The sequence below is a fragment of the Anaerosporomusa subterranea genome, from assembly GCF_001611555.1.
GTDB classification, from domain to species: domain Bacteria; phylum Bacillota; class Negativicutes; order Sporomusales; family Acetonemataceae; genus Anaerosporomusa; species Anaerosporomusa subterranea.
Map to the genome: position 1 here is coordinate 288358 of NZ_LSGP01000017.1, position 115343 is coordinate 403700.

The 115343-nt window shown below is 48.8% G+C and carries 100 protein-coding genes, 1 tRNA gene, 1 pseudogene and 1 riboswitch (1 of these 103 running past the window's edge); of the genes and pseudogenes, 82 read left to right on the forward strand and 20 right to left on the reverse strand.

Annotated features, from left to right (window positions below):
- Window positions 1-148, forward strand: the final stretch of a protein-coding gene (locus AXX12_RS08875; protein WP_066241153.1) for a methyl-accepting chemotaxis protein. It extends 1508 nt beyond the left edge of the window; 148 of the gene's 1656 nt are visible here — the last part of the coding sequence; its start codon lies beyond the left edge, outside the window; it ends in the stop codon at window positions 146-148.
- Window positions 149-402: 254 nt separating this feature from the next.
- Here the strand turns inward: AXX12_RS08875 and AXX12_RS08880 are convergent, their stop codons facing one another.
- Window positions 403-2364 carry a methyl-accepting chemotaxis protein gene (locus AXX12_RS08880; RefSeq protein ID WP_231881849.1) on the reverse strand — a complete coding sequence of 654 codons (1962 nt, stop codon included), beginning with the start codon at window positions 2362-2364 and terminating at the stop codon, window positions 403-405.
- A gap of 258 nt (window positions 2365-2622) precedes the next feature.
- Entirely contained in the window at window positions 2623-2760 is a 138-nt protein-coding gene (locus AXX12_RS19285) for a hypothetical protein (protein ID WP_156478617.1), read from the reverse strand.
- Between the two features lie 101 nt (window positions 2761-2861).
- On the opposite strand from AXX12_RS19285, the gene AXX12_RS19595 reads away from it, so the two are divergent.
- A complete protein-coding gene (locus AXX12_RS19595) occupies window positions 2862-3002 on the forward strand; it encodes a hypothetical protein (protein WP_197470683.1) in 141 nt (46 codons plus the stop codon).
- Window positions 3003-3069: 67 nt separating this feature from the next.
- Here AXX12_RS19595 and AXX12_RS08885 read toward each other — a convergent pair whose 3' ends face one another.
- Window positions 3070-4305, reverse strand: coding sequence for a M20 family metallopeptidase (locus tag AXX12_RS08885; RefSeq protein WP_082816779.1), 1236 nt, complete (start codon window positions 4303-4305; stop codon window positions 3070-3072).
- A 166-nt stretch (window positions 4306-4471) separates the two neighbouring features.
- On the opposite strand from AXX12_RS08885, the gene AXX12_RS08890 reads away from it, so the two are divergent.
- The 18 genes from AXX12_RS08890 (at window position 4472) to AXX12_RS08975 (ending at window position 21719) form a co-directional block, all read left to right on the forward strand.
- Window positions 4472-5254 (forward strand): serine hydrolase, encoded by a 783-nt coding sequence (locus tag AXX12_RS08890; RefSeq protein WP_066241156.1) that lies wholly within the window; start codon window positions 4472-4474, stop codon window positions 5252-5254.
- A gap of 149 nt (window positions 5255-5403) precedes the next feature.
- Window positions 5404-6540: a DUF362 domain-containing protein gene (locus AXX12_RS08895; RefSeq protein WP_066241161.1), complete on the forward strand. Its 1137-nt coding sequence runs from the start codon at window positions 5404-5406 to the stop codon at window positions 6538-6540.
- A 245-nt stretch (window positions 6541-6785) separates the two neighbouring features.
- Window positions 6786-7322 (forward strand): SixA phosphatase family protein, encoded by a 537-nt coding sequence (locus AXX12_RS08900; RefSeq protein WP_066241163.1) that lies wholly within the window; start codon window positions 6786-6788, stop codon window positions 7320-7322.
- Window positions 7289-8818, forward strand: coding sequence for a CYTH and CHAD domain-containing protein (locus AXX12_RS08905; protein WP_066241166.1), 1530 nt, complete (start codon window positions 7289-7291; stop codon window positions 8816-8818). Before AXX12_RS08900 ends, AXX12_RS08905 begins: the two co-directional genes overlap by 34 nt.
- 34 nt (window positions 8819-8852) lie before the next feature.
- Entirely contained in the window at window positions 8853-9128 is a 276-nt protein-coding gene (locus tag AXX12_RS08910; protein ID WP_066241169.1) for a hypothetical protein, read from the forward strand.
- 700 nt (window positions 9129-9828) lie between these two features.
- Window positions 9829-10989 carry an ABC transporter substrate-binding protein gene (locus AXX12_RS08915; RefSeq protein ID WP_066241172.1) on the forward strand — a complete coding sequence of 387 codons (1161 nt, stop codon included), beginning with the start codon at window positions 9829-9831 and terminating at the stop codon, window positions 10987-10989.
- Between the two features lie 256 nt (window positions 10990-11245).
- Complete coding sequence (locus tag AXX12_RS08920) at window positions 11246-12118, forward strand: branched-chain amino acid ABC transporter permease (RefSeq protein ID WP_066241175.1); 873 nt, start codon at window positions 11246-11248, stop codon at window positions 12116-12118.
- Between the two features lies 1 nt (window position 12119).
- Window positions 12120-12998: a branched-chain amino acid ABC transporter permease gene (locus AXX12_RS08925; protein WP_066241178.1), complete on the forward strand. Its 879-nt coding sequence runs from the start codon at window positions 12120-12122 to the stop codon at window positions 12996-12998.
- A gap of 8 nt (window positions 12999-13006) precedes the next feature.
- Window positions 13007-13795: an ABC transporter ATP-binding protein gene (locus tag AXX12_RS08930; RefSeq protein WP_066241181.1), complete on the forward strand. Its 789-nt coding sequence runs from the start codon at window positions 13007-13009 to the stop codon at window positions 13793-13795.
- Window positions 13782-14489 carry an ABC transporter ATP-binding protein gene (locus AXX12_RS08935; RefSeq protein ID WP_066241184.1) on the forward strand — a complete coding sequence of 236 codons (708 nt, stop codon included), beginning with the start codon at window positions 13782-13784 and terminating at the stop codon, window positions 14487-14489. The genes AXX12_RS08930 and AXX12_RS08935 overlap by 14 nt, the downstream gene beginning before the upstream one ends.
- A gap of 203 nt (window positions 14490-14692) precedes the next feature.
- Window positions 14693-15619, forward strand: a complete 927-nt coding sequence (locus tag AXX12_RS08940; protein ID WP_066241186.1) for an ABC transporter ATP-binding protein — start codon at window positions 14693-14695, stop codon at window positions 15617-15619.
- Window positions 15616-16368 (forward strand): ABC transporter permease, encoded by a 753-nt coding sequence (locus AXX12_RS08945; protein ID WP_082816780.1) that lies wholly within the window; start codon window positions 15616-15618, stop codon window positions 16366-16368. The genes AXX12_RS08940 and AXX12_RS08945 overlap by 4 nt, the downstream gene beginning before the upstream one ends.
- A 308-nt stretch (window positions 16369-16676) precedes the next feature.
- Window positions 16677-18329, forward strand: a complete 1653-nt coding sequence (locus tag AXX12_RS08950) for an AAA family ATPase (protein ID WP_082816781.1) — start codon at window positions 16677-16679, stop codon at window positions 18327-18329.
- 116 nt (window positions 18330-18445) lie between these two features.
- The gene (locus tag AXX12_RS08955) at window positions 18446-19174 is read left to right on the forward strand and encodes a hypothetical protein (protein ID WP_066241195.1); all 729 of its coding nucleotides are present in this window, start codon (window positions 18446-18448) and stop codon (window positions 19172-19174) included.
- A gap of 16 nt (window positions 19175-19190) precedes the next feature.
- Window positions 19191-20201 (forward strand): GYF domain-containing protein, encoded by a 1011-nt coding sequence (locus tag AXX12_RS08960; protein WP_066241200.1) that lies wholly within the window; start codon window positions 19191-19193, stop codon window positions 20199-20201.
- 11 nt (window positions 20202-20212) lie between these two features.
- Window positions 20213-20446: a DUF2997 domain-containing protein gene (locus tag AXX12_RS08965; protein WP_066241204.1), complete on the forward strand. Its 234-nt coding sequence runs from the start codon at window positions 20213-20215 to the stop codon at window positions 20444-20446.
- Entirely contained in the window at window positions 20443-21093 is a 651-nt protein-coding gene (locus AXX12_RS08970) for a ComEA family DNA-binding protein (RefSeq protein WP_066241206.1), read from the forward strand. The genes AXX12_RS08965 and AXX12_RS08970 overlap by 4 nt, the downstream gene beginning before the upstream one ends.
- Complete coding sequence (locus tag AXX12_RS08975; protein ID WP_066241208.1) at window positions 21093-21719, forward strand: 4Fe-4S single cluster domain-containing protein; 627 nt, start codon at window positions 21093-21095, stop codon at window positions 21717-21719. The genes AXX12_RS08970 and AXX12_RS08975 overlap by 1 nt, the downstream gene beginning before the upstream one ends.
- 138 nt (window positions 21720-21857) lie before the next feature.
- Here the strand turns inward: AXX12_RS08975 and AXX12_RS08980 are convergent, their stop codons facing one another.
- From AXX12_RS08980 to AXX12_RS08995, 4 genes are all read right to left on the reverse strand, one after another.
- Window positions 21858-22049 carry a hypothetical protein gene (locus AXX12_RS08980; protein ID WP_066241210.1) on the reverse strand — a complete coding sequence of 64 codons (192 nt, stop codon included), beginning with the start codon at window positions 22047-22049 and terminating at the stop codon, window positions 21858-21860.
- Window positions 22050-22203: 154 nt separating this feature from the next.
- A complete protein-coding gene (locus AXX12_RS08985; RefSeq protein WP_066241214.1) occupies window positions 22204-22977 on the reverse strand; it encodes a histidinol phosphate phosphatase in 774 nt (257 codons plus the stop codon).
- A gap of 284 nt (window positions 22978-23261) precedes the next feature.
- Window positions 23262-24203: a phosphoglycerate dehydrogenase gene (locus AXX12_RS08990; protein ID WP_066241217.1), complete on the reverse strand. Its 942-nt coding sequence runs from the start codon at window positions 24201-24203 to the stop codon at window positions 23262-23264.
- A gap of 38 nt (window positions 24204-24241) precedes the next feature.
- A complete protein-coding gene (locus AXX12_RS08995; RefSeq protein WP_066241219.1) occupies window positions 24242-24640 on the reverse strand; it encodes a TRAP transporter large permease subunit in 399 nt (132 codons plus the stop codon).
- Window positions 24641-25001: 361 nt separating this feature from the next.
- Here AXX12_RS08995 and AXX12_RS09000 point away from each other — a divergent pair, with 361 nt between their 5' ends.
- Complete coding sequence (locus AXX12_RS09000) at window positions 25002-26420, forward strand: glucosyl-3-phosphoglycerate synthase (protein ID WP_082816782.1); 1419 nt, start codon at window positions 25002-25004, stop codon at window positions 26418-26420.
- 79 nt (window positions 26421-26499) lie between these two features.
- On the opposite strand, the gene ppdK is transcribed toward AXX12_RS09000, so the two are convergent.
- The 3 genes from ppdK to AXX12_RS09015 all read right to left on the reverse strand — a co-directional run bounded on the left by ppdK (window position 26500) and on the right by AXX12_RS09015 (window position 30844).
- Complete coding sequence (ppdK, locus tag AXX12_RS09005; RefSeq protein ID WP_066241223.1) at window positions 26500-29157, reverse strand: pyruvate, phosphate dikinase; 2658 nt, start codon at window positions 29155-29157, stop codon at window positions 26500-26502.
- A gap of 2 nt (window positions 29158-29159) precedes the next feature.
- Window positions 29160-29975: a pyruvate, water dikinase regulatory protein gene (locus AXX12_RS09010; RefSeq protein ID WP_082816783.1), complete on the reverse strand. Its 816-nt coding sequence runs from the start codon at window positions 29973-29975 to the stop codon at window positions 29160-29162.
- A gap of 236 nt (window positions 29976-30211) precedes the next feature.
- Window positions 30212-30844 (reverse strand): helix-turn-helix transcriptional regulator, encoded by a 633-nt coding sequence (locus AXX12_RS09015; protein ID WP_066242972.1) that lies wholly within the window; start codon window positions 30842-30844, stop codon window positions 30212-30214.
- A gap of 235 nt (window positions 30845-31079) precedes the next feature.
- Between AXX12_RS09015 and AXX12_RS09020 the strand changes: the two genes are divergently transcribed.
- The 15 genes and pseudogenes from AXX12_RS09020 (at window position 31080) to AXX12_RS09080 (ending at window position 50887) form a co-directional block, all read left to right on the forward strand.
- Complete coding sequence (locus AXX12_RS09020) at window positions 31080-32063, forward strand: lipoate--protein ligase (RefSeq protein WP_066241233.1); 984 nt, start codon at window positions 31080-31082, stop codon at window positions 32061-32063.
- 304 nt (window positions 32064-32367) lie between these two features.
- Complete coding sequence (gene glgB, locus AXX12_RS09025) at window positions 32368-34254, forward strand: 1,4-alpha-glucan branching protein GlgB (protein WP_461781733.1); 1887 nt, start codon at window positions 32368-32370, stop codon at window positions 34252-34254.
- A gap of 19 nt (window positions 34255-34273) precedes the next feature.
- On the forward strand, window positions 34274-35455 hold the full coding sequence (locus AXX12_RS09030; protein WP_066241237.1) for a glucose-1-phosphate adenylyltransferase: 1182 nt from the start codon (window positions 34274-34276) through the stop codon (window positions 35453-35455).
- Between the two features lie 14 nt (window positions 35456-35469).
- Complete coding sequence (gene glgD, locus AXX12_RS09035) at window positions 35470-36591, forward strand: glucose-1-phosphate adenylyltransferase subunit GlgD (protein ID WP_066241240.1); 1122 nt, start codon at window positions 35470-35472, stop codon at window positions 36589-36591.
- A 1-nt stretch (window position 36592) separates the two neighbouring features.
- The gene (gene glgA / locus AXX12_RS09040) at window positions 36593-38020 is read left to right on the forward strand and encodes a glycogen synthase GlgA (protein ID WP_066241243.1); all 1428 of its coding nucleotides are present in this window, start codon (window positions 36593-36595) and stop codon (window positions 38018-38020) included.
- Window positions 38021-38066: 46 nt separating this feature from the next.
- Window positions 38067-40508 carry a glycogen/starch/alpha-glucan phosphorylase gene (locus tag AXX12_RS09045; RefSeq protein WP_066241246.1) on the forward strand — a complete coding sequence of 814 codons (2442 nt, stop codon included), beginning with the start codon at window positions 38067-38069 and terminating at the stop codon, window positions 40506-40508.
- Complete coding sequence (gene malQ / locus AXX12_RS09050) at window positions 40509-43976, forward strand: 4-alpha-glucanotransferase (protein ID WP_066241248.1); 3468 nt, start codon at window positions 40509-40511, stop codon at window positions 43974-43976. It abuts the gene before it with no gap.
- A gap of 12 nt (window positions 43977-43988) precedes the next feature.
- Entirely contained in the window at window positions 43989-44771 is a 783-nt protein-coding gene (locus tag AXX12_RS09055) for an HpcH/HpaI aldolase family protein (protein ID WP_082816784.1), read from the forward strand.
- Between the two features lie 106 nt (window positions 44772-44877).
- A complete protein-coding gene (locus AXX12_RS19030; protein WP_082816785.1) occupies window positions 44878-45054 on the forward strand; it encodes an aspartyl-phosphate phosphatase Spo0E family protein in 177 nt (58 codons plus the stop codon).
- Window positions 45055-45253: 199 nt separating this feature from the next.
- Window positions 45254-46723 carry a sodium:proton antiporter gene (locus tag AXX12_RS09060; protein ID WP_066241251.1) on the forward strand — a complete coding sequence of 490 codons (1470 nt, stop codon included), beginning with the start codon at window positions 45254-45256 and terminating at the stop codon, window positions 46721-46723.
- 363 nt (window positions 46724-47086) lie between these two features.
- The gene (locus AXX12_RS09065) at window positions 47087-47860 is read left to right on the forward strand and encodes an IclR family transcriptional regulator (protein WP_231881850.1); all 774 of its coding nucleotides are present in this window, start codon (window positions 47087-47089) and stop codon (window positions 47858-47860) included.
- Between the two features lie 75 nt (window positions 47861-47935).
- Window positions 47936-48046: pseudogene (locus AXX12_RS19825) on the forward strand (2-deoxy-D-gluconate 3-dehydrogenase); the annotation flags it as partial.
- Between the two features lie 29 nt (window positions 48047-48075).
- A complete protein-coding gene (locus AXX12_RS09070) occupies window positions 48076-49215 on the forward strand; it encodes an iron-containing alcohol dehydrogenase (RefSeq protein ID WP_066241254.1) in 1140 nt (379 codons plus the stop codon).
- 18 nt (window positions 49216-49233) lie between these two features.
- The gene (gene kduI, locus AXX12_RS09075; RefSeq protein WP_066241256.1) at window positions 49234-50061 is read left to right on the forward strand and encodes a 5-dehydro-4-deoxy-D-glucuronate isomerase; all 828 of its coding nucleotides are present in this window, start codon (window positions 49234-49236) and stop codon (window positions 50059-50061) included.
- Window positions 50062-50107: 46 nt separating this feature from the next.
- Window positions 50108-50887, forward strand: a complete 780-nt coding sequence (locus AXX12_RS09080) for a gluconate 5-dehydrogenase (protein WP_156478652.1) — start codon at window positions 50108-50110, stop codon at window positions 50885-50887.
- A 269-nt stretch (window positions 50888-51156) separates the two neighbouring features.
- On the opposite strand, the gene AXX12_RS09085 is transcribed toward AXX12_RS09080, so the two are convergent.
- A complete protein-coding gene (locus AXX12_RS09085; protein WP_066241262.1) occupies window positions 51157-51660 on the reverse strand; it encodes a flavin reductase family protein in 504 nt (167 codons plus the stop codon).
- 173 nt (window positions 51661-51833) lie between these two features.
- On the opposite strand from AXX12_RS09085, the gene AXX12_RS09090 reads away from it, so the two are divergent.
- From AXX12_RS09090 to AXX12_RS09105, 4 genes are all read left to right on the forward strand, one after another.
- Complete coding sequence (locus tag AXX12_RS09090; RefSeq protein ID WP_197470685.1) at window positions 51834-52481, forward strand: bifunctional 2-keto-4-hydroxyglutarate aldolase/2-keto-3-deoxy-6-phosphogluconate aldolase; 648 nt, start codon at window positions 51834-51836, stop codon at window positions 52479-52481.
- A gap of 14 nt (window positions 52482-52495) precedes the next feature.
- Window positions 52496-53518 carry a sugar kinase gene (locus AXX12_RS09095; protein WP_066241267.1) on the forward strand — a complete coding sequence of 341 codons (1023 nt, stop codon included), beginning with the start codon at window positions 52496-52498 and terminating at the stop codon, window positions 53516-53518.
- Window positions 53519-53538: 20 nt separating this feature from the next.
- Window positions 53539-54555: a LacI family DNA-binding transcriptional regulator gene (locus AXX12_RS09100; RefSeq protein WP_066241270.1), complete on the forward strand. Its 1017-nt coding sequence runs from the start codon at window positions 53539-53541 to the stop codon at window positions 54553-54555.
- Window positions 54556-54844: 289 nt separating this feature from the next.
- Window positions 54845-55252 carry a VOC family protein gene (locus tag AXX12_RS09105; protein ID WP_066241271.1) on the forward strand — a complete coding sequence of 136 codons (408 nt, stop codon included), beginning with the start codon at window positions 54845-54847 and terminating at the stop codon, window positions 55250-55252.
- Between the two features lie 382 nt (window positions 55253-55634).
- On the opposite strand, the gene AXX12_RS09110 is transcribed toward AXX12_RS09105, so the two are convergent.
- Window positions 55635-57017 (reverse strand): hypothetical protein, encoded by a 1383-nt coding sequence (locus tag AXX12_RS09110; protein ID WP_066241273.1) that lies wholly within the window; start codon window positions 57015-57017, stop codon window positions 55635-55637.
- A 378-nt stretch (window positions 57018-57395) separates the two neighbouring features.
- On the opposite strand from AXX12_RS09110, the gene serA reads away from it, so the two are divergent.
- Together serA and AXX12_RS09120 are read left to right on the forward strand one after the other, a co-directional pair.
- A complete protein-coding gene (gene serA / locus AXX12_RS09115) occupies window positions 57396-58982 on the forward strand; it encodes a phosphoglycerate dehydrogenase (RefSeq protein WP_066241275.1) in 1587 nt (528 codons plus the stop codon).
- A gap of 12 nt (window positions 58983-58994) precedes the next feature.
- A complete protein-coding gene (locus AXX12_RS09120; RefSeq protein ID WP_066241278.1) occupies window positions 58995-60242 on the forward strand; it encodes a DUF1015 domain-containing protein in 1248 nt (415 codons plus the stop codon).
- A gap of 395 nt (window positions 60243-60637) precedes the next feature.
- Here the strand turns inward: AXX12_RS09120 and AXX12_RS09125 are convergent, their stop codons facing one another.
- Window positions 60638-60958 carry a hypothetical protein gene (locus AXX12_RS09125; RefSeq protein WP_066241282.1) on the reverse strand — a complete coding sequence of 107 codons (321 nt, stop codon included), beginning with the start codon at window positions 60956-60958 and terminating at the stop codon, window positions 60638-60640.
- A 122-nt stretch (window positions 60959-61080) separates the two neighbouring features.
- Between AXX12_RS09125 and AXX12_RS09130 the strand changes: the two genes are divergently transcribed.
- Entirely contained in the window at window positions 61081-61962 is an 882-nt protein-coding gene (locus AXX12_RS09130) for an NAD(P)/FAD-dependent oxidoreductase (RefSeq protein ID WP_066241285.1), read from the forward strand.
- Here the strand turns inward: AXX12_RS09130 and AXX12_RS09135 are convergent.
- Entirely contained in the window at window positions 61922-62920 is a 999-nt protein-coding gene (locus AXX12_RS09135; RefSeq protein WP_082816786.1) for a YkvI family membrane protein, read from the reverse strand. The genes AXX12_RS09130 and AXX12_RS09135 overlap by 41 nt on opposite strands.
- Before the next feature lie 564 nt (window positions 62921-63484).
- Between AXX12_RS09135 and AXX12_RS09140 the strand changes: the two genes are divergently transcribed.
- Window positions 63485-63964 carry an acyl-CoA thioesterase gene (locus AXX12_RS09140; protein WP_231881851.1) on the forward strand — a complete coding sequence of 160 codons (480 nt, stop codon included), beginning with the start codon at window positions 63485-63487 and terminating at the stop codon, window positions 63962-63964.
- Between the two features lie 179 nt (window positions 63965-64143).
- On the opposite strand, the gene AXX12_RS09145 is transcribed toward AXX12_RS09140, so the two are convergent.
- On the reverse strand, window positions 64144-64821 hold the full coding sequence (locus AXX12_RS09145; protein ID WP_066241290.1) for a uracil-DNA glycosylase: 678 nt from the start codon (window positions 64819-64821) through the stop codon (window positions 64144-64146).
- A 157-nt stretch (window positions 64822-64978) separates the two neighbouring features.
- On the opposite strand from AXX12_RS09145, the gene AXX12_RS09150 reads away from it, so the two are divergent.
- The 17 genes from AXX12_RS09150 (at window position 64979) to AXX12_RS09230 (ending at window position 86098) form a co-directional block, all read left to right on the forward strand.
- Window positions 64979-66724 carry a 2-oxoacid:acceptor oxidoreductase subunit alpha gene (locus AXX12_RS09150; RefSeq protein WP_156478618.1) on the forward strand — a complete coding sequence of 582 codons (1746 nt, stop codon included), beginning with the start codon at window positions 64979-64981 and terminating at the stop codon, window positions 66722-66724.
- Window positions 66721-67578 (forward strand): thiamine pyrophosphate-dependent enzyme, encoded by an 858-nt coding sequence (locus AXX12_RS09155; protein ID WP_066241293.1) that lies wholly within the window; start codon window positions 66721-66723, stop codon window positions 67576-67578. Before AXX12_RS09150 ends, AXX12_RS09155 begins: the two co-directional genes overlap by 4 nt.
- Before the next feature lie 376 nt (window positions 67579-67954).
- Complete coding sequence (locus AXX12_RS09160) at window positions 67955-68833, forward strand: MurR/RpiR family transcriptional regulator (protein ID WP_066241296.1); 879 nt, start codon at window positions 67955-67957, stop codon at window positions 68831-68833.
- 334 nt (window positions 68834-69167) lie between these two features.
- Window positions 69168-69947: a transporter substrate-binding domain-containing protein gene (locus AXX12_RS09165; RefSeq protein WP_066241298.1), complete on the forward strand. Its 780-nt coding sequence runs from the start codon at window positions 69168-69170 to the stop codon at window positions 69945-69947.
- A 62-nt stretch (window positions 69948-70009) separates the two neighbouring features.
- The gene (locus AXX12_RS09170) at window positions 70010-70684 is read left to right on the forward strand and encodes an amino acid ABC transporter permease (RefSeq protein WP_066241300.1); all 675 of its coding nucleotides are present in this window, start codon (window positions 70010-70012) and stop codon (window positions 70682-70684) included.
- Window positions 70681-71439 (forward strand): amino acid ABC transporter ATP-binding protein, encoded by a 759-nt coding sequence (locus AXX12_RS09175; protein ID WP_066241303.1) that lies wholly within the window; start codon window positions 70681-70683, stop codon window positions 71437-71439. The genes AXX12_RS09170 and AXX12_RS09175 overlap by 4 nt, the downstream gene beginning before the upstream one ends.
- Window positions 71440-71485: 46 nt before the next feature.
- Window positions 71486-72751 carry a hydantoinase/carbamoylase family amidase gene (locus AXX12_RS09180; protein WP_066241306.1) on the forward strand — a complete coding sequence of 422 codons (1266 nt, stop codon included), beginning with the start codon at window positions 71486-71488 and terminating at the stop codon, window positions 72749-72751.
- The gene (locus AXX12_RS09185; protein ID WP_066241309.1) at window positions 72748-74082 is read left to right on the forward strand and encodes an amidohydrolase family protein; all 1335 of its coding nucleotides are present in this window, start codon (window positions 72748-72750) and stop codon (window positions 74080-74082) included. The genes AXX12_RS09180 and AXX12_RS09185 overlap by 4 nt, the downstream gene beginning before the upstream one ends.
- 45 nt (window positions 74083-74127) lie before the next feature.
- The gene (locus AXX12_RS09190) at window positions 74128-74745 is read left to right on the forward strand and encodes a HutD/Ves family protein (protein ID WP_066241312.1); all 618 of its coding nucleotides are present in this window, start codon (window positions 74128-74130) and stop codon (window positions 74743-74745) included.
- 40 nt (window positions 74746-74785) lie between these two features.
- A complete protein-coding gene (locus AXX12_RS09195; RefSeq protein WP_066241314.1) occupies window positions 74786-75748 on the forward strand; it encodes an agmatinase in 963 nt (320 codons plus the stop codon).
- Window positions 75749-76297: 549 nt separating this feature from the next.
- The gene (gene serS, locus AXX12_RS09200; protein ID WP_066241316.1) at window positions 76298-77566 is read left to right on the forward strand and encodes a serine--tRNA ligase; all 1269 of its coding nucleotides are present in this window, start codon (window positions 76298-76300) and stop codon (window positions 77564-77566) included.
- Window positions 77567-77580: 14 nt separating this feature from the next.
- On the forward strand, window positions 77581-79185 hold the full coding sequence (locus AXX12_RS09205) for a sigma-54 interaction domain-containing protein (protein WP_066241319.1): 1605 nt from the start codon (window positions 77581-77583) through the stop codon (window positions 79183-79185).
- A 318-nt stretch (window positions 79186-79503) separates the two neighbouring features.
- Window positions 79504-81012 carry a succinate CoA transferase gene (locus tag AXX12_RS09210; protein WP_066241321.1) on the forward strand — a complete coding sequence of 503 codons (1509 nt, stop codon included), beginning with the start codon at window positions 79504-79506 and terminating at the stop codon, window positions 81010-81012.
- Between the two features lie 17 nt (window positions 81013-81029).
- The gene (locus AXX12_RS09215) at window positions 81030-82688 is read left to right on the forward strand and encodes an acyl-CoA mutase large subunit family protein (RefSeq protein WP_066241326.1); all 1659 of its coding nucleotides are present in this window, start codon (window positions 81030-81032) and stop codon (window positions 82686-82688) included.
- Window positions 82689-82697: 9 nt separating this feature from the next.
- Window positions 82698-83093, forward strand: a complete 396-nt coding sequence (locus AXX12_RS09220) for a cobalamin B12-binding domain-containing protein (protein WP_066241329.1) — start codon at window positions 82698-82700, stop codon at window positions 83091-83093.
- 172 nt (window positions 83094-83265) lie between these two features.
- A complete protein-coding gene (locus tag AXX12_RS09225; RefSeq protein ID WP_066241332.1) occupies window positions 83266-84639 on the forward strand; it encodes an MmgE/PrpD family protein in 1374 nt (457 codons plus the stop codon).
- 508 nt (window positions 84640-85147) lie between these two features.
- Window positions 85148-86098 (forward strand): TIM barrel protein, encoded by a 951-nt coding sequence (locus tag AXX12_RS09230; RefSeq protein WP_066241335.1) that lies wholly within the window; start codon window positions 85148-85150, stop codon window positions 86096-86098.
- Window positions 86099-86413: 315 nt separating this feature from the next.
- Here AXX12_RS09230 and AXX12_RS19300 read toward each other — a convergent pair whose 3' ends face one another.
- Entirely contained in the window at window positions 86414-86551 is a 138-nt protein-coding gene (locus tag AXX12_RS19300; RefSeq protein WP_156478619.1) for a hypothetical protein, read from the reverse strand.
- A 133-nt stretch (window positions 86552-86684) separates the two neighbouring features.
- Window positions 86685-86863: riboswitch (cobalamin riboswitch) on the forward strand.
- 231 nt (window positions 86864-87094) lie between these two features.
- On the opposite strand from AXX12_RS19300, the gene AXX12_RS09235 reads away from it, so the two are divergent.
- The 13 genes from AXX12_RS09235 to AXX12_RS19305 all read left to right on the forward strand — a co-directional run bounded on the left by AXX12_RS09235 (window position 87095) and on the right by AXX12_RS19305 (window position 99881).
- Window positions 87095-87727, forward strand: coding sequence for a MotA/TolQ/ExbB proton channel family protein (locus AXX12_RS09235; protein ID WP_066241340.1), 633 nt, complete (start codon window positions 87095-87097; stop codon window positions 87725-87727).
- Window positions 87714-88124 (forward strand): ExbD/TolR family protein, encoded by a 411-nt coding sequence (locus AXX12_RS09240; RefSeq protein WP_066241343.1) that lies wholly within the window; start codon window positions 87714-87716, stop codon window positions 88122-88124. The genes AXX12_RS09235 and AXX12_RS09240 overlap by 14 nt, the downstream gene beginning before the upstream one ends.
- Window positions 88125-88129: 5 nt before the next feature.
- Complete coding sequence (locus tag AXX12_RS09245) at window positions 88130-88885, forward strand: energy transducer TonB (protein WP_066241346.1); 756 nt, start codon at window positions 88130-88132, stop codon at window positions 88883-88885.
- Between the two features lie 9 nt (window positions 88886-88894).
- Entirely contained in the window at window positions 88895-89815 is a 921-nt protein-coding gene (locus tag AXX12_RS09250) for an ABC transporter substrate-binding protein (protein ID WP_082816788.1), read from the forward strand.
- Complete coding sequence (locus AXX12_RS09255) at window positions 89815-90843, forward strand: FecCD family ABC transporter permease (protein ID WP_231881852.1); 1029 nt, start codon at window positions 89815-89817, stop codon at window positions 90841-90843. The genes AXX12_RS09250 and AXX12_RS09255 overlap by 1 nt, the downstream gene beginning before the upstream one ends.
- A 5-nt stretch (window positions 90844-90848) precedes the next feature.
- The gene (locus AXX12_RS09260) at window positions 90849-91628 is read left to right on the forward strand and encodes an ABC transporter ATP-binding protein (protein ID WP_066241353.1); all 780 of its coding nucleotides are present in this window, start codon (window positions 90849-90851) and stop codon (window positions 91626-91628) included.
- A gap of 178 nt (window positions 91629-91806) precedes the next feature.
- The gene (locus AXX12_RS09265; protein ID WP_066241355.1) at window positions 91807-93645 is read left to right on the forward strand and encodes a TonB-dependent receptor plug domain-containing protein; all 1839 of its coding nucleotides are present in this window, start codon (window positions 91807-91809) and stop codon (window positions 93643-93645) included.
- A 178-nt stretch (window positions 93646-93823) separates the two neighbouring features.
- On the forward strand, window positions 93824-94921 hold the full coding sequence (locus AXX12_RS09270; RefSeq protein WP_066241358.1) for a YibE/F family protein: 1098 nt from the start codon (window positions 93824-93826) through the stop codon (window positions 94919-94921).
- Between the two features lie 228 nt (window positions 94922-95149).
- Window positions 95150-95386 (forward strand): FeoA family protein, encoded by a 237-nt coding sequence (locus AXX12_RS09275; RefSeq protein WP_066241361.1) that lies wholly within the window; start codon window positions 95150-95152, stop codon window positions 95384-95386.
- A gap of 188 nt (window positions 95387-95574) precedes the next feature.
- Window positions 95575-97587 (forward strand): ferrous iron transport protein B, encoded by a 2013-nt coding sequence (gene feoB / locus AXX12_RS09280; protein WP_066241366.1) that lies wholly within the window; start codon window positions 95575-95577, stop codon window positions 97585-97587.
- A gap of 40 nt (window positions 97588-97627) precedes the next feature.
- On the forward strand, window positions 97628-97807 hold the full coding sequence (locus tag AXX12_RS09285) for a FeoB-associated Cys-rich membrane protein (protein ID WP_066241369.1): 180 nt from the start codon (window positions 97628-97630) through the stop codon (window positions 97805-97807).
- Window positions 97808-98000: 193 nt separating this feature from the next.
- Window positions 98001-99707 carry a methyl-accepting chemotaxis protein gene (locus tag AXX12_RS09290; RefSeq protein WP_066241371.1) on the forward strand — a complete coding sequence of 569 codons (1707 nt, stop codon included), beginning with the start codon at window positions 98001-98003 and terminating at the stop codon, window positions 99705-99707.
- 77 nt (window positions 99708-99784) lie between these two features.
- Window positions 99785-99881 (forward strand) — tRNA-Sec (locus AXX12_RS19305).
- Window positions 99882-100549: 668 nt separating this feature from the next.
- Here the strand turns inward: AXX12_RS19305 and AXX12_RS09300 are convergent.
- A complete protein-coding gene (locus tag AXX12_RS09300; RefSeq protein WP_066241374.1) occupies window positions 100550-101410 on the reverse strand; it encodes a hypothetical protein in 861 nt (286 codons plus the stop codon).
- A 119-nt stretch (window positions 101411-101529) separates the two neighbouring features.
- Here AXX12_RS09300 and AXX12_RS09305 point away from each other — a divergent pair, with 119 nt between their 5' ends.
- Window positions 101530-102141, forward strand: a complete 612-nt coding sequence (locus AXX12_RS09305) for a hypothetical protein (protein ID WP_066241377.1) — start codon at window positions 101530-101532, stop codon at window positions 102139-102141.
- Between the two features lie 1027 nt (window positions 102142-103168).
- Here the strand turns inward: AXX12_RS09305 and AXX12_RS19310 are convergent.
- Window positions 103169-103321 carry a hypothetical protein gene (locus AXX12_RS19310; RefSeq protein ID WP_156478620.1) on the reverse strand — a complete coding sequence of 51 codons (153 nt, stop codon included), beginning with the start codon at window positions 103319-103321 and terminating at the stop codon, window positions 103169-103171.
- 530 nt (window positions 103322-103851) lie between these two features.
- On the opposite strand from AXX12_RS19310, the gene AXX12_RS09310 reads away from it, so the two are divergent.
- Window positions 103852-104103, forward strand: coding sequence for a hypothetical protein (locus AXX12_RS09310; RefSeq protein ID WP_066241380.1), 252 nt, complete (start codon window positions 103852-103854; stop codon window positions 104101-104103).
- Between the two features lie 22 nt (window positions 104104-104125).
- On the opposite strand, the gene AXX12_RS09315 is transcribed toward AXX12_RS09310, so the two are convergent.
- Window positions 104126-104386, reverse strand: coding sequence for a small, acid-soluble spore protein, alpha/beta type (locus AXX12_RS09315; protein ID WP_066241383.1), 261 nt, complete (start codon window positions 104384-104386; stop codon window positions 104126-104128).
- Between the two features lie 180 nt (window positions 104387-104566).
- Here AXX12_RS09315 and AXX12_RS09320 point away from each other — a divergent pair, with 180 nt between their 5' ends.
- The gene (locus tag AXX12_RS09320; RefSeq protein WP_066241385.1) at window positions 104567-105649 is read left to right on the forward strand and encodes an asparaginase; all 1083 of its coding nucleotides are present in this window, start codon (window positions 104567-104569) and stop codon (window positions 105647-105649) included.
- Window positions 105618-106643, forward strand: a complete 1026-nt coding sequence (locus tag AXX12_RS09325) for an asparaginase (protein ID WP_197470686.1) — start codon at window positions 105618-105620, stop codon at window positions 106641-106643. The genes AXX12_RS09320 and AXX12_RS09325 overlap by 32 nt, the downstream gene beginning before the upstream one ends.
- 252 nt (window positions 106644-106895) lie before the next feature.
- Here AXX12_RS09325 and AXX12_RS09330 read toward each other — a convergent pair whose 3' ends face one another.
- Window positions 106896-107294: a (deoxy)nucleoside triphosphate pyrophosphohydrolase gene (locus tag AXX12_RS09330; RefSeq protein WP_066241390.1), complete on the reverse strand. Its 399-nt coding sequence runs from the start codon at window positions 107292-107294 to the stop codon at window positions 106896-106898.
- Between the two features lie 552 nt (window positions 107295-107846).
- Here AXX12_RS09330 and htpG point away from each other — a divergent pair.
- From htpG to AXX12_RS09350, 4 genes are all read left to right on the forward strand, one after another.
- The gene (htpG, locus tag AXX12_RS09335) at window positions 107847-109808 is read left to right on the forward strand and encodes a molecular chaperone HtpG (RefSeq protein WP_066241393.1); all 1962 of its coding nucleotides are present in this window, start codon (window positions 107847-107849) and stop codon (window positions 109806-109808) included.
- A 560-nt stretch (window positions 109809-110368) separates the two neighbouring features.
- Window positions 110369-112111, forward strand: coding sequence for a GGDEF domain-containing protein (locus AXX12_RS09340; RefSeq protein ID WP_066241395.1), 1743 nt, complete (start codon window positions 110369-110371; stop codon window positions 112109-112111).
- 65 nt (window positions 112112-112176) lie between these two features.
- The gene (locus tag AXX12_RS09345) at window positions 112177-113715 is read left to right on the forward strand and encodes a sensor domain-containing diguanylate cyclase (RefSeq protein WP_066241398.1); all 1539 of its coding nucleotides are present in this window, start codon (window positions 112177-112179) and stop codon (window positions 113713-113715) included.
- A gap of 24 nt (window positions 113716-113739) precedes the next feature.
- Entirely contained in the window at window positions 113740-115302 is a 1563-nt protein-coding gene (locus AXX12_RS09350; protein WP_066241400.1) for a PucR family transcriptional regulator, read from the forward strand.
- Window positions 115303-115343 lie beyond the last annotated feature (41 nt).

A 115343-nucleotide genomic window follows, 5' to 3' on the forward strand; every position in this document is an offset into this window, starting at 1 on the left:
CTCCAAACATATCGCCGCTCAGTCGGAAGATTCAGCGGCAGCTATTGAAGAACAGACCGCGTCAATCGAGGAGTTCACTGCAACGGCTCACCAGCTCTCCCAATTGGCAATGACAATGGATAATTTGGTAGCAAAATTTAAGGTATAAACGTTTTTCGCCAGTACCCTACTAATAAGCAGGAAGGCCTCATCCGACGGATGAGGCCTTCCTGTATGAACAACGTACGCGGGGTACGCAAGCAAGTCACCGCAGGAGTGATTGCGCAACTCTTGGCGCTTTAGCGCCGTAGTGTTGGCGGCATACCCCTTGCGGGTGCAACGGTCGAACGCTATGCCATCCTTGGCGCGTTCGACACTAGCGCATCCGTGCGCGTCGCAGATGGCGTTTTGTAACAGCCTCTATTAAACTCTGAACCGTCTGATGGAATGCTGCAGCTCTTCGGCCAGCTTTGCCAGGGATTGGCTGGAGGAAGCAATTTCGCCCATGGCGGCTGCTTGTTCTTCAGTTGCTGCTGACACGGTTTCGGTTTGCTCGGCAGTTTGCTTGCTAACTTGGTCAATATCGCGCACAGAAGCGACAATTTGCTGGCTGCCTTGCGCCAACTCGTGAATGGCGGCCGTGATTTCTTTAATTTGGCCGGAGACGCCGCCAAGTTGGTTTGCAATATCATTAAATGTCGCACCTGCTGACTGAACTACGTTTGCGCCGGCGGCGACTTCCTTGGTACCCTGATTCATCGCTACAACTGCACCCTCGGTGTCTGCCTGGATTTGACTGATGATCGTGGCGATTTGCCTTGCCGCTTGCTCAGAGCCTTCAGCCAACTTGCGCACTTCTTCGGCCACGACCGCGAAGCCTCTGCCTTGCTCGCCGGCCCGAGCTGCCTCAATGGCGGCATTTAGGGCTAGCAGGTTTGTCTGGCTGGCAATACCAGCAATCGTGTCGATAATTTCGCCAATCTGTTTGGAGCTATCCCCCAGTTTGGCGACGATTTGCGCTGAGCCGGATACAGACTCTTCAATTTTGCTCATTTGCCTGACTGCTGCCTCTACCGTATTTCGACCGGTAGCTGCTGCGGCAGTCGTCCTGTCTGTCGTGTTTTCCACCAGATTCGCATTGGCTGCGATCTGTTGAACGCCGGCCGACATTTCTTCGGTTATCGCAGCAGTACCATCCAGTGCCTTAGTCTGCCTCGATACACCGTGGGCTACTTCTGAGATAACGACAGCGACTTGCTCTGTCGCTTGTGACGATTGCTCGGCGCTGGCGGTGAGCTCTTCGGAAGCAGCAGCCATTTGTTCGGACGACTTCATGATATTTGTTACGATGTCGCGCAAACCTAGGCGCATCGTCTCCAATGACGCAGCTAGAGTATCAACCTCAGTCACACCGCTGGCGCTAATGACGTTACTCAGATTACCCTCGGCTATCTGATCGGCGTCTTTCGCTAAACGGTTGAGTGGCTTGATAATACTTTTGGCAAGATAAATAGCGGCAATGCCGGCAAGTATTGATGCGACGAGAATAAGAAGCGCGATACTAACCAGACTTTTGGATACCATTGCCGTAATTTCCGCAGTCGGCAAATAAGTTAACACACCCCATTTGAGCATTTTCATCGGCGCGTAGGCGACTAGGGAAGCGGTGCCTACGGTCGATTGTCCTTCGGCGCTACCTGCCTTGCCGGTGATTACGTCCTTGATATAGGGTAGTGTTGCTACATTTTCATTCTTGAGGACTCGTTCTTTATTGGGATGGGCGATCAGGGTGCCTTTGTAGTCAACAACATCAATATAGCCGCTTTGACCAATAGTGCTTTTGGCGGCAATCTCCCAAATTGCTTTTAAACTAATATCGGCAGCAAATACACCGACAATTTTCCCAGCTGGATTTTTAATCGGTGTTGAGATCGTGATTGTTGGCGCATTGGTGAAAGCAGAAATATAGGTATCGGTAAAGAAGGTTTTGCCTGATAAGGCTTCTTTAAAATAAGCGCGATCCGCTCTGTTTGCCAAATTGCCAGAGGTACGAGCAATCTGCATGCCGTTTGTATCCATGACAAAGATCAGTTCATATTGCGGGTTTTTCTGTTGTGCTGCCACGATCATTTCGCGGACAGCCGCTGCATCCATGGAGTAGGCTGTCGGTGAAATCGCAAGCGCTTCGACCAGTCCCTGGACGTCGATCATAAAACGCTCGATTTCACTGGCGATCTGGCTGGCAATGGTTTGGTTGCTCTCAGCCACCTTGTCCTTTGTCGAACTGACCGACAAATACATGTTGACTGCGCCGACCATCGTGGCTGACAAGAAGGCAACTACGACAATTAGCATAATTAGGCGCATCTGTAAACTCTTTTTCACTTCTTCACCCCTCTTGAGAATAGGAAAAAAATAACTATTTCTGATTAAAATTATCACATAAGTGTCGAATCGTGTCAACTCTGGTAATTAAGAAGCGCCCCTGCTGTACGAATGTTTGTACGGTAGGGGCGGCGGTATTCAAACAAAGGTACGGTTACCACGGAAGAAACAAAGGGTACACGGAAGACTTAGCAGTTTTTGCATTTAAGCGCGAAAGGACTCTGGCAGTGCGCCAAAGTCCTTTCGCGTTCGGGAAGGCTAGTCTCTCATTTCATCAGAAATCATCTTTGACCCAAGATATACCATGGCACCAGCAAACAGGAGTTTAGCCATTTTGCCCATGTTCATATCCATATCCAGGTCAAACATTGGTTGGCGACGCTTCTTTTGAAACATAGAAACACCCCCTCGTTCGTAGTTTGCTGCATTTGCCTAAAATCATTCATTAACATATTCCTAATAACTGGACATAAAACGCATAATAAATATGAATACAGATGGTTCCCACTGTTCGCATCCTGCCGCATGTGATTTATATGCAATGGATCGCCTGTGTAGGTACCTTCCTGTTGGTGTATGTGCTTGATTCTGTGCCAATCAAGGCTGTTGCCAAACAGCCGGTTGGCGTGGAACAGTAAGCAATTTTCAACCGGCCTAGTATCCCCATGGACTGGGGATACTAGGCCGGTTTATAATACGCAGATATTACTTGCTGGCTGACAGAGCTTTGAAGTCTGCCTTCACCTGCTTCAGCAGTTCGGGCTTAGTAATTAGGTCATAGCCTGTTCCTGCCAGCGTTTTGGTTGCAGTGATCAGTGCTGCATGGCCAGTTTCAGTCGTTCCCGCCGCTACGAAATCCTTGGAGTGACCAGGAGTTCCAACTGGCACGAAGGCTATGCCTAATTCGGCTCCCGGGACCCGGAAAGTGACAGAGCCGAAGTCAGTTGAGCCGGTACTCTCAGGCGGAGGCAGAATTTGGGTCGCGCCAACTGCTTTAGCGTTTTCTAGCAATACGTTGTTTAGACTTTCGACAAGCACTTTGTTGTCATAGGCTTTGATTTCCTTAATAGTTACCTTAGTTCCAGTTGCTAGAGCCGCTCCGCGCGCTACGTTGTATACGCGCTCGACCACCCCGTTGAGGTAGTTACGGTCAGCGCCGCGAACGTAGAAGCGAGCTGCAGCGCGTTCTGGAACGATATTGGCAGCCGCTCCTCCGTCGGTGACAATACCGTGAATGCGGGTGTCCGAACGTACATGTTCGCGGAGGTACTCGACGCCATTAAACAGCATCATCACCCCATCAAGAGCGCTGATGCCTTTTTCTGGTGAGGCAGCGGCGTGCGAAGCTTTTCCTTCAAAGACAAAATCAACAAGGTTTAAGGCAAGCGATTTGGAGCCTACTGTTGTCCGATCTCCTGGATGGGTCATTAGGGCGACATCCAGTTTGTCGAATAAGCCAGCTGCAACCATGGGTAACTTGCCACTTGTCGTCTCTTCCGCCGGGGTGCCGTACACGATAATAGTTGCCGGCGTGTCACCTAAGCTCTTTGACAAGGCAATCCCGGCGCCGATACCTGCCGTGCCAATAATGCTATGGCCGCAGCCATGGCCAAGTTTATCTAATGCATCATATTCGGCCAGAAAGCCAATGGTCGGGCCGCCGCCTTTGTGGACATAAGTCGCGACGAACGCGGTTTTTAGTCCGGCTACCCCTCTTTCCACGGTGAATCCATTATCTTCGAGTGTTTTTGTCAGGAGTTCAACAGCTTTGAATTCCTGGTTGCCTGTCTCCGGATTGTCATGAATGAAGTCATTGATTTCAAATAGTTTCTGACTCATTGACTCGACATTGCTATAGACCTCCTGTTTTTCCGCCGCCATGACTGGAAGCGCAAGCAATAGAACCAAAACAAATGTAGCGGCAATAATCCGTTTCCGCATTTTGCATTCCTCCTATTTTTAATATAGTTAATTATACCTTAAATGTATATAAATGTAAAATAGGTGATGCCTGCTTGCTCCCTCCTGCGATGTGAAACGGCGTCTAGGAACTCTGGCGGAGGATTTTTTCAGTTTTAGGGCGAATACTGTTTATTGGAGGTGAAACATGAGAAAACTATATGGCATTGTACTGCTGCTGGCAGGTCTTATGATGGCCGGCACGACGACGTGTGCTGCTGGGCCACTTTGGGATGAGATATATCGCGATGTTCGGGGATTTGATGGCAAGGTTGGGGTATATGCTAAAAATCTTAAGACTGGCAAAAAGCTCGATATCAATGAACACGACATTTTCCCGACCGCGTCAACCAGTAAACTGGTAGTCGCGTTGGCGTCGTATAAATATCTCTATCCAACAGCATCGCCGGATAAGAAAGCCTGGTATGATGAAGGTATTCGCCAAATGATGGTAGTAAGCGACAACGAGTATTTCGCAGCCATCTTATCTGAGGTGGATGAGAAGAAATCAGATGTTCTGAACCGAGTGACCAGAGATCTCGGCTTATCCCGCACGCTCATTCATAACGAGGCCGCATTCCGCAAATACCAATATCACAGCGTAACAACTGCCTACGAGATGGCCAAGGTATTTGAAGCCATTAACAACGAACGTTACATAGGCAAGGAAAAGTCGCGCAAAATGAAAGCAGAGCTGGCAAATTCTATTTTTGATGAAGAAATTCCACGCTTCATGCAGACTCCTGTCATGCATAAAGTCGGTGAGTTGGATGATGTGCTGTGCGACGTCGGGATCGTCGATGATGGTAAGGATGCGATCCTGATCAGTGTATACACTAGCACTAAGCGTCCTGTAGCCTATGCGAGCGATTTTATCGCGAATATATCAGCGAAGCTCTACAATGAACTCAGACGCCCGGCAGGGCGTTAAAAAAGGCCAATCTGCGTTGTTAGCCTCGGAAATCTATTGTTTGCGTACCCGTATCGTACGCGGCACTGCTAGATTTCCGAGGCTGCCTAGCATCTCGACCTTTTTTAACGCCCTGCTTAGATATAATTTTGGATAAATCAGGAGGAAGCATGACGGAGAAGGTGGCTTTGGCTGTTTGCGAAACTTATTGGTATGCTGAGGTTGAGAAAGCGGTTGCCGAACTGTTCGCGGTTTGGGGCGGCGTTAGCGCCTTGGTTTCGCCGGGTGAGACTGTGTTGTTAAAGCCGAATATTGTTGAGGGTTTGCCGCCAGAGCGGGCGGTGACGACTCATCCTGAGATCGTGCGTGCAGTCATTCGCCAAGTGAAGCAAGCTGGTGCAAAGCCGGTGGTGGGCGAGTCGCCTGGAGTGAGCGGAACCCGCAAAGCAGCTGAACGTTGCGGTATCTGGGCGGTGTGCCAGGAAGAAGGCGTGGAACTGCTGCTGTTTGAGGAAGCAACTCCCGTTGCCTTCCCGGATGGTAAAATGATCAAGAAATTCAGTTTGGCGAAGGACCTATATTCTGTCGATAAAGTGATCTCGCTGGCAAAGATGAAGACTCACACATTTATGGATATCACCGGCGGAGTGAAGAATTTATTTGGGTTTATCGTAGGCGCTGATAAAGCGCAGTTCCATTTGCGGTTAAAGTGCCGCAGTGAGTTTGCCGCCATGCTAGTCGATTTGAACCAACTGGTAGCGCCGATTTTCTATCTGGTTGACGGAGTTGTCGGCATGGAAGGGAATGGTCCGCGTAATGGTATTCCGAAGCAGGCAGGCTTGCTCTTGGGCGGGACCAACGGTTTTGCTGTTGATTTGGTGATGGCTGATGTGATGGGCTTTCCGGCTGAAAAACTGCCGGTTGCGGCAGAGGCTATACGACAGGGAGTAACAGCCGGGCTATCGGCAATTGAGCGGACCGGTAGCGCGCGGAACGTAAAAGTTCCGTTTGTCCGACCCCGTAACTTGGAATCACTTGACGGCCGTCTGCCATCTTGGTTTGTCAGCTTCGGTCAGCAACAACTGACAGCACGTCCGGCGATTGAGTCCAACTGCGTAGGCTGCAGTCGTTGTGTTAGACATTGTCCGCCCCAGGCTATGGTTATCAAGGAGGGCAAGGCGGTCATTGATTATTCGCGCTGTATTCGCTGCTACTGCTGCCAAGAGCTGTGCCCCCATAACGCCGTGTCGCTGCGCGAAGGCTTTATACTGCGCGGCGTCCGGCGGGGAATCCGCTGGCTACGGTGATTCGAGGTACGTTATCGCGAAGCCCGCGAAGCGCGCAAGCGTCGCAAAGAGGGTATTAAATATATAAAATCCCTTTGCGCTCTTCGATTCTTTGCGATCTTTGTGCTAATTGTTCTCCGTCCTTGACTCCGTAACAGATTTTTAGTGGGTGTGTTGCGGAATTTCGCTGTTTTTGGCATGCAAAGCAGGGCAGAATAAAAATGCGGCGAATACATATTCAGGATAAATGTGGAGGTGTGTGAAGCTTGGAAATATTGCTGATGCGCCATGGCAAGGCTGAACCGCCGCACCGGACCGATTATGACCGTGAATTGACTGCGGCGGGGCGGCAGCGTATTCTCAGTGCCTCACTCGGGTTGAAGCAGATACTGGGCGGCAAACCGCTTATTATTTGGACAAGCCATTTGCCGAGAGCAAGACAGACTGCTGATATTATTGCCGAGACACTGGGCGTAACTGCAATTAGTGAGCACGAAGCCATCTATAGTGGCGACCTCGACAGCTTGATAACCGGCATTATCGATCTGCCTGAAGACAGTATGCTGCTTATCATCGGTCACGAACCTTGTCTCAGTGGTTGGTCTGAACGAATTAGCGGCGTATTGCTTCCCTTTAAACCGGGTGCTGTCGCTTGTTATAAGATCAGCCATCGGCAACCGCTCATTGGCAAACTTCGTTGGTTTGCTTTACCGAAGGTTCTGGCGCATTGGGGCATGAGCGAATCTAACGCCGGAGAAGGAGAAAATGCATGCCAGATTACTTCGAAACCGAACTCAAATTAAAAGTGCTCCAGCCTGGCGACAATGTCTTGCAGGCCTTTCAGAATTCGGAATATATAGGTCAGTTGGTGCCGGAGAATGCTTGGACGACCACGCGCATGGAAGCCTGGTATTATGATACAGCCGAACAGTCTTTGCAAAAAGCCGGTATCGCCTATCGGGTACGTCGTGAGGGCGATAACTGGGTTGCAACGGTAAAGGCAAACGGCTCGTCTGATGGCGGTCTGCATCAACGCGAAGAATGGAATCTGGCTAGTCCTGATTGCGAACCTAGACCAGAATTGTTTGCTGAGTTGCCAATCGGACCTAAGCTATTAGACACTATTGGCGATCAGCCGCTGCAACCACTGTTTGCAACCGTGTTTGAGCGTTATGCGGCTGAAGTTTCTTTCGAAGCTGCGCGAGTCGAATTGGCTGTTGATGAAGGCAAGATTTTGGCAGGTGAACTGTCAGAGCCCATTCGCGAAGTGGAATTAGAGCTGAAAGAAGGGCAACCGGTAGCTTTGCTAAGGTTGGGAGCTGCTATCGCCCGTGAAATACCGCTCGCCCCTGAGCCTAAATCCAAGTACTTCCGCGCATTGCTGTTGGCCGGATTAGCAGAACAGCAACCTAAACCGGTAGTTGATTTACCGATACAAACAGCGTTGGCAGATGGTCTATCACTGCTAATGTCTGTCGCAGTAGGCAAATTGTTTTCCACCTATCAGGCTTTTTTGGCGCATTCAGACGAGCCCAGACACGCGTATCAAATGCGAGTGAAGCTTCGGCGTCTTCGCTCCTTATTAGTGTTTGCCAAGCCATGCATACCTTTGGAGGACTTTCAAACCTGGAAACAGATGCTGGCTGAGTGGGGGCGTGTTTTTGGTCCACTGCGGGATCTTGATGTGCTGGCTGTTGAGTGGGAGGAATTGTGTAATAGCCCTTACATTACCTTTGACAGTAGGCCGTGGTTAGGAGACACTATTAGTAAACGGCGCTTGGCTCAACTGGAGCAGGTAAGCCAGACCATCAACCAGGGCCGCTTAAGTGCAGAGCTATTAGAACTGTGGGCATGGTCTGAAGGACACCCCTGGCAACCAGGAGAATATCCTTCGACAATTGGCGCTTTTGCTCGCTGGCGCATTGGCGGCTGGTTAGCTGCTTTGCTTGACGCTGGCAAAACAGCTAATTGGGAAAACGATCAAGAACTGCATGCTTTACGCCTACGACTGAAGCGGATTCGCTATACGCTGGCAGCCATGCCGTTTTACACTGATCGCCGATCCATAAAATTATTGACTGAGATAAAAGCGATGCAAGATCTGTTTGGTACTCTGAATGACCGCGCAGTTGCCGGCCGGCTGCTGACAACTTTAGCGAGGGGCGCCACCAGAGCGGTGTACCGGGATATCGGCATCCTCTCCGGCTGGCAAGGCAGGGGTGAACAATCTGCACGCAGCCAACTGCAGAGACAATGGAGGAATTTCAGGCAGGCAGCCAAACGCTGGTTAGACGCATAAGTAAAGTTAGTTATAGCAATGGAGGTAGACGCCCATGGGCAATACTCACACCACATCGCTGCAACCAGGACGTGTGATCGCTGATTCTGGAAACGCTGGTTCCGTATTATACGGCCCTTTCTCCTTCTCTGTCAGCGGATCGATACGCCCGTTTATTGACTGGTTGAATCAGAAAAGCCATCCCTATGGCAGGATTCTCTCTAAATGGAATCCTGGTTCCCGCGAATTTAGCGCAGCGTGGTTATATTTAGGAGCCAATGACCCGCAGGGCTTTTTGGAACTGCAAGAGATGTTTTATATAGCTTCATGATCTTTCGTCTCATAGCCAAGAGAAATAGGGGAAAAATGCTTTTGTGAAGCATTTTTCCCCTTAATTTTTAAACAACTAGAGAGTCTAGTGAAGTTTCCAAAAAAATAGCCGGAGAACGATTCCGCAGAGGTAAAGGAGGACACATAGAGGACACAGAGATTCTCTGTGGAATCGTACTACTAATCTCTACTTCGGCGCGTTACTTATGTAGCAGAATCGAAATTCGGATAGTCTCTGCTGGGTTCTTTTGCGGAGTATGTAGAATATGATTCAAGTGATGGAATTTTCCTGTAGAGGCTGTTACAAAGCGCCCATCTGCGTTGCACCCGCAAGGGGTATGCCGCCAACACTACGGCGCTAAAGCGCCAAGAGTTGCTCAATCGCTCCTGCGGTTACTTGTTTGCGTACCCCGCGTACGCGGCTCTGCGTAATCCTCGTCGCGCCTACGAAACTGATAAGCTATTGCAAACAATTTGCAGTCAGTCGCATATGTAACGACACCCGGACATTTTCTAACAGACTCCCTATTTTATGGTTGCGTGTTTGCAACACGCTCTTATCAGCAAAGCCAAAATTCAGGCTTTGCAGGAAATTAAAACCAAAAGTCGAATACCTATCCACTATCATGGTGAAAGAATTCCGGGGGGAGGCGGGACGTGTTTCCTGAGGTGAAAGTTTAGATTATTTTGGAGGGATAAACATGAAAAGCAAATGGATTGCGCTGGCGATTCTTGCCGTTTTTGCCCTGACTTTGGTCGGGTGTGGCGGCGCCAAACAGGAAGACGTTATCAAAATTGGCCATGCCGTAGCTCTGACCGGAGACTCCTCAATGTGGGGTATTGCTGAGAAAAATGCTCTCGAGATGGAAATTGCCAAAATTAACGCCGCTGGTGGTGTGTTGGGCAAGAAACTCCAGCTTATCGCCTATGATACCCGCGCCGATGCGACTGAAGCTGTCAACGTGACTAAGCGATTGGTTAGCCAAGACAAAGTTGCCGCTATTATCGGGCCAGGCCAGAGTGGTGTCGCCATTGCCATGAGCTCTGTTACTGAACCGGGCAAAGTGCCGATGATTGGAACCACCCCGACTAACCCGAAAGTTACCGTTGATGATAAAACCAACCAAGTCCGGAAATACTCTTTCCGCACCTGCTTCATCGATCCGTTCCAAGGCACGGTTGCTGCACAGTTTGCCACTAAGGAACTAAAAGCTAAGACCGCCGCTGTGGTCTATGACGTTGGCTCTGACTATTCTTCCTGGCTAGGCAAATACTTTATTGAAGAGTTCACCAAACAAGGTGGAACAATTGCCAATAACGAAGCCTTCCGGTCAGGTGAACTTGATTTCCGTGCCATTTTGGGCAAAGTGAAGCAAGCCAATCCGGATGTTATCTTTATTCCCACTATGCAAAAAGAAGCCGCTCTGGTCATGAAACAAGCTCGTGACCTAGGTATCACTGCGAAATTCCTCGGCGGTGACGGCTGGGGCAGCCCTGACCTAATCACTCTCGGCGGATCGGCTGTCGAAGGTTCCTATTTTGTTAACCTTGCTAGCTTAGACGATCCTGATATCCAAAAATGGATTGCTGATTACAAAGCTAAGTACAACCAAGAGCCGGTTCTGCCGAATCCGGTTATGGCGGTTGATGGACTACTGGCTGTTGTTGACGCTATCAAGAAAGCCAACAGCGCTGACCCTGTCAAGATTGCCGAACAACTGGAAAAAACCAAAGATCTGCCAGTTCTCACCGGCAAGCTGACGATTGATCCCAAAACCCACAACCCGCTGAATAAACCTGCGGTTATGCAAGAAGTCAAAGGCGGCAAATTTGTCTTTAAGTCCAAGGTTGTTACTCAGTAATTAGCAGCAAGTACGTTTTACCACAGAGTACATGGAGTACGTTTTTACCGCAGAGTACTCAGAGGGCCCGTCGAGTGCACAGAGGGTTTAAGATTTGTTTATATAACAATCCGTAGCCCTCTGCGGTTCCCTCTCTGTACTCTGCGTACTCTGCGGTTAACGTTTTCCTTCCTTTTTTCCCATAGGACCGTCTTAGCGGTTTTCTTTATCGGCGCGATTCGCGCGACGCTGGCCATTAGTTCCGAGGAGGATTTTCATGTTCATACAAACATTGGTCACTGGGCTGGCGATTGGCGGAATATACGCCTTGATGGCGGTTGGTTATTCTCTGGTCTTCAGCGTATTGAACTTTAGTAACTTTGCCTATGGCTCAATCATTATGTTAGGTGCTTATGCTGGCTATTATATTTTGACACAAATGGGACAGCCGCTGTTTGTCGCCGTGCTAGCTGCTATTATCGGCTCAGCAATATTGGCCTATGCCAATGAGAAGATTGCGTATAGCAGTCTGCGGCGCCGTAATGCTTCCTCTCTGTATTTCATGATCAGCGCAATGGGCACAGCGATTTTTTTGGAAAACCTCGTCTATGCTACTATCGGTTCGCGGTTTTATGCGTTTCCTGAGGTTCTGACTCGTCAGAATTTAAATGTCTTGGGCACTTCGCTTGGTATTTTGGATGCATTTGCGATTGTCTTTTCTTCTGTCGCGATTTATGGGTTGCACTGGTTTTTGCAAAACAGCAAGATGGGTATCGCGATTCGTGCTGCCTCGTATGATATGCAAGTCAGTCAAATTAATGGCGTTAATATCAATCGCTTGATTGGTCTGGTGTTTCTGCTCGCCGGAGCGCTGGCGGGCATCTCTGGCGTGTTCTTAGGGATGAAATATATGGTCTATCCCACGATGGGGTGGATTACGAATAAAGCCTATATTGCAGCTGTTATCGGCGGCTTGGGAAGTCTGCCCGGGGCAGTCGTTGGCGGGTTGCTCTTAGGCGTGCTAGAGACCTTTGTGTCTGCCTACATATCTTCAGCGATCCGCGATGTATTCAGTTTTTCCCTATTGGTAGTACTTCTCTTAGTAATGCCGTCTGGCTTGTTCGGCAAATATCTCGAGGAGAAGGTGTAGCATGTTTGAATACTTCAGCGGCGTTCTGACCTTCAGTTTAATTTATGTGATTGCCACAGTCGGCTTGGCCGTCTTTACCGGCTTTACCGGCTTGTTTTCGCTTGGACATGCCGCATTTGTCGCGATTGGAGCCTATACTTCCGGCATTCTAACCTACTTTTATCAGGTCAATTTCTGGCTGGCTTTGGTAGCTGGTGGTGTGATGTCCGGTCTGGTCGGAGTGATTATCGGCTACCCAACATTGAAAGCGAAGCTGCGCAGCGACTACTTCGCCATTGCGACGCTTGGCTTTGGCGAAGCAGTACGGGTGCTGCTGGAAAACCTCGATATCACCCAAGGGGCGCGCGGTCTGCCAGGCATTGCGCTGGAGACTGATCTGCCCACAGTGTTGGTTGTAACCATTATCGTACTCTGGGTAGCGCGCAACTTTATTCACTCCCGATATGGGCGGGCGGCTATTGCTGTGCGGGAGGATTTTACCGCTGCAGAGATGATGGGCATCAACTTGTTTACGATTCGCATGCGGTCGCTGGTTTTTAGCGCGGTGACCGCCGGTTTGGCTGGCGGACTGTTTGCCCACTATGTGTCCTTCATCCAGCCATCGATGTTTACTGGTGCGCTCTCCACCCAATTGACCGCCGGAGTAGTCGCTGGCGGCATGGGCAGCTTGACCGGACCAGCGCTGGCTGCGATTGTTTTTGTCGCTGTGCCGGAGGCCTTGCGCGTGGCCAGCATGTGGCGGTTGGTGGCTTATGGCTTTCTGTTGGTAGCTATCATGGTGTTTAGACCACAGGGCTTGTTCGGGCACCAGGAGATTTCTTGGAATACCTGGCGGAATCTGTGGAAAAGGGTTCGGTCCTGCGGGACTAAGCCTTGTTGAGGTGAGAAATGGAATTTTTGCGTCTTGACCAATTGGGTAAACAGTTTGGCGGCATAACCGCCTGTAACAATATTAGCTTTACTGCCGAGACTGGTCAAATTGTCGGTCTGATCGGGCCGAATGGGGCAGGTAAAACGACAGTATTTAATTTAATAACCGGAGTATATAAACCATCCTCCGGCACTATTAGTTTTGCAGGGCAAGTCATCAGTGGCTGCAGTCCTGATGACATCGTTGCCAAGGGAATTGCCCGCACCTTTCAAAATATTCGCTTGTTCCGCAGCCTGTCAGCGCTCGAAAATGTTTGCATCGCAGTGGACCGTGTAGCTGAGTATAGTCTGGTACAGGCACTATTGCGCTTGCCAAAGGTACTGCGCAGTGAAGCCCAAACGCGCCGTCAGGCCATGGAATACCTGGACGCGCTCGGGTTAGCTGACAAGGCGGAGCTGAAGGCGGAAAGTCTGCCATACGGCTTGCAACGCAAACTGGAGATTGCCCGAGCACTGGCTCTGAAGCCGCAACTGCTGCTGTTAGATGAGCCTGCCGCAGGCATGAACCCAGAGGAATCAGTCGAACTGGCCAAACTGATCCGGACGGTGCATGATCGCTATAACCTGACAACATTACTGATCGAACATCACATGGATGTTGTCATGCAACTATGTGATAAAATTGTGGTCTTGAACTTTGGCCAAAAGCTTGCCGAGGGGGCAGGCGGAGAAATTCAGACAAATCCCGAAGTACTTAAGGCATATCTTGGCTCAGGAGAAAGGAGCAAACGACGTGCTCGAAATTAAGGGGTTATCGGTAAAATACGGGCATATCGAAGCTCTGCGCGACATCAGCCTAACCATTAAGCCTGGCAGGATCGTTTCTGTGGTTGGCGCTAACGGCGCCGGCAAGTCAACACTAATGATGACTTTGGCAGGTGCACTTTTGCCAGCTGCAGGTACCATCAGCTTCGAGGGTAAGCCTTTGCCGCGCCGTCCCCACGAAGTACTGGGGCTAGGAATTTGTTTAGTGCCTGAACGGCGGCGGCTTTACGCCAACCTTACGGTAAAGGAAAATCTACAGATGGGCGCTTTCTTGCGCAATGATAAAAAGGGCATTGCTGATGACCTTGAGGCGATGTACGCCTTGTTTCCGGTCATGAAGCAACGGCTGACGCAATACGCCGGGACACTTTCGGGTGGTGAACAGCAGATGGTGGCAATTGCCCGCGGGCTGATGTCGAGACCCAAGCTGCTGCTGTTAGACGAGCCTTCGCTCGGCCTGGCGCCACTGTTGGTAGAAAGTGTGCTTGATGCTGTTGTTGACATCTGCTCGCGCGGCACAACCATCCTACTCGCTGAACAAAACGCCAATCAGGCGCTGGAGATGGCTGACGACGCCTTTGTTCTCGAAACCGGACGGATTGTCCTGTCTGGGCCGGGACCGGAATTAGCAGAGAATCCTCTCGTTCAGCAGGCGTATTTGGGGATAAAACATTAGCATCGGTATAAGAAACAGAGGCCAGAAACAGGTATACTTTCCACGGAGTGCACGGAGGATACACAGAGGACACAGAGGGAACGATATTTCTGCCAGATTGCTGGCGTACAAAAGCGAGAGCTCTCCGTGAGCACCTCCGTGTACTCCGTGACCTCCGTGGAATCGTCATCTCTAAAAGAGGGTGTCCCAAAGGGGCGTTATACATGAACTACATTGTTGAAGCAACTAATTTAGGCAAGAATTACGGCTCGTTTCGCGCCCTTAACGGCATTTCCTTTTTCATTCGACCTGGTGAATGCTTTGGCTTGTTAGGCCATAATGGCGCAGGAAAAACCACCACCATGCGGATGATTTACGGCTTATCGACCGTCGAAGCGGGTGAATTGCGTTTGTTTGGTGAGCCAATCAGTCTGACGCCTTCGTCGATTAAGTCCCGGATCGGTGTCGTACCCCAGGAGGACAACCTGGACCCTGACTTGACTGTGATCGAAAATCTCATTATCTATGGCGGATACTTCGGTTTGGCTAAGGATCAAGCTTTACAACGCGGTCGTGAGTTGATTGGCTTCATGGGCATGGAAGAAAAGGAAAATGCATCAGTTGATAGCTTGTCTGGTGGCTTGAAGCGGCGGCTGGTTATTGCCAGGGCGCTGATGAATCGTCCAGAACTGGTTATTCTTGATGAACCGACGACCGGACTTGATCCGCAGGCTCGCCGCTTGGTTTGGCAGAAACTTAGGGGGCTAAAAGCAGACGGCGTGACTCTTATCCTAACGACTCACTATATGGAGGAGGCGGCGCAACTTTGCGATCGCCTGATTGTGTTGCATGAAGGCCGGGTCCTGGCTGAGGGAAGTCCGGCTGAATTGGTCGCAGCCCATGTGATGTCTGAAGTGATTGAAGTCCACCTGCCGCTTGACCGGATTCCGTCTGGCTTTAGTGAAAGTGTGACAGCCGCGGGCGGACAAGTCATGACCGTGGCTGAGGGCCTGTTTCTCTATAGCAATCAAGGTCATGAGCTATGGCAGCAGACTGCCGCCTGGGGCGTTCCGGCACATGCCTGCATTCTGCGGCCTTCCACGTTAGAAGATGTTTTTCTGAAGCTGACTGGATGGGAGGGGGACGAATGATTTCCGCTCTACGCATTCTCGGCCGGCATATGACAGTGTTCCGCCGTACCTGGTTATCTAATGTGATGTATAACTGCATTGAGCCATTGCTTTATCTCGGTTCTATGGGCTTCGGCATTGGCGCCTTTGTCAGCGAAATGAAAGGGTTGAGCTATATACAGTTTGTCGCCACTGGTATGGTTGCTTCGTCAGCAATGTTTGCTGCTACCTTTGAATGTACCTATGGCAGTTTTATCAGGCTACATCATCAAAAGACCTTCCATGCCATGCTAGCTGCGCCAATAACAGTACGGGACGTGATCTGGGGCGAAGCGCTATTTGGTGCAGTCAAGACGGTTTGCTTCGGGGCAGCCATTCTGCTGGTCATCACCCTGTTGGGACAGGTCAACTCTATCTGGGCGTTAGCGATTCCGCCGTTTCTGGCTTTGCCGGGGCTGGCGTTTAGTTTCCTGGCGCTGGCGTTTACTGGCTATATTTCAAATATTGATTACTTTAACTACTATATAACCTTATTCATCACCCCGCTATACCTCTTCGCGGGCATCTTCTTTCCAGTGGACGCTATGCCTGGCTGGTTAGCATGGGCGGTTTGGCTCAATCCACTGTACCATGTTGTTGAGGTTTGCCGGGCGCTATCGTTAGGTTGGCTTGCGAGCGGACTGCTGATTCATGCCGGAGTTTTAGCTCTGCTGGCAACGGTGGCGGCTTGGCTAGCGGTTAGACTTATGGAAAAGCGGCTGATTTCATAGCTGTGATCCTTGTGGGAAAAGAGGCCTCCTCAGTGCAACTTGAGGAGGCCTCTTTGAGCGATCTTTTTTATATGTCTAGGTAGGGGCTTTAGAGGCTAATATGATTCTTCCTACTAGACTTTGTCCGTATTACTCTAGTTCTTGACGTTCGGTCTATAAACACAAAGCTGTGATAAAAAATGTGATATGTATGCCACTAAAATCCCGTCAACCTGCCCATTTCTGGGGTTTTCTACCTTTATATAATATAATATTAGGAGGCTTTTCGAAATTAGCCACGAATATTTAGTAGAAATAAAGAATGGAGAATGGTAATGGATAACGAATTAACAACATTTGAAAAAGCACTGGCTAATTTGTTTAAAGCCCGTTTTCCTTATGTATATATATCTACCTGGGAAGAGGAACGGGTATTGTCTGCGATCGAGCGAGTAGCAAAAAGTGAGTCTTTAGTGAAAACCATTCGTAATGTGTTTGTTTGGAAAGCGACCACCGGATTAGGTGGAGAAGGTCAACAGCCATCAAAGGAAGATACTAAAAATGCATTAAAAACCTTTGAATTCATTGAGAAATACGATGGTTCAGCCGTATTTGTTTTATTGGACTTTCATATTCACTTTGGGTGTCAGGGAAGGGTTGCAGATGTTCAAGTAATCCGTAAGATTCGAGATACTATTACGCTGCTTAAGCGGAGCGCTAAACCAAAGAATGTAGTTTTTGTCTGTCCCACGCTGGTATTGCCGCATGATTTACAAAAGGATGTAACCATTCTTGATTTTGATTTACCAAGTTCCGGAGAAATAAAAAGGGTACTGGATGAAATGATTCTGGTCAATCGCGATAGCGGCAGGATTCAAATTGATCTAAAGCCTGGTGACGCTGAGCGTCTTGCTAAGGCGGCTCAAGGCCTGACATTGCAGGAGGCGGAAAATGCTTTTGCCAGGGCGATGGTTGAAACAGGCAGACTGGATAACAAGAGTGTAGAGGTAATTCTTGAGGAGAAACGTCAAATTATTAAAAAGACAGGCATTCTAGAATTTATAAAATCTGATCTTAATATGAAAGATGTCGGCGGGCTGGGAAATATGAAACGCTGGCTAAAACGCCGCGACAAGTCATGGGATGATTCAGCGCAAAAATACTGTCTGCCTTCTCCCAAAGGTATATTGATTACCGGGGTTCCAGGGTGCGGCAAGAGTTTAACGGCTAAGGCAATCAGCGCCATGTGGCAATTGCCGTTGTTGCGTCTCGATATCGGAAAAATATTCAGCGGGATTGTGGGCAGCAGCGAAGAAAATATGCGCAGCGCCATCAAAACAGCAGAGGCAATTGCCCCGTGTATTTTGTGGATCGACGAAATTGAGAAAGGATTCAGTTCCACCGGCACTGCTGGCGATAGCGGGACCTCCAGTCGAGTATTTGGAACTTTTTTAACATGGATGCAAGAGAAAGTTGCCCCGGTCTTCGTAGCGGCAACTGCCAATAATATTCATGCTTTACCGGCCGAGATGTTAAGAAAGGGGCGGTTTGACGAGATTTTCTTCGTTGACTTGCCAACCCATCGTGAGAGGGTGGAAATTCTCCGGGTTCATTTGGAAAAACGGCTGCGTGACCGAGAGGTAATTGGCGGGTTCCAGATCCAAGAGAATAATTTGGAATGCTTGGCTCAAGTGACAGAGGGATTCGTGGGAGCAGAGATTGAGCATGTCGTAACATCGGCTTTGTTTGAGGCGTTTTCTGAAGACCGCAGTATCCTGCTTGATGATTTTCTGAAAGCGATAAGCCAAACTGTTCCATTGTCTATTACCCAAGCAGAACAAATTCGTGGTATTCGCGAATGGGCCAATGTCCGTGCTGTGGCGGCGACAAGCCAGGATGATCGAATCGAGTACGTGAGTCAGGTTAATGATGTGGCCGATGATGTTCGCACTACGCGGGGCGGCCGTACTATCGACTTCTGACGAGCCAAAGAGTTATCAATGGTTAGCTGGGGTTAACGGTGTGAGAGCTACGGAAGAAGCGGATTACAGTTACTATTATACGGTGTCCGTACAATAGACGTTTAGGAGGATAACCGATGTCAGTTTGTTTGCTGATGCTGCCTGTGGCTCTAGCTATGCGAGTAGTGATGGGACAAGAGAATTTTGAGCAGTGGGTAAATTCTATGCAAGTCACATTCCCAACTAATTTTAAAGACGAAACTGATTTAGTTAGAACGATAAAAAGAGCTGGTTACGATGCTGAAAAGTGGGGCTCAACGATCAAAACTCATATTAACGCTGAAAAAGCTTTTTTCTTTTGGGAGTTAAGAGATCATTGTTGGAGTGCGGTGTTTTCAAAATATGATTCAAAAGAAAATATCCAATGGTTTATACAGGATTTAGAGGCAAAGTCTAATCGCCGGATTTTTCATATGGAAGGGCAAACCGATAAAATTAAAGTTGAACCTACACCGAAGTATCCGACTAACTTTTGTAACGGACAACTGCTGCGCAAGACATTGAACGAGTATGGCGCTACTATAAAAACGGATTTAGGAAGCTCATTTAAGGCTTTGATTGGAGAAATGTCCCTTCAATTCTCGCAGCAGGGAGAGGCTCCTTTTACTGTGGAGATAGAGACGACTTCTACTATGAGCTCGACTTTTGCCTATTTATCACTTCTCGATGAGGACTATAAGCGAAATGTCCAGGAAGCAACCTATGAACGGGTTAAACAAAAACTGGCGGAGCGGAACCTATGTATTGAGAATGAGGAGGTTCTGGAGGATAACTCTATTGTTTTAACAGTAGTGATCGAAAGCTAGCTACAGGAGAGGGTATATGAGCTATCATGAATTTTTCGGTCTTCAATTATCAGCTTGTGAAGATGAGGTTGCTAACTTATTTTTTAACGATATACATAAAGGCAGCAACTTATATCTGTATCCTGATATTCCGGAGAAGAAGCTGGAAGCAGCCAAAAGGACTTACGCTCCTGTCGTAAAGAAGGATGGCTTGCTGGCGTTAGCAGATAACACCGTATTTGGGGCGGCTGATGAGGGCCTCGTATTGACTCTGCATGGGATTTATTGGACTGAGGTAGTCATGAGTAGTAAAGGGACGTACCTTCCATATAAAGAAATTTTTGAAGTGGCTGCAAGCACCTCTTTATCTTTTAAGGGTGGGGGCAGGGGTATCAAGGTTAACGGGACGCGTTGGATATCGCTTGCCTGCCTCAATTCGGCGTCTATTCTTGAATTGGCGAATTTCATAGAATCAGCATCAGAAATATGCGGCAAGTATTGCGTTGATAGTGAAGCAGCGGTTGGTGAGCCAGAGAAAGGCGATAATCGTTTCGAAGAATGGTTTATCTCAGTTAACGGCCAGACCTATGGCCCTTATCATCTAGATACCATTAAAGCTTTGGTATCGTCGAAACAGATACAGCCTGATACATGCTTGGGGTGGAAAGATGGTATGGCCAACTGGCTAGACTTTATGGACATTTCTGAATTGGCTAATCTTGTTAGGACAGGTCCTCCGCCGCTGCCGTCGCCATCATTACCGCCCACCCGTGAGCAACTCGAGCCAATGGGCGGTTTATCAGTTAGCGATGAACTGCATGGTTTACTTAATATTAATATCGCAACTGTGGATGAATTACTCGGATTGCCAGGAATAAACCTTGACCAGGCCAGATTTTTAGTTAGCCAGCGTGAACGCAGGAGATTCTTTTCATCTGTTGAGGAAGTTGGAGAATTATTGCAGCTGCAACCGCATCAAGTAGAAAAGATCCGTAGTCGTATTGTTATTTCAGCATTACCGGGCGGTGGGAGAAGGATCGATTATTAGGGGAGGAAAGCATGCAAAAGCAGTTTAGGCTACAGATATTTCCCGATGGCAGGGTGCAGGTAGAGCTTGAGGGTATCAAAGGGAAAAAATGTACCGACTACATCGCTCTCTTGGAGGAACTAACAGGCTCCGAAACGTACGAGTCGGCCTATACGGCAGACTATTACGAACAGGAAGACATCACACTGCAAAACGACTTGCATTCAAAAATTACTGAAAGTGAAAAGGCAGGGTGGCGAAGATGATCCTGCTACTCGGGTATATAGCGTTTGCAGCACTGTTATTTGTTGGTTACGTAGTTCTAGGCAACACGTTTACAGCATTAATTCCCATCCTGCCTTTGGCTGCTGCGATCTATATGTACTTCCAGGCAAGAGTTAAAGCAGGCAGCAAGGGCAAAGCCTGGATCTGGGTGTTGATTACGTTTCCGTTCTTCTTTATAACAATACCTTTGTGGATATATTTGCATAGATCGCAACCATTGCAACAAGCTGAAGAACGGAAAGAGGAGCTGGCTGCAAAAGCAGATCCGCTTCAGCCAGCTGATGTCTATCATACGAAGCTAACGACCGATATGGAAGCAGGAGCAGATAAAGTAATAAAACCGCCGCCTATTGTACAAACTCCCTTGCAGATAACAGACAGTGAACTGCTTGATCTTAATATAGCGACAGAAAAAGAGTTGGCTGGATTGCCGGGAATAAGTATCATATTGGCAAAGAAGGCAGTTTCTGTACGGCAAAAAACAGGCGGCTTCAAAAGTTTTGATGATTTTTGCCGTCATCTAAGCTTGAAACCGCATATTGCCAAACTCATTCGTCCCTTGTGTCAAGTCAGTATTTGCGAGCCGGGTGTAGCTAAAACAACTTCAGGAAGAGTGATCGATTATTAATGCATATTAGACTTTATAACTTCCTGCCAAAGACTGCAGTTGAAGGTCCGGGGATACGCGCCTGCGTTTGGGTGCAGGGATGTCCTATCCGGTGCAGAGGCTGTGCCACACCGGAAGCCTGGGATGAAAGTGGCGGTATTGAAGTCGATGTTGATGCTTTGGCACAGGAAATCGTATCAGTCCCGGATTTAGAGGGGGTAACTTTTGCCGGTGGAGAGCCGTTTGCGCAGGCTGACGCCCTTGCAGAACTGGGGAGGATTGTGCGTGAATTCGGTCTGACCGTTCTTACGTTTACGGGGTATCGATTCGAAGATATCAAAATGAGCAATTGCCCCTCCTGGCAAGAGCTTCTTGCTGTTACTGATGTCTTGATTGATGGCCCGTATAAACAGGAATTGGCAGATACCAGTCGCCCTTGGATTGGTTCAGCGAATCAGCGGTATCATTTCCTAACTGAACGTTATCAGTACTTGCAAAAAGATCTTCCGAATATTTCAAATAAGATTGAAATCAGAATTAGGCCGAACGGACAAATCCTAGTGAATGGGATACTGTCACAAGACGATTTATCGTTTTTACTAGAACTACGCAATGCGCACGATGTGCGCCGCAAAAGGGATACATAACGCACATCGTACGCACAGACCGTCAACAAAAGGGCACCTTGCGCTTCGCGTAGAGTGCCCTTTTTGTCGGCGGTCTGCCAAAGACATCCTCAGTAAATGTGAGGAGGTCTTTGTAAAAACAGAGGAGGGATGAAGTTGTCATATGCCGGAAAAATACCAGGCAACGTTACCGATGACAATAGCTGCCGCTAATGCCATGAGTGAACCTGCAGTTTTGATTTCATTTAGCCAAGATGGCTCGGTTTCGCGAATCATTTCTTTTAAATCTTTTCCGTGGATGGAACAATGCTCATCAGTACAGTAGGCATGCAGTCCAGGTGCTTTTGCCATAAAACTCACCCTTCTTTATCATCACCGCCTGTAAAGGCGGGATTATCCTTTTCTGATTACTAGTATATTCTTATTGAGAATGAAAGTCAATATCAATAAGAAAAAATAATTACTATATAAAAAGCCGGGACATCACATCCCGGCTTAAGAAACTTCAGAGTGTCAGGCGAATCGGTTTTCTCTCTTTATAATAAACCGGCGTCAACCCGCAGGTTTCAGCCATTTCCATGGCTAAGTCCAGTCCTTTGCCAATATCTTTGGCCTTATGGGCATCTGAGCCGATTGTGACAAACCGGCCGCCTAGTTCGCGGAAACGATGGTAGACAGGCAACAACGCTTCTTTGCTGTCAGGCAGGTAGAGGCGGCGAGTATTGATTTCAATCGCTTGGTCGCGTTGCGCTAGTTGGGAGAGAACCAAGTCAATATCTGTTTGGAAATCAAAGAAATAGAGTTCAGGGTCATCAAACTGGGCATAGCGGCAGATGTAATCTATATGACCTAAGCTGTCAATAAAGTCATATTGTTCGAGACAAACAATCATCGAATTAAAGTACTGATGATAGACCTCTTCTTTTGTCCGGGTGTGATAAAACGATCCTTGGTAAATGTCGATGTTCTCAACGACATGGATGGAGCCGATCACAAAGTCAAATGGATGCTTGGCGACGATTTCCCGGTTGGCGTCAACACAGTCATCACGCATGCCAATCTCGATCCCCAGCAGCAGCGCGTCGCTGCGGTGTGCCCCATAAGCAGCAAAGTAGTCATCAACATTAAATGTAAACGCCTCTGGCTCAGGATAGGCAAGATCCATATGCTCGGTGATGATAATTCCAAGATTACGCTCTCTAGCTGCCTGCTCCGCCTCAGCAAACGTCATGCGCGAGTCAGTAGAGAAGGTAGTATGCGTATGAGTATCAAACAACATGAAGGAGTAAGCCTCCTGAATTCAATAATATTACGGTACTATGTTCTACATTGCAATCCTATTTCCTGCTAGTCATTTTGCCGCCCAAAGTAAGAGAGAAGAAAAGGGTGCCATTTTACAGCAGAGTAAATAGAGGGTACATTGAGGACACAGAGGGTCTCGAATTTGTTTTATATAAAACTGCATCCCCTCTGCGGGTATCCTCCGCGCACTCAGCGTACTCTGCGGTTAACGTTCCCCATACTCGCTTAGACCGCCGCAGCGGCTGCTTACTGAACAAACTTTTACCGATCTGTCAGTGGCGTCTCCAAGCTGTTAATCAGATTTTCTGCAGCCATCATTCCCATCGCATCAATAGCCTCAAAGGTAGAGGCCGCACAGTGAGAGCCGATGATGATGTTATCCAGTTTCAGAAACTCATCATTGCTCGGCGGCTCTGCTTCAAACACATCAATACCTGCTCCCCAAATTCTGCGGTTTTTCAGCGCTGATAACAAGGCGGCTTCATCAATAATTCCGCCTCTGGCCGTATTAACCAGTACAGCAGTCTGTTTCATCAATGCAAATTCTTTGCTTGATATCAGGTTCTTCGTACTGTCGAGCAATGGCAAATGAATACTGATAAAATCCGATTCCTGCAGCAGTGTTTCGAGATCAACATAAGTGATGTTGTGTTTCTGTGCATACTCGAGGTCAGGAGAAGTATCATAAGCAATAATCTTCATGTCAAATCCGGAGACCTTTTTCACTACCGCTTTGGCGATGCTTCCGAGACCAATAAGGCCCAGCGTTTTATTATCCATTTGAATAGTACTGACCTTCGCCCAATTCCGTTGTCGGCATTCCTGGTCAATATAGACCATCCGCCTGGCTGTCGCCAGCATTAGCGTCACGGCGAAATCGGCAACGGCGCCGGTGTTGGCGCCGACTGTTTTTGTGACAATAATACCCCGCTGCTCGGCATACGCCAAGTCAATATTGTCTAAACCGACTCCGTACTTGGAGATAGCTTTCAGTTGCTTAGCGTTTTTTAATACCTCGCCATTTAGCGGATCAACGCCAATGACAATGCCGTCAACATCCCTTATCGCAACACTCATTTCTTCTTGTGTCATGATGCGTTGATAGGGGTTAGTGATTATTTCATAGCCTTTTTCCTTCAACAGTTCAATCGGCTTGTTATTATTTTTACCAAACGAGCGTGGTGTTATCAGAATCTTTTTCATGGTCAAAGAAGCTCCTCAATCTGTAGATTTTAAATGAACTAGCTTAGTGGAACCAAGACAAGCTGTGGGAAGAGTGTGAGTAGCAATAAGAGGATGATTTCAATCCACATATAAGGCATAACACAGCGAATAATGTCATGCATCGTGATTTTGCCGACTCCGGCAGCGGCGTTAAGCACCGTTCCAACTGGTGGAGTGAGACAGCCGATCATATTATTGAACACAAACATGAAACCGAAATAGATGGGGTTAATACCGGCCTTATGAACAATCGGCATCAAAACAGGGGTGAGGTTGGCGGCGAGTATTTGCGTGTCAAACATCCCCATATGCAAGAGTAGCGCAACGCCGCTCATGATAAGGGCGAAAGCGATAGGAATACCGAGCGCCATCACTGCAAGCAATGATGCCACGAATACGACCATCGTCATAGTCATAGTTTTCGACCCTCCTCGCCAGATCCCTTCACAGCTTGTTCGATTGCGTTTTCTGTTGTTCCGGAGTCAGTTTAGTGACTTTCATGCCTGCTTTTTCAAGATTGGCTACAGATTCTGTCATCATCTCACGGTTGACTTTACGTTGGTACAGGGCTGCTTCCTGACTGGCTTTTGAGAGTCTTTTGGGTACGGTTCGTTCTAATCTCTGATCTTTGGCGTAATGATTTAAGTTCCAAATTTTACTAAATATTGGTTTTGCTTTATAATATAATTAGATATATCAGAATAGTAATTTGGTAGCCTCTGGCACTCCAGACAAAATATATAGACCTGCATTTTGTTCGATGAAAGGGGAGTAAGCATGACTAACGAAGGGCGCTATTGGCCAAATATAGAACATGTTAGCGATCAGTTCAAATTTCTATCGTTTACTGACGATCTGGACGAACTGGAGATCGGCTGTGAAATGGTAAATATCATAACTGACGGCTGGCAGGAAGGCCCTGTTGCGGCGGTCTTGCGCGGAGGCCTTAATGCACAGGCGGTGTTGGACGTACTCGCCAAAGCCAAAGTGAAGAATCTGGTGATTTTTCACTTAGAAGAAAAAATACCTCACCTGGAGGATGTCTTTTTGTCTTCTGTTGTTGCTCCCGCTCACGAAATGTTTGACAGTGTAACCATTAACTGGCGGAGAGATCAGTCGATTTGGCATTTGATTAAAAGTATCAGTAGCGATTATTCGATGTTATTTTTGGGCGCACCGCTTTCTATTTCGGAAATTAAACCGTTATATGCTAAGGTAAAAGGCGCGTTTGCAGGCAGTCTGACTATTGTCCGCGGTCCGCTGCGTGATTTGGAATTTGATGAAAGTGATGAAATTTACAAATGGATCCGGGCTAGGACATTTGACGCTAGCGATTTTTCGGTTTCCAGTGTGCTGAGAAATTATAAAAAAAAGCAAGGTGTAAAAATAGTCGCCATTCTTCCTAGCCTGAATGAAGAAAATACAGTTGGCAAGGTCATTAAAACCGCGTTGGATGTGAAGAATGTCGGTCTTATCGATGAGGTGGTTCTGATCGACTCTGGCTCCACTGATAATACGGTAGACATCGCCCGGTCGTATGGCATCCCTGTTTATCAGCATGCGGAAATCGAAGCACAGTTGGGAACGTATCACGGTAAAGGGGAGGCGATGTTTAAGAGTGCATTTGTCACTGATGCGGACATTCTAGCCTGGGTCGACACTGACATCGAAAATATCACTCCCCGTTTTTTCTATGGGCTGCTAGGTCCGCTCTTGGCTTATCCGGAAATAAAATTTGCGAAAGGCTATTTTTCACGACCGGTAAGAGTTGAGGCATCCGGAATAGAATTGGGAGGGGGCAGGGTTACAGAAATATTAGCGCGTCCCTGGTTTAGCACCTTTATGCCTCAGCTCTCGGGATACATACAGCCGCTTGCCGGAACTGTCGCTATATATAAAGACGCTTTATTAAAGATGCGTATTCCGGCAAACTACGGCGTAGAGGTAGCGATGCTCGCGCAAGCTGTAGAAAATTTGGGCCTTTGGTCTACATGCCAAGTAAATTTGGGAGAAGTTATTCATAAATCGAAAGATGTGATCGGACTGAGTGAAATGTCCTTCCAGATTATGCAGGTGCTTGCTGAACTGTTGGAAGTAAACAATCGTGGCAACAATTTGTTTCGACGCGTAATCTCTGCACATGGCCGCTTCGAAATGCATGCTAAACGGTTCCCTGTTACGTGGAGGAGATATTAGTTCAGCTTTTCGTTCTCACTGCTTTCTCCTAATGGAAAAGCCCCGGCTTTTGAGGCCGGGGCTTTTGAGGATTTGCTGCTTAACGAGTGCCCATGATTTCGCCGGTCGAGACTGCGGCTTGCGCGGCAGCTAAGCGGGCGATAGGGACACGGTAGGGGGAGCAACTGACAAAGTTGAGGCCGATCATGTGGCAGAATTCGACAGACGAGGGTTCGCCGCCATGTTCACCGCAGATGCCGATCAAGAGATCGGGTTTCGTCTTGCGGCCGCCTTCAACAGCCAGCTTCATCAGTTTGCCGACACCTTTGCGATCAAGCACGATGAAGGGATTTTCCTTCAGGATTTTTGCTCGCAAGTAATCATCCATAAACTTGCCTTCGGCGTCGTCGCGGCTGAAACCCAGGGTTGTCTGGGTCAGGTCATTGGTGCCAAAGCTGAAGAAATCAGATGCGGTGGCCAGTTCGTCAGCCAGGAGAGCGGCGCGCGGCAATTCAATCATGGTGCCTGAGGTGTAGTGGAACTGGACGTTCTCACGTTCCATGACTTCTTTGGCAATATTGTCTATTCGCTCTTTGAAGAATTTCATTTCAGTGACATCGATCGTTAACGGGATTTCCACTTCCGGATGCGGCTGGAAGCCCTCTTTAGTCAGTTGGGCGGTAGCGTTAAAGATCGCTCTTACTTGCATATCATAGACTTCAGGGAAGGTAATGCCAAGGCGGCAGCCGCGATGACCAAGCATCGGGTTGAATTCGTGCAGGGTGCGGACTTTTTTGAGCAACTCGGCTTTCTCTTCCAGCAATTTAGCATCTTTACCGGTTATACGCAGCTCAGTGGTTTCAATTACTAAATCTTCCTGGTTGGGCAAGAACTCATGTAAAGGCGGATCTAACAGACGAATGCAAACCGGATAACCGTCCATCGCTTTGAGGATGCCGTAGAAGTCGCCTTGCTGCATCGGCAGAAGGTGGGACAGCGCTTCTTCACGATCTTCTAAGGACTCGGCAAGAATCATCTGTTGTACATAGGGCAGACGATCTTGAGCCATGAACATATGCTCAGTACGGGTCAGGCCAATGCCCTTAGCGCCGAATTCGCGGGCTTTAAGCGCGTCTTCTGGCGTGTCAGCGTTGGCGCGAACTCCAATTTCCTTTAACTCATCAGCCCACTCGAGGAACTCCATGAATTCGCCGGATAGTTCAGGGTCTTTTAGGGTGACGACACCGAACAGGACTCGACCAGTCGATCCGTCAATCGAGAGTGGCTCCCCTTCTTTGATGAGTTTGCCGCCGACACTGACTGTCTTGGCGTTATAGTCGATTTTCAGCGCTTCGCAGCCGCAGACGCAAGGTTTGCCCATGCCACGGGCAACAACAGCTGCGTGGCTGGTCATGCCGCCGCGACTGGTTAGGATGCCTTGAGCGGCGACCATGCCGTGAATGTCGTCTGGAGTGGTTTCAGTACGAACCAGCAGGACCTTTTTGCCCTCTTTGGCCAAACGGTCGGCATCGTCGGCGTCAAATACCACTGTGCCAGAAGCGGCACCCGGCGAGGCAGGCAACCCTTTGGCAATAACTTCGACTTTGGCCTTGGGATCAATTTGGCGGTGCAGGAGTTGGTCGAGCTGAGCCGGTTCGACCATAAGAATAGCCTCTTTTTTTGTGACCATTCCTTCGGCAACCAGATCGTGAGCAACTTTAACAGCTGCTTGCGCTGTACGCTTGCCGTTGCGGGTTTGCAGCATGTAGAGCTTCTTGCGCTCAATAGTGAACTCGATATCTTGCATATTTTTATAGTGCTTTTCCAGTAACCGGGCGGTGCGGGCAAATTCTTCGTAGGCTTCGGGCATTTCGTCTTTCAATTCGGAGATCGGCCGCGGGGTGCGAATGCCAGCGACGACGTCTTCGCCTTGGGCATTGGTCAGGAATTCACCATAGAGAACGTTTTCACCGGTGGACGGGTTACGGGTAAAGGCGACGCCAGTGCCGCTGTCATTGCCAAGGTTGCCAAAGACCATGGATTGTATGTTGACGGCTGTGCCGAGATCATGGTCAATTTTGTTGAGATTACGATAAATAATGGCGCGGTCATTGTTCCAGGAACGGAACACAGCTTCGATGGAAAGGATAAGCTGTTCCATCGGGTCTTCAGGGAAGGGGCGGCCAGCTTTCTCTTGCACCAATGCTTTGTAATTATCGATAATTTTGCGCAGGCTTTCGGCGGTCAATTCTTGATCAAAGGTAACGCCTTGAGCATGCTTTTGTTTATCAAGCAGAATTTCAAACTCATGCTTCGGAATTTCCAAGACGACGTCAGAGAACATCTGGATAAAGCGCCGGAAAGCGTCATAAGCAAAACGTTCGTTATTAGTGTTAGCGACCACAGCTTTAAGGGTATCTTCATTCAAACCTAGATTGAGAATCGTATCCATCATGCCAGGCATCGAGAAGACGGCGCCAGACCGGACAGAAACCAGCAACGGGTTTTGGATGCAACCCAGTTTTTTGCCGGTCTTTTCCTCAAGAATGGCTAAGTTTTTCTTGATTTCGTCAAGCAGTCCATCTGGGAGCTTTTTGCCTGCATGGTAGTATTCTTTGCAAGCTTCGGTGGTGATGGTCATGCCTGGAGGTACAGGTAGGCCAATGTTGGTCATCTCAGCCAGATTGGCACCTTTGCCACCTAAGAGGCCGCGCATTTCGGCCTTGCCTTCGTTGAATAAGTAGACATACTTTTTCATGGTTACTTTCCGACTCCTTTACGATAAATTTCCTCTACTTTTGCCGCAGTTTCTTCTACCGCCCGGTTGGTCACGTCAATGACCGCGCAACCAACTCGGCGCATGATTTTAGAGGCGTAATCCAGTTCTTCGAGAATACGCTCTAAATTTGCATAATCGACTGCGGTTGATAGGCCCATCGTTTTTAATCGTTCCTTACGGATTTCATATAGCAAGCTAGGTTGCATCATCAGCCCAACGATCCGATGAATGGGCATTTTGAAGATTTCGTCAGGAGGGGCAACCTCCGGAACTAGCGGTACATTAGCTGTCTTAAAGCCGCGAGTTGCCAGAAACATGGAGAGCGGCGTCTTGGTACTGCGAGATACGCCAATAATAACGATATCTGCTTTTAACAGGCCGCGCTGCTGTTTGCCGTCATCATACTTGACAGCAAAGTCGATGGCTTCAATTTTGTTGAAATAGGCCTTGTCGAGCCTGCGCGCCAGACCTGGCTCGAGCTTTGGTTTGTCAGGGGTAACTGTACGGATCGCATCCATCACTGGTCCCATGACATCAACAGCAGTTACGCCATGCTCTTTTGACTTGGTCGCGAGAAAAAGGCGAAGTTCAGGGCTGACTATCGTATAAATAATGGCGCCGCCAGCCTCTTGGGCTTCAACAATGGCTTCCGCCGCCTCTTCGACTGTGCGGATATAGGGGACACGCCGGATGTCGACATTGCCAGAATTAAATTGGCTGGCCGCTGCCTTGACCACTACCTCGCCGGTCTGACCGATGGAATCTGATACAACATAGATGATCGGTGTATTCTTCACTGATAGATTAATAAAGAGCCCTCCCCCCCAGTAATACCAGAAAGCCTAAGTACCTGTGAAGCAACGAGGGTGTGTTTGCCACAGAGTACACAGAGTGTTTCGGATTTATCTTGTATAATAAACCGTAGCCCTCTGCCGTTAACGTTCCTCGTACTTCCCTGACCGCCACAACGATGTTAATCAATGTTAGCACTACTACTGCCGCCAGGTTTCATATGTAACGACGGCTTTTCTTACTACTTGCCAGCCAGTTGAACAAATAGGCGGGTAATATTTGTTTTCGTGAAACGGCCAATGACTTGAAATTTTTCCTCATTACCGACTTTGTTGGCAACAACTACCGGCAGAGAGTCTACTTGTTGGTTGATCAGCTTTTCAGCAGCCCGAACGACGGATTCCTCTGGATAGGTAACAATAACATTCGGCATACGAGTCATGACAACATTAGTTGGGAGTTTATTGAGCCCTTGTCCACCCATTGCCGCTTTTAGCAGGTCTTTGCGCGAGACTATGCCTTCGAGGTATCCGCCTTCAGACACGACAATTAGTGATCCGACGTCTTCGATAAACATGGAGACGATCGCATCATAGACAGAAGAACTTTCTTTGACGACAATCGGTTGGGAATGGGCTTCTGCCACAGAGATATTGGCGAGTAAGCTTGCGATGAAATCAGTAGGTTCTTTGCCTGTGCAGTAGTAGCCGACCCGAGGCCGGGCTCCGAGCATGCCTGACATAGTTAGAATGGCAAGATCAGGACGTAGCGCAGCGCGGCTGAGACCTAACTGACCGGCAATTTCCGTGCCGGTGATCGGGCCATGGTGTTTAACAATTTCAAGGATAGTTTCTTGACGTTTGGAAAGTTCGATAAAATTCACCTTCTTTGTATAAGGATTAGCTTGCGAGGCAATAACACCAAAATAGTATAGCTAATTGGTGAAAAGATGTACCGTATAATCAATTATATACTATGTTTAACTAAAAATCCCTGCAGAAATATTTGACGAAATTTAAAGAATTATCAGACTACGTAAAAATATTTTTAAATAGTTTAAAAGGTATCAGACAGGTTGATGGTGAATTCTTAAACAGAGAGGTGTTGTTATGTTATATCTAGCAAACAATTCGACCGATCCCTACTTCAACTTAGCGCTTGAGGAAACTATTTTCAATACTGGAAAACACGGGGAAACATATATACTATTATGGCAGAACTCGCCGTCAGTTATTATTGGCAAGCATCAAAATACTTTGGTGGAGATTAATGGCGAGTTCATTCGCAATCGGGGCGTCCATGTTGTACGACGGATGACTGGCGGCGGTGCGGTTTATCATGACCTTGGTAACTTAAATTATTCGTTTATTCAGCCTGCGGGAGAACAGATCGCGCCAGACTTTGAGAAGTTCGCACGACCGGTAATGGCCGCTTTGGCTAAGCTGGGGGCAGCGACTGAGTTTAGTGGGCGCAATGACCTGACTTTAGCTGGCAAGAAATTCTCCGGCAATGCGCAGTGCATCCGAAATGGCAGGGTTCTGCATCATGGCACATTGCTGTTTGACGTTAATCTTGATGATCTGGAAGCGGCGCTATGTCCTGATCAGGCAAAGATCGCATCAAAGGGAGTTGCTTCGGTACGAAGCCGGGTAACAAACATTAGCAGCTATATGTCACGGCAGATGACAGTACACGAATTCAAGGAAACGTTGCTTTCCTGCTTGGCTGAGGATCAGCCGCTTACACAGCAAGAGCTGTCAGAAGAACAATTAGCTGCGGCTTCGGCGTTAGCCGAATCGCGCTACCGGACCTGGGACTGGACTTATGGACAGTCGCCGCCTGCGAATATTAAGCGGGAGAAACGCTTCACCCCTGGTAAAGTGGAGGCTTGGCTGGATGTGGCGAATGGTCGGATTCGTGATTTGAAATTCTATGGTGATTTCTTTAGTGCTGGCGATCCAGCGGCTGTAGCTGCGGCTCTCACCGGTTTGCGCTATGAACGCAGCGACCTGGCGGCGGCGCTAGCCTGCCTTGATGTCAAACAGCATTTTGGCGGTATTGGTCAAGAAGAGTTATTGGAAGTGTTAATTTAATGAGAGGGCCTGAAGCGATTGAGCTTCAGGCCCTTTTTCTAAACCAATAAAAATTATAAATTCACGAAGCGAACGTGGTTATGTTTCCACAGAGTAAAGGAGGGAACACAGAGGTCACAGAGGCGAAGAATATACTCTGTGTACTCTGTGGAATCGTTTTCTGTACTCCTAAAGACCCTACCGCTAAGTCTTATAGGTAACGGCGGTTTTTCTTAACCTGAAGCTAACAATTCCCTTGCCTCGTAGGCAGGAATTAACTGATTCATGGTGAATTTTACCATTAGAAAACCGAGGGGAGATTGCAATGATGAAACAGCCTCTCTTTAGTGAATATGAACTATATTTATTCAATGAAGGCCGCAATTTTGCCAGTTATCAGACTCTAGGGGCGCATCTGGTTGAATATGACGGCGTTTGGGGAGTCCGTTTTGCTGTTTGGGCGCCTCATGCAACTGCTGTTAAGGTAGTAGGCGAATTTAACGATTGGCAAGGCGACAATTCGCCAATGAGTCGACAGGGTGAGTCTGGTGTTTGGGCGTTGTTCATTCCCGGCTTGATAGTCGGTGAGATTTATAAATATGCGATCGACACAGCCCAAGGCTGTTTGCTGAAAGCTGACCCATTCGCTTTTTTTGCTGAGCAGCGGCCAAAGTCGGCCTCGGTAGTTGCTGAATTGGGCAGTTATTGTTGGCAAGATGCTGATTGGCGAAGTCAGAAGCGAGGGCAACTGCTTGACAAGCCAGTCAATATCTATGAGGTTCATCTCGGGTCCTGGCGACTGGGGCCAGATGGCGGGATGCTCAGTTACCGCGAATTAGCCCGTATTCTGCCAGCTTATGCTGCTGACATGGGCTATACACACCTTGAATTAATGCCGCTGGCTGAGCATCCGTTTGACGGCTCTTGGGGCTATCAGGCGACAGGTTATTATGCTGTCACCAGTCGCTATGGCAGTCCGCAGGAATTTATGGAGTTTGTCGACGCCTGCCATGCGCGCGGACTGGGCGTGATCTTGGATTGGGTTCCTGGGCATTTCTGCAATGACGGCCATGGCCTAAAAGCGTTTGACGGCACGCCCCTGTTTGAAAGCGACCGTCCGCTGCGGGCCGAAAACCGGCAATGGGGTACAACTAATTTTGACTTTAGCCGTTCAGAGGTTTGGAGCTTTTTGATCTCCAATGCCTTGTTTTGGCTTGACGTTTACCATATCGATGGTCTGCGGGTAGACGCTGTGGCTAATCTGCTCTATTTGGATTATGCACGTGAACCTGGAGACTGGGAGCCTAATCGTTACGGCGGCAGGGAGAATATCGAAGCAATTGACTTTTTGCGCAAATTGCATGAAGCCGTGTTCGCGCGATTTCCTAACGCGTTGATGATCGCGGAAGAATCCACGTCCTGGCCACTTGTTACAGCTCCGACCTTCACCGGTGGTCTGGGCTTTAATTATAAGTGGAATATGGGCTGGATGAACGACATGCTTTTATACATGGAAACAGATCCGCTGCAACGCAGATGGCGGCATGATAAACTGACATTTTCGCTGATGTACGCGTTTTCGGAGAACTTTGTTTTGCCGCTGTCGCACGATGAGGTTGTTCACGGCAAGAAGTCACTGTTAGACAAAATGCCGGGAGACTATTGGCAGAAGTTCGCGAACTTGCGGGCTTTCTATGCCTATATGATTGGGCACCCAGGCAAGAAGCTGCTGTTTATGGGCGGTGAATTTGGACAGTTTATCGAATGGAATGAAGCGCAAAGCCTGGATTGGCATCTCCTTAGTTATGACATGCATCAAAAGCTGCATAACTATGTATCTGCTCTGAATCATTACTATTTGCAACAGCCTTGTTTTTGGGAAAAGGATGCTGGCTGGGAAGGTTTTGAGTGGATCAATTGTGAGGATAGCCTGCACAGTATTGTGTCATTATTGCGCCGCGACAGTCATAATAATGTCAGGCTGATGATCGTCAACTTCACTCCGGTCGAGCGGCTAGCTTACCGAATAGGCGTGCCGCTGCGCGGAAAATACTGTGAAGAATTCAATAGTGACTCACAGGAGTATGGCGGTTCCGGCCTTAATAACACCGGCATTATCCGCAGTGAACCCGTGCCTTGGGATAACTGGGAACAGTCGGTGGTCATCACCGTGCCGCCGCTAGCGGCAGTCGTGCTGGCGCCGATGGGCTAAGAAAAAAAGAAGGAGGAGGATGAGGATGAGAAAAGAGTGTGTTGCCATGATTCTGGCTGGTGGGCAGGGGTCTCGGCTGGGCGTGCTGACAAAACGTTTAGCCAAGCCAGCTGTTCCGTTCGGCGGCAAATACCGCATTATTGACTTTCCACTGTCAAACTGCAACAACTCGGGCATTTACACGGTAGGGGTGCTGACTCAGTATCAGCCGCTTGACCTGCATACGTATATTGGCATTGGCAGCGCTTGGGATCTTGACCGGATGGGTGGTGGCGTTTACGTCCTGCCTCCGTTTGTCGGGCAAAAAGGCGGCGAGTGGTATAAAGGAACGGCAAATGCCATATATCAGAACACTGAGTTTATTGATACATTTGATCCTGATTATGTCCTGATTCTGTCTGGCGATCATATCTACAAGATGGATTATTCGCTGATGCTGGAGTTTCATAAAGAAAAACAAGCTGACGCGACGATCGCTGTCTTTCAAGTGCCTTGGGAAGAAGCCAGCCGGTTCGGCATTATGAATGCTGACGCTGATAAGAGAATTGTTGAATTTGATGAAAAGCCCAAACAGCCGAAAAGCAACTTGGCTTCGATGGGAGTATATATCTTTAAATGGGATGTGCTTAAGGCCTACTTAGAGGCAGATGAACGGGATGCAACCTCCGAAAACGACTTTGGCAAGAACGTCATTCCCTGCATGCTGAATGCAGGACTACGTATGTACGCCTATCCGTTTCAAGGCTATTGGAAGGATGTCGGCACAGTGGAAAGCCTATGGGAAGCAAATATGGACCTGTTGGCCGACCGGCCGGAGCTCGACCTGCATGATCCTAGTTGGCGGATTTACGCAGTTAACCCCTCTTTGCCGTCACACTTTATCGCCAGCCAAGCCAAGATCAGCAACTCGATGGTTAGTGAAGGGTGTACTATTCACGGCGAAGTCGATACAAGTGTTCTTTTCCCCGGGGTGTCAGTGGCGGCTGGAGCTGTGATTCGTCATTCGATTATATTCCCAGATGCTCAGATTGGCGCAGGAGCTGTCATCGAAAAAGCGATTATCGGCAGCCGGACAGTGATTGATGCAGGGGTGAGCGTTGGCTGTGAAGGTGGCGCCAATGACGGAATAGCTGTTGTTGGCGATGATATTGTCATTCCCGCCGGTACGACAATCCCTTGTCGCGCTATGGTGGAGTCATAGGAGGTGGTGTGAGAATGAAACGAGTTCTTGGCCTCATCAATCTGTTCGAAAATGAAGATTTATTACGAGAATTAACGCAAAGCCGGCCGCTAGCCGCTATTCCGTTCGCCGGACGCTACCGGGTAATCGATTTTATCTTATCAAATATGGTAAACTCCGGGATACGTAATGTCGGCATACTAGCCTATTCCAATTATCGATCGCTGATGGACCATCTACGCTCAGGCAAGGAGTGGGACTTAGCCCGTAAACGCGACGGACTTTTCATACTTCCATCCAATCAGGCGCCAGGCCGAATTCGCTCTGGTGAGGGCGATATTGAGCAGATGTATTCGCATTTTGAGTATTTTAAGCGTTCTAAGGAACAATATGTTCTCATTGCCGGCAGTTCCATGATAGCCAATATTCAGTTTAACGGTATGCTGGATTTCCATCGGCAAACCGGCGCTGATGTCACTGTTCTCTTTCAGCCTGGTTGCCAGCTTGAAGGTCAGGATTACCGCCATTGCACATTCATCAAGACAGATGCGGACGGACGAGTTTCTGACGCTGCAGTCAGCCATGATCCGGGCGGCGATCAGCAAATGTCGATGCGCGTGTATCTCATGGAGCGCAAACTGTTCATGGATATTGTTGAACGTTGTATGCTGAAAGGGGAACACAGTTTTATTAAAGACGGCTTGATTCGTAATTTAGGCCAATTGAAGATATACGGTTATCCCTTCCAGGGCCATGTCGCAGTGATTAATTCAGTGTTTGGCTATTATCACCATAGCCTGTCACTGTTACAGCCTGAGGTACGGCAGAATCTGTTTTCGCGCAACAATCCCATCTATACCAAAACCAAGGATGAAGCGCCGACTAACTACCGATTGGGAGCTAAAGCCAGCAATTCGTTGGTTGCCAATGGCTGCGTGATTGAGGGAACGGTGGAGAATAGTATTCTGTTTCGCGGGGTACATATCCGACCTGGCGCATCAGTGAGAAATTGCGTGATTATGCAAAAATGCGATATCGGACCGGGGGTGTCACTGGACACAGTGATCTGTGACAAAGACGTAAAGATCGGACCAGGCCGCACGATTAAGGGGGAAATAGCCTATCCTATTATTATCAGGAAAGGAACGGTGATCTAGTATGTTAAAAGTCCTGTTGGTCGCTGCCGAAGCCGTGCCTTTTGTGAAGACCGGCGGATTAGCAGATGTAATGGGCTCTCTGCCTAAGGCGCTGCGTAATCTGGGAATCGATGCGAGAGTTATCATTCCGAAATATGGAGATATTCCTGGCCAGTTTAAAGAAGAATTCGAAAGAGTTGCTGAACTGACCGTGCCGGTTGGCTGGCGCAATCAGTATTGTGGTGTGGAAGCCTATACCTGTGATGGAGTTCCCTTTTATTTCATTGACAATGAATACTATTTCCGCCGCGCCGGTCTGTACGGCTATTATGATGACGGCGAGCGCTTCGCATTCTTTTCGCGGGCTGTGCCGGCTATTCTGCCACATATCGACTTTCAGCCTGATGTGTTGCATTGCCATGATTGGCATGCGGCGATGGCTATCGTTATGATGGGGGCTCACCACCGGCAAGATCCGTTTTATGCCAATATCCGCACAATGTTTACTATTCATAACTTAAAATATCAAGGTGTGTTTGCGCCTGATGTATTAGGTGAGTTGCTCAGTCTGGGGCCTGAGTATTTTACGGCCGAAACGCTGGAATTTCACGGCGCGGTAAACTATATGAAAGGTGGGCTTGTGTTCGCCGATGCAGTGACAACCGTGAGCCCCTCCTATGCAATGGAAATTCAGAGTCCCTGGTTTGGTGAACAGCTTGATGGTATACTCCGCAAACGGCAGGATGAACTGCATGGCATCCTAAACGGTATTGACTGTGAGCTGTACAATCCAGCGACCGATCCGGCGCTGTTTATTAACTATACCTGGCGTTCGATCAAACGCAAACAGCGTAATAAGATGAAACTTCAAGAATTGTTGGGATTGCCGGTTTCGGAATCGATCCCCATGGTTGCCATCGTGTCTCGGCTGGTTGAAGCTAAGGGGCTTGATCTGGTGACCGGGGTGCTTGATGAGCTTCTTGACTTGAATGTCCAATTGGTGATACTAGGCACTGGGGATGAAAAGTATGAAGGTATGTTCCGAGTGGCAGGACATCAAAGACCAAATCAGGTATCAGCAAACATCTTTTTTGACGAGACTTTAGCCAGACGCATTTACGCGGCCAGTGATTTGTTCCTGATGCCGTCACAGTTTGAACCGTGTGGCATTGGTCAGTTAATTGCCATGCGTTACGGCAGTTTGCCTGTCGTCCGCGAGACCGGCGGTTTGCGCGATACTGTAACCCCGTACGACCAGACAACAGGAGCCGGTTGCGGCTTCCGGTTCACTAATTACAACGCTCATGATTTGCTGCGTACGTTGGAAGACGCTGTGGCATTATATGAACAGCCGGAAGTCTGGACGAAGCTGGCGCAGCAGGCGATGCGTCAAGACTTCAGTTGGGGACGGTCTGCTACCCTGTATCGTGACTTGTATCAGACCCTGTAACAGCTATGGGGGATTTTCAACGGCCTCGAAAGGAGAGTGGAACTAGTTGAGTCAACACGAAGAGTTCAGGGCGGCCTTCAGTGAGAAAACACAGACCTTGCTGGGCAAGAGTTTGTCAGATTCCAGCTTGCAGGACAAATACACTGTGCTGGGTGCTCTGCTTCGGGACCAAATCAGCCAATTGTGGGTAAAAACCAATGATGAATATCTGCATCGTGGCGAGCGCCAGGTATATTACTTCTCAATTGAGTTCCTGTTGGGGCGGTTGCTGGGGTCAAACTTATTGAACATGGGAGTTGCTGAAACCAGACGACAAGAATTAAGCAGTCTTGGAATTGACCTTAGCCAGCTCGAACAACAGGAGCCGGATGCGGGTCTAGGCAATGGCGGACTGGGCAGATTAGCTGCTTGCTTTCTTGATTCAGCCGCCTCACTTCATTTGCCGGTGCATGGCTGTGGTATCCGCTATAAATATGGATTGTTTGAACAGAAACTTGTTGATGGTTATCAGACTGAGCTGCCGGATAACTGGTTAAAAAACGGATCTGTCTGGGAGATGCGCAAAGGCGATAAAGCGGTCGAGGTCCGTTTTTATGGTCAAGTCCAGCTCAAACCGACCGATAGCGGCAGGCTGAAAGTCGAACACACCAACTATTGGCCTGTACTAGCTGTACCTTACGATGTGCCTGTTATCGGCTTTAATAACCAGACGGTTAATACTCTTCGGTTATGGAATGCTGAGGTCATGCCGGATGATCCGAACAGCTTTGACCGGACGAACCCGCTGAAGGCACTCGAATACCGCTATACGGTTGAGTCGATCACGGAAATACTGTATCCTGATGACACTCACTATGAAGGCCGTGTTCTGCGGCTGAAACAACAATATTTCTTTGTGTCAGCCGGACTGCAGAGTATTGTGCGCCGTTATAAGAAAAAGAACGGATCGCTAGCCGATTTTGATGAAAAAATCGCCGTCCATATCAATGACACCCACCCGGTTCTGGTGATTCCCGAATTAATGCGCATTCTGATGGATCAGGAAGGTATGAGTTGGGATCAAGCCTGGCAAATTACCGTGAACACAGTCTCTTATACCAATCATACGATTTTGCCGGAGGCGCTGGAAAAGTGGCCTGTTGATATTTTGCGGGAGTTACTGCCGCGCATCTTCATGATTATCGAAGAAATTAACGAACGCTTTTGCCGGGAACTGTGGGGACACTATCCCGGTGAGTGGAATCGTATCGCCGCCATGGCGATCATCAACGAAGGCTATGTCCATATGGCACATTTGGCAGTGGCTGGCAGCAACAGTGTCAACGGAGTAGCCAAGATTCACACTGAGATTTTGAAGAAAGACGTTATGAAACGTTTTTATCAGTTATACCCGTATAAATTTAACAACAAGACCAACGGCATTACCCACCGCCGCTGGCTGTTAAAGGCTAATCCAGGCCTGTCGAAGCTGATCACATCGGCAATTGGCTCGAGCTGGATTCATCATCCAGCCTATTTAGCTAGTCTAAGCCGTTTGGCCGGTGATGTTGCGTTTGGCGAATCGGTCGCGGCAGTTAAACGTGCCAATAAAGAACGCCTTGCTCGCCATATTCAGGATAAGTATGGCATAACGCTTGACTGTAATGCGATATTTGATGTTCAAGTCAAGCGTATTCATCTCTATAAACGGCAGCAATTAAATGCGCTGCACATTCTGGATATTTATAACCGATTGCGGGAAAATCCGGACCTTGATATCACACCGCGCGTATTTTTATTTGCTGGCAAGGCGGCACCAGGCTACTATCTTGCCAAACGAGTGATTAAATTGATTAATTGTCTAGGAGAACTGATCAACAACGATCCTATAGTCAGAGACCGGTTAAAGGTGGTGTACCTTGAAAATTACAGCGTCTCGCTGGGGGAAATAATCTTTCCGGCAGCAGATGTGAGTGAGCAAATTTCGACTGCCAGTAAGGAAGCCTCAGGCACTGGCAATATGAAGTTTATGATGAATGGTGCTGTTACGTTAGGCACGATGGATGGCGCTAATATCGAAATCCGCGAAGAAGTCGGTGACGACAATATCGTTATCTTTGGCTTGACGGCTGAAGAAGTCATTAACTATTACCAGACAGGCAGCTACCGGCCGCGCGAAATGTTGGCAGATCCGCGGTTGCGCCTGGTACTTGATCAGCTTTGCAATGGTTTTTTGCCAACGCCTGCAGCTGAGTTTTGCGCGCTACACGACTCGCTAATCGACTATGACGAGTATTTCGTGCTCAAAGATTTTGCCAGCTATGCGGATGCTCAGACAAAGATTGACCGCTTATTCGCTGACCGGAAGCGCTGGAACGGCATGGCGATCCGCAATATCGCGCAATCCGGCTTTTTCTCCAGCGATCGCACCATTTCTGAATATGCTATTGGAATCTGGAAGATTAATCCTGTCCCGATCGGCAACCCGTATTGGATGGAGGAGAGCTAAATGCAGCTAGCGCAGGACTGGGTTGTGCATCATTCGCATCTGGCTCTATATCGCCAGCCGTTCGGCGCGGCGTCATGCGGGCAAACAATCGAAATTGCCCTAGGACTTCGGGCTGATCGGGCAAATGAGGTGGAAGTCGCTTCGCTGCGATTATGGTGTGAACAGAGTGGCGAAACTCTTTTGCCACTTGAACCGGCTGGCGGCGAGCAGGGCTGGCTGCGACTGGCGACAACGTTCGCGGCTCCGGAAGCAGCTTGTTTGTTGTGGTACTACTTTATCCTCGTCCTGCGGGGCGGGGATATCCTGTATTATGGCAATAATGAGCTAAATCTCGGCGGGGCAGGTCGCCTTTCCTCTACTCAGCCGCCTTCTTACCAAGTCACAGTTGTTCCAGAAACTGCGACTACGCCGGACTGGTGGAAGCGTTCAGTTATTTATCAGATATTCCCTGACCGTTTTGCTAATGGCAGACCTGATGGGTCAGTACTATCACCGCGAAAGGGCAGTCTGCTGCATGCCAACTGGGATGATAACCCGGTTTATGTGAAAGATGAGCGTGGCCATGTGTTGACCTATGACTTTTTCGGCGGCAATCTAGCCGGTGTCAGAAAGAAACTGCCCTATCTTAAAGACCTGGGTATCCATGTGATTTACTTCAATCCACTATTTGATTCAGTCAGCAACCACAAATATGATACAGCCGATTATCACCACGTTGACCCGATGTTTGGCAGTGACCAAGAGTTTAAAGAGCTGTGTGCCGAGGCGAAAACAGCGGGAATCTCTATCCTGCTTGATGGCGTATTTAGCCATACCGGCAGTGATAGTCTATATTTTAACCGGGAAGGGACCTATCCAGAGTTGGGGGCGTTTCAGTCGCAAGAGTCCTCCTATTACCCCTGGTACCGGTTTATCGAGTTTCCGGAGCGCTATGACTGTTGGTGGGGAGTTGACGCTCTGCCCAATGTGAATGAGATGGAGCCTTCCTTCCGAGAATTCATTATCAGCGGCGCTGACAGCGTATTACGTCACTGGTTGAAGCAGGGAGCAAAAGGCTGGAGGCTTGATGTTGTCGACGAACTGCCTGATGAATTTGTCAAAGAGTTTCGCCAATCGTTAAAGCAGGCAGACCCGGAGGCCATCTTACTCGGCGAAGTTTGGGAAGACGCGTCGCATAAGGTGAGCTATGGCAAACTACGCGAGTACTTTTGGGGCAATGAACTTGACTCGGTGATGAATTATCCCTTCCGTCAAGCAGTGCTCGACTTTCTGCTACTACGAGTCGACTCTGTCAGTGTGCATCAGACGTTAATGAGTTTGTATGAGAACTACCCGAAACAGCATTTTTATTCAGTGATGAACCTGATTGGCAGTCATGATGTAGCGCGCGTTCTCACTCTGCTTGGTGAAGCTGTTCCTGAAGAGGAACTGGCAGGAGTAAGCGCGCGGATGCGGGCCCGCCTCAGCCCTAAGCAGCGAGCGTTAGGCTTAGCGCGACTCAAATTGGCAGTATTATGGCAAATGACCTTTCCCGGAACACCATCTGTGTACTATGGTGATGAAGCCGGACTGGAGGGCTATCGCGATCCACTGAATCGCCGCACCTATCCTTGGGGTCAGGAGGACAGCACACTTGTCGCCTGGTATCGGCAGCTTATTTCATTACGCAACACCTATTCGGTTTTACAGACAGGCGATTGGCAATCACTGCCTCTGACTGATGATGTTTATGGCTATTTCCGAACTATTTGCGGCGGTTGTGACGAATTTGGTAACTTGGCTGAAGATAACACAGCTTTAATCTTGATCAACCGCAGCAACTCTCTGCAGGAATTTACTGTGACTGTTCCCGAAGGCATAGAAACAATGTCTGATATGTTATGCGGCGAGCAGGAATTTGCGGTGAAAGCTGGTGAACTATCAGTTATACTAGCTCCCTTTGAAGGGAAGATTCTGCTGCATCGGCCGGCAGCGCGACCACGAGGCGCAGGAGTGCTGCTACATCCTACCTGTCTGCCATCACCGCACGGGATTGGCGATCTGGGGCCTGAGGCATACTCGTTTGTTGACTGGTTGGTTGCTGCTAAACAGCAATATTGGCAGATACTGCCTTTGTGTCCGCCCGGGCTTGGTGACTCGCCCTACCAGGCTCTCTCCGCTTTTGCAGGCAATCCATTACTCATCTCGCCGGAGTTATTAGTACACGAGGGACTGCTTGCCGCTGACGAAGTCGCCGCGGCAGTGACGGCAAATAGCTTCCCGGCAGACTGCGTCAAGTTTAAGCAAGTATCAGCTCATAAGGAAAACTTGTTTCGGCTGGCATTTACGCGCTTTGTCAGCGGGCCGGACTTCCAGGCGTTTTGTGAACAAGAAGCTGGCTGGCTGGAGGACTATGTCCTGTTCATGGCTCTCTCTAAACAGTATCAGGGGCAGGTCTGGACTGACTGGCCGCGCGGAGCGGCTGACCGGATGCCTGAAGACCTGGAGCGGCTGCGTGGTGAACTGGCGAGTGAGTTGGCTTATCAGCGTTTTTTGCAGTATTGGTTCTCCCGGCAATGGTCTCAGCTGAAACAATATGCCAATAGCCGTGGTGTCAGCATTATCGGCGACTTGCCGCTGTTTGTCGCGCATCATTCTGCTGATGTATGGGCTAATCGCGACTTATTTTCCCTCGACGAATCAGGCCGGCCAGATAAAGTGGCCGGAGTGCCGCCAGATTATTTTTCCGTGACCGGACAGTTGTGGGGCAATCCCCAATATCGTTGGGAGCGGCTGAAATCTGATGATTACTGCTGGTGGCGTGAACGGCTGAAAAGCCAATTTCAGCAGGCTGATATTGTGCGTATTGACCACTTTAGGGGTCTCGCGGCCTACTGGGAGATTGCAGCAGAAGCGGTAACCGCGATTAATGGGCGCTGGGTAAATGGTCCGGGAGCAGACTTCTTGCTGACTTGTTTTCGCCATCTGGAAACAGCGACTTTCATTGCCGAGGACCTTGGTGTTATTACTCCTGATGTTAATGAACTGCGTTGGCGCTTTGCCCTGCCAGGCATGCAGGTGCTGCACTTCGCGTTTTCCCCGGAACAGATGAAAGATGAAAAACATACCATCCTTTATACCGGAACGCATGACAATAATACAACGTTAGGCTGGCTGCGGAGTTTGCGCCGCAGCGACGTTGAGCTTTACCATCAGGTTCGCCGTCATACCGGAGCAGATGACACTCTGACTGATCGGGAAATGACGAGTCACTTGGTGCGCTTCGCCTTAAGCCGTCACGCCGATACTGTTATTCTGCCGCTGCAGGACATTCTGCTGCTGGGAGCTGAAGCAAGAATGAATAAGCCGGGTAAGGCTGCCGGCAATTGGGGCTGGCGTATGGCAAAGGATTGTCTGACAGAAACTATTTCCCGGGAATTGGCGAATTGGGTAGAAACTTATGACCGAGCTCTCATTAATTCACGATAGGGAGATAATGTGATGAATAAAACTATGTGTGATACACAGGCTGTTTTTATTGAGAAACTGGCAAATCGTACTCCAACTCTTGGTACCTTTATCGTGACCGGCGATCCGTTTGTTACTGAAATATTCGGCTGGGCCGGCTTCGACTTTGTTGTTATTGATACAGAACATTCACCAAATGACATCAGTGCTGTCGTCAATCACATCCGTGCAGCTGAGTTGAGCGGCTTAAGCCCGATTGTTCGGGTAACTAAGAATGATCCCAGCTTGATCTTGCGGGTTCTTGATAATGGCGCTAGTGGTATTGTTGTCCCCCAGGTCAACACAGCGGCAGAAGCGAAAGCCGTGGTCAAAGCTGCTCGCTACGCTCCGCAAGGGGAGCGGGGTATCGCTGGCGTCGTCCGGGCGGCACGGTGTGGTTTTACCCCGATGGAGCAATATATTGAGAACGCCAATAAACAAGTTCAGGTAATTGTGCAAATTGAACATATTGAAGCAGTACAAAACCTTGAAGAAATTCTTGCAGTCGAAGGTATTGACGGCATCTTTATCGGACCGACCGATTTGTCGCAGTCAATGGGCATTACCGGGCAATTTAATGATCCGGCCTTAAGAGATGTGATTAGCCAGGTGGTTGAGCAGACCAAAGCATCAGATAAATGGATTGGTATCTTTTGCGTTAACGCTGCAGACGCCAAAAACTGGGCAGACAAAGGTGCAGTATTATTGACAATCGCTACTGATACCATGCTGATTGCCCAGGCGGCGCGGGAACTTAAACAGCAAGTGAATATCTAAAAATATTTTGTAATTAATTACATATAACGACAGAATGCGACAGAGATTCCATGTTATGGTTTGTCTTGAAAAAAATTATTGAAAACCACAAAAGGGTGGAATCAGAATGTCGGAAATTCGAGCCTTGCTATGCAAGGTGGAGGAATTACGCGAACAATTGCATGCAACGATAAAAGGCAGAGCATTAACTGATCCTAAAGTTCTTGTGATGAGCCAGCAGTTGGATCAGGCGTTAAATGAATATCGATGTGTTAACAAGGCAGTCAAGAACGATAAGCGATGAGCGGCATCACAAGAGAGGCTAGACTTAACTTTTTCTTTTTTCTAATAAGCCCCTTTTGACGGAAATATTCGCAGGAAAAGCCTTTCCTCCGTAGAAGAGTATTTTAAGTTATTTTCTTCACGTTAACAACTTATGAAATTCCGCTTGGCCTAGGTTGGTTGACAAGAGCAAGCGGGCAATGTCCAAGGAGGATTTGTGTATGATCAGGTCTGTTCGTCGGTCTCTGGTTTTCCTGGCTTTTCTGTTGGTAGGGTTGCTGTATTTTCCTTCATCTGTCGCGCTCGCTGCATCTGGCGAAAGCCTAGGAAATCAACTTCCGATGTGGAGTGTCATTCCCTTTGCTGGAATTTTGTTGTCCATTGCCCTATTCCCCTTGCTTGCACCGCATTTCTGGGAGCACAACATGGGCAAAGTCAGTTTGTTTTGGAGTATCGCTTTCTTCGTGCCGTTTTTGATGGGTTATGGTTTTGACCGTGCTGTATATCAACTATTGCATATTTATGTAATTGACTATATCCCCTTCATCATTTTACTGACCGGTTTATTTGCTATCTCGGGTGGTATCACTGTTCGTGGCTCGCTGACAGGGACACCGCTGCTGAATACTACTATTTTAGCGATTGGTTCTGTACTGGCCAGCATTATCGGGACCACCGGCGCATCAATGCTATTATTGCGCCCTCTTATACGGGCGTTGGCTTGTCGTCGCAATAAGGCCCACACGATTGTTTTCTTTATTTTCATTGTCAGCAATATTGGCGGCTCACTTACACCGATCGGCGATCCGCCGCTATTTCTTGGCTTTTTGCATGGGGTGACTTTTTTTTGGACGCTGAAGCTCCTGCCACTTTTCTTGTTAAATGTCTCTGTCTTATTGGTTGTGTATTTCGTTCTCGACTCCTATTTATTGCGTCGTGAGAGAGGGTCTTTGCTGGCTGCATCTTCCCGTAGACATCAGCCGATTTCTATTGCAGGAATGAATAACTTTATCCTGCTTGCAGGCGTGATTGGTGCTATCGTGCTTAGTGGCACCTTTGCAAAACACCCTTTCTTCTTTGATGCTGCCGCCGGGCATGACCGTGGAATTCCTTTATTTGCGATAGATGGCCATATGCTGGTTATGCCGCTGATGAATGTGTTCCGGGACGGTATTATCCTGCTGCTGGCTTGGTTTTCAATGCGGTCTACGCCTATCAGGCTGCGCAAGGAGAATAACTTTACCTGGAATCCAATAAAAGAAGTCGCTATATTGTTTGCTGGCATTTTTGCCACGATTATTCCGGCGATTGCGATTTTGCAAGCTCGTGGCGGCGAACTTGGCGTTACCAGTGCAGCACAGTTCTTTTGGGCTTCAGGTGCCCTATCAAGTTTTCTGGATAATGCTCCTACTTACCTGACGTTTTTATCCCTGGCAGGTGGTTTGGGTCTAAATGCAGGAGTCTGGACCGATCTTGGCTTTGTCACTCCCGAGGTGTTAATGGCTATCTCCGCCGGTTCGGTATTTATGGGTGCCAACACCTATATCGGCAATGCGCCAAATTTCATGGTGCGTTCGATTGCAGAAGAAAACGAAATCAAAATGCCCAGCTTCTTCGGCTACATGGCCTGGTCGGGCTGTGTACTGATTCCGTTGTTCATTTTGGATACGCTGATCTTCTTCATGAAGTAGGCAAATGAGTAAAGAGGTCCCGTGAGGGGCCTCTTTTTTGCAACTAGAATTTATTAGCTTTCGAAGAGGCCGAGATTACGATTCCACGGAGGTCACAGAGGATACACGGAGTTACACAGAGGGAACGGTATCTAGTTTGCCAGCTTTGCTGACCTCGAGTGCAACCCTCCGTGACCTCCGTCTTACTCCGTGCCCTCCGTGAAACGGTACTCAGTCTCCCCAAAGACCGCTAGCGGTCTTTCTTAGTTTCACTCTGTGGAATAGTAGCCATTTTTGAAATTCGTAGCAGGATTTTTGCCAATGGCAGGGAATACTATTTTGTATTATGGCATAGCATTTCATATCGTGAAACAAAGAGGTATTATGGGGAAGCAATTTTTAGAAGTTCAATCCTTGCAGAGAGCCTTAGATATTTTAGAATCAATCGCTTGTTCGACCAAACCGGTGCCGCTCAAAACGTTAGCCGATATTACTGGTTTACCGAAATCGACAGTTTACCGATTATTAGGTAACCTAGAAAATCGGGAGTATGTGCGCTGTAATCAGGACGGCAGTTATCAATTGGGTTTAAAGTTTCTGGTGTTGAGTCAGCGTGCGGATCAAAGTTTTGAACTGAAGCAACTGGTGCGTCCGTTTCTGCTCCAGTTGAGTGAGCTGACCAGAGAGACAGTTCATCTGGGCATGCTGCAACAGGGAAAGGTTGTTTATGGTGATACTGTCGATAGCCCACAGTCTGTTCGTCTTGTTGCTCAACTCGGATCGAACAATCCGATTCATTGCACCTCCCTGGGCAAAGCATTACTGATGAATACTCCGGATGAGCAAATCCTGCTCATGCTTGATGCAGCAGGGATGGAGCGGCGTACTGAGTTTACACTCACAACTCAGGAGGAGTTTCTTGCCGATATGGCGCGAGTCAGGAAACGCGGTTATTCATTTGATGACAGGGAAAGCGCAGTTGAGTGCCGTTGTGTGGGGGCGCCGATATATGATCATGATGGTAATGTGGTTGCGGCGATTAGCATCTCCGGACCGGCAAGTCGATTTTCCCTTGAACTGATTGAATGCGAGGTCGCACCGAAATTGTTGGTTGCAACCCAAAAGATTTCGCGCTTCTTGGGTATGATGTCTATATAATCCACAATAATTAAGGAGGAAAAGCATAATATTAGACAAATTTTAGCTTAAAGGCAAGGTTGCTCTTGTCACTCGGGAAAGCCGGAAGATCTGCAGGAAGCAGCTATCTTCCTAGCTTCTGAGGCATCAGATTATGTGCAAGGCCATATTCTTGCAGTCGTCGATGGCGGCTGGCTAGGCCGATAAACCAATACGATCAAGTGAGGTGCATAACAGTGAAAGAATTGCGGTTTCATGGAAAAGTTATCGTCACCGGCAGCGGTTCGATACAGCACCTGAAGAATGTTGATATGCAGCGGGCATTTATCGTCACTGGTGGCAATTCGGTTTTTGCCAACGGTTCTTATGCTGCAATCCAATCAATCCTTGAACAAAAAGGCTGTGCAGTATGCCTTTTCTCCGGTATACCCAAAAATCCACCAGTAGAAACTGTGATTGAGGGCATTGCAAAAATGCGTGAGTTTCGGCCAGACACGGTAATTGGACTTGGCGGTGGCTCGGCGATTGACGCGGCTAAGGCGATGGCGCTGTTCTATGATCACCCAGAACTAGATATTATTGACTCCTTTAAGAAGGGTATTTTTCCGCAAACTCGGACGACGCAGTTGATTGCTATACCTGGCACATCTGGCACGGCGACAGAAGTGACGCCCTTTTCGGTGCTGACGTTCCGTGATCTTGACATTAAGATCGGTGGAAAAGCGGTTGGACTGATCGCCGATATTGCCATACTTGACGCTGACTTAACTCTGTCTATGCCGAAAAATGTGGTAGCTGAGACTGGCATGGATGCGATGACGCATGCAGTGGAGTGCTATATCCATCCTGGTTTGGACGATTTTACACAAGTGTTGGCCGCCGGTGCGATTGAGGGCTTATTTAATTATTTGCCCGAGTCATATGCAACCGGGTCGCTTGCTGCCAGAGAAAAAGTACATAACTACCAGAGTATCGCCGGCTGCGCATTTTCGAATGTTGGCACCGGGATGGACCATGGCATCGCTCACGCTTTTGGTGGTAAATTCGATTATGCGCATGGCTTGTTAATCGCTATTGCGCTACCGTATGTTTTGCAATTCAATTCGCGCGATCCGGTTGTCAAAGAAAAGCTGGCTTACTTGTCGCGGCGGGTAGGCAAAGACTTTATTCAAGGGATTAAAGAGCTGAATAAAGAGCTGAATATACCGCGTGCGTTTAAGGATTTGGGCTTAAGCCGGGTCGAATTTGCTGCGAACTTTGATCTGCTGGTTAAGAATTCGCTGAAGGGAGCTACCCGCTTTAATCCGATCCCTGTGTCGACTGAGGATATGCAGTATATACTCACTTGCCTGTATGAAGGCAAAGATATTGAATAATTGAGGAGGTATGACAAAATGGATATTCGCTATGGCGCTAATCCGCAAGATGCTATGCATTACACTACAGAGGATCTTCGTGACGAGTTTCTGATTCAAGAACTATTTCAGACAGGAAAATTGAACATGGTATACAGCCATGTTGATCGAGTAATTACTGGTGCGGTTTGCCCGGTAGAGCCGGTCACAATGGAAGCAGGTAAAGAAATCCGCGCTGCTTATTTCCTGGAGCGGCGTGAGATGGGAGTCATCAACATCGGTCCGGCTGGCACAGTGACTGTTGACGGAGTTGACTATCACCTGGAAACCACTGACGGACTATATATTGGTAAAGGTGCGAAAGACATTGTCTTCTCAAGCGTTGACCCGGCTCAACCGGCTAAATTTTACCTGAATAGCTGCCCGGCTCACATGACCTATCCGACCGTGAAAATCGAGCGTGCCAACATTGAACCGGCGCGGCTCGGCAGCCAGGAGCAAGGCAATAAGCGCTCCATCTACAAATACATCCTGCCCACCGGCGTTAAAAGCTGCCAACTGGTCATGGGCATGACTGTGCTCGAACCGGGCAGCTTGTGGAATACGATGCCAACCCATACTCATGAGCGCCGCATGGAAGTCTATCTGTATTTCAACATGCCGGCAGACGGAGCTGTCTTCCACTTGATGGGACAGCCAGATGAAACCCGCCACATTGTTGTCCGTAATGAAGAAGCGGTTATATCGCCGAGTTGGTCGATCCACTCCGGCGTGGGAACTGCAGCTTATACCTTTATCTGGGGTATGGCTGGTGAGAATCAGGCGTTTGATGATATGGACCATGTGCCTATGACAGAGCTTCGCTAATCTGGCTACTGTTGATTTGGAAAGAGGGGGAATACGGATGGATGTTTTGAGTGGGTTTTCGCTCAAAGGGAAAATCGCCTTAGTCACAGGAGCATCGTATGGCATTGGATTTGCCATTGCCAGTGCGTATGCGAACGCAGGTGCCACGATAGTATTTAACGACATCAAGCAGGAGTTAGTGGATAAAGGTCTAGCCGCTTATAAAGAAGCGGGAATCCACGCTCACGGCTATGTTTTTGATGTGACCGATGAAGATCAAGTAAATGCCGCCATTGCCCGAATCACTGAGGAAGTGGGGACTGTCGATATCCTCGTGAATAATGCCGGCATTATCAAACGGATTCCGGCGCTTGAAATGACAGCTGCGGAATTCAGACAGGTTATCGATGTGGATTTGAATGGCCCATTTATCGTTTCCAAGGCGGTTGTTCCCGGCATGATCAAAAAAGGCCATGGCAAGATCATCAACGTTTGCTCGATGATGAGTGAGTTAGGTCGGGAGACAGTGTCCGCTTATGCGGCTGCTAAGGGCGGTCTGAAAATGCTAACCAAGAATTTCGCCTCCGAGTGGGGTGGATTAAACATCCAGTGCAATGGCATCGGACCTGGTTATATCGCCACTCCGCAAACAGCTCCGTTGCGGGAAGAAGGTCATCCGTTCAACAGCTTCATTATTGCGAAAACTCCTGCAGCCCGATGGGGGACACCGGAAGATCTAATGGGGCCGGCAGTATTTTTGGCTTCTGAGGCCTCTGACTTTGTCAACGGGCACATCTTATATGTGGACGGCGGTATTCTGGCTTATATCGGAAAGCAACCGTCCTAAGTTGATCGGATCGTAGAACCATTCATGCAAAGTTGGGAAAATGAAAAGCGCAAGCCTAGACGCCATCGCGGCGCCAGCTTGCGCTTTTTCTACAAAATCACAGAATTTTATGAAGTGGACGAGATTGCATTTCCACAGAGTAAAGGAGGGCGCACAGAGGTCACAGAGGCGGAAAGTCTTATATGGAAATCGTAAACACTCTGTGGGTACCCTCCGTGTACTCTGTGGAATCGTTCCCTGCTCCCAAAAGACCGTACGTTTCTCAACTCTTATTCAATTACATAACTTGAGACAATCTCACCAAAATAGAGGGTGTGGAAGTCGCCGCTGGCATAGCATTCTGACTTTACTAGCTCAGCGGTATCTTCTGGCGTCATTTGCTGGCGACAGATGATTTTGCATTCATAGTGCAGGCCTGGGGTATTGATGACAGGCGTATTGATCTTTTCGCTGGGCAGCATTTTAAGATCCGCGGCAGCGATTTTATCTGTGTCTCGTCCAGAGCGCGAGCCGCAGATAGCTATCGCTTGCTTCATATCAGAAAAAGGAATGCTAACAGTGAATTCGCCACTGGCTTCAATCAAATCATGTGAGAAACGCGAAGGGCGAACCATCGCCATGAAGACCGGCTTTTTCCAGGCGAAGCTGAATGAGCCCCAGGCGATGGTCATCACATTGGTTTTGCCGTTGTGGGCAGAGGTTAGAAAAGCGCCTCGACTGAGAATATCCAAGCCGCGATCGGCTTGTTCATTGTAGGCAATAAATTTCTTCATAAGAAAAGCCTCCTTGGATTAGTGTATTTAATAGTATTCCATATTGGTATAGGGTATCCCTTTCCGTGAATTTTTTATTGCAGTTTGGCAGGAATATTTCAGCTTATCGCGAAGCATTATAATTAACGAAACCGGTTTACTAAACCGGTATACTGAGAAGGAGTGAAGTACATATGATTCCGAAATTGCAAACCCTGGGTAAAATGACGGATTGTGGTCTGGTCGCAGTTGTCCGGGCCGAGAACTCAGAACAGGCGATTAAAATTGCTGACGCTTGCGCCGCAGGCGGCATTGCCGCAATTGAAATCACCTTCACTGTTCCTGGTGCGGCAAAGGTCATTGAAGATTTGGCCAAAGTCTATCAATCTGGTGAGATCATTATCGGTGCTGGCACCGTTCTTGATCCCGAAACAGCTCGCATTGCCATTTTATCCGGCGCTCAGTATGTGGTTAGCCCATCGATCAATCTCGATACCATCAAGCTTTGTAACCGCTACCAGATTCCCATTATGCCTGGCGCAGCGACCATCAAAGAAATTGTTGAAGCCATGGAAGCAGGCGCTGACATTATTAAAGTTTTTCCTGGCGAAGCCTTTGGTCCGAGTTTTGTCAAAGCGGTTAAAGGCCCCTTGCCGCAAGCTCCGCTCATGCCAACTGGCGGCGTAGGTCTTGATAATGTGGCCGATTGGATCAAAGCTGGTTGTGTGGCTGTCGGTGTTGGCGGCAACTTGACTGGCGGAGCGAAGAAGGGCGATTATCAGTCCATTACTGATATTGCAAAACAATTTATTGAAAAAATTCGCGTTGCCCGCGGCAAATAGGAGGATATGATTCAATGAAGAAGGTTGTCTGTTTTGGTGAAATCATGCTGCGTCTGGCTCCGGCAGGGTACCTGCGGTTTGAACAGGCTCAGGCATTTGAAGCTGTTTACGGTGGCGGCGAGGCCAACGTGGCTGTATCGCTGGCTAACTACGGTTTGGACGCTGCGTTTGTTACTAAGGTTCCCGACAATCCCATCGGCCAATCGGCTGTCAATGAGATGCGCCGCTATGGCGTTGATACCAGCTATATGCTGAAAGGCGGCTCACGCCTCGGCATTTATTTCCTCGAAAAAGGCGCTTCCCAGAGACCTTCAAAGGTCGTCTATGATCGGGCTCATTCCTCAATCGGCGCTGCCAAGAAAGAAGACTTCAACTGGGATGAAATCTTTGCCGGCGCTGACTGGTTCCATTTCACCGGCATTACGCCTGCCCTCGGCGACAATGTGGCTGAAGCTGTTCTTGAGTCCTGCAAAAAGGCTAAAGAGCATGGACTGACAGTCAGCTGTGACCTCAACTTCCGCAAGAATCTTTGGACCAGTGAGAAGGCGGGCAAGGTTATGGCTACCTTCATGCCTTATGTTGATGTTGCGATTGCCAATGAAGAGGACGCTGAAAAAGTATTCGGCATCAAGGCTCATGGCACAGATATTGAAGGCGGTAAGCTGAGTCATGAAGGCTATAAGGATGTTGCCAAACAACTGAAAGAACGGTTTGGTTTCAAAGCGGTTGCGATTACACTGCGCGGCAGCATTTCCGCATCTGACAACAATTGGGCAGCGATGCTGTATAAAGATGATGAATATTATTTCTCCCGCAATTACGCCATTCATATCGTTGATCGTGTTGGCGGCGGCGACTCGTTTGGCGGCGGCTTAATTTACGCTCTGAAGAGTGGCATGTCAAACCAGGATTCGCTCGAATTTGCCGTGGCGGCATCTTGCCTGAAACACTCGATCGAAGGCGACCACAACCATGTTTCAGTCAGTGAAGTCAAAACACTAATGGCTGGCGACGGTTCCGGCCGGGTTCAGCGCTAAACTGACAGGGGGCGCAGGCCATGCCAGTAACGATTAGCGACATTGCCCGGCAGGCAGGCGTGTCCAAAAGCACAGTATCGCGTTATTTGAACAGACGCTATGAATGCATGAGCGCTGCTACCCGGGAAAAGATCGGCGAAGTCATTGCTGCTGCCGATTACCGGCCGAATGCGCTGGCTAGGAGCCTGAAGCAGAAGCGAACCCATACGATTGCGGCAGTGGTGGCCAACATTCTAAATCCGTTCTCTACCAGCATGATCCGGGGGATTGAAGACTTCTGCCAGCAGGCCGGATTCAATCTCATTCTATGCAATGCTGACGACCAGCCGGATAAGGAAAAAAGCTACCTGGAAATGCTGCTGGCAAAACAGGTTGACGGCTTGATCATTAATACTGCCGGTCAGAATAAAGCTATGCTGCAGCAGATTGCGGCGCATATACCGGTGGTTTTGGTTGACCGCCGGGTTCCCGAGCTGTCTTGCGATAGTGTTACGCTGGACAATCGTAAAGGTGTTGCTATGCTGGTTGATCATCTCGTTGGCCTTGGCCGTCGCGATATCGCTTTGTTTACCTTGCCGTTTGATACAGTCAGCCCGCGCCTGGACCGGGTAACCGGCTACAAAGCAGCTTTAGAACGCCATGGTATCCCTTTCCGTGCAGAATTGCTGCTAGAGACAGATACCAGCCAAGTTTCGGTGCAGGCTAAGCTGGCAAAGCTGTTAGCGAGTGGCCCGCGGCCTGATGCCGTGTTCGGGTTTAACAACCTGATGACTATGGCAATTATCAAAGCAGTACGGGCACTGAAGCTATCAATTCCTGACGACATCGCCGTAATCGGCTTTGATGACTGGGAATGGGCATCGCTCCTGGAGCCGCCGGTGACAGTTGTCGACCAGCCGGCCTATGACATGGGCAGCAAGGCGGCAACCCTCTTAATTGCCCGGATCCAAGGCAAACGTATCAGCAAACGGCCGGTGGTGGCGGTGTTTGAACCCAAGCTGATCATCCGCAGCTCCTGCGGTGAACGCGCTGATTAATAATGCTCTCCAACTGGCCTTTTTGACTGGTTGGGGAGCATTTTGCTTTGCTCTTCGGTTTCCATCGTGAAAGGTGAGGCGGTATAAATGGTTAAAAAAACAAGACACACCTTGGCGGATGCGTCTTGTTTTTTTATATCCTATTTCGGGAGGGCACTAAGGGGATAGGTTCAAGAACCGTCCCCAATGCTTGAATGCTTTTTATCCTGTTATCTCGGTTGCACGAAGCTGGCTTTACAGGTACAATAGTAATAAAGGCGGATTATCAAGCTGCCAGAGGAGGTCTTTTATGATTATAAAGCGGATAGATGCGACAATTAGCACCAACAAGCTGACTGAGTCCAGAGACTTTTATATAAAACATTTCGGCTTTGAACTTGTTTATGAAAGCGATTGGTATATCGAACTGTTGTCGCCGTCGCTCGCAGCCGGTGTCAGCTTTACACTGCCACAGCGTGATGTTGGTGAATTTTTCACCGGCAAAGGGTTGATTCTATCATTTGGCGTTGATAATGTTGATGCCGAATACGAACGGCTAAATGGCGAAGGCTTAACGATCCAACAGGAATTGCAAAACAAACCTTGGGGTGAACGCAGCTTTGTCGTCAACGACCCCAACGGAGTGCACATTTATGTGTATACACTGATTCCGCCAGAGCCGGAGTATCAGGTCATCTACGACAAGTATAAAAAATAGCCCTCGCTTCGAGCGTCCAGATGACCCCATCTGCGTTGTCAGCCGGGGTAGCCCATTGCTAGCGTACATCAAGTACGCGTCGCGGCTGGGCTACCCCGGCTTCCTAGCATCTGGGACCATCTGGGCGCTCTCGGGCTTCGGGCGAACTAGGGGTAAAGAATGGTGTTGGGGACTGGGAACGGTCGCGGCGCTGCGCGCGCGAGGATATTGCAGGTATCTATTTTTCACCCAGTCCGCCTGAGGCCAGAGGCCGTTGAGATGGCCCCAGATGCTAGGCAGCCCCACCCGCCCAGCGGCGACGCGTACTTGATGTACGCTAGCCGTTGGGCGGACGGGGCTAACAACGCAGATGGGGTCATCTCGACGGCCGAAGCCCAGGCACTTAAAGTAGGAATACGGCGACTACCGTCGTCGCTGCGAAGCCTAGGGCGACCGGAATAAAATTACGTCTCGCCAGTTCGATCGGGTTGACGCCGGTAATGGCAGCAACAGGAATCAAGCCCCAGGGGATGATTGTACCGCCGCCGGTCCAAACTCCGGCGATTTGACCGAGCGCAGCCAGAGTGGCTTTGTCGATTTCCATTGCCTTGCCGAAAGTAGCAGCCACGCTGCCGACCAGCGGCAGCGGCGAGAAGCCAGAGCCATCGAGGCCGACGACAATGCCGGTAGCCAGGCTGACTAGCGCGACGAAGAACTTATTCAAGGGAATTGACTGTGATAGAGCCAGACCGAAATCCTCCAGGAAGCCGGTCGCATTTTTGGCATCAAGAATGGATTGGGCCAGTTCACCCTTGCCGAGGAAGAAGAAGCCGCCAATGATGATCACTGGAGCAAATATTTTAATACCGAACATAAACCCGTCACGAAGGTAGTCGGTGACTTTCTCCAGGCCGTCCCAGCCTTCTTTCAATAAGCAACCGACTGAGAGCAGTAGCACAGCGGTTGCCCCGAGCAGTGCAGTAGCGTCGCCGCCTCTGAGCTTAAAAACCCACATTGCGATAACGTCAGCCGCGAAGGCAATGGGAGTGGCCCAGGCGAGAAAATAGGAGACTGCAGTGATCTCACGTTTGATTTCTTGGGTTTTTAAGGCTGCCTGCTCGGCTTTAAGGGATTCGGGATCATTTTTAATGTCCCGTTTGATCATGATAAAGGCAGTGATGGTGGTTACCAGACCCATCGTGATGATGAGCGGGATGCTAGCCGCTATTACTGGAGCTGGGCTGCTGAAGCCAGCTGCTTTAGCGGTGATAGTAGGAGCTCCCTGAATGACAAAGTCGGTTGAGAGAGCGATACCATGACCGAATAAGTTCATCGCCATGGCGGCGCCAATCGCTGGCAATCCTGCGCGGACTGCAACCGGGAACATGATTGCGCCGATCAACGCAGTTGCCGGTGATGGCCAAAAAAACCAAGACGCCAGCATCATCGAAATACCCAGTACCCAGAAGGCGATATCAGCGTTAACCATCAATTTGGCTGCCGGCGCCATAACCAGGTAATCGGCCCCGGTGTCACTCAGCAGCTTGGACAGAGCGGCAATGAGCGAGATAATAACAATAATGCCCCAGAATTCATTGCCGGCGACGATTAGTGCATTATACACAGTTGTGATTGCGCCAAGTATGCTTTGTTTGAAGCTCCAGCCTACAGTTAAGAGGCCGAAGATGCAGGGAATGAGCGGATCCTTTCGCATACCCATCACTAAAATAACAACAAATACCCAGAACAAAAATAGCCAGTGCGACACTGTGAGCGTTACAGACATAGTAGCCCTCCTAATTTCTCGCTGTAGCTTACATCTCGAATACATGCATTGAAATGGTGACTGTTCTTCTGCGGAATACAGTTGATTTTCCCGGCGAGAAGAATTATACTAAAGAGGATAATATATACTGAAACGCTATGAAAAGGAAGCGTTTGTTGTCGCTGTTCAGAGAGCCGGCGTCTGGTGCAAGCCGGTCAGTGAAGCAAACTGTTCCGCCTTGGAGCGGCTGGTGATGAACTTGGACGGGATCGCCCGGTATAGCGAAACGAGTTGGCTTAGGCAACATGGGTGGCAACGCGGGAGTTTCTCTCGTCCCTATCGGGATAGAGAGTTTTTTTATTTTTCAAAAGAAAGTAAAACAGCGTTGGGGGGAAGAAAATGAAAATTTTAGTCGCCGATCCCGTCTCCGAAAAGGGGATTGCTCTGTTGCAAAAGGAATTCGCAGTCGATATCCAGTTACAGTTATCACCAGATGAACTGATGGCAATTATCGGTCAATATGACGCACTCGTTGTACGTAGTGAAACTAAGGTTACGGCTCCAATCATCGAAGCGGCTGAGCGGCTGAAAGTCATTGGTCGCGCCGGAGTTGGCGTAGACAACATTGATGTCGAGACTGCAACCAAGAAAGGCATTATTGTATTGAATGCTCCGGAAGGTAATACGATGGCTGCGACTGAGCATACTGTAGCCATGCTGCTGGCGCTTTCACGGAACATTCCTCAGGCTTACGCCTCGATGAAAGCTGGCAAATGGGAACGCAGCAAGCTCATGGGAGTCGAGGTGAGAGGCAAGACGCTTGGCGTTTTCGGACTAGGACGCATCGGCGCCGGCGTCGCTAAACGGGCGATCGCGATGGAAATGAACGTAATGGCTTACGACCCCTACATCAGCGCTCACCAGGCTAAAAGCCTTGGCGTAGAATTAGCAGAGATCGATGAAATACTGGCTGTTGCTGATTTCGTTACTCTGCATTTGCCGCTAACCGTTGAAACGAGGCACCTGTTCAACGCTGACCGGCTAGCCAAACTTAAGCCTGGCGCCCGCTTGGTCAACTGCGCCCGCGGCGGCATTATCGACGAAGCGGCTTTAGCGGCTGCTTTAGCAGCTGGGAAACTAGCCGGAGCAGCCATTGATGTTTTCGGTAAAGAACCGATTGAAGCTGACAACCCGCTACTGGCACTAGATAATGTGGTGCTGACGCCTCACCTTGGCGCATCGACAGCCGAAGCCCAGATTGGCGTGGCCGTCGATGTAGCGGTTGGCATTAGCGCTGCGCTAAAGGGTGAGCCGGTCACCACCGCTGTCAACATGGCGCCAATACCTAGGCATGTCCTTGACATCATTAAACCATACTTGACGTTAGCGGAAAAGATGGGCTGTCTGGCAGTGCATCTGGCTGAGGGCCGCATCAGCGAACTGCAGGTCGAGTACAATGGCGAGATCAGCGGAATTGATACCAAAATGCTGACCACCGCTGTTGTAAAAGGAGTTCTAAATCCGATTTTACAAGAACGCGTGAACTTCGTCAATGCGCCAGGTATTGTGAAGACCCGCGGCATAAAAATTAGGGAAGTCAAAAGTAAGGATACCACTCACTTTGCCAATTTAATTACAGTTAGAGCGGCGACTGACAAAGGTGAAACCGTCGTGGCAGGTGCGCTGTTCGGCAAGGAAGAAGGACGGATTGTAATCATTGATGGCTACCGAGTCGATGTTGAACCCAAGGGGTGGCTGTTAATCGGGCCGCACATTGACAAACCCGGCATTGTCGGCAAGGTTGGCACTGCGCTTGGCGACAACAATATTAATATTGTCAGCATGCAGGTTGGCCGCACAGTCACTACTGGTACTAGCATCATGGTCATGGCGGTTGAACAAGATATTCCCACACCGATTATGTTAAAAATCAAAGCGGTTGACGGCATCCTTGATGCCAAGCTAGTCAACCTCTGCGGAAAATAGGAGGCAAGATTAATGGCTATTGTAAAACCACTACGCGGACTCAGGCCTTTGCCTGAGCATGCAGCGCAAGTCGCATCCTTACCCTATGATGTGATGGATTCCAATGAAGCAAGGGATATTGTTAAACAAAACCCCAACAGTTTCTTGCGGGTGACAAAATCTGAGGTCGATTTGCCGCCAGACGTTGATTCACATACTGCGGTTGTTTATCAAAAAGCTCAACAGAACTTAGACGAATTTGTTGCTAAGGGGCTGCTACGGCAAGATCAGACCCCCTGTTATTATGTGTATAAACAAAAGTTTGGCGAACATGAACAGATTGGTCTGACAGCCGTAGTCTCAGTTGATGAATACGAAAAAGGCATTATTCGCAAACATGAATTAACCCGTCCGGATAAAGAGCAAGATCGGGTTGATCATATTTTGGCAACAGGTGCTCAGACAGGTCCGGTCTTTATGACCTATAAGGATAACGAGGCGGTCAACGCTTTGCTGGCATCTGCTATGATCACGCCGCCCGAAGTGGCGTTCACTGCTGATGATGGGATCTTTCACAGCTTGTATGTCGTCAGTGATCCGAAGCTAGTATTTGCGATTGAACAAGCTTTCGCTGCGGTTGACCTCCTCTATATCGCAGACGGACACCACCGCTCCGCGGCGGCAGCGCGGGCGCGAGACCAGCGGCGCAGCCAGAACCCTAACCATACAGGTCAGGAAGACTACAATTTCTTTTTAGCTGTGGCATTTCCTCATACAATGATGAAGATCATGGACTACAACCGGGTGGTCAGTGATCTTGCCGGCTTAACTGAGGCAGAATTTCTCAATCAGGTTAGCCAAAAGTTTTTAGTAACCGTCTGGGAAGACGGTGCGATGAAGCCTAGCCAGCCGCAAACCTTCGGCCTATATCTAGCCGGCCGTTGGTATAAACTGACCGCACGGCCTGAGGCTGTTCCGACGGATAGCCTGACAGGACGACTCGATGTCAGTATTCTGCAAGATAGTCTGTTAGCGCCGATCCTCGATATCCAAGATGTGCGGACCGATAAGCGCATCGGTTTTGTTGGCGGCATTCGTGGTATGGCAGAACTTGAGAAGTTAGTTGATAGTGGGCGCTTCGCGGCAGCGTTTTCCCTCTACCCCACTGCTATTGAAGACCTGATGGCTATTGCCGACGCCAATGAAATCATGCCGCCGAAGTCGACGTGGTTTGAGCCGAAGCTTCGCGACGCCATGGTGGTACATCTTATCGGGCGTTGATCTGCCCCCATCTGCGTTGTTAGCCCCGGTAAGCCATTGTTTGCGTACCCGTCCGTACGCGGCACTGCTGGCTTACCGGGGCTGCCTAGCATATGGAGGCACCTGAACGCCCTAGGAACGCGGAACTGAGACGGCGTGGTTGACATTCTCCTCTCGATAGGGGTGGTTCGAAGGGGCGGGGTGTGTTTCATAACTTAGTATTTCCGTAAAAACCAAAAGCGCTAGGCGAAACGATTTTCGCCTAGCGCTTTTTAAACTTTCTAAAAACGAGGAGGCACAGAGATGCCTCTTCTGCACTGGGAAGGACTTTCCAAACGAAAGCCGAATTATTAGTACTAACTCCTCTGTCAGCATATTTGTATAGCGGACAGGCATACTAGTTGCAATGCCACACCTTATGACGAAGGTGCTACCCCCTGCTCTGGCTGTTTAGGCTCGGACTGACTCTGATCTTGGGCTGCGGCAGACTGAAGTGTCACCGCAATACCGCCGATTCGTGGCACCAGCGCATTGAAAATGACCGCACAGGTAAGACCGGTTATGCCGAAGCCGAGTCCGCTGGCAAAGCCGAGGAATAAACCACCAAATATTCCAATCATGTCGCCTTCCGCGATACCAAGCAAAATGCCTAATAGACCGCCGAAACAGACGCCAGTACAGAAGGCAGCCTTCAGTACTGCGATGGGGCTTATCTGGGTTATTACATAGTTGTACAAACCAATTCACCCCTCGCGGGCGTTGATAAAGGCCTAGGCATCACTATTCTCAGCAACAACATCTCGGCCTTTCTGAACGCCCTGAATAGTTGACTAGAATTCAATTAAGGAGGCGGAACCAAATGTCTGACACTATCTACGATATCGCCATTATCGGCGGTGGCCCGGCTGGTCTTTCAGCCGCTCTGACCGGACGTATCCGCAACAAGAAGATACTGCTGTTTGAGCATCTTGGCTTTAGTGAAAAATTGCAAAAGGGCCATACGATCAACAATTATCTTGGCATACCCGCTGTGTCAGGTCAGGAACTGATGAAGCAGTTTGCTGACCACGTACTGAGCTATAGTCCTGAACTGGTCAAGGAAAAGGTTGTCAATATCTTTCCTGGTGACGGCATGTTTACCATCTTGACCTCGAAGTCTACCTATGAAGCCAAGGCTGTAATTATCGCTACTGGCGTAGTTGCCACAGGGCTGTTTGAAGGCGAGAAAGACCTGCTTGGCCGAGGCGTTAGCTATTGCGCCACTTGTGACGGTATGCTCTACCGCGATCAGGATGTAGCTGTCATCTCTTATACGCGTGAAGGTGAACACGAAGCTGAGTACTTAGCCGAAATCTGTCGTCAGGTCTACTATCTACCACAATATAAATCTGAGTTTAGCGCGATGCGATCAAACTTGGCGATCAAGACTGTGCGCCCGCGTGCTTTAAGCAATGAGGCTAACGCCATATCGTTGGCGACTGACAAGGAAAACATCAACGTCGGCGGGGTTTTCATTTTGCGTCAGTCTGATCCGGTGGAAAACCTGCTGCCCGGGATCGAGCTCGAGGGCGAAGTCATTAAAGTCAATCGGGATATGGCGACAAGTATTCCTGGCGTATTTGCTGCCGGCGATTGCACCGGCAAGCCTTGGCAAATCTCACGCGCTACCGGTGAGGGACTAGTCGCCGTACTCAGCGCCATTAGCTATCTCGACTCCCAAGCCAAAGCAGCCGGAGCGTAAACCAGCAGGATAATAAACCAAAGATCGGATAGAGGATGCTGATCAACCGCGAAAAACCGAACTGGCTAAACAGTAACGCCACAGGAAGAATAAACAGTATCGCAGTTTGCAATGGCAGATAGAACTGGCGCGATAGCTTTTCAGCCGTACCATACAGGCTGGCAATTGCAGTTGTGTACATCGCTCCTAGCAGAACGCCCGCATAGAGCCAATAATTCCAGGGATGCTGGATAAGGGAGAGCTCCAACATCGGCACTTCGCTGACAGCCAATTGCTCATAATGCGTTAACAGCAAAACAGTGATCCAAAATGATAGTAATCCCAGCAGTATGCCGCCGGACCAACCACCCGCACGGCGTACGCTTTTTTTTGCCGTCATCCGGCCTAATGGTGCTAAAATGGTTGCACCTAACACTAAATTATACGACAGGTATTGCATACTACTTCCCAGCCAATGCCAACTAAATGGCGGTTGGGGAATATTCTGCAATTCTTGCAGAAATTCCGCACTGCCATGGTACCAAAGAGAATAGATGCCCGCACCCAGCGTCGCTAGTATCAGTAACGGCATAATCAGTAGATTGACAGTCGCAATGCAGTCGACACCGCGAGCTGTAGTATACAGCAACAACACCGCCATCGCGGCTACACCGGCAAGGTACGGCAGATCCAAGAAATCTTGGGCGACCGCTCCTGTGCCTGCCAGCATAATGCATAGACCGCCAAATAAAAATACTACCGTGCAAGCATCTAACGCTGACCCGATTCTTCTGCCGCAGACTTGGTAGAGAATCTGATAATAACCTGTAGCGCCTAATTGATAACCTATATCTAATACATGGCTGCCTAAATAGGCAAAACCCCAGCCAGCCGCCACAACTCCCAACAGGCCCCAAACCCCATAGCAAGCAAAAAACTGTAACAATTCTTGCCCGGAGGCAAATCCAGCGCCAATCACCGTACCCACATAGGCTGCGGCAATCTTCGCCGCGGCTATTGTATCATGGCGGTTAATAGGAACACCTCCCTAAACAAGGCTATATAGCAATTGTATGAAGCAATAGGGCAAAAAAAAACCACGATTCGCAAATCATGGTCAGACCGTTGATAAACGCCCATCTGCGTTGTTAGCCCTGCGGGAGCGCGCTTGCCGTACCTGCGAACGTACTGATGCTATAATGCTCTTTTCTCAACTAGCATCAAGTCTCATAGGTAACAAAGCCTGCGCGCGCTTCCTCGGGCTGCCTAGTGATGCTACTCCGTTTTCCTGCGTCAGATAGTTGCTAGTCTCGTAGGTAACAACATCTGGACATTTCTCAACGGTCTGGAAACTAGGCTTATTCGATGACTAGGGGACGGTCCTTTTTCGTCAAACCTTGCATGTATCTGAGGCAGGAGGAAGAAAAGATTTGAGAGAATATATCCAGAAATCAGGAGGTGCGAATGTCACCGCTTCCATGCAGAAAAGTCTAAGACCTGGAAAATGCGAAGAACATCCGGTATAAAAATGAAGATACGAGAGGTGTTTGCTATACAATCGAAAACAGTCGAACAGTCCAAAGTCAGTATCGGCAATTTGATGCAACCGGAACATGCGAACCCGCCTGGCAATATTCATGGCGGTGAAATTATGAAATTGATGGACAATGCCGCTGCCATCGTCGCACTTAGGCATACCCGGACGAATGTCGCCACTAAACGGGTGGATCAGCTGGTGTTTCATCATCCTGTTCATGTTGGCGACTTTGTCATTTGCAATGCCCAATTGACGTTTGTCGGCAAGAGTTCGATGGAAGTGCTTGTCACCGTATTAGTCGATAATATAACAAAAGATCAACCAACCAAAGTTGCGCTAACTGCATTTTTTACCCTGGTAGCATTGGACGGGAATGGAATGCCTGCGGATGCGCCGCCACTAGCAATCATCACCGAAGAAGAACGCGTCTTATTCGAAGCAGGACGGCAGCGCTATTTGAGCTATAAGCAGCAACGTTTGAGATAAGACTGCGCCCTGAAGCTTTTTCCTTAAAACCTAAAGGCATGTTAACGCAAAGCCCGCGAAGCGTGCAAGCGGCGAAAAGCGGACTTTCAATATAAATTCCCTTTACGTTCTTCGATTCTTCGCGCTCTGCAATACGTCTTCGCCTCCAAGAAAACTGTGCATTAGGCAGCACATTGAGGTCAGGCTTGACGTATTGCGTTATTGGTCGCTCGCTCTTCCCGCCTCTTGTTAAACAGCGCTAGCAAATTTGGTGGTTGTTCTGATTGTAGTTTGTAATCCGGCGCAAGGTCGGTCACCTTTTCGACCGCTGCTTTAAGATCATAATAAACATCCCATTTGGCTTTTACTAGCTCGCTGCCTGTCAAGCGTAACAAATAGGCCGGATGGTAAGTGGCAATGGCTTCTATACCGTATTTTGTATTAAACCAGACGCCGCGGTCACGAGTGATCCGGGCATCTGGACTTTTTAGATATTTTAACGCTACACTGCCGAGAGCGACAATGACTTTCGGCATTACTGACTCGACCTCTTTGTCCAGCCATAAGTTGGCGCAAAAGCAAGCTTCATCGAGTGTTGGTGTGCGGTTGCCCTGTGGGCGGCATTTGATGATATTTGATGTATATATGCGATCACGTGTAGCTTTCACGCTAGCCAGGGCTTTATCCAGCAGTTGACCGGAGGGGCCGACCAGCGGTACACCGTACTGATCCTCGACGCCGCCCGGACCTTCACCGATAAACATAAAGGGTGATTGTGGCGAACCATTATATGATGTTGGTCCGATAGCGCTTTTTCGTAGCGGGCAGGCGTTGCAGGCAAGCAAGGATTGCTCTAGGGCGGAATGGTTTTGTGCCATAATAGTCACCTCGCTCCAGTAATTCGACTGTAGACGATAAAATTCCTATGTTATCGGCAATTTTAGCGCATCAGGATACAGGATTTTACCTCGTGAGGCAGAAAGGAGTTATTAAGTACAATCGGTTCTATTCTGTAATAACAAGGAGGGGTGTCTTTTGAACAAGGACTTTACTTGCCTGTTTGCTGGCGAGGCCGGTTATGGGGTAATGAGCGCAGGCTCAACGCTGGCTAAGGCTGCTGGTCGTAACGGATTGTGGGCGTTTGTTGTTAACGAGTACCCGTCTCTGATTAAAGGTGGCCTGAATACTTGCCTGGTTCGCCTGGCCGCTTCACCGCTGCAGGCGCATGAGGAGTCGCTTGACTTTTTTGCCGGTTTATCGCAAGAGGGGCTTGAACAAAATTACTCCCGCTTAAAGCCTGGCGCTGCACTTTTGGTTGACACGGCGATTAAAGTGGAAAGCAGCCGTTTGCCGTCAGACGTGCGGGTTTATCTGTTGCCTCTTATCCAAAAGGGCAGCGGCGATGTCGCTAAAATCATGTCCAACAGCGCGATGCTGGGGGCGTTTTGTGCGATCAGCGGTTTCCCGCTGGAATTGGTCGAAACTGTCCTAGCAGGCGAGTTTAAGCCGGAAGTATTTGCGAAAAACAGGGAATTGTTGCGTGCGGCGTTTGAACTTGCTGCTGAACAAGCTGTTGTTGCCTCGTTCCCATTACCTGTTGGCGCAAATCCAGCGCAAAAGATGTTGATCAATGGCAATGATGCGATTTCGATGGGGGCAATTCAGGCAGGCTGCAAATTTGCAGCAGGCTATCCAATGACCCCCGGATCCAGTGTGCTGACCTATTTGGCTGATCATGGGCCTCAGTTTGGCTTGGTGTTTAAACAAGCAGAGGATGAAATTGCCGCGATGAATATGTTGATCGGCGCTGGCTATGCCGGTGTGCGGGCGATTGGCTCCACCAGCGGCGGCGGCTTCGCGCTAATGGTAGAGGCGCTAGGCTTTGCCGGTTTGGCCGAAGTACCTGTTGTCATGGTTAACGCGCAACGCGGTGGTCCCAGCACTGGACAACCGACCCGTACAGCCCAGGCCGACTTGGCGTTTGTGATTAATTCCTCGCAAGGCGAATTTCCCCGGATTGTACTCGCAGTTGGCGATGTCGAGGAGTGCTTTGTTGAGACCTTCCGGGCCTTTAACTTAGCTGAGAAGTACCAGATTCCAGTGATTATTCTCACTGATAAATATCTCGCCGACTCTTCAGTGACTCATCCATTCTTTAACACAAATGGTTTAACCATTGAACGCGGCAAGTTGGCAGATGAGACTTGGCTGGCAGCCAATCGGCCGTATAAACGCTACGAGTTCACCGATGATGGCGTCTCGGTCCGCGCTGTGCCGGGAATGGCCGGTGGCCGTCATATAGCGACAAGCTATACCCATGGCGAGGACGGCTTTTATAGTTCCGGCAACCGCGAATATGCGGCAACCGAACCGGAAATTACGGTGAAAGCACTGGATAAGCTGTTTGCGAAGGAACCACATATTCTTGCAGAGCTTCCGGCTGTCAAACTTCATGGGCCGGAGACAGCTGACCTCACGCTTGTTGCTTGGGGCTCGACCAAAGGCGCTGCGCTTGAGGCCATGGAACTGGCCAAGGCTGCCGGTTTGAGCGTCAATCTACTGCAGGTGCTATATATGTCGCCGTTCCCGGCGGCAGCGGTTGAGGCTGTGCTCGGCAAGGCAAAACATACTCTGTTGCTTGAGGGCAATAAAACGGCGCAGCTAGGGGCGCTGATCCGCATGCACACCGGTATCTATATCGACGATAACTATTTGAAATACGATTCGCGGGCGTTTACGCCATCGCTTATTTTAGAGAAAATCAAGGAGGTGCTGGCATGAGCGCGAGTGATGTCAATCTCCAGTATGTTCCTACCTGGTGCCCCGGTTGCGGCAATTTCGGTATTTTCAATTCGTTGAAAAAGGCGTTTGCCACGCTGCAGCTCGACCTTGAGCAAACTGTTCTCGTCAACGGTATCGGCTGCTCCAGTAAAATTGGTCAATATGTTAACTGCTATCGCATCGAGACCTTGCATGGTCGCAGCTTGCCAGTTGCGACCGGCGTCAAGTTGGCCAATCATAGCCTGACCGTTATCGCCGAGGGCGGCGATGGCGACGGCATGGGTCTGGGCATGGGCCACTTTGTCCATACCGCCAGAAGAAACCTTGATATTAGCTACTTCATTCACAACAACCAGGTCTATGGACTGACCAAGGGACAGACCTCGCCGACAAGCGAACCGGGCATGCTGACTAAGTTTACGCCGCCGCCGCTCGGCAATGTCGAGCGTCCGGTTAACATTGTTGACATGGCGATCAGCCTTGGCGCTAGCTTTGTCGCCCGCTCCTATACGGGTGACATGAACCATTTGGCTGATATGATGGCTCAGGCGATTAGTCATCGCGGCTTTGCGGTTCTTGACATCCTGCAGCCCTGCGTGTCGTTCAATGCCATCAATACCTATGCCTGGTATCAACAGCGAGTCCGCCGCATCGCCGAGACCCACGATCCGGAAAATCGTGATCAGGCACGGGCTCTGGCAGGGCTATGGGGAGACGAGATCCCTGTCGGTGTATTTCTGCGTGAAGAGCGTCCTACGTTTGCCGACTCACTGGCGCAGCTAAAAGACGGACCGCTGGCTTCCCGCCCGCTCGAGGGTGCGGATATCAGCGGACTAATGGAAGAACTGGCCTAGTAGAGCAGGGGATAAGCTGCGACGAACCACAGAGTACACAGAGGTCGCAGAGTGGACACAGAGGGATCGAAACAGTGATTTTTAACACAAATCCCGTATTCCTCTGCGGGTGCCCTCCTCATACTCTGCGTACTCTGCGGTTAGCGTACTCTGTCCCTCCGTAGGCTCCATCTACCCACCGGCTCTTGTGATGTTCACTGCAAAATCCCGTTGACAAACCAGAATGAGCATGGTATAGTAAACGAAACAAAGACGTTTAGAGACTATAACAGGTCTCCGAACGTCTTTGTTTTATACCGTAAAATTAATGATATCATCATTAATAGAAATGTGATGAATGAAACGATTATTTGTTTGTCAAAGGAGCACTGCTTTTATGGAGACCAATGGCAAGGAGCTAAATGCTCTGCTGCAAAGGATGATTGACATCTCTAGTGATTCACCTACCTATGAAAAGCTGGCGCATTATATTGAAAAAAACTACATACGGATTATCTTTATGACAGCTGGAGAGTTAGCCAACGAAATCGATAGTAGTCAAGGCAGTGTTTCACGATTCTGCATCGCGTTAGGTTATCGCGGCTTCAATGATTTCCAACGCAGTTTGCAAAAGTTCGTTAGTAAAGAAATTACTGTTCCGCAGCGGCTGCAATATATTTCTCAGAATCAAAGCAGTCATAAAATTCGCAGCATCCTCACGATGGAACATAAGAATATTGATGAACTCGAAGCCATATTGTGTCAGCCATCTTATAGCGAGCTTGTCAAAAAAATCGTATCGGCTGAAGAGATTGTGCTGTTATCTGCGAGAATGTCGGCAACCCTGCTGCCTTATACCTTTTACGTGTTAAATAAAATCAGAAATGGCGTTTTTCAAGTGACGCCGGAACATCCTTCGTGGGAAACCTTAAATCTGCGTTATCCTAAAACCACCTTGGTGTTTGCCATCTCTTTTCCCCGCTATCCTAACGTGTTAGTCAATAAACTGCAAGAGCTGCGGACAGAGGGATTCTCGATTGCGGCTATTACCGACAGCATGATTTCTCCGATTGCTAATTTAGCGGATCCGATTATTCATGTTCCCATTACCATATCGTCGATTTTCGATATTTATAGTACACCAATGATGTTTTTAAATCTTTTGCTGCGAGATGTGGCAAAAGAAATAGATGGGCTGGACCAGCGATTAAGTCGATTTGAAAGCATGGATTCATTAAATAATATTTATTATAAAAGCACAGCAGACACTAATTAATTCGACCGAATAATGCATATATGTTTTGTTGGCAAACAAAGGCGTTTGACATGTAATCACTAGCGATGTGGTTATGTCTAAACGTCTTTTTGTTTAAAATAGCGAAGCCCTAGTACCTTGCATCACCTAAAAATTTGGCTTATATTGCGGTCTTTTTTCGTCCTGCTTCGTTGTCGTCGCCTTACAGATTCTCGATCTGCGCGGCTTCTCCGCCTCGCAAGACAAAAAAATCTCCACAATCTAATCTCAAACTTTAAGTGACGCAAGGTACTAGGTTTCGTCCAATATATAAGTAAACTGAGCAATGATTTAAATTTGAGAGGAAGATGTACAAATGAAAAAGCTAATCAGTTTATTGGCTGTGGCGGTCTTCACGTTTCTATTGGCAGGGTGTTCCGGCGGCAATGCGCCGACGGCAAAAAGTGACAGTGTGCTGGCAAAGATTAAGAAGGATCAAGTGCTTACGGTCGGCACAGACGCTACCTTTAAGCCATTTGAGTATAAGAACAATGGAAAGTACGAAGGCTTTGATATTGATTTAATCGAAGCAGTGGCTAAAGAATTGGGCGCAAACAAGGTTGAATATGTAGATACCGAATTTAAGGGCCTGATTCCCGGCTTGCTGGCAAAAAAATATGATTTGGTTGTTTCAGCCATGTATATTACTGATGAACGCAAGCAGACGATTAATTTCTCTGACACCTATTTTCCCGGCGGACTGTCTATTATGATTAAAAATTCCAATACGGCGGTCAAAGGAATTAATGATCTGAAGGGTAAGAAAGTTTCGGTTCAAATCGGAACGAAATCGGCTAAATATCTGGAAGAAAAGTATAAAGATATTATCCTGGTCAAGGTAGAAACCAATAATGATATGTTCATGGAATTGGAAACCGGCAAAGTTGACGCGGTGGTTACCGGCTTGCCTGCTGCCAAGACGTACGCTAAAGCAAAGGGAACAGTCAAGGTGCTGCCAGAAACACTAACCGAGGAATTCTATGGCTATGGCCTGCGCAAAGATGATGCAGAATTAGCGAAGGCGGTAAACGCGGCGTTGAAAAAAGTCAAAGATAATGGTACTTATGATCAAATCGTTAAAAAGTGGTTCGAGTAATTCTTCTACAGTAAAAGGGGGCAGATGCTTCTGCCCCTACCGATCATACGGAGGAATTTGTTATGGCATTTGATTTTTCGGTCATATTCCTTGGACAGAATGTTCACTTTCTGTTATATGGGTTACTATCTACGATCTTCTTTTCTGTATCAAGCTTTGCGTTGAGCCTATTGATTGGTACGGTTATTGCTTTCGGACAACTATCCAGCGTAACGATATACCGAGCCTTTTCTCTAGCCTATCTATCGTGGTTTAGGGCGACTCCCTTGCTGGTTCAGTTATTCATGCTTTACTATGGTCTTCCGCTTGTACTGCATGTGGATACGGTTGCCTGGATTTCCGGCATTATTGCGCTGGGGATGTATAGTGGTTCTTATTCCTCGCAAATTATCCGGGGAGCGATTCAATCGATTGACCGCGGACAGATGGAGGCGGGACGCTCCTTAGGGTTTTCTTATCCGCAAACTATGCGAAAGATCATTATTCCACAGGCCTTCTTGCGTATGCTTGCACCTTTGACGAATGAATTCATCTCTCTAACCAAAAATTCTTCCCTGCTGTCAACGATAACCGTTGTCGAGTTATTCCGGCAAGCAAATATCCTGATTGCCGATACCTACCGGACCATGGAGTTTTTAGTCGCAATCGCTGTTCTTTATTATCTCTTCAACAATTTGATCGGTTATGTGGGAATGGCGTTAGAAACCCGGTTTCGTACAGGAGGAGAATTGCAATGATCCATATTACCTGCTTAAATAAGTTCTTTGGTCAGCATCATGTGTTAAAGAACATTGACCTTACGATTGAACAAGGCAAGGTATTTGTCATTATCGGCCCGTCCGGCTCTGGGAAAAGTACGCTGCTGCGGTGTATTAACTATCTGGAGACCTATAGTGATGGCGAGATCACCATTGATGGGAAACCGATGGGGCGAAAATTAATCAAGGGTCAGTCGGTGGAAATCCCAGCGTCAGAGTTGAATCAAGCCAGGCAGGACGTCGGGATGGTATTTCAATCCTTCAATCTGTTTCCCCACAAGACGGTTCTGCAAAATATCACGATGGCGCCGCAGTCGCTAAAAGGGATGAGCGCTGCCGAGGCGGAAGCCTTAGCCATGCAGCTGCTGAAGAAAGTGGGCCTTGAGGAGAAAGCCCATGTGCTGCCATACAATTTGTCCGGCGGGCAAAAGCAGCGGGTCGCAATCGCCCGAGCTCTGGCGATGCAGCCGAAGGTGATGCTGTTTGACGAACCGACCTCTGCCCTAGATCCTGAAATGGTTGGCGAAGTGCTGCAAGTGATGAAGCAGTTGGCCAAGGAAGGCATGACGATGGTCATTGTCACTCACGAGATGCGGTTTGCGAAAGATGCAGCTGATCAAGTTCTCGTGCTGGATAATGGAATCATTATTGAGCGAGACAAACCGGATAAAATATTCGTCAATCCTACCCACCCCCGCACCAAAGAATTTCTCAGCAAGGTTCTGGAGAATTAGCCTGACTGCGCTGACGCTACATCAGGCAAGAAAAGAGGCAATCACGATGACCGATTCACTCTCAGTCAACAAAAACAGAATTCAGGCGCGGCTGCAGGCTCTGGCTGCCATAGGCAAAAATGCCGAAGGCGGTATTGACCGCAGTTTCGGCAGCGCCGCCGATTTGGCAGCCAGAGCGCATGTTATCGCAGTGTTGAAAAACGAAATTGGCGCAGCCGTATCGATTGACCCGGCTGCTAACATATGGGCCGGAGTCAATGAACACTCCCCTTTGCCGCCAATCGCCGTAGGCTCCCATCACGACACGGTGCTGAACGGCGGCATGTATGACGGCGCCTTAGGCGTTATTTTAGCCATAGAAGTGCTTCAGGTAGTAAAGGAAACGAACTATCCCCTGCGGCATCCAGCGGCGATGGTCTCGTTTACCGCCGAAGAACCGAATCCATTTAATCTATCGACACTTGGCAGCCGACTCGCAACGGGAAAGTTAGACCCTGACAAGCTGCTGCAGATAGAAGATACTGTTCATCACATCAGCTTAGCGGATGCGCTGGCAAAAGCAGGCGGCTCGATAACCAATCTGACGGCAGCCAGACTGCAGCCTGGCCAATTGAGCGCCTTTATTGAATGCCATATTGAGCAGGGCAAACGATTGGATAGCCGGGAGATCCCCCTGGCTGTAGTATCCCATATAACCGGTATCTACCGGGAAACTGTTCATGTTTGCGGTGAAGCCAATCACGCGGGGACTACGCTGATGAATGACCGGCACGATGCCTTATTGACGACGTCCGAGTTTTGTCTCGCTTTTGAAAAAGTACTTAAAGCAGTCAATCGAGACGACGTGGTCGGTACCATCGGGCAGATGGAGCTATTTCCTAACTCGGTTAATATTATACCTGGCGAGGCCTCGTTGACGATGGAGATTCGTACTCCTGATCAGGCTGTGTTATCCGCGATTCTTGCCGATTTAGCCAAGTGTGTTGAAGAGATTGAAACAGCCCGGGGTGTAAGCATCCAGCGGAGCGTGCTGTTAAATCAAGACTCTGTCGCCTTGGATGATACGATTATGGCTGCCATGGTAAGAGAAATCGAGCTGATGGCGGAGCCCTGCGTCACACTAGCCAGCATGGCGGGGCATGATGCCACTCATCTGGCCAGCATAACAAGAAGCGGAATGCTATTTGTACGAAGCATTAACGGTAAGAGTCATTGCCCGGAAGAAAACAGCCGGCTGCAAGACATCGAAAAAGCGGGCAATGTCTTGTTGAACACCATTTTACGGCTGGACAAGGAGCTTGATGCAGAATGAAGCGTATTTATAAACCCTCCTATTTGCTGCAGAGCGATCAATTCGTCGCCAATGCAGGCGTACTCGTCGAAGCGGGGATGATCACAGAAGTTGGCGGGATCCAGGAACTGACGAGCAGACAACCCGATGCCGAAATAATTGATTGGACTGGGCTTGCCATGCTGCCTGGGACTGTTAACTCGCATAATCATTCTTTTCAGAGCCTGCTCCGCGGACTGGTAGTCGACCGCCCCTTTTTAGAGTGGCGTGACCAGGCGCTTTATCGCTACTCACCGCTACTGAGCGAGCAGGATATTTATACCGGAGCGTTATTCGCCTTCGGCGAGATGATGCGCTACGGCGTCACAACCGTTTGCGACTTTTTCTATCTGCATAATCAAGGCATTGCTAGTGACGAAGCGATTATTCAAGCCGCCAAAGATACGGGCATTCGGCTTGTCCTGGCTAGGACCATGTATGATTGGGCGGGAGCCCCTGGCGGTTATCGGGAAACAATCGAGCAAGCGGTAGCCAATACCAGGCAGCTAGCTGTTAAATATGATCAAAATCCGATGGTCAAAATTATTCCGGCTCCGCATAGCCTGCATGCCGCTTCGTTAGAGATGGTGAAAGCGGGGCATAAGCTAGCCTTAGAGCTTGGTACAAGAATGCATATCCATGTCGCGGAAGAACCCTTTGAAGTCGAAGAAACCATGCAATCGCATGGCCTGACCCCGATTGAACTGCTGCATAAAATTGGCGTGCTGGATGAGAACATGGTGGCGATCCATGCCGTTTGGCTCAAGGCTGGCGAGATTCAGTTAATGGGTAAAAAAAGCGCTAAGTTGGCCTATTGCCCCTCTAGCAATATGTTTTTAGCTGATGGTGTAACAAAAGTGATCGATTTGATGAAAGCGGGCGTTGTTGTTGGCTTAGGCACAGACGGCGCCTGCAGCAATAACCGGATCAGCATATTTGAGGAAATGCGCATGACAGCCTTGTTGCAGAAGGTTTCCCTGTTAAACGCCACTGCCATATCTGCAAAGCAGGTATTCTCCATGGGCACAGCGAATGGCGAAGAGCTTTTGGGTATACCGGTTGGAAAGATCGAACCCGGCTATTATGCTGATTTTGTGGGAGTCGATACGAGCGATCTGTCCGTTCAACCGCTGTTTTCGGTAAACGAACAGCTTCTGCCGAATATCGTATACTCGATGCAGCCGAATGCTATTGACCGGGTTGTCGTGAATGGGATAGAGCAAGTGCAGAGCAGCAAGCTTGTCAGTATCAGGGAAGATGATATTCTGAACCGATTGCAGACTGTAGCTGAAAAATTCAACGCCTGTAAATAAGGCCATCCAAGTGCGTTGGCTAGACAATGAAGGGAGGCAAAGCCATTGGCCTATTCAACACAACTGATCAAAAGCGCCGAGCGTGATACAACTAATTGGTCCGGGGGCAGTACTAGCCAAATTGCCATCCATCCACAGCATGCTGAATACGGAAAGCGTAATTTTACCTGGCGGCTGAGTTCGGCAAAAGTAGAATTGGCGGAATCTACGTTCACTCCGCTTCCCGGCATCCATAGAGTACTGATGGTGACGGACGGAGAGGTTACCCTTAAGCACCAAGGCCATCACAGCATCTCTTTAAAGCCTTTTGCGCAAGACCGGTTTTATGGCGATTGGACAACGAAAAGCATTGGCAAGGTGAGCGATTTCAATTTGATGCTGGCGGATAATTGCAAGGGAGAATTATCCGCGATTGCTCTGGTGGAAAAAACGAGAATCGAGACAGCCGTACTGAGCAGCAGGGATTGCAGCCAATTTTCATCCGCGTTTTACTGTGTGGATGGCAGTGTCCAGCTGGTTGTTAATCAAGAAAACAGCTATGAATTGCATGAAGGCGACGCGCTGCTTCTAACCGGGGAACAGCAAGATGAAGCGATCACTTTAGAAATAAACAACTTTGAAGATAAAACCGTTCACGTCATTCGCGCGGATATGCTGTTTTAAATAGCGATTGGCGTCTAGTACCGTATCAGGAGGATATAACATGTCTAACTTCAGCCTAAGGGAGCCTGTAAATTTGGCTTCTACGGGAATTGCATCGTTTGCGAAAACTGCTATTTGCACTAACCTGGATGATCTTATCGCTGACATTGCGGTTATCGGCGCTCCCTGTGATATTTCCATACAAGGAAGATCGGGGGCGCGTTTAGGCCCCAGGGGAATCCGCCTGCAGTCTACGCGGTTCAGTTACAGCCCGGAGGGGTCCTACGATCCTGAACGGGACGATTTCTATCTAAGCACTAAGCAGTGGCGTGTCGTTGACTGCGGTGACGCCGATCTGGTGCCTGGTGACTTAGAGGCAAGCTTTGCCAATATTGAAGCCGCCGTCCGAACGATTGTCAGCCGGGGCGCTATGCCGGTCGTGTTAGGCGGCGACCACTCTATTACCATTCCGGTTGCCAGAGGGCTTGACATAGCGGGACCCTTCCATGTCATTCATTTCGATTCGCACCTGGATTGGAGCTATACTCGTGGTGGACAGCGTTATAGTAACGGAAGCCCCTGCCGGTGCATGGCGGCGATGGCTCATGTGGACAAGATGGCTCATTTAGGCATTCACGGCATTGGCAGCAGTCAAAAGTCAGACTTTGCAGACGCTCTCGCGTATGGCGATCTCATTCTGTCGCCTAAGCAAATCCGCAAAATCGGCATTGCAGAGACGCTGGCGCGGCTTCCCCGGGGTGAACGCTATTTTGTTAGCATTGATATCGATGTTATGGATTGCTCTATTGCCGCCGGTACCGGTTCGCCCATGCACGGCGGGCTGTATTATGATGAGATGGTAGAGCTGTTAGAGGGAGTGGCTAGGCTGGGAACAATTGTTGGCTTTGATTTGGTTGAAGTAGCGCCTCAATATGACGATCTCAGTGGCACGACCTGTTATCTCGCCGCACGACTAATTTCCGATTTTCTCGGATTTATCACTAAGGAACGGGAGCTTTCATAAATAGACCGGTCCCTTTGCGGGTGCCCCCCGCGTACTCTGCGGTTAACGTATTCAGTCCTCTCCAAAAGACCAATCCGTGGTTTATACAACGCCATTACCAATCTTTACATTTTGCACGGAATACGTTACAATAAATTCGATTACAATAGTACCGAATCAACCCTAATCCTGTGAATATTGACGGTCATTTTTTCGCTATGCTGTGTTGTCGTCAATCGGCATACTGACGGTATGCCTCATTCCTCCGCCTTGCCTAGCAAAAAAACGCCACGCCACTATCCTACAGTTTTAGAGTTGACGCGGTACTAGACAGAGAAACGCGATGAAGGGGCAATACCGTTACTAGTCTGTCTCAGAGAACCGGCGGTTGGTGTGAGTCGGTGGCAGCAGGCGGTTGATCCACCCTGGGAGCGGACGGCGGACCCGTACGGCAGCGCACGTTACGCGCCTAAAGCGGATCGTTCTTTACGATCAAACTGGGTGGCACCACGGGAGTCAATCCCGTCCCTAGACATAGGGACGGGATTTTAATATTTAGGAGGGTTCAACATGCTTGATTTAAAATTTGTCCGTGATAATACCGAAAAGGTACAGACAGCGCTGAAAAATCGCGGCGGCTCAATCAGTTTGGATGCGTTTCTGTCTCTGGAGAAAGAACGCCGTGATCTGCTCATGGAAGTGGAAGGTTTGAAGAGCCTGCGCAATACTGTGACACAGGAAATCAGCCGCATGAAAAAGGCTGGAGAAAACGCTGACGCCAAAATCGCCGAGATGCGCGGTGTAGGCGACAAAATCAGCGCCCTTGACGCTAGGTTAAAAGAAGTGGAAGAGCAGCTTTCCTCAATTCTGATGACTTTGCCTAATCTGCCGGACGAGAGCGTACCAGTCGGCAAAGATGAACATGACAATGTAGAGATGCGCCGCTGGGGCACGCCAAGAAACTTTGATTTTCAGCCACTGCCTCACTGGGAAATTGGCGAGAAACTCGGCATCCTCGATTTTGAGCGGGCAGCCAAGGTGACCGGTGCCCGATTTACGTTCTACAAAGGGTTGGGCGCACGGCTGGAGCGCGCGCTAATTAACTTCTTTCTTGATGTACATACCCGGGAACATGGTTACACGGAGATTCTGCCACCCTATATTGCTAACCGCGAGACGATGACCGGCACTGGCCAACTGCCGAAGTTCGCGGAAGATATGTTTAAGCTTGAAGGTCTGGATTATTATCTCATTCCCACCGCCGAAGTGCCTGTGACCAATCTGCATCGTCAGGAAATCCTCGACGGTGCTAGTTTGCCGATTTACTACAGTGCCTATAGCGCTTGCTTCCGGGCGGAGGCAGGGTCTGCTGGACGCGATACTCGTGGCTTGATCCGTCAACATCAGTTCAATAAGGTTGAGCTCGTCAAATTCAGCCAGCCGGAAACATCATTTGATGAGTTGGAGAAGATGACTGCCAACGCTGAACGTGTGCTCCAGCTCCTCGGACTTCCCTACCGGACTATTCTCTTATGTACCGGTGATATGGGATTCTCCTCTGCAAAGACCTATGATATCGAGGTTTGGCTGCCTAGTTTTGATGCCTACCGGGAAATTTCATCTTGTTCAAACTGTGTCGACTTCCAAGCGCGCCGCGCTGACATCCGCTTCCGACGCGACACCAAGGCCAAGCCTGAGTATGCCCACACTCTTAATGGCTCTGGCGTTGCTATCGGTCGGGCGTTTTCGGCGATCCTTGAGAACTACCAGCAACCTGACGGTTCAGTGGTAGTGCCGGAAGTGCTAAGACCGTTTATGGGAGTGGACGTTATCCGTTGATTGCGGGAGGTCGTATGAGAAATCCGGTTGGACAGGCTGCCTTAGCTTCGCTTGCAGATTTTTGCGGCGGGGCAGCCTATCTTTGCGACAGGCAAGGGCAAATTATTGACGCTTTTCCAGCCACGGCGGCGAGCCAAGCTGTGCCAGCTCATTTAATCTCACGGTGTGTAGCTGATACAGTTGCTAGCCAGGAGACGGTCAAAACGATAACAGATAGCGGCATCTCGCTAGTCACGATTGTTTTGGGTGCATGGGTATTGGTGTTGGATAACCGTCAACGTGTGGAAGATAAACTGAAATACCAGCAAATTGTTGAAGATTCGTTGCCATTCATTGCCCAAGTAGCAGGCGGAACGGCAGTACTTTTTGATCATCATGGCATTCGGTTTCGGGCAGTCGAACCAGATGGAAAACAAAACCCAGGAGCGGAAGGTGTGTTTACTCATCTATCGCAGCGTGTCATGCAGGAGCTTAGACCGAGTCTCGGGCCGTCCACGTTGCGACCGGGAGCAACAGCGGTGAGAATTCCGCTGACACCGGACTATGGATTGGCATTTAATAATACCTATGCGGCGAATCAACGCCAACGCTTACTCGATAATGCCCGTCAGTACCGTTATGCCCACTACCATATCGAAGACATCGTTGGCGAAAGTCCGCTGATCAGCAAAGCAAAGAAAATGGCCAGTGAAGTTGCCAAGTCGCCGTCTACGGTTCTGCTTACCGGCGAAACCGGCACTGGCAAGGAACTGTTCGCGCAGGCGATTCACAATCTGAGCAGCCGTTACAATCAGCCGTTTGTGGCGATAAACTGTGGTGCCTTACCCGCCGATCTGGTTGAAAGCACCTTATTCGGTTACGCGGAGGGGGCTTTTACCGGCGCCAGAAAGTCCGGTCAAGCGGGTGCTTTTGAACAAGCGAACGGTGGTACGCTATTTCTTGATGAAGTGAGCGAAATGCCGTTTGATTTGCAGGTGAAGCTGCTACGTGTGCTTCAAGAGCGCGAGGTCACTAGGGTTGGTCATTCTAAGCCGTTAAAGGTGGATGTCCGGATTATCGCTTCAACTAATAAGTTGTTGCATGAATTGATTAAAGCAGGTAGGTTTAGAGCAGATTTATTTTTCCGGCTCAATGTATTCGAAATTATCATCCCGCCACTGCGTGAACGACGTGATGATCTGATTGCGTTAACCGACTTTTTTCTCAAAAAGTTTTCCAACATGATTGGAAAAAGTGTACAAGAAATCACTCCAGCGGCAATGCAGGCATTGTCGTTATACTCATGGCCGGGTAATGTCCGGGAACTTCAGAATTGCCTGGAATATGCGTTTAATATTGTTGACGTCAATTCCCGGTCCATCACGCCGGAGTGCTTGCCAGCGCGCATCAGATCATATAGCTCTGCGACAGAGCAAGAGCTTTCTCTGTATGCTGAACAGATGAATCGAACGGAAAGAGAGCTTGTGGTGAGAGCTTTGGCGCTATGCAATGATAATAAAGCAGAAGCGGCAAGACGACTGGGAATCAATCGCACCACTCTGTGGAGAATACTGAAAAAGTATAAACTAGACAGCAATGCCGTTGCGGAATCGAACGGCGTTGCGAAAACGAACACATAGCATAATAGCGGTATTAACCTGGAGTTGACGGAAAAAGCCCGGCTGAGCGTTCATTATTGAACGATCAGCCGGGCTTTTTGTTTTTGCGGCAACGAAAAAATCAGCTTCTTAGACTATTGAGAAGCCTCATTTTCATGGTGTTCAGAAGGTCCCAGATACTAGGCGGCCTTGCGAACCCAGCAGCGATGCGTACTAGAGGGTACGCTAGCAATGGGTTCGTGAGGTCAACAACGTAGGTGGGGCTTTATCAACGCCCTGGAAATGAAGTTTGGCACAGTTTATGCAATTAATAGTATCAACTGACAGAAGGGAGGATTTATGGTGCTTACTAGTGAGAGATTACGGCATCCGCGCCTGTTCGACAAGATCGTAACAGCGGATAAGGCGGCAGAACTGATTCAAGACGGTATGACAGTCGGGGTCAGTGGGTTTACCCCTTCCGGCTACCCCAAGGCTGTAACCATGGCGCTTGCCCGTGCTGTCAAAGCGGGTAAGAAATGCCGGATTGCGATTTGGTCAGGAGCGTCGGTGGGACCAGAAATTGAGGAAGAATTGGCATCAGTAGGAGCGGTATCTCGACGTGCACCGTATTACGCCGCGTCTAATAGACACATGCGTAATGGCATTAATCAAGGTGAGATCTGCTACACAGACGTTCACCTTAGTCATTTGGCGCAGCAGATCGATTACGGCTTTCTAGGCAAGTTGGACATGGCTATTGTGGAAGCGGTTGCGATTACGCCAGAGGGTGATCTCATTCTCGGACCGGGAGTGGGCAACACCCCGATGTTCGTCAAACACGCGGAAAAGATCATTGTCGAAGTCAACATCGCTCAGCCGTTAGAGCTCGAAGGCATGCACGATATCTATGTCTTGCCTAAACCGCAGCATCGGCGTGAGATTCCGATTTACAATGCGTGTGACCGGATTGGCGGACCGTATGTTAAATGCGGCGTTGACCGGATTACCTGTATCGTCGAGTCCGATATTCCGGATAAAGTGCGCGACTTAGTCCAGCCGGACGAATTGAGTGAGAAGATCGCCGGTAACTTAATTGAGTTTTTAGAGTATGAGCAAAAAGCGGGACGCATTCCCGCCGAGATGCTGCCGATCCAGTCAGGCGTTGGTAGTATTGCGAATGCCGTTTTAGCCGGACTTGCCAAATCGAAGTGGGAAAATCTAGAGATGTATTCGGAAATACTGCAAGACTCCGTATTTAATCTGATTGAAGCCGGTAAAGTGACCTGCGCCTCCGGCTGCGCGTTCACGCCGTCGCCATCGGTGATGAAAAAATTCCGCAGTGATCCGAAACTCTATCGCCAATCTATTGTGTTACGGCCGCTTGATATCAGCAACCACCCGGAAGTGATTCGGCGGTTGGGCGTTATCGCCCTCAATACTCCTATGGAGTTTGACATTTACGGACATGCGAATTCCACCCATGTCATTGGAACGCACATGATGAACGGCATCGGCGGATCGGGAGACTACATGCGCAATGGCTATATGACGATTTTTACCACTGAGTCTATCGCCAAAGGGGGAGCTATTTCCCGTATCGTGCCGATGGTAAGCCATGCTGATCATACTGAGCATGATGCAATGGTGTTTATCACCGAGTGGGGAGTCGCTGATGTACGCGGCTTATGTCCTCGAGAACGAGCCAGGCTGATCATCAATAACTGCGCCCATCCGGACTACCGCCCGTTACTGTTAGATTATTTTGCGTCAGCAGAGAGAAAATACGGGGGTCATACCCCGCACGATATGGACAGAGCGCTGAGTTTTCATTCGAACTTTATTCATCAAGGAACAATGAAAATATGACAGGGGGATATAGCAATATGTTTAATGAGAAAAAACTTACCGAGATCGAGCAATCCCAAAAAACATGGCAAGATAAGCTGGACAAAAGCCTGGCTAAGTTTCCGGAACGCCAGAAGTTTGCCGTAAAAAGCCTGTATACCCCGCTTGACAACGCCAAAAGTGACTATCTCGCTGAGGTTGGTCTCCCTGGCGAATTCCCTTTTACGCGCGGCATCCAGCAAGGCATGTACCGCACCAAGCTATGGACCATGCGCCAATACTCCGGAATGGCTTCGGCCGAGGAATCCAATCAGCGTTACAAATATTTGCTGGCTCAAGGACAAACAGGCCTGTCGGTAGCGTTTGATTTGCCAACGCAAATCGGCTATGACTCTGACCATCCGCTAGCCCAGGGTGAAGTCGGCAAAGTCGGTGTAGCTATCGATTCGTTAGCAGATATGGAAGCCTTGTTTGATGGAATTTCCATCGAGAAGGTTAGCACCTCGATGACGATTAATGGTCCTGCCGCTGTCCTGTTAGCCATGTATGTCGCTGTCGGTGAAAAGCAAGGCGCTAAGCCGGAAGCTCTCAGCGGCACCATCCAAAATGACATCCTCAAGGAGTATATCGCCCGCGGCACCTACATCTTCCCGCCTCAGCCTTCGATGCGCTTGATTACCGATACTTTTGCCTATTGCTCACAAAACATTCCCAAATGGAATGTGATCAGCGTCGGTGCCTATCACATCCGTGAGGCTGGCGCAACAGCTGTTCAAGAAGTTGCCTTCGCCTTTGCCAACGCGATCGCCTATATTGACGCCGCCCTTAAAGTCGGCCTCAATATTGATGACTTTGCGCCGAACATCTCCTGGATTTTCACCGCCGATCTAGACCTGTTTGAGGAAGTGGCGAAGTTCCGTGCCGCCCGCCGGTTATGGGCCGGCATCATGAAAGAACGTTACGGCGCGACTAAGCCAAAATCGCAAATGCTCAGATTCCACGTCCATACGGCAGGCAGCGTACTGACAGCACAACAGCCAGACAACAACATTGCCCGGATAACCTGGCAGGCACTAGCAGCGATCTTGGGCGGCACGCAATCGTTAGCCACTTGCGCCAAAGACGAGGCGATCAGTCTGCCGACCGAAGATTCAGCCCGCTTGGCACTGCGCACCCAACAACTGCTGGCCTATGAAAGCGGCGCGGCGAAGACCGTCGACCCACTAGCCGGTTCGTATTATGTCGAACAGTTAACCGATAGGATCGAACAGCAGGCTAAGGAATACATTGCTAAGATTGACTCCCTCGGCGGCGCGGCGATTGCGATTGAAAAAGGCTATATGCAGGCGGAAATGTCCGTATGCGCCTATGCCTACCAGCGAGAAATTGAAAATAACGAACGGATTGTCGTCGGGGTTAATAAATTTGTTAATGATGATGAAGTACAAAGCGGCGACTACCTGAAAGTTGATCCAGTCGCTGGTGAAAAACAGCGCCAGCGACTGAGCGAACTCAAAGCAAAACGCGACAATGACCGAGTCGCCAAAACACTTGCTGCTTTACGGCAAGCCGCGAATGGGACAGAAAATCTGATGCCATATTTGATTGACGCGGTTAAGACCTATGCGACGCTAGGCGAAATCTGCGGCGTGCTGCGTGAGGTCTTTGGTGAGTACAAAGCAAATCTGGAAGTATAGAGAGGGAATATGATGAAACGAATACGCGTTTTAGTTGCTAAACCAGGCCTTGATGGCCATGATCGTGGTGCAAAAGTAATTAGCCGGGCACTACGGGACGCTGGTATGGAAGTGATTTATACTGGCCTGCGGCAAACACCGGAACAAATCGTTGAGACCGCCCTGCAAGAAGATGTCAATGTTATCGCTCTCAGTGTGCTGTCAGGCGCTCACACTTATCTTTTCCCACGGGTCATGGAATTGATCAGTGAAAAAGGCATGAAAGATGTTATCGTTATCGGCGGCGGGGTGATACCAGAATCGGATATTTGTGCATTGAAGGCAACTGGAATTAGGGAAATATTCACCCCTGGTACTAACACACGGCGGGTTATTGAATTTATCCAAACTGCTGTAGGTGAGTAATTAATAGTTCTACGATCCTTGAAAAGTACGGAGCACGATTCCGCAGAGGCGCCGAATGTGATCGTAATTCTCTGTGTCCTCTGTGTATCCTCCGTTTACTCTGTGGAAAACGTCTCTCAGCTTCAAGCCTTGACAATTCCCTGCAAAAACTTCAGGATGAAGGAAGTGTATTATGGAAACCAAAGCATTAGCCAGCTTTATTGCTAATCTTAACTATGAGATGCTGTCTGCATCCACCCGGCAGATGGCCAAACAATGTATCCTCGACGCTATTGGTTGTACGATCCGAGGCTCCATCGAAGCACCGGGCCAGATTATAGAGAAGGTTGTTGGTTCGCAAGGCGGCAAGTCACAAGCAACTGTGTTATCTGCAAAGCCGTTCCGGACGACAGCGCTGAATGCTGCTCTAGCTAATGGCGCCTTCAATCATTCGCTGGATTTTGACGACTTGCACAACGCCTCGATTATTCACCTGGGTACGGTAGTCGTTCCTGCCGCCTTGGCAGTTGCCGAGCAAATCGGCGCTAGCGGCCAACAGCTCATCACGGCTGTTGTCGCTGGATATGAGGTCGGCGCCAGAGTAGGCGAGGCTGTCAATCCTGAAGCCTACTTCTTCTGGCATACCACTGGCACAGCCGGTACCTTCGGCGCCGCAGCCGCGGCTGCAAAATTGCTTGAGCTGAATGCGGAACAGGCAGCGCATTGTTTAGGGACAGCCGGTACCCAGGCAGCCGGACTCTGGGAGTTTCTGCAGGAAGGCGCTATGAGTAAAACGCTCCACGCCGGCAAAGCGGCCTTTAATGGTATTTTAGCCGCAGTCCTGGCGAAAGAAGGCTTTACCAGCGCTAGCCGCATTTTAGAAGGCGAGAAGGGGTTCTGCCTGGCCATGACTCCGGCGGCTAAGCTAAACAAACTGACCGATGGGCTAGGCGGCGGTACGTATAAAATTGATGAAAACTCGTTTAAGCCGTATGCTTGCTGCAAGCATTGCCACGCTGCAAACAACGCGGCGCAGGTATTGCGCAGCAAGCACGGCATTGAGCCGACCCAAGTCAAAGCCATCAACATCAAGACCAATTCGGTTGCTGATAACTTGGTCAATAATCCGTACCCGCAGAACGCCTATGGCAGCAAATTTAGCATTCAGTATTGTGTAGTTGCTGCTCTTCGCTATGGCAAGGTGGGGATTGAGGAGTTCTGTCAGGAAAAGATTCAGGATGCCGAGACCCGGCGCATGATGCAACTTGTTCAGGTTGATATTGACCCTGAGCTTGACGCAGAATATAAGCGTAATCCGGATAAGTGGTCGGTTTTAGTTAGCGTCGAGACTGTTGACGGGAAAAAGTATCTGCAGTTTATTGAGTATCCGAAAGGCGATCCCCAGAACCCAGTCAGTTATGCCGAGTCTGAAGAGAAATTCCGTTCGTTAGCTGTAAGCGTATACAGTGATGGTGACGTTGACAAGCTGCTTGCTTTGGTAGGATGCGTTGAAACTGTTACTGATTTGAGCAATATGTTTGATTTCTTAGTGCGAAAAGATAAATAGAATAAGGGCGAGAAGATTGGCCGTGAAAACGCAAAAGGCGCTGTGCGCCTACGCGAAGGGAACGCTTAAATTGTGAGGCCATAACAACGAGGGTTTTTCTTATAGGGTACAGAATTTACAAATTTCTGAAGCGGTAAGGGGCTTGTGCCCTAAGGCTTTAGCTATTTAGCGGCGAGCCCTTAGCCTGCATTAGCCCGCTCCGACGACACAGGACGTGTCTAGTGTCGAGCGGGCCATGGATGGCCTAAGCGCTCGACCGACGGTACACCTTAAACTCCGCTAAGGCTAATGCCAGGCTAAGGGCAGTCTTCTTTCTATAAAGAATGTTAGTCGCCATGGTGGCGCTAGTGCCGTTTGTGGCGTTTATGCTATAGTACTCCATCCTTTCCAAAAGACAGCATCCACGGCTTTTTTTATAGACTGTGCCAACGGTTTTGCTTATAATGAAGCATGGAAGTGATTGGCTCACGCCTGTCACAATTGGTTGTGAGAAAGGATAAGTCAATCAATGGTAGAACTCATTAACTTCGCTAATTATTATACCAATCGGGATATGATTGATAATAGTTCCGCTGGCTTGAAAAGCCTGTTAGCCCAGCTGGATGTAGATGGCATCGAGGCATTATTTTGCGATCCCTGGGATGCGGCGGTTTTCCCCGCTTCCTCTATTCATGGTGTGCATCTCAACTTCTGGCCCACCTGGCTGGACTTCTGGCACGGTAATCAGCAGGCATTAGAGCGCCAATTTGGCAGCAAAGAGAACATTCTGGCCTATTTCGGTGGCACAGAGCCTGAGCATATGCTAGCTTGCTACCGCAGGGATATCAGCCAAGCTAAAGCGGCAGCAGCCAAATATATCGTGTTTCATGTCAGTCATAATGAACTGGATGAAATCTATACCTGGCGCTTTCGCGCCGACAGTCTGGCTGTGGTGGATGCGACCATCGAAATGGTCAACTCTATCGTTGGCGATATACCGCCTGACATGACGATACTGTTTGAAAACTTATGGTGGCCTGGTCTGACACTGCTCGAACCACGGCTTGTTGATCGCCTGCTTAGCCGGATTCGCCATCCGAAGGTTGGTATCATGCTAGACACCGGTCACTTGATGAATACCAATCCCGAATTGCAAGACGAGCGGCAGGGCGTAGAGTATATCCTTAGTGTACTAGGTAAGCTGGGCACACTGAGCAACTCGATCCAGGGAATTCACCTGCACCAGTCGCTTTCAGGCGCGTATGTTAAGCAAAGCCGCTGCCAGACCGCGCCGCCTGTTGACCTTGCGGCGTCAATGGCTCATATTATGCAGATTGATCAGCATAGGCCGTTTAGCGATTCCGCCGCCAAGCAGATACTCGAGCTTGTGGAGCCAGAGTATCTGGTGCACGAATTTATTGTGGCGTCACGGGAAGAACTGGTTGTGAATACAAATTTACAGCGGAAGGCGCTAAGATAGGAGAAAGGCGTCCCCGCAGGGACGCCATAGACTGTTGACAAACCTATTTTGCAGGGCGTTCAGAAAGGTCCAGATACTAGGCGGCCCCGCGGGCCCAGCAGTGACGCGTACGAAAGGGTACGCTAGCAATGGGTTCGCGGGGCCAACAACGTAGATGGGCCTTTATCAACGCCCTGAGGCGTCCCCGCAAGGACGCCATAGACTATACAGAGCTAACTGAAGAAGATCGCCGTGCTTCGCTCGCGATGATACGTAATGGGTTGTCAACGCGAGTGAAGCGTGGCGATCTTCTCTTTTGGAGTTGCCGACGCCCCGCTACCGAGATTTTTGGTTCTGCTGGTTAAACGCCAACAAATAAACAGATTGTCCGTATTTGGTTTGAAATTCTTTCTCAAAGGTTTGGATGGTATTCACTTGTTCGGCGGTGAGGCTGGAGAAACGCTCTTTTTCCATGGTTTTTAACCCCCTACAAATTTACTAAAAGCAATCCTTAGTATAACCGGTGAGGAGAAATCTATGCATTTTGACAAGTCTTGACTTTCGACTGAAGTTCTGATAATCTAAAAGGTAATTGATGGCACACTAACTGAATATGAGCTAGACAGGCGCCTGAAAAGGCTTAATAGGGAAGACCGGTGAGAATCCGGCGCGGTCCCGCCACTGTAATGGGGAGCAAACCCAATCATGCCACTGGGAGAATATCCTGGGAAGGCTGGGCGAGCTATGAACCAGAGCCAGGAGAACTGCCTGACTATATATCGCCGCTACGCCCACGAGCGATGGGTAGGGGATTTATGCGTTTATTGCGCAATTTTACATCCCGGCCTGCGGCTGGGATTTTTAATTTATAGTAGGAGTACGTTGGTGCAAAGCGGAATAATAAGCCCTCTGCGTGCCCTCCGCGAACTCTTCGTACTCTGCGGTTACGTACCAGTCTACTCCGTCACTCTGCGGTTAGCGCACTTCGTTTATCCAAGAAAGGTGGTTTTTTACATAATGGACTTTATTCATCAAGCCTTCTCCCTGTTTCAGAAAGGCGGACTAGTAATGGTGCCGCTTGCGTTTTGCTCGCTATTTGTTGCGACGATTATCGCTGAGCGGTATTGCTATTTTCGTGCTGAGACTAGTGATGTACCAGGTTTACTCAGTATGCTGACGGCACCCTTAGCCACGGGTGATTGGAATCAGGCAATTGCAGTTTGTCGTGAAGCACAAGGGTGTGCTGCCGCTGTTGCGCTAGCCGCACTGGAGCGTAAGAGCCGCGATATTCTGACTGTCGAAAAAGCGATGGAGGCTACTGCTTCGCTAAAAGCGTCCAAACTGCGCGACCGCTTGCAATATCTGGAGTTTGTCGTGACATTAGCACCGCTGCTGGGGCTCTTGGGCACGGTTGTCGGCATGATCCAGTCCTTCAGTGTCATGAATTTGCGTGAAGGCCAGCCATTTGCCATTACCGGCGGGGTAGGAGAGGCGTTGATCGCGACTGCTTCCGGCCTGTGTGTCGCCATTGTCGCTTTAATTGCCCATGCCTATTTTGCGCGTCAGTTGGATCGGCTGGTTACCGACATGGAAGAGACTGCCTATCATCTATTGAGCATGATCCGGGGTGAGTCGATTGAGACTGCGTAGTCTGCGGTTACAAAGTCAGCCCAAACTAATGATCATTCCGATGATCGATATTATCTTTTTCTTGCTGGTATTCTTTATGTTGAGCACATTGTATATGGTAGAACAGAGAGTGCTGCCGATTGCTCTGCCGCAGACGACAAGCGGCCAGCATGATATAACCAAGCAAGTGCCAATCACGATTACTGCCCAAGGCAAGATCCTGATTGACCAGGAAGAAATCCCGCTTGAGCTGTTTGGCAAACGCATCCAATCAGAGCTGGCTCGTCAGCCTGAGGCGCTATTCCTGCTTAGAGCTGATCGTCAGACAGAATACGGCCGAGTCATGGCTGTGTTGGATGAATTGAAACTCTCCGGCGTGCGGCGGATATCTGTCGCAACTGAAAGTAAGCCGAGGTGATGGCGATGCAACTGAGTTTTCGCCAGGCATTTATCGTTTCTCTAACCATACATTTGTTACTGGTGCCTGGCATGGGCTGGTTGGCAGGCGGCTGGTTGAAGTCAGAGCCTACGAGTCAACTGATCGAAATCGAGCTGGTGGCAGGTGGCTCGGGCCCGGGTTCTGGTTCAGGCATGGCGGCGACCGCTACTATGCCATTTAGCCAAGCCGCTCCGCCAAGCCCGCTGCCAACGTTGCCGGTACTGCCGTCTGAGCCTGAAACGGTGGCAGATGAGAATATTGCTGCTGCACCAGTCACATCGAGCGCAATCATCCCCCAGGCCCCGTCTGGTATCGATAGCGGCCCGGTAAATGGCTCAAGCAGTGGTTTGGGACACGGACAAGGCGGCGGGGGTGGTAGTGGCAACGGATCAGAATTTGGCTCCGGGTCTGGGACGGGTTCCGGTTCGGGATCCAGCTCCGGCTCAGGGACATCCCAATCAGTGATTTTGCCACCGCAGGTGCTGAAACGCTATGAGCCTGAGTATCCGATGTCAGCCAGACGTGCCAACCAGGAGGGTGTCGTCGGTCTGCGGATCGAAATACTGGCAAATGGTTTGCCGGGGAATATTAGTGTTGCCCGGTCGTCCGGCTATGAGGCGCTTGATGATGCTGCCGAGGCGGCAGTGCAAAGCTGGCGTTTTGTTCCGGCCCGCGATTCGCAAAGCGGTGCTCCGGTCGCCAGCGTGACGGTATTATCAGTCGCCTTCCGGCTGCACTGAGGTGATGGTATGAATCGGCTTTACGCACTTTTTTTCATTGGCTGCCTAAGCCTGAGTGGCTTAGTTTTCAGTTTCTGGTCTGAACCTGCTCAACCAACAGGAAGCAGAACGTTGGTCGACTTTGCCGGTCGCACCGTTCATCTAAAGTCAGAACAGCCAAAACGGATTATATCGCTTTCTCCGAGTAATACGGAGATTCTTTATGCCTTAGAATTGGGCGATAGGCTGATGGCAGTCAGCGAATATAGCGACTATCCGCCAGAAGCGAAGCAAAAGCCCCGCATCGGCGGCTTCCAGAGCCCGGATATTGAGCAAATTATTTCGCTGCACCCAGATATCGTATTTGCGGGCAGCCTGCATACTCGAGCTGTTGCGGCGTTAACAGCTGCCGGTGTTCCGGTAGCTGTAGTGGAGCCAAAGACAATGCAAGAAGTGCTTGATGCGGTCAAACTGGTGGGAGTGATAACTGGCGAGCAAGACGTTTCCGAACGGGTTACAGTGAATTTAGCAGCCCAACTTCAGACCATTCGTGATTTGGTTAGCAAACAACCGAAACAGCGGGTTTTTCTCGAGGTCTGGGACGAGCCGTTCATGACCATCGGCGCAAAATCTTACTTAAGTGATATTGTGGCTCAAGCTGGCGGCATTAATGTTGCCGGGGACAAGCCCACAGACTATATGACCAGTGACTTTGAATATCTCTACAGCCTTGACCCGGATATTTATATAGCGGTTAATCACATTGGCCTGGGACGGACGCTGAAAATGAGCAACCATCCCTGGATGCAAAATCTGCGGGCTGTAAAGACCGGGCAGGTGCATTACGTGCCTGATGATATCCTGTCGCGGCCGGGGCCGCGCAGCTTTGAAGGTCTGGTCGTGCTGGCGAAAATTCTTCACCCCGAAATTATGAAAAGTTGGGCAAATTGATGAAAAAATGGCTGATGCTAATTCGGCGTAATCAAAGTCAATCTTGGCTGCCAGGAATTTCGTTGGTAGTACTGCTGCTTACTTTATTGGTTACCTTGACTAAAGGTACAGCGCCAATCCCACCTATCGACGTTATCAACGTGCTGTTGGCCAAGCTGGGTTTGACAGATTCTGATATTTTGGCAACTCCTACCGGGATTATCCTCTGGGAGATTCGCTGGCCGCGAGTCGCTTTGGCAGTGCTGGCAGGAAGTACGCTGGCAATCTCTGGAGCCTGTTATCAGACTCTATTTCGCAACCCGCTAGCTGACCCGTTTATCTTGGGTGTGTCGTCAGGTGCAGCCCTAGGCGCAGCGGTTGCCATCACCTTCTGGCAGGGCGCGTACCTTACCTTGTCTGCCTTTGTCGGTAGTGCAGTCGCTGTTGCGGTGGTTTATTTTCTTGGCCGACAGGATGAGGGTGCCGATTCGCAGCAAATACTTTTAGCAGGGGTTGCTTTCGGCTCGATGCTGAGCGCACTGTTGAGCTGCATTATGGCTGTTTTTTCCCAGCAGATACACCTGATCGTTTTTTGGTTGATGGGCAGTTTGGCCAGTCCAGTGCAAAGCTTGCCCGCAGTAGCGGCAGTTGTCTGCTTCGGTATGGCGGCGATCCTGTTCTTTGCCCGCGACCTCGACTTAGTGGCCCTTGGCGAGGAAACGGCGCATCACCTAGGCGTCAATCTGCCATTGGTTCGTTTGGTTATTCTAGGGGCCACTACTCTGATAACTGGCGCGGTTGTCTCTGTCACTGGCATTATCGGTTTTATTGGCTTGGTTGTTCCGCACATGGTCCGCAATGTCGCCGGACCTGAGCATGTCAGATTACTGCCGCTGAGTGCGGTGTGGGGGGCTACTTTACTACTGTGGGCTGACAGCTTGACCAGGATGTTTACCTCGTTGGTTAGCATTCCTGTTGGTGTAGTCACAGCGCTTTTTGGCGGGCCATTTTTTCTCTACATACTGTATACGTCTAGAACAGGCAGGTGATATTAATGAGCCAAGAGCAGGAACCCCTGTTGACGATAGAGTCTCTGACAGCAGGCTATCAGGATGAAGATGTACTGCAGGACATCAGCTTCCGTGTAGCAGCAGGCGAATTTATCAGTATTGTGGCGCCCAACGGTACCGGGAAATCCACTTTGCTGAAATGCATCACTAGCGTACTGCCGCTGCGCCATGGCAAGGTATTCTTGCACGGACGCCCGGCGAATTCCTATGGGCCGCGCGATTTTGCCCGCCAGGTGGCAGTTGTCGGTGAGGAAGAAAACGCCTTTGCCTTTTCGGCGGAGCAGCTTGTGTTCATGGGCCGGTTTCCTCATATTCCCCGGTTTGCGCAACCTTCGGCGATTGATCGCGCGTTGGTGCAGGAGGCCATGGACAATGTCGGCATGTGGCACAAACGCCGCGCCAAACTCCATGAGCTCAGCCAGGGAGAACGGCAAAAAGTCATGATCGCCAGAGCACTGACACAGTCGCCGCAGCTTTTGCTGCTTGATGAGCCGACGTCGCATCTTGACATTGCTAATCAATATGCTGTATTGGGTTTAGTCAAAAAATTAGCAGCCGAACGGAACATTGCTGTTATTGCTGTGCTGCATGATATAAATTTGGCTTTGCGATTCAGCAGCCGCTTGATTCTATTGAAACAAGGTCGCTTGCTGGCAGACGGATCGCCGGGGGAAGTTCTGACGCCAGATATGCTGGAGACACTGTATGGGATGAAGTTCGCCCTGCTGCGCGACGGCGATATTTGCTGTGTGCAGCCGCGGTGAGGGGAAAGGGCACGTTAACCGCAGAGTACGCAGAGTTCGGAGGGTGCGCAGAGGGCTGCGGGTTTGCGCTGTGTTGAATCGAGGATGCGAAGGGTTCAAACAGAGGGGCGGAAACTGACTAGGATTGTGGAGTTTTGCGCTATTATTTATACGATATTTATTCTTAGGAGGATTAGTAATGAAAATGAGTAAACGAAAATTAACCCGCCAAATTGCTGCCGGTCTTGCGGCTAGCGCGTTGCTGACAGTTAGCCCGGTTTTTGCTGAAGAATCAACTTTTCAGCTTGACCAGGTGACGGTCACTGCTAGCCGGATCGAGGAAAATGTGGCGACTACGGCTAAGGATGTTTCGGTTATTACCAAGACTCAGTTGGAAGAGAAGGGTGCCAAGACACTAGCTGATGCACTACAAGGGGTGCCGGGGGTAGTGGTGGCCGGACAAGGCGGCCCTGGAGCTAAGGCTATTCCTTACATTCTAGGTACAGACCGGGTAGTGGTTTTAGTGGATGGCAAGCGGATGAATCTGCCGCAAGGCATCGCCATTGGCGCAGGTGGAATTGACCTGAATACCTTCCTTATTGGCGATAATGTCGAAAGAATCGAAGTGGTTCGCGGCGGCGCCTCGGCTCTCTATGGCGCTGACGCTATAGGCGGTGTTATCAATATCATCACCAAGAAAGGCGCCGGTAGCCAGACGATTGTTAGCTCCGGCTTTGGCAGCGATCATAGCTATCGCAACAGTGTTACCACCGAGGGATCTGATAACGGCTTAGCTTGGCACATCAGCGGTCTGAGCGACGGAACAGATGGACAACGGCCAAATAGTGAATCCAAAAACAGAAATATCGCTGTTAGGTTTGATAAAGAGCTTAATCAGAATGATGTGTTAACCTTTACCTATGATTTTTATGATGCTCACGCAGGACTTCCCGGTTCCACTGCCTATTTGACTCCGGACGACTACTCGGATACTCTGCGTCGCAATTGGAGCTTAGGTTATACGTCTAACCACGATTCAGGGCAGCGGTTATTCCGTTATTATGAGAATGAATATATTAGCAAAGGTTTTAACTGGGGAAGCAATTTCCGCAATGATAACAAAGTAACAGCCTTTGAATATCAAGATAGTGCGGCGCTCAACAAGCAGCACACCTTAACCTGGGGCGGCGAGTGGCGCAAAGACGAAGTCTGGAGCACGGCGGAAGGCGGCACTTCTCGAAAAGGTATTACAACCGCTGGCTATTTGCAAGACCGGTTTGCCTGGACAGATAAGACTACATTAACTACTGGCTTGCGCTATGATCATAACACTATCTATGGCGATAATTGGTTGCCACGTGTGGAAGTCAGCTATCAGAAAGACGATACCACAAGCTTGTTTGCTAACTGGGGCAAAATTTTTAAAGCGCCTAAGTTTGATGACTTGTACGGTGATGATGGCTATGGTAATTTGGGAGATCCAAACCTCAAGCCAGAAGAAGGTTGGACAAGTGAGCTAGGTGTTAAAAAGCGTCTCAACGATAGTAGCGAAGGCACTTTGTCTGTCTTCAAACGCAAGATCGATGGGGCCATTAGATGGCAACCGACGGGGTTGAATTGGTGGGATCCGTATCAACCGGTTAATATTGACGGCTATATTGCTACCGGTGTCAATGCTTCCTTTGCCACCAAACTCTCAGATGTCACTACTCTTAATTTGGGCTACACGTATCTCGATGCTCACGATCAAAATGATCAATATACAGGTGAGCCAAGAAACACCTTTACTGTTGGTGTTACCAATAAATCGGGCAAGCTGACGACTGTGCTCAACGGAGTCTATGTAGATGCTTCTGGCTTGAGTTCAAACCGAGTTCCCAGTCGTTTTGTCGCCAATACCAGCTTCAACTATGCTTTCACTAAACAACAAAGCGTATTTCTCCAAATGAACAACCTATTTGATCGTAAGTATGAAGAAATGAGAGGATACCCGGCTAACGAACGTTCAGTCTTCATCGGATTCAAACAAACCCTATAATTATCGTTCATCCTAGGCAGCCGTCTCCTCTCCTTCGAAAAGAGGCGGCTACCTTTCGTTGTGGCATCCATGAAGCAAAACCCCGTTGACAAATCCCTACTAACGCAGTAAGATTTAATATGAGAATGAATTTCAGTATCTTTCAAGGCATACAAACAAATTGTTCCTGGAGGAATTCATGTCGCGTTTAGCCATTCTTCTAGTACTTATTTTATTGACGTTCAGTTCCTCCGCAATGGCGCAAACTCCGTCAGCGCCGCCGCTTACCTATGTGAAAGGCGAAGTTCTGGATGTAGCTCCTATTCAGGAGTCCACCCAGAAGACCTTTTTAACCGGTCAAGGCGATGTTGTCACATTGCGCCTAACAACCGGCCCGGAAAAAGGTAAAATTGTCGATACGTTTAATTATTTTAGCGGACGCTCAATGTATGAATTTAAAGTAAACCGCGGCGATAAGGTTATCATCGCAGTTTCGAATGACTTAGGACGTACTACCTATCATGTCAGTGATTTTGATCGCTTTGATTATACCTGGTGGCTGTTCGGCTTATTTGCCTTGGCGCTGATTGTGTTTGGCGGTTTTATTGGCCTCAAATCGGTGCTCGTTATCGCATTTTCCGTATTTCTGATACTCAACGTATTTCTGAACCGGGTGTTGGCTGCTGATGTTAGCCTGACTGTATTGACGCTGGCAACCAGTGCGATTATTGCCGGTCTGACGCAAACCGTCATCAGCGGCTGGAATACCAAGTCATTTGCGGCGATTCTCGGCACCATTGGCGGTGTTATTATTGCTGGTGTTTTATCTGTTGCCTCAATTCATTTGATGAATCTAACCGGGCTTGATTCCGAAGAGGCGATGATGCTAAAGGCAACGGTGCTTAAGGCTGTAGATTTTCGCGGTCTGCTGTTTTCTGGCATGGTGCTGGGTTCACTAGGGGCGGTACTTGATGTGACTATCTCCATCTCTTCCGCCATCTATGAGGTGAAGCAGGCTCAGCCTGACATTGGAGTGAAGCAACTATTTGCTGCAGGCATGAACGTAGGGCGGGATATCATGGGGACCAACTCCAATACTCTTATCCTGGCCTATATCGGCAGTTCGCTGCCGCTTCTGCTGCTGATTGCTGCTCAGCCGCAATCGTCGATGCTGCCAATCTTAAATCAGAACATGATCGTTACAGAAATCGCCCGCGCCTTGTCTGGCAGTATTGGCGTTGTCTGCGCGATCCCGCTGACGGCGATGATAAGCGCCTGGCTGATGCGAAACGAGTGAAGTAACGAGGGTACACTTTATCGCAGAGGACACAGAGGGTACGCAGAGTGCACAGAGGGCGCGAGGGATCTGGTATCTTATAATAAAATAGTGACCCTCTGTGGGTACCCTCAGCATACTCTGTGTACTCTGTGGTTACGTGTCCCGTGTTCCTCAAAAGACTGTTCCAACAGTTTTTCTTAAGCCCTTCAATTGAGAATGAAAGTCATTATATAGATGGAGGCTACTATGAAACGTAAAACAACTTTGAGTCAACTTGTTCCGTCGGAATCAGCAGTGGTATTGCGTGTTGTCGGCGGTGGGCCGGTGCAGCGTAGAATTGTCGATATGGGAATGGTTCCCGGTGCTCGGATCACTGTTCAGAAGTTTGCCCCGCTTGGTGATCCGATGGAAATTAAGGTCAAAGGGTTTAATCTATCGCTGCGCAAGTCAGAAGCGGCAAAGATTGAAGTAGAAGTCGGCTAAGAGGCTGTTACAAAACGCCCATCTGCGTTGTTGCTCCTGCGGCTACTTGTTTGCGTACCCCGTGTACGCGGCACGGCGTAATCCTCGTCGCGCCTAGCATCTGGACATTTTCTAACAGCCTCTCTTTTCTAAGGTTGCGTGTTTTGGGAAACACGCTCGAATAACACAGGTAATTTCGGAGGTACATCATGAGCGCAGCAGCATTAACAGTCGCGTTGGCGGGCAACCCCAATTGCGGTAAGACAACGTTATTTAACAATTTAACCGGCGCGCGACAAAAAGTCGGCAATTACCCAGGCGTTACTGTGGAAAAACGCGAGGGTTTTTGCCATTGCCGCATTGGCGAGCCGCTGCGGGTGATTGACTTGCCGGGAACGTATAGTTTGACCGCTTATTCCGAAGATGAGCGGGTAGCAAGGCGCTACATTGTGCGGGAAAACCCTGACGTTGTCGCCAATGTCGTCGACGCCTCCAACTTAGAGCGCAATCTGTATCTGACTGTTCAATTACTGGAGCTGGAGCGTCCGTCTGTTCTAGTTCTCAATATGACTGATGTGGCTGACTCGCGCGGTATCCGCGTTAATGATAAGATTCTGACGGATCGTTTAGGCGTCTCTGTTGAGCGGACAGTTGGCAGCCGTAATTTAGGAACTGATGAATTGGCTGCAGCGTTGGCTTGTTCTGTATGTCGCCCGGCTCAGCCCTTTACGTTAGATTATGGGCCAGAGGTGGAGAACGCGATTGCTGTTTTACAGGGGCGTTTATCTGCCAATAAACTGGAGTATCCGGCGCGTTGGACTGCAATCAAACTGCTTGAGAATGATGCGGAAATCGTTGAACTTGTTAGCACCCTGCCGGATGGCCAATCGATGCTCGCTTTGGCTGGCAATTTGCGGGCCGATCTTGAACAGGCTACTGGTATTGACCCTGAGATGCTAATCGCCAACCAACGCTATGGGTTTGTGCAGACACTGATATTGTCGGCCATGGCTGCTGACGATAGCGATATGAAGACCACTTCTGATCGAATCGACGCTGTTCTGACCCACCGCATCTTTGGCTTACCAATTTTCTTCGGTTTGATGTGGTTGTTGTTTACTATGGTATTCACTTTTGGCGAATATCCGCAGACGATGATTGAGGATGGGTTTGCCTGGCTGGGAGAATTTATTGGCGCCACTTTGCCTGACGGCGGGCTGAAATCACTGCTCGTCGAAGGCGTGATCGGCGGTGTCGGCGGAGTAGTAGTTTTCTTACCCAACATTTTATTGCTGTTTCTGGGTATTTCGATTCTTGAGGACAGTGGCTATATGGCTAGAGCCGCCTTCCTAATGGACCGGGTCATGCGCTCAGCCGGTTTGCATGGAAAGTCGTTTATTCCGCTGCTCTTAGGCTTTGGCTGTAATGTACCGGCAATCATGGGAGCCCGAACACTAGACAATCCGCGTGACCGGCTAGTTACTATACTAGTTACGCCATTAATGAGTTGTAGCGCTCGGCTGCCTGTTTATACGGTTCTGATTGCCGCCTTTTTCAATGACGCTATTGCTGGCGCTGTGCTGTTTTCCATTTACTTTTTAGGTATTGTCATGGCGATTGTGATGGCGAAGCTTTTCCGCAGCGTGTTATTCCCGGGAGAATCTGAACCGTTTGTCATGGAAATGCCTCCCTATCATTTGCCCAGTGTGCGCAGTACGCTGCTGCATATGTGGGAGCGGGCCATACTGTATCTAAAGAAAGCAGGCACGATTATCCTTGCTGTGTCAGTTTTAGTTTGGTTCTTGACCAATTATCCCGGCGCTGCACCGGAGGAAAGTTATGCAGGCATTATCGGTCACTTCTTTGAGCCAGTGCTGACGCCGCTTGGTTTTGACTGGCGAATCGCGGTTAGTCTGTTTGCTGGGTTTACCGCTAAAGAGGTGCTGGTGAGCACCCTGGGTACGATTTACGCCATCGGCGCAAATGGGGACACCGCCATGAGCTTGACACAAGCGCTTGCTGCAGATCCCATGTTCAGCCCGGTTACTGCGTATGCACTGATGGTTTTTGTCTTACTCTACGCACCATGTCTGCCGACAGTTGCAGTCATTCGCCGCGAGACGAACTCGTGGAAGTGGGCCGGGTTTAGCGTGATCTACCCGACTCTGCTAGCCTGGGTCATGGCTTATGCCGTTGTGCAGATTGGACGTCTGATTGTTTGATTCTGAGAATAAAGTGTGAGTATGCGAGGAGGTTTTGTTAATGACTTTTGATAATATTATTCTGGTTTTGGTTGGAGTAGGCTGTGCTTGGTACCTAGCCCGCAAAGTTCGAAACGTCATGAAAGGCGAAACCGGCTGTTCCAGCTGCTCTGGTTGTCCGTCAGCTAAAAATGGCTGCTGCGGAACTCAGCCAACGCAACAGTCGGAACCAAAACGATAATTTACATGAAAGAGGCCGCAAGTTGCGGCCTCTTTTACACTATAAAAACTATGGGGAGACCATGCAGGGTTTTTCATTACCCTATAATTCACAATTTTCGATAAAAAGCGCGTTCCATATCCCCCCATTTGTGGTACAATTATGTAAGATGTGATCGTAGCAGTTACTATTGCACTATTGGAGGGAATAGTATATGGGATTGATCAACAGGCTCCGCTTGGGTATTGGCGGACAGATTCTCCTTGCCGCATTGCTGGTTGTCATCTTATTCTCACTATCCAATCTGTATATGTTTTTTCAAGTGCAAAAACTTGAACGCAATTATGAAGAAATGCTTACTTATTCGACCCCGCTCATCCGAGATGTTCAAGAAATCAATACTGAACTCTGGCGGCAAGGTGCTCAGGTTCGCGCCTATTTGCTGAATGGTGATAAGAGCTTTACTGATCGGTATCGGGAATCGCAACGTCGCATGGAAGAGTTGTTCAATTCTATCGAGGCTCGGTTGGCTACCGAAGAGGCAAAACGCGAACTGCAAGTGCTACGAATATCTGTTGAAGCGTATAACCAGATTCTGGACCAAGGTGTTGTTGTTAGGGAGAAACTGGGGACCGCAGAGAGGACGAGTTTTCTTACCAGAACCGGTGATCGAGCTGAAACGATGGATCAGATGACAAAAAGCTTTATCGACTTTATTACCGGTGAGGTCGATGTTTCCCGCCAAGCTACTGCCAACGCAGTGCATGCATTGAATAGAAATATGATCATCTCTTTGTTAGCGGTATTTGTTATCGCTATTGCTGGTGCGTTTTGGCTTTCCAGGCGCATATCACGGCCGCTTGCAGATCTTGCTTCTGCCGCAGATGCTATTGCGGCAGGTGATTTGACTCAGCGAAACTTCGCCAGTAACGGTAATGATGAAGTAGCCGATTTAGTGAAATCATTCTCGACAATGACGGCAAATCTGCGGGAACTAGTACTGCAAGTTGCCAAAGCAGCAGAACAGTTGGCGTCCTCAAGCGAGCAACTGACTGCCAGCGCGGAACAGTGCTCCGAGTCCACTGGACAGGTCGCGGATACAGTGACAGAGGTAGCCAGCGGCGCGACTAACCAGGTAAACGCAGTTGAACAATCTGTTCTAGCTGTCGAGGATATGAGTACTGCGATTAAGCGGATTGTTGCTACGGTTGCAAGTGTGTCCACTCAATCAGAGGCTGCCGCAGGTTCGGCTAAATCAGGGGATGAGGCTGTTGGCCGGGCAACTGATCAGATGAATGTGATTAATCAGTCGGTTAGTCGCTCGACTGACGTTGTTCAAGCCCTAGGAGCAAGCTCGCGGCAGATTGGCGAGATTGTCGGTGTGATCACTGAGATCGCCGGACAAACAAATCTTTTAGCTCTGAATGCGGCCATTGAAGCTGCTCGAGCTGGTGAAGCCGGTCGTGGCTTTGCAGTCGTTGCTGATGAAGTCCGCAAACTGGCTGAACAGTCTGAGGCGGCCGCCCAGAAAATTGGCGCCATTATCGGCGATATCCAGTCAGAGACTGGAACCGCCGTCGGTGCGATGGAACAAGGTATGAAAGAAGTGAAAGTCGGCACTCAGGTCATTGCCGAGACCGGTGAACGCTTCCGTCAGATTGTAGACATGGTGCGTGGACTTGATCATGATATTCGCGAAATCGCGGATGGGGCCAGTCGCCTGTCTCATTCAAACGGTGAAGTTGTGCAAGCGGTTGGTAGTGTCAAAGCTGTCGCCGCAGACACAGCTGCTAACACGCAAACTATTTCCGCTGCTGTAGAGGAACAGTCTGCTACGATGCAGCAGATCGCCGCTTCAAGCCAAGCCCTTTCTAGTATGGCCGAAGATTTGCAGTTAGTTATTTCAAAGTTTCGGCTTTAAGGGATATTCAGAAGGTTGTTAGCAATCACACTATCGTGATCGAATAATATATGTTATACTACTTCCGTAATACATAAGGGAGCGGATGGGGCCTGGTGGCTTCAGCAGTCTTCAAAACTGCCTAGGGGGCGCTATGCCGTCCTCGGTGGGTTCGATTCCTACACGCTCCCGCCATTTAATCAACACACGGGTATCGCGGCGATGCGGTCGCTTAGTTCGCTGCAAAGCTGCGAACTTCATTAGATATTGGAGCTTCCGGGGTTTTTACCCTGGGAGTTTTTTTGTGTGCGCACGCTTAGTACCCAAATATTGGTCCTGCTACCAATTGCGCCTTGCATCACATATATACTTTTTATTGACGGCAGATAAACCACGGGAAGTGCCGCATTGGCCCGGCCCATCATGCACCATTGTCATTTGGCTAATCTGTGTTTTTTTGAACTAATAAAATGTGTGAACATATTATTAAGTATAACGATTATTTTGAAGTACTATTCGAACAAACCGAAGGAGGAATAAATACGATAAAGGCATTACTGTTGAGACAAATTGAAGTAGTACCATCCGACATTAATAATATACTGAGGGTTTTTACATTTTCAAACCTTAGCGCCATAACAACCCCCGATGCTGTCGTAGTGCTAACACCCGATGTTCAGGCCGCTTTAGTCGTTGGCCTAAATAGTATACGAGTCCGAGACGCCACAGATTTAGAAAATGATCTTAAAGATGTTTTGGACGTATTTATCATTTCTAATGCAGGTACGATCACCAGTTCTACAACAGTACTGGTTGATTCGTCTACTCTAAGTCCGTCTCTAAGTAATGCTGGTATAGTGTAGCTACTTGTCGTTTTTGCCTTTTTTCGCTGCAGTTCCAGGCAAGTGTTTGGGACGGAGCCGACTGGTGTAGCCCAAAGTTGTTTCTGACTCTGCGTCAATTTTATTCACATTGTTTTCAGGTGCTGTTTGCGTATCCCAATCGCCTTTATTAAGCGGCGGCGATGCCGCCTCTGGCATACGAGTATTGCACAAGATATCGTACTTATTTAAGATGCTGATAAGCTTGGTTTCAATGATATCAGCGATATCACTATCTGATAGGATAGATGAGGTCGGTTGTGCAGGGGGAGACGGAGGAGAAGATGGGAGAGTTAAGGCATTGTGAGGTGACGGCGTAGTTGGTGTGGATGGCGGGACCGGCGGCTCAGAGCAAAGTACTTGATGATAAGGCAGACAGTACTGATCGCCGCAGAATTTATCCTGCAGCCGCTGGAGAGCTTCCAGTCCGACTACAGTTTGCGCTGACCGGCAAGGCGTGTCATCGCCATCAAGGCAGGTTAACAGATATCGGACTAAGTCCACTGGCCCACAGGTTACTTGTAAGAGCTCAGAGCTAAATACAATTTTGCAGCATAGTAGTTCCAAAAGGACATCAATCAGCATCCCGGTATTATCGTATCTCCTTACAGCCCGCTCAAAGACATCATGACAGACTTCTGGTGTGCGATGAATTTCTTCCGCAGAACCAACCAATAAACGGTAGGAACTGACCAGACCGTTGAAATTGGGCAAGATTGCGTTGACATCAGCTAGTATCAGGTTAATCAATGCCACTGGCGGCAATGGAGTGATATTTGTTGATGTTGTTGTAGTAGAAGTTCCGGTACTCACGGTTTGTGAAACGCCGGTTGTTATTGGCACGATTGTACCTCCCACATATGCTACATCATTATATGCTGGGTAAGGGAATTGTTTAATCAACGTATTAAATAAAGAGAGGTCAGAACTTTATACCTCACTACATGAAGGGAGGTCTTTCTATGAAGTTCGGGGAGATCAAACGTATCGTCTTCGATGAATCTAATCAAACGCTACCCCCACCCCCAATAACTGCTCCGTTAATATCTCCTTTTACAATAAATTTATCAAATGGCGGCACCACAAATCTCGCAGCGGTTACCCTGACAGCTAAATGCCCTGTAGGTGTATTACTAAATGCGGTAGTAAACTGGAGTTCTACCTTTACTCCTCCCAGTACAACGGCAACATTAGTGGTACCAGGTTTTGCAGACGTGACTTTTGAGATTTTACGAAATGGAGTCGTTATCTACCGTGTAGCTCAAACTGCTATTCAAAATGCCTTCTTCACGCAGCCTGTAGGGACAACTACATCTTTAACGACTTATCAAATTGCCGCTTTATTACATTTTGACACAACATCAGTTGTCCAACACTTTTGTAATCAGGGGGCACCTCAAATAAATGTCTATACCTTAAGGGCGACAAATATTTTGCTTGTTGCACCACAAGTTTCTGCTGGAACAGCGGTAACGACCGCGGCTGTAGGGGCGGTAACGTTCATTGCCGAAAAAATTAAGGCGTGCAGAACAGCTTCGCCCGTTACTAACTCGGATGTATTTTTCAATATATGAGCATTGATTGTGCCAGCCTTGTCTTGACTTAGTTGGTTCAAGTTTGCACGCGGGTGGGTGATAGAAATACAATGCTCTGCAGATAATAGAACAACAATCCAGGGAGCAGTAGGTCTCACCCAGAGAGTGAAGAAAACAAAAACGTATATGCAGCCATTATTGAATTTGCTGATTTTAAGTATATCAGAGATTAGTTATCTGTTTGGAATATTAATTGTAGTGGGGTCTATAGAGGAATATTCAGCAACGGAAGCTTTGATTCTCCAAGTTTTTGGATATTCCTATTGTTAGCAATAGCTACAGCATCACATATTGCATTAAGCAAGGGAAGACATAAAAAACGCTATTTCGGGGCTGGCAGTTACTCTATTCGTGGTTGTATTACTTAATATTGGTGCATCGTTATTTGGATTTGAAACACCAAAATATGTGATGATAGTTGCCAAGTATAATATATACCTGGTATCTGTATTATCCATATCGATAACATTTTCCCTAGTAACAGCCTTCGTCATGGGGGTATTTTGCTGGATCAGAGATAGTTGATTTGGCAATTCTATAGCTGTTGTTGAGAACGAGTTGCCAATTTTGAAGGATGAACTATAGAGGTTAGTCCGGTGACTCACCCAAGTCTGGGTAACAATCTGGCTAACAAAACGGTTTGTAACTGCCTGGACTTAGACAAACTCATGAAACAAAAAAGCCAGCAAGGCCTGGCTTTAACGGACTTGCTGGCACTATAAAGACTACTTAATACAACCATCAGCCAACTTCAAAACTGCCTGCGGGGCGCTCTGCCGTCCTGGGTGGGTTCGATTCCTACACGCTCCCGCCATAAGCAGACGCACGGCTTAGTTCGCTGCAAAGCTGCGAGCTTCATTAATACATTGAGCTTTCAGGGCTTTTACCCTGGGAGTTTTTGTGTTCTTGGAGAGGGTATTTGCTAGAGGCGTTGACAAAATTGACAATCGGCCTAAGCCTTAATGGCAAAAGCCGAATTTGGGGATTAACGGTGTTGAATCCGACTTCAACCTTGGTCTATGTAGGTTAATGTATTAATCGGGTGCTCTTGAGGCTGCAGCGAATCCAAGTCAAGCTGGGGATTAACGATCACCATAGCCAACTTCCACCACGCGTTGCATATGTGGGGATCGACTATAACTTGCTGTTGCAGGTCCATGTCCTTCTCCCTTTCTCCAACGTGGTCCAATTTAAATTTCAACAACGGCGGCCAATCTGACTGCCGTTGAATGGAGGAGAATACCCCAGAAGTGAGTTACCGTTTGCAGTCAGTGCTGTCAACTGAGCATTCTTGGTTGCTGTTTTAGAGTTTGCGGGGTGCACTTTAGGTTCATTGCATCAAGTTTTGGAGAAGTTTACTTGTAGTTTCTTTGCTGATGGCACTCACTCCAACACTAGTATTTTCAAAGATCAAGCGCTCGATAGCTAGATAATTCTGGGAACCAGGGCGCAAGACAGCTTGATAGGGATGTTACAACGAGCCTATAAGCCTCCACTGACACGGCCTGGCTTAAGCTTACATGTCAACTGTGATGACTTCGATGATGCTGGTTTTTCCCCACCTACTCCTTCGTTTTTCCAGAGCAATTGACAGCTATGACTGTCAGCATGTTTATCGCAAACGACTCATCTTTAAATTTGCGATATCGGGGCAGACTAAAGGGAACAGAAACAGGGAAGAGGAAGCATATGAAGGATTCAGTGATTTTAGTCCCGCCCCAAATCATGTCTGCCATGACCGAAATTTGGGATGCGAAGCAGATTGACCCTGGGCAGTATCAGGCAGTGCTGGCAGAAGCAGAAAGACGAGAGGATTCTGATACGGTACAGTGGTTAAGGAATAATTACAGGGAGCCCAGATCGGATTTGCGCCAGATCACGAGTAATTTGTTTTGGCGAAGAGCAATAAATAGTGTATTCACCTCGAAACAAAGAAGATGAGCCGGATTTTCCCGGCTCGTCTTCAAATAGTATGTTCAGTTCTTCTTTCTGCTTTCGCTTCAGTAGTTTCGTGTTCTGCATTCTCCACCATATAAGACTCGGCCATTGCGATCATTTTTTTCACTTTCTCGCCGCCAATCTTTCCACCAATCTTACCAACTTCTCTGGTTGTTAGGTTTCCATTGTCTCCTTGATCCAGAGGTATTCCTAACTCTTCAGCGACTTTGTGTTTGTCAGGCAAGGAAGCATCTAATTCTTCCATTGTGTCGATTTTGCCTTTCATAGAATCGCCTCCTTCTTGTAAGAATAGTTTGCCCGCATTAAAGAAAAGTATTATTTCCTATGTCTGGATCAGCCTAATTTCCATGCCCATTTTTCTAGCTTAGTATTAAACGTAGTATTTTGGCTATTCTGGGGACAATATTTAGGAAGTGTTCTTACTCTAAATAATTGGAGGTGACAAATGCAGCCGTTAGTAGTGTTAACAAGAACGAGGCATGTCGAAAGTGTGCATACCGGATACGTATGTATCGTGGATTCTTCTAATAATTTGCTTGCTAGTATTGGCGACAGTTCCCAAAAGATATTTCTGCGATCATCGGCCAAACCGTTCCAAGCTGTAGCAGCCGTTAGTTCCGGAGCAACCGGCCATTACGGAATCACATCCGAAGAACTGGCTGTTATGTGCGCGTCCCATAGCGGAGAGGAAATACACCGGAAAACTGTTCAATCGATTTTGACCAAAGTGGGATTAGCAGAGAGTGACCTGGAGTGCGGCGCAGCTAACCCCTATAATCAAGAGACCAACGAGTGGCTTACTCGCCACCGAGAAAAGCCAACATCGCTTTATAACTGTTGCTCAGGGAAGCATGCGGGGATGCTTTTACTCTGCAAGTTCCTCGGCTATCCCACGGAAAACTATATTGCGCCTGACCACCCGGTTCAGCGGCACATCTTTCAAACCATGGCAGAACTGCTGGGCTGTTCAGCGGAAGATATCATTTTGGGCGAGGATGGTTGTGGCGTTCCGAACTGTCTGATAACCCTAAGGCAGGCAGCCTACCTCTACGCACTCCTTGCCGGGCCGGGTCACAGCCATGAGTACAAACAGGCTTTGGCGAAGATAAAGGAAGCGATACTGGCAAATCCGCTAATGATTAGTGGGACTGGCGAGTTCTGCACAGAGCTGATGCAAAACTCCGACGGTAAAGTTGTCGGTAAAGTTGGCGGTGAAGGAGTTTATGGCTTGGGTATAGTGGGGACAGATAAAGGTATTTGCATTAAAATTGCCGATGGCAACGAAAGAGCCGTTTATCCCGTGGTTGTCCGAGTCCTGCGTCAATTGGGCGTTTTTGATCAAGCAGCGGAAGACCGGTTGCACAAGTGGGCTTATCCGCCTGTTAATAACCATCGCGGAAAGATGGTCGGCCATACCCTGCCAGTATTTGATATATATAACTCGCTCAGGAACTTCAGCTTAGCTTCCGGTGACGAATACGACCTCGAAGGTGAAAATGATGAAACCTCTGGTAGCTGTCACGCGTAATGGGTATATTGAAAGCCTGCACTGGGGATTAGTATGTGCGGCAGACGCCGACGGTAAGGTAGTCTTTGCCATCGGTGACTCGGAGACGAAGATGTTCTTCCGCTCGTCGGCAAAACCAATCCAAGCTATCCCGATGATTCAGGCCGGTGCTGCTAGTGCGTATGGTTTTACTGCCGAGGAAATTGCCCTGGCCTGCGCATCCCACACAGGAACTCCTTCCCATCAAAAGGTCACGGCAAGTATGCTGGCGAAAATTGGTCTGGTTGAAGAGAATCTTCACTGCGGCATTATGCGCCCCTATGACGAGGAAGAGGACAGACGGCTTCTGACGGAGCGGCTGGAGCCGTCGCTGTTGCACTGCAGTTGCTCAGGCAAGCATGCGGCAATGCTGGCTCTGGCTAAGTACAGGGGGCATTCCGTGGATAACTATCACCAGTCAGAACATCCTGTCCAGCAGGAAATCATCCAGATGGTTGCTCGGTTCGCTAATGAAGACCAGGCGAATATCACTGTCGCGACCGATGGTTGCGGGGCACCCATATATCTTCTCCCGGCCAGAAAAATCGCCATGTCGTATGCGCGACTTGTGCAATGGGCTCAAAATGAGCATCATCAATTACATGAGGCGTGCCGCACTGTAGTGCAGTCAATGACCGCGCATCCAGAGATGGTAAGCGGCGAGAAGGAGTTTTGCGCGGCCTTGATGCGGAATACAGGAGGAAGGATCGTCGCCAAGGTTGGCGCTGAGGCCGTATATTGTTTGGGAATACGGGATAGGCACATTGGTATATGCGTTAAGATCGGCGATGGCAATGAGCGGGCGGTATATCCGGCCGTACTTCAGGTCCTGCGAGAACTAGGCGGACTAAAAGATGATGAATTTTCACGGCTGGAGGAATGGTATCACATCCCAGTCCTGAATAATCTAGGTCAGAGGGTAGGAGAGATAAGGCCGGCATTAGGCGCTGTTAGGTTAGGCTTGTCAGTTAGTTAGAGTCTAAGACCTACCCAAGAAAGATAATTTGAACTTTTATTGCTGGACCTATATTAATTAGACGAAGATCCCAACAGGTATAACGCTGTAGTCCACTACACATTAGCCAAACACAATGACAGAGTGTAAGTGCAGATTTACAGATGGCGGGAAATCTTCATTCATAGGCGACTGAACAACTTCAACTACGTTAATGACAAAAGTGCCCAAATGGCTTTGGGCACTTTTGTGTTTCTACAGCAGCGGAAGAAATTATTCGCAATTCTTTATTGACGCGTTCATCAGCTTTTTGGCCAACAGACAGTCGCCCGGCGTAAACTGGTAACGATCAAGTTGCATAAGCGGTGCCCAGATGTATTCTGTGTGCTCCGTTAAGTGAATGTCTCCTGCTACCCAGCGGCAAAAGAGTGCGTGAATGCGGAGTTGTCCTTCAGGAAACGTATGAATGATCTCGCAGAACGGTTTAACGATTTCGATGGTAATCAAAAACTCTTCTAGTAATTCGCGTTTAACACAGTCTTCGGCCGTTTCGCCCGGATCAATTTTACCGCCGGGGAATTCCCATAACCCAGCAAAGCGGCCCTCGGCCCCCTTCTTGGCAATGAAGACGCTATCTGCTTTCAGTATAATCGCGGCAGTTACTTCTAGCATGTTGTGACCTCCTGCGACATAGTTGGCGTTGAAGCGTGTTTTACGAAATATTATACGATGACAGTAGATTATCCTTCTCCATCTGCTGCCGGTGCAATAAGTTTATACACCTTATAGAAAATATAATTTTTGCGATGCCCAAGCTTTGGCCCTCTGTGTCCCCGTTACCACTCTGTACCCTGTGGATGTTGCCCCGTACTTCCGCTAAGGACTGCAGCGGTCTTTCTTAAAAGAGCTAGAAATTATAAGTATTCTGAAGCCGCAAAGCCAGATAAAAACAAGTGACAATGAATTAACCTCCATAACGCAACAGGCGCTATGAGCCTGCGCCAAAAGGAACGCAAAAAAACACGATGCGCACATCGTGCTCATCGATCCTTTGGCGGCGCGCGTAGCGCGCATGGTGTTTTGGCGGTTCAAAACCGTTCTTTATACCCCAAAGACAGCTCAGTGGTTTTTCTTAGGAAAAAAGTCAGCGGCAGGTAGGAAATCGGGCATTAAATAGATAATACTTATAGAAACAAACTCACCATTATTTCAGGAGGTTATAACATGTCTCGTGACCCAATCATGAAAGAAACCCGGGAGTTTCAAGCCGAAACAAAACAACTTCTCGATTTGATGGTTCATTCCATCTACACAAATCGCGAGATCTTCCTGCGGGAACTTATCTCAAACGCTTCTGACGCCATCGATAAGATCCGGTTTGCCTCTCTGACGAACCAAGATCTGCTGGAAGGCGACAGTGATTTTGAAATCTTGCTTGTCCCTAATGAGGCGACACATACCCTGACCATCTCTGACAACGGCATGGGCATGACCTATGAAGAAGTTGTTGAGAATATCGGCACCATTGCCAAGTCTGGCACGAAAGCCTTTCTTGAAAAGCTAAAAGAAGCTGGCACGGCAAATGATACAGAGTTAATTGGCCAATTCGGTGTCGGCTTTTACTCCGCCTTTATGGTGGCAGATAAAGTTACCTTGCTTACCCGTGCTCCTGGTCAGGAAAAGGGCGTGAAGTGGGAGTCCACCGGTGATGGAACTTATAGTATTGAAGAAATCGATAAAGAAAAACGTGGCACCTCAATCATTCTGACTCTAAATGAGGAATACCGCCAATCGGAGAAATCGGACGAGAAGTTCCTTGACCGTTACACTCTCCAAAGCCTGGTCAAGAAGTACTCGGATTATATTCGCTATCCGGTCAAGATGAATTTTATCAAAGAAGAAAAACCGCGTGATGCTGAGGGCAAGGTGATCGAAGACGCTCCGGTAGAGACGACGATCGAGCTCCGCACCCTTAACTCCCAGACACCGCTCTGGACTCGCGCCAAAAAAGATATCCAGCCGGAAGAATACAATCAGTTGTATCAGAGTCTGTTCTATGATTGGCAAGATCCGCTGGAAGTTCTCCACTCCAAAGTCGAAGGTGCAGTCGAGTACACTGGCCTGCTGTTCATTCCCGCAAAAGCACCGATGGATTTTTACATGAAAGAATTCGAGGCCGGGGTAAGATTGTATTCAAAAAATGTGTTCATCATGGAACACTGTAAGGAGTTATTGCCAGACTATCTGCGCTTTGTCCGTGGTTTGGTGGATTCGCCTGACTTCTCACTGAATATTTCGCGGGAACTGCTCCAACACAGCAAGCAATTGAAGTTGATCGGCAAAAACCTGGAGAAAAGCATTTTGAAGACGCTGGAGACAATGCTGAGCAAGGATCGATCAAAATACGAAACCTTCTGGAAAGAGTTTGGCCAGGCTTTGAAAGCGGGTGTGTATTCAGACTTTACTAGCCGGGAAAAACTGCAAGACTTGTTGCTGTTCCCATCTTCTAATCAGCCTGATGGTGCAACTACGCTGGCTGAATATGTCAGCCGCATGCCTGAAAGCCAAAAAGTCATTTATTATGCCACCGGCAAGGATCAGTCGGCAGTGGAGCGACTGCCGCAGATGGAATTGCTGCGGGAGAAGAATATCGAAGTACTGTATCTGTTCGACCGTGTCGACGAATTTGCCCTCGACGCGCTGCGTGAATACAAAGAGAAAAAGTTCCAATCCGTCAGCCGTGGTGATTTGAACCTGGACGATATCCAAGCGCCTGAGGCTAAACAACAGGCTGAAGAAGTCGAAAAAGACAATGAATCGCTCATTAAAGCAATAAAAGAGCAGCTTTCCGGCAAGGTTGCCGATGTCAAGGTCAGCAGCCGCCTGAAATCAAGTGCCGTCTGCTTAGTCAGCGGCGATAATGGCATCAGTCTGTCGATGGAACAAATCTTATCTGAGATGAACAATTCAATGTTCAAGGCTAAACGGATTCTCGAAATCAACCCAGACCATGAATTATTCGCTGTGCTGAAAGGCTTGTACGAAGCAGGGCCAGAGTCGGACAACTTTAAGGATTACTGCGCTCTATTATACGATCAAGCCCTTCTAATGGAAGGCATCACACCCGAAGATCCTGTTGGTTTTGCTAATAAAGTGGCAAAACTGATGGCTAGAGGCGGGAAATAACAGAAAAGCGAGCTCCTCGATTGAGGGGCTCGCTTTTCTTTAAGGCGTTTACAACGTATAAATTGTGAGGCGTCTCGAAGGCTTGTAGCGCAAGAAACGGAACACGAGCGTCACGAGACGACACGAGCGACACTAAGGAAAACCGTTTTGTGTCGCTCGTGTATCGTTAGTGACACTCGTGTTAATCGTATTTTGCAACACTGCGGGCAGGCGGCGTACCGAGCGGGGATATCTGGGAGAAAGGCGACTAGTCTAGATTATGTTTTGTAGGATGTCTCTGGCGTTGCTAGAGGCGTCCTTTTTATATAAAATGTAGCTCTCCGCGGTTACTCTGAGCGAGGGCAGGTATAGGGGCATGCACTAACGACGCAGTTTACGTGCCCCTATTCTCGCCATGAATATCTTTATGCAATTGCAGGAAGAATAGATGCTTGTCTTGAATAAATTACAATATGCTGGGACAAAAGTCCTGGTTGTGTGTAGCCTTTTTTCTGTACAGCTAAAGTTGCGATTAATTCTGCATCCTGGCATATTCGGCGAAGAATGAAGGTGTGACGAAAGTGTGGTTATGGTCTCGGCCGGAGTCTTTGCAACGGAAAATAATTGGGTTTATTTTGGTAATTAGCTTCTTTCTGCTGGCATTATCAGTATTTATTGTTTATATAGCGCGAGATAATTATGAAAACGCCAGAAACTTGGAACAGACTTCGCAGATTACCAGGGAGCTTACGCGGGCAGTGCGAGACCTAGCACTTGAACGCGGACGAATGAATGTTGTTTTGCGGTCCATGTCGCCGATTAGCGAGGAGAACCGTAATTTCATTGAGACGAGGCGGCGTTTGTCAGAGGAGCATTTAAACGTTGCCTTAGAACAGCTAGCATCAATACATCCGCCTCAAGCAGCTGATCTGGCTAAATCGTATGCAGCAATAGTAGAATTGCGCCAGCAGGTTGACACCGAGTCGCGTAAAAGCTATGAAGCGAGGCAGCCGGGGATTGCCCGAATTTGGTTGAAGCAGGCTACTGATTTTATCTATCGGGTAGAAAATGTGTTGCTCCATCTGGGCAGAGCCCGAGTAGACTCAGGAAAGTTTTTCTTATATCACCAACTTGTGTTGGATAGTTTAAGTTTCCGGCAACTGGCTGGTCATCATGCAACCTCGCTTACCACTGTGTTGGTCAGACCGGATGCTGTTTCTCCCCAGCAGTATGATGAAATTGCTTTTTTCAAAATGCAGGCAGATTCTCTCTGGTCTGGTATCGAAATGCAAGTGACGAATCTGGCGGAGCCGGAGATCACGAAGGCTAAAGAACAGGTATTTCTCCACTACTATAATGAATATCGCCCTGAACAAGAAATGCAGCTTTCTCTTGCCCAATCGAGGCAGGTCGACTCGGATTCGGTCGCGCATTTGCAGAAACTTTCGGTGTCTGCGTTTGATACGATTTATTTGTTAATTGATGTAGCTGATTCGAAAATGCAGGAATATGTTAATGGTATGCTGGTCAAAGCAAAGTGGCTGTTTATCGCCGGAATTGGGCAATTTGCTGCCTGCCTCTTGTTGGTCATTTTTTGCATCACCTATTTTGAACAGCGCTTATTTCGTCCGTTACAGAGAATTATCTATGCATTAGAGCAACTCGGCAGCAACGAAGAAATCTGTATCCTCAACGAGGAATTGCAGCGACCGGATGAAATCGGCCAAATTAACAAAGGAGTGCAGCGCCTGCAGACAAGTATAGCCGAAGAACGGCGATTAATGACAGAGAACGAGCACTTGGCGATGACTGATTTTTTAACAGGTTGTTTGAACAAACGCGGCTTTTATTTGCTGGCCGAGGCTGAGCTTAGCCGGGCGGCAAGGGAGAACATGCCGATTTCTTTCCTGTTTTCCGATTTAGACGACCTAAAGCAGCTAAATGACAGCTATGGTCATCTAATTGGCGATGAAGCAGTCAAGCATTTTGCGACCTGCGTTACAAGCCAGTGTCGCCCATATGACCTTATCGGCCGTTTTGGCGGTGATGAGTTTGTCTTTTGCTTTCCTAACGCTTCTGAGGAGCAGGCGCTGAAGATTGTCAAACGGATACAAACCGCACTAGAAAAGAGCAGTTTTCAAGTTGGCGAGACTGACATGTTATTGCAGCTTAGCGCCAGTTTTGGTCTTGTAGCAAACGTAACCGGAGAAGACCGGGATCTAGAGTGGTTTATCCATCAGGCAGATATGGCACTATACAAGGCGAAACAAAACGGGAAAAATTGTGTAATGCTTGGCGTTAACCAAAATGGCACCTTTTGTTAAAGGTGTTTGGCGGAAAAACGGGAATATATTATATTTAGATGAAGATCCGGATGGCGGTGTTTTTGATGGAAAATGAGCATCAACCTGATAACATACCGGTAGTATCGCTAAACGATGCGCTAACCGCTGGGCTTATGACAATGTTTGAAAATCGCCATGACTTGACACAGGCCCTTGCCGCGGCTGTGCAGGCGGCGTATCAGCTGACTGGCTGTGAACATGTCTTTTTAACTCGCTATGACCAAGTAATGAAAACTTTTTCCTCTGTCGCTTGGGAAAGTTCATTAAACCCCGGGCCAGTTACTCTCGAACAGAAGTTTATGGGTGACAGCTATCTGGCGAAGCAGATGGTCTTTATCGCTGACTTGTCACAATATAATTACCGCTTGAAGTCAGCGGTCGCGCGACTAGGCCTCAAGTCGATGATTGGAATTCCTCTTGTCGATAGCAATGGCCTGCTTGGAACACTAGAATGCTTTTCGCATGAGCCAAACTTCTTTTCCCAGGAGCAGCTGGGACAACTATCCTTGTTGGCAAAACAAGCAGCTTTATTTATTGAACAGGATGATCATGCCGAAGACTGCAGACTGTGGGCGATAGAGAATGCTTTTATGCATGAGGTGCATGCCTCCGACCAGTCAGCAGAAGGTACATTGCTATACAAGCTAGGTAAGGCACTGGGCGATTTGTTTGCAGTTGACGGCATCGCTGTTTTTGGCTTGGAGCCAGATTCTCAATATGATATTTTGCAAGAGGTTATCGCGATCGGCTTTACTACCCAGGATGTCACAACCCTAAAGAAGTCCATCCATTCCTCATTGCTGGATAAACTGCTGCATCACTCGGATTTTATTAATGATGGACTGTTTATGAAGCATAACCTAAGCAGCTCAGCTTCTGAGCCCAAAAAGGTCCTGACCATTGCGCCAGTCGCCTGGCGGAAGACACTTCACGGACTAGTCGTGTACTACCGAACAAAACCAATCTCTGAAGCTATTCAAGCGAGAGTGGAGCGCTTTGCCGCCCGCATGATCGACTATTTAGCTAGTGTATTGAACCGGAAAGCGTTATACAATACTATCCAGCGCGTTAGTCTCACCGATGCGCTGACCCAGTTGCCCAACCGCAGGCTGTTTGACTACATCTTTACCCGAGAGTTTGAGAAGGTCAAGCGCGGAAAGCAGTCTTTGGGGCTGCTGCTGATTGATATCGATTTCTTCAAAGATATTAACGATCAATCTGGTCATCAGGCTGGAGATGCGATTTTAGAACTGCTTGGCGGCATGCTGAAAAATAGCTTTCGCAGCATTGATTTGCCAGCCCGCTATGGTGGCGAAGAGTTTGCGGTCATCCTGCCAGATACAGACGTGAAAAGTGCACTTGCAGCTGCTGAGCGCTTCCGTGAGGAAGTGGAAGTAACGGCGTTTGCCGCCGGTAATCTGAGGCTTTCCGTTACAGTAAGCATCGGTATCGCTATCCATAATAGTCGAACTGGGCAATGCTACTGTGACCAGACGGCAGTTCTTCATGCCGCCGATCAAGCTATGTACCGGGCCAAGGAGCAGGGGCGGAACAGAGTAGTTGTAGCAAAAGTCTCTGGCTGAATCCTGTAGAATGAGGTGACATACATGGCGGTAACCGTGAAAAAGGTCATGGAAATAGAGGCTTTTTCAGAATCGGTAACTCTCATTGCCGGACATGCCGGCATAAATAATGTAATTACCTATGTGACTGTTAGCGAGACCCCGGACTTTTATGAATGGGTAAGCGGCGGCGAGTTTGTCTTGACTACTCTCTATGCATACAAAGATCGTCAGGATCTACAAGTAGAAAATTATACCGAATTAGCCAAGCGCGGCATTGCTGCTTTTGGTGTGAAGGTACAACGGTTTGTCGAGGCCATTCCGCAAGACCTTATTGATATAGCTAATTCCTATCAGGTTCCTCTGTTTGCCATCAGGCGAGAAACAAAGTTTCGCGAGATTATTCAAACAATCACCGCTGAACTCAATAATTATCAGACAAATATCTTGCTTGAGGTCGAGTCTCACTATAAAGAATTGGCTAAGGTTGCGTTGGTGAGCGGCGATTTCAATGAGTATATTCGGGGCTTCGGCAGGCGAGCCGGTAGCAGTATTTATTGCTTCCAGGCTGATTTAAAATTATTAGGCAGCTACCAAAAATCTACTCATGGTAACGCTGCACAGGCAGTAAGAGAAAAGCTTGAACAGTACATTCTCTGGCAGGAGGAAGTCCTGAATCCGGTTGATTATGACGGTTTGCATATCTTTGCTTGTGTGACGCGTGGACAAGCGCTGGGTTATTTGGTTGTTGTTAATGCAGAACGTCTCAGCGAAAAGCACATGTTAATGGCGAGTCAGCTAACCACTTTTCTGACAATGAAGCTGATTGATCAACTGGAAACCGAACGGAAAATGCTGACTTCGTTACTTGATGAATTGCTGTATAAACGTAATCTAAATGAAGAAGAGTTGCGGGAACTACTCATATTACATGGGTTAAAGCATCAACAAATGTATCGGGTTATCATTGTGAGGGGAAGAGCTGAGACTGATTTATCCTTAGCGATAAGTCAAATCAGGACTTGCTGTAATAAAATTAAAGAATTGCTGGGTGAGGCACTGGTCATTGACAAGACTAATGAAATAGTGATTATTGGTGCCAATGAGCAGCCTGACGACGCCATTCCACCTCGCTGGCTAAAAAATCTGGGCTATGATGTGTTTTCTGATGCTTTTCCGGCTGTTATTGGCGTCGGTCCTTCGGTCGCTAATGCGAAGGATATTCAATCAAGCTATCAAATTGCTAAGAACACGATCAAAGCGGGGCATGTCTTTGGCCACAGCGCTATCCTGTACTATGCGCATTTTCTCGCTCGAATCTTGTTGTTGCATTCGGTCGGCACACCTGAACAGGAATACTTGTTGACGAATATCATCAATCCATTGCTCGATCAGGACGCCCGTTATAATTCACAGATCCTGCCGACAATTGAAGCAATGATCTTTGCTGATGACCTGGAACAAGCGGCCACAGCGCTGTTTGTTCATACGAACACAATTAGGTACCGTCTGAATAAAATTAAAACCATTACCGGTCATGACTTTTTCACTGCTAAAGGCAGATATACGATAACCACTGCCTATATTGTATATATCTACAATAAATAAGGACTGTGCTTGTTATATTCTGCAATACAACTTAACAATCG

Bases quoted from the DNA above. Each gene is read 5' to 3' on its own strand.
- AXX12_RS19285 (WP_156478617.1), bottom strand. From the start codon at position 2,760: ATGTTTCAAAAGAAGCGTCGCCAACCAATGTTTGACCTGGATATGGAT.
- AXX12_RS19595 (WP_197470683.1), top strand. From the start codon at position 2,862: ATGGTTCCCACTGTTCGCATCCTGCCGCATGTGATTTATATGCAATGG.
- AXX12_RS08885 (WP_082816779.1), bottom strand. From the start codon at position 4,305: ATGCGGAAACGGATTATTGCCGCTACATTTGTTTTGGTTCTATTGCTT.
- AXX12_RS08890 (WP_066241156.1), top strand. From the start codon at position 4,472: ATGAGAAAACTATATGGCATTGTACTGCTGCTGGCAGGTCTTATGATG.
- AXX12_RS08895 (WP_066241161.1), top strand. From the start codon at position 5,404: ATGACGGAGAAGGTGGCTTTGGCTGTTTGCGAAACTTATTGGTATGCT.
- AXX12_RS08905 (WP_066241166.1), top strand. From the start codon at position 7,289: ATGCCAGATTACTTCGAAACCGAACTCAAATTAAAAGTGCTCCAGCCT.
- AXX12_RS08910 (WP_066241169.1), top strand. From the start codon at position 8,853: ATGGGCAATACTCACACCACATCGCTGCAACCAGGACGTGTGATCGCT.
- AXX12_RS08915 (WP_066241172.1), top strand. From the start codon at position 9,829: ATGAAAAGCAAATGGATTGCGCTGGCGATTCTTGCCGTTTTTGCCCTG.
- AXX12_RS08920 (WP_066241175.1), top strand. From the start codon at position 11,246: ATGTTCATACAAACATTGGTCACTGGGCTGGCGATTGGCGGAATATAC.
- AXX12_RS08925 (WP_066241178.1), top strand. From the start codon at position 12,120: ATGTTTGAATACTTCAGCGGCGTTCTGACCTTCAGTTTAATTTATGTG.
- AXX12_RS08930 (WP_066241181.1), top strand. From the start codon at position 13,007: ATGGAATTTTTGCGTCTTGACCAATTGGGTAAACAGTTTGGCGGCATA.
- AXX12_RS08940 (WP_066241186.1), top strand. From the start codon at position 14,693: ATGAACTACATTGTTGAAGCAACTAATTTAGGCAAGAATTACGGCTCG.
- AXX12_RS08945 (WP_082816780.1), top strand. From the start codon at position 15,616: ATGATTTCCGCTCTACGCATTCTCGGCCGGCATATGACAGTGTTCCGC.
- AXX12_RS08950 (WP_082816781.1), top strand. From the start codon at position 16,677: ATGGTAATGGATAACGAATTAACAACATTTGAAAAAGCACTGGCTAAT.
- AXX12_RS08955 (WP_066241195.1), top strand. From the start codon at position 18,446: ATGTCAGTTTGTTTGCTGATGCTGCCTGTGGCTCTAGCTATGCGAGTA.
- AXX12_RS08960 (WP_066241200.1), top strand. From the start codon at position 19,191: ATGAGCTATCATGAATTTTTCGGTCTTCAATTATCAGCTTGTGAAGAT.
- AXX12_RS08965 (WP_066241204.1), top strand. From the start codon at position 20,213: ATGCAAAAGCAGTTTAGGCTACAGATATTTCCCGATGGCAGGGTGCAG.
- AXX12_RS08970 (WP_066241206.1), top strand. From the start codon at position 20,443: ATGATCCTGCTACTCGGGTATATAGCGTTTGCAGCACTGTTATTTGTT.
- AXX12_RS08975 (WP_066241208.1), top strand. From the start codon at position 21,093: ATGCATATTAGACTTTATAACTTCCTGCCAAAGACTGCAGTTGAAGGT.
- AXX12_RS08980 (WP_066241210.1), bottom strand. From the start codon at position 22,049: ATGGCAAAAGCACCTGGACTGCATGCCTACTGTACTGATGAGCATTGT.
- AXX12_RS08985 (WP_066241214.1), bottom strand. From the start codon at position 22,977: ATGTTGTTTGATACTCATACGCATACTACCTTCTCTACTGACTCGCGC.
- AXX12_RS08990 (WP_066241217.1), bottom strand. From the start codon at position 24,203: ATGAAAAAGATTCTGATAACACCACGCTCGTTTGGTAAAAATAATAAC.
- AXX12_RS08995 (WP_066241219.1), bottom strand. From the start codon at position 24,640: ATGACTATGACGATGGTCGTATTCGTGGCATCATTGCTTGCAGTGATG.
- AXX12_RS09000 (WP_082816782.1), top strand. From the start codon at position 25,002: ATGACTAACGAAGGGCGCTATTGGCCAAATATAGAACATGTTAGCGAT.
- ppdK (WP_066241223.1), bottom strand. From the start codon at position 29,157: ATGAAAAAGTATGTCTACTTATTCAACGAAGGCAAGGCCGAAATGCGC.
- AXX12_RS09020 (WP_066241233.1), top strand. From the start codon at position 31,080: ATGTTATATCTAGCAAACAATTCGACCGATCCCTACTTCAACTTAGCG.
- glgB (WP_461781733.1), top strand. From the start codon at position 32,368: ATGATGAAACAGCCTCTCTTTAGTGAATATGAACTATATTTATTCAAT.
- AXX12_RS09030 (WP_066241237.1), top strand. From the start codon at position 34,274: ATGAGGATGAGAAAAGAGTGTGTTGCCATGATTCTGGCTGGTGGGCAG.
- glgD (WP_066241240.1), top strand. From the start codon at position 35,470: ATGAAACGAGTTCTTGGCCTCATCAATCTGTTCGAAAATGAAGATTTA.
- glgA (WP_066241243.1), top strand. From the start codon at position 36,593: ATGTTAAAAGTCCTGTTGGTCGCTGCCGAAGCCGTGCCTTTTGTGAAG.
- malQ (WP_066241248.1), top strand. From the start codon at position 40,509: ATGCAGCTAGCGCAGGACTGGGTTGTGCATCATTCGCATCTGGCTCTA.
- AXX12_RS09055 (WP_082816784.1), top strand. From the start codon at position 43,989: ATGAATAAAACTATGTGTGATACACAGGCTGTTTTTATTGAGAAACTG.
- AXX12_RS19030 (WP_082816785.1), top strand. From the start codon at position 44,878: ATGTCGGAAATTCGAGCCTTGCTATGCAAGGTGGAGGAATTACGCGAA.
- AXX12_RS09060 (WP_066241251.1), top strand. From the start codon at position 45,254: ATGATCAGGTCTGTTCGTCGGTCTCTGGTTTTCCTGGCTTTTCTGTTG.
- AXX12_RS09065 (WP_231881850.1), top strand. From the start codon at position 47,087: ATGGGGAAGCAATTTTTAGAAGTTCAATCCTTGCAGAGAGCCTTAGAT.
- kduI (WP_066241256.1), top strand. From the start codon at position 49,234: ATGGATATTCGCTATGGCGCTAATCCGCAAGATGCTATGCATTACACT.
- AXX12_RS09085 (WP_066241262.1), bottom strand. From the start codon at position 51,660: ATGAAGAAATTTATTGCCTACAATGAACAAGCCGATCGCGGCTTGGAT.
- AXX12_RS09090 (WP_197470685.1), top strand. From the start codon at position 51,834: ATGATTCCGAAATTGCAAACCCTGGGTAAAATGACGGATTGTGGTCTG.
- AXX12_RS09095 (WP_066241267.1), top strand. From the start codon at position 52,496: ATGAAGAAGGTTGTCTGTTTTGGTGAAATCATGCTGCGTCTGGCTCCG.
- AXX12_RS09100 (WP_066241270.1), top strand. From the start codon at position 53,539: ATGCCAGTAACGATTAGCGACATTGCCCGGCAGGCAGGCGTGTCCAAA.
- AXX12_RS09105 (WP_066241271.1), top strand. From the start codon at position 54,845: ATGATTATAAAGCGGATAGATGCGACAATTAGCACCAACAAGCTGACT.
- AXX12_RS09110 (WP_066241273.1), bottom strand. From the start codon at position 57,017: ATGTCTGTAACGCTCACAGTGTCGCACTGGCTATTTTTGTTCTGGGTA.
- serA (WP_066241275.1), top strand. From the start codon at position 57,396: ATGAAAATTTTAGTCGCCGATCCCGTCTCCGAAAAGGGGATTGCTCTG.
- AXX12_RS09120 (WP_066241278.1), top strand. From the start codon at position 58,995: ATGGCTATTGTAAAACCACTACGCGGACTCAGGCCTTTGCCTGAGCAT.
- AXX12_RS09130 (WP_066241285.1), top strand. From the start codon at position 61,081: ATGTCTGACACTATCTACGATATCGCCATTATCGGCGGTGGCCCGGCT.
- AXX12_RS09145 (WP_066241290.1), bottom strand. From the start codon at position 64,821: ATGGCACAAAACCATTCCGCCCTAGAGCAATCCTTGCTTGCCTGCAAC.
- AXX12_RS09155 (WP_066241293.1), top strand. From the start codon at position 66,721: ATGAGCGCGAGTGATGTCAATCTCCAGTATGTTCCTACCTGGTGCCCC.
- AXX12_RS09160 (WP_066241296.1), top strand. From the start codon at position 67,955: ATGGAGACCAATGGCAAGGAGCTAAATGCTCTGCTGCAAAGGATGATT.
- AXX12_RS09165 (WP_066241298.1), top strand. From the start codon at position 69,168: ATGAAAAAGCTAATCAGTTTATTGGCTGTGGCGGTCTTCACGTTTCTA.
- AXX12_RS09170 (WP_066241300.1), top strand. From the start codon at position 70,010: ATGGCATTTGATTTTTCGGTCATATTCCTTGGACAGAATGTTCACTTT.
- AXX12_RS09175 (WP_066241303.1), top strand. From the start codon at position 70,681: ATGATCCATATTACCTGCTTAAATAAGTTCTTTGGTCAGCATCATGTG.
- AXX12_RS09180 (WP_066241306.1), top strand. From the start codon at position 71,486: ATGACCGATTCACTCTCAGTCAACAAAAACAGAATTCAGGCGCGGCTG.
- AXX12_RS09185 (WP_066241309.1), top strand. From the start codon at position 72,748: ATGAAGCGTATTTATAAACCCTCCTATTTGCTGCAGAGCGATCAATTC.
- AXX12_RS09195 (WP_066241314.1), top strand. From the start codon at position 74,786: ATGTCTAACTTCAGCCTAAGGGAGCCTGTAAATTTGGCTTCTACGGGA.
- serS (WP_066241316.1), top strand. From the start codon at position 76,298: ATGCTTGATTTAAAATTTGTCCGTGATAATACCGAAAAGGTACAGACA.
- AXX12_RS09205 (WP_066241319.1), top strand. From the start codon at position 77,581: ATGAGAAATCCGGTTGGACAGGCTGCCTTAGCTTCGCTTGCAGATTTT.
- AXX12_RS09210 (WP_066241321.1), top strand. From the start codon at position 79,504: ATGGTGCTTACTAGTGAGAGATTACGGCATCCGCGCCTGTTCGACAAG.
- AXX12_RS09215 (WP_066241326.1), top strand. From the start codon at position 81,030: ATGTTTAATGAGAAAAAACTTACCGAGATCGAGCAATCCCAAAAAACA.
- AXX12_RS09220 (WP_066241329.1), top strand. From the start codon at position 82,698: ATGATGAAACGAATACGCGTTTTAGTTGCTAAACCAGGCCTTGATGGC.
- AXX12_RS09225 (WP_066241332.1), top strand. From the start codon at position 83,266: ATGGAAACCAAAGCATTAGCCAGCTTTATTGCTAATCTTAACTATGAG.
- AXX12_RS09230 (WP_066241335.1), top strand. From the start codon at position 85,148: ATGGTAGAACTCATTAACTTCGCTAATTATTATACCAATCGGGATATG.
- AXX12_RS19300 (WP_156478619.1), bottom strand. From the start codon at position 86,551: ATGGAAAAAGAGCGTTTCTCCAGCCTCACCGCCGAACAAGTGAATACC.
- AXX12_RS09235 (WP_066241340.1), top strand. From the start codon at position 87,095: ATGGACTTTATTCATCAAGCCTTCTCCCTGTTTCAGAAAGGCGGACTA.
- AXX12_RS09245 (WP_066241346.1), top strand. From the start codon at position 88,130: ATGCAACTGAGTTTTCGCCAGGCATTTATCGTTTCTCTAACCATACAT.
- AXX12_RS09250 (WP_082816788.1), top strand. From the start codon at position 88,895: ATGAATCGGCTTTACGCACTTTTTTTCATTGGCTGCCTAAGCCTGAGT.
- AXX12_RS09255 (WP_231881852.1), top strand. From the start codon at position 89,815: ATGAAAAAATGGCTGATGCTAATTCGGCGTAATCAAAGTCAATCTTGG.
- AXX12_RS09260 (WP_066241353.1), top strand. From the start codon at position 90,849: ATGAGCCAAGAGCAGGAACCCCTGTTGACGATAGAGTCTCTGACAGCA.
- AXX12_RS09265 (WP_066241355.1), top strand. From the start codon at position 91,807: ATGAAAATGAGTAAACGAAAATTAACCCGCCAAATTGCTGCCGGTCTT.
- AXX12_RS09270 (WP_066241358.1), top strand. From the start codon at position 93,824: ATGTCGCGTTTAGCCATTCTTCTAGTACTTATTTTATTGACGTTCAGT.
- AXX12_RS09275 (WP_066241361.1), top strand. From the start codon at position 95,150: ATGAAACGTAAAACAACTTTGAGTCAACTTGTTCCGTCGGAATCAGCA.
- feoB (WP_066241366.1), top strand. From the start codon at position 95,575: ATGAGCGCAGCAGCATTAACAGTCGCGTTGGCGGGCAACCCCAATTGC.
- AXX12_RS09285 (WP_066241369.1), top strand. From the start codon at position 97,628: ATGACTTTTGATAATATTATTCTGGTTTTGGTTGGAGTAGGCTGTGCT.
- AXX12_RS09290 (WP_066241371.1), top strand. From the start codon at position 98,001: ATGGGATTGATCAACAGGCTCCGCTTGGGTATTGGCGGACAGATTCTC.
- AXX12_RS09305 (WP_066241377.1), top strand. From the start codon at position 101,530: ATGAAGTTCGGGGAGATCAAACGTATCGTCTTCGATGAATCTAATCAA.
- AXX12_RS19310 (WP_156478620.1), bottom strand. From the start codon at position 103,321: ATGGACCTGCAACAGCAAGTTATAGTCGATCCCCACATATGCAACGCG.
- AXX12_RS09310 (WP_066241380.1), top strand. From the start codon at position 103,852: ATGAAGGATTCAGTGATTTTAGTCCCGCCCCAAATCATGTCTGCCATG.
- AXX12_RS09315 (WP_066241383.1), bottom strand. From the start codon at position 104,386: ATGAAAGGCAAAATCGACACAATGGAAGAATTAGATGCTTCCTTGCCT.
- AXX12_RS09320 (WP_066241385.1), top strand. From the start codon at position 104,567: ATGCAGCCGTTAGTAGTGTTAACAAGAACGAGGCATGTCGAAAGTGTG.
- AXX12_RS09325 (WP_197470686.1), top strand. From the start codon at position 105,618: ATGATGAAACCTCTGGTAGCTGTCACGCGTAATGGGTATATTGAAAGC.
- AXX12_RS09330 (WP_066241390.1), bottom strand. From the start codon at position 107,294: ATGCTAGAAGTAACTGCCGCGATTATACTGAAAGCAGATAGCGTCTTC.
- htpG (WP_066241393.1), top strand. From the start codon at position 107,847: ATGTCTCGTGACCCAATCATGAAAGAAACCCGGGAGTTTCAAGCCGAA.
- AXX12_RS09345 (WP_066241398.1), top strand. From the start codon at position 112,177: ATGGAAAATGAGCATCAACCTGATAACATACCGGTAGTATCGCTAAAC.
- AXX12_RS09350 (WP_066241400.1), top strand. From the start codon at position 113,740: ATGGCGGTAACCGTGAAAAAGGTCATGGAAATAGAGGCTTTTTCAGAA.